The sequence below is a fragment of the Pseudomonas aylmerensis genome, assembly GCF_001702265.1.
GTDB classification, from domain to species: Bacteria; Pseudomonadota; Gammaproteobacteria; order Pseudomonadales; family Pseudomonadaceae; genus Aquipseudomonas; species Aquipseudomonas aylmerensis.
In genome coordinates this window covers 1-85,707 of the sequence record NZ_MAUE01000034.1, presented here as the reverse complement: position 1 = coordinate 85,707, position 85,707 = coordinate 1, and the positions used below count along the sequence as shown (strand labels likewise).

Annotated in this window: 86 protein-coding genes and 1 tRNA gene; 48 read left to right on the top strand and 39 right to left on the bottom strand. The window is 62.3% G+C overall.

Features of this window, described 5'->3' with window-relative positions:
- Positions 1-340: 340 nt before the first annotated feature.
- The 7 genes from BBG20_RS22950 to tusD all read right to left on the bottom strand — a co-directional run bounded on the left by BBG20_RS22950 (position 341) and on the right by tusD (position 4,076).
- Complete coding sequence (locus BBG20_RS22950) at positions 341-607, bottom strand: hypothetical protein (protein WP_141697311.1); 267 nt, start codon at positions 605-607, stop codon at positions 341-343.
- A gap of 32 nt (positions 608-639) precedes the next feature.
- Entirely contained in the window at positions 640-1,635 is a 996-nt protein-coding gene (locus BBG20_RS22945; RefSeq protein WP_065907483.1) for a glutathione S-transferase family protein, read from the bottom strand.
- A gap of 88 nt (positions 1,636-1,723) precedes the next feature.
- The gene (locus tag BBG20_RS22940; protein ID WP_404940349.1) at positions 1,724-2,707 is read right to left on the bottom strand and encodes a glycosyl transferase family protein; all 984 of its coding nucleotides are present in this window, start codon (positions 2,705-2,707) and stop codon (positions 1,724-1,726) included.
- Positions 2,708-2,721: 14 nt separating this feature from the next.
- Positions 2,722-3,057, bottom strand: coding sequence for a TusE/DsrC/DsvC family sulfur relay protein (locus BBG20_RS22935; RefSeq protein ID WP_065907479.1), 336 nt, complete (start codon positions 3,055-3,057; stop codon positions 2,722-2,724).
- Positions 3,054-3,332: a sulfurtransferase complex subunit TusB gene (gene tusB / locus BBG20_RS22930; protein WP_065907474.1), complete on the bottom strand. Its 279-nt coding sequence runs from the start codon at positions 3,330-3,332 to the stop codon at positions 3,054-3,056. Before tusB ends, BBG20_RS22935 begins: the two co-directional genes overlap by 4 nt.
- Positions 3,332-3,682, bottom strand: a complete 351-nt coding sequence (gene tusC, locus BBG20_RS22925) for a sulfurtransferase complex subunit TusC (RefSeq protein WP_065907473.1) — start codon at positions 3,680-3,682, stop codon at positions 3,332-3,334. The genes tusB and tusC overlap by 1 nt, the downstream gene beginning before the upstream one ends.
- 1 nt (position 3,683) lies before the next feature.
- Positions 3,684-4,076: a sulfurtransferase complex subunit TusD gene (tusD, locus tag BBG20_RS22920; RefSeq protein WP_065907471.1), complete on the bottom strand. Its 393-nt coding sequence runs from the start codon at positions 4,074-4,076 to the stop codon at positions 3,684-3,686.
- A 157-nt stretch (positions 4,077-4,233) separates the two neighbouring features.
- Between tusD and BBG20_RS22915 the strand changes: the two genes are divergently transcribed.
- A complete protein-coding gene (locus BBG20_RS22915) occupies positions 4,234-5,415 on the top strand; it encodes a CaiB/BaiF CoA transferase family protein (RefSeq protein WP_065907466.1) in 1,182 nt (393 codons plus the stop codon).
- 103 nt (positions 5,416-5,518) lie between these two features.
- Here BBG20_RS22915 and BBG20_RS22910 read toward each other — a convergent pair whose 3' ends face one another.
- Both BBG20_RS22910 and BBG20_RS22905 read right to left on the bottom strand, forming a co-directional pair.
- Positions 5,519-6,013 (bottom strand): SprT family zinc-dependent metalloprotease, encoded by a 495-nt coding sequence (locus tag BBG20_RS22910; protein ID WP_065907486.1) that lies wholly within the window; start codon positions 6,011-6,013, stop codon positions 5,519-5,521.
- A gap of 128 nt (positions 6,014-6,141) precedes the next feature.
- Positions 6,142-6,744, bottom strand: coding sequence for a Yip1 family protein (locus tag BBG20_RS22905; RefSeq protein ID WP_065907465.1), 603 nt, complete (start codon positions 6,742-6,744; stop codon positions 6,142-6,144).
- A 342-nt stretch (positions 6,745-7,086) separates the two neighbouring features.
- On the opposite strand from BBG20_RS22905, the gene ttcA reads away from it, so the two are divergent.
- Positions 7,087-7,911 (top strand): tRNA 2-thiocytidine(32) synthetase TtcA, encoded by an 825-nt coding sequence (gene ttcA / locus BBG20_RS22900; protein ID WP_065907464.1) that lies wholly within the window; start codon positions 7,087-7,089, stop codon positions 7,909-7,911.
- 67 nt (positions 7,912-7,978) lie between these two features.
- Positions 7,979-8,650: a DNA-3-methyladenine glycosylase I gene (locus BBG20_RS22895; RefSeq protein ID WP_010209632.1), complete on the top strand. Its 672-nt coding sequence runs from the start codon at positions 7,979-7,981 to the stop codon at positions 8,648-8,650.
- A gap of 94 nt (positions 8,651-8,744) precedes the next feature.
- On the opposite strand, the gene BBG20_RS22890 is transcribed toward BBG20_RS22895, so the two are convergent.
- From BBG20_RS22890 to arsC, 3 genes are read right to left on the bottom strand one after another with little or no spacing between them, the layout of a single operon-like run.
- A complete protein-coding gene (locus tag BBG20_RS22890) occupies positions 8,745-9,164 on the bottom strand; it encodes a DUF2069 domain-containing protein (protein ID WP_065907462.1) in 420 nt (139 codons plus the stop codon).
- Positions 9,148-9,762, bottom strand: a complete 615-nt coding sequence (gene wrbA / locus BBG20_RS22885) for an NAD(P)H:quinone oxidoreductase (RefSeq protein WP_065907460.1) — start codon at positions 9,760-9,762, stop codon at positions 9,148-9,150. The genes BBG20_RS22890 and wrbA overlap by 17 nt, the downstream gene beginning before the upstream one ends.
- Positions 9,759-10,112: an arsenate reductase (glutaredoxin) gene (gene arsC / locus BBG20_RS22880; protein ID WP_065907458.1), complete on the bottom strand. Its 354-nt coding sequence runs from the start codon at positions 10,110-10,112 to the stop codon at positions 9,759-9,761. Before arsC ends, wrbA begins: the two co-directional genes overlap by 4 nt.
- A 115-nt stretch (positions 10,113-10,227) precedes the next feature.
- Between arsC and BBG20_RS22875 the strand changes: the two genes are divergently transcribed.
- The gene (locus BBG20_RS22875) at positions 10,228-10,689 is read left to right on the top strand and encodes a TlpA family protein disulfide reductase (RefSeq protein ID WP_065907457.1); all 462 of its coding nucleotides are present in this window, start codon (positions 10,228-10,230) and stop codon (positions 10,687-10,689) included.
- A 139-nt stretch (positions 10,690-10,828) separates the two neighbouring features.
- Here the strand turns inward: BBG20_RS22875 and BBG20_RS22870 are convergent, their stop codons facing one another.
- From BBG20_RS22870 to BBG20_RS22855, 4 genes are all read right to left on the bottom strand, one after another.
- On the bottom strand, positions 10,829-11,233 hold the full coding sequence (locus BBG20_RS22870; protein ID WP_065907455.1) for an META domain-containing protein: 405 nt from the start codon (positions 11,231-11,233) through the stop codon (positions 10,829-10,831).
- Complete coding sequence (locus BBG20_RS22865) at positions 11,230-11,670, bottom strand: hypothetical protein (protein ID WP_065907453.1); 441 nt, start codon at positions 11,668-11,670, stop codon at positions 11,230-11,232. The genes BBG20_RS22870 and BBG20_RS22865 overlap by 4 nt, the downstream gene beginning before the upstream one ends.
- A 71-nt stretch (positions 11,671-11,741) precedes the next feature.
- Entirely contained in the window at positions 11,742-12,731 is a 990-nt protein-coding gene (locus BBG20_RS22860) for a 2-hydroxyacid dehydrogenase (protein ID WP_065907451.1), read from the bottom strand.
- Between the two features lie 144 nt (positions 12,732-12,875).
- A complete protein-coding gene (locus BBG20_RS22855; RefSeq protein ID WP_065907449.1) occupies positions 12,876-15,629 on the bottom strand; it encodes a response regulator in 2,754 nt (917 codons plus the stop codon).
- Positions 15,630-15,834: 205 nt separating this feature from the next.
- On the opposite strand from BBG20_RS22855, the gene BBG20_RS22850 reads away from it, so the two are divergent.
- Both BBG20_RS22850 and BBG20_RS22845 read left to right on the top strand, forming a co-directional pair.
- Positions 15,835-16,563 carry a response regulator transcription factor gene (locus tag BBG20_RS22850; protein WP_065907447.1) on the top strand — a complete coding sequence of 243 codons (729 nt, stop codon included), beginning with the start codon at positions 15,835-15,837 and terminating at the stop codon, positions 16,561-16,563.
- Positions 16,550-17,920, top strand: a complete 1,371-nt coding sequence (locus BBG20_RS22845; RefSeq protein ID WP_065907445.1) for a sensor histidine kinase — start codon at positions 16,550-16,552, stop codon at positions 17,918-17,920. The genes BBG20_RS22850 and BBG20_RS22845 overlap by 14 nt, the downstream gene beginning before the upstream one ends.
- Before the next feature lie 3 nt (positions 17,921-17,923).
- Here BBG20_RS22845 and BBG20_RS22840 read toward each other — a convergent pair whose 3' ends face one another.
- On the bottom strand, positions 17,924-18,439 hold the full coding sequence (locus tag BBG20_RS22840; RefSeq protein ID WP_065907443.1) for a DUF2062 domain-containing protein: 516 nt from the start codon (positions 18,437-18,439) through the stop codon (positions 17,924-17,926).
- A 135-nt stretch (positions 18,440-18,574) separates the two neighbouring features.
- Here BBG20_RS22840 and BBG20_RS22835 point away from each other — a divergent pair, with 135 nt between their 5' ends.
- The 8 genes from BBG20_RS22835 (at position 18,575) to murB (ending at position 25,408) form a co-directional block, all read left to right on the top strand.
- Positions 18,575-20,800: a DNA internalization-related competence protein ComEC/Rec2 gene (locus tag BBG20_RS22835; protein ID WP_065907442.1), complete on the top strand. Its 2,226-nt coding sequence runs from the start codon at positions 18,575-18,577 to the stop codon at positions 20,798-20,800.
- 87 nt (positions 20,801-20,887) lie between these two features.
- Positions 20,888-21,523, top strand: a complete 636-nt coding sequence (locus BBG20_RS22830) for a MotA/TolQ/ExbB proton channel family protein (protein ID WP_065907440.1) — start codon at positions 20,888-20,890, stop codon at positions 21,521-21,523.
- The gene (locus BBG20_RS22825) at positions 21,520-21,948 is read left to right on the top strand and encodes an ExbD/TolR family protein (protein WP_065907438.1); all 429 of its coding nucleotides are present in this window, start codon (positions 21,520-21,522) and stop codon (positions 21,946-21,948) included. The genes BBG20_RS22830 and BBG20_RS22825 overlap by 4 nt, the downstream gene beginning before the upstream one ends.
- Complete coding sequence (gene lpxK, locus BBG20_RS22820; protein WP_065907436.1) at positions 21,948-22,958, top strand: tetraacyldisaccharide 4'-kinase; 1,011 nt, start codon at positions 21,948-21,950, stop codon at positions 22,956-22,958. Before BBG20_RS22825 ends, lpxK begins: the two co-directional genes overlap by 1 nt.
- Positions 22,959-22,981: 23 nt before the next feature.
- Positions 22,982-23,167, top strand: coding sequence for a Trm112 family protein (locus BBG20_RS22815; RefSeq protein WP_003174668.1), 186 nt, complete (start codon positions 22,982-22,984; stop codon positions 23,165-23,167).
- Positions 23,164-23,928: a 3-deoxy-manno-octulosonate cytidylyltransferase gene (gene kdsB / locus BBG20_RS22810; protein WP_065907433.1), complete on the top strand. Its 765-nt coding sequence runs from the start codon at positions 23,164-23,166 to the stop codon at positions 23,926-23,928. Before BBG20_RS22815 ends, kdsB begins: the two co-directional genes overlap by 4 nt.
- Positions 23,928-24,392: a low molecular weight protein-tyrosine-phosphatase gene (locus BBG20_RS22805; protein ID WP_065907431.1), complete on the top strand. Its 465-nt coding sequence runs from the start codon at positions 23,928-23,930 to the stop codon at positions 24,390-24,392. The genes kdsB and BBG20_RS22805 overlap by 1 nt, the downstream gene beginning before the upstream one ends.
- Positions 24,389-25,408 carry a UDP-N-acetylmuramate dehydrogenase gene (gene murB / locus BBG20_RS22800; RefSeq protein ID WP_065907429.1) on the top strand — a complete coding sequence of 340 codons (1,020 nt, stop codon included), beginning with the start codon at positions 24,389-24,391 and terminating at the stop codon, positions 25,406-25,408. Before BBG20_RS22805 ends, murB begins: the two co-directional genes overlap by 4 nt.
- A gap of 63 nt (positions 25,409-25,471) precedes the next feature.
- On the opposite strand, the gene BBG20_RS22795 is transcribed toward murB, so the two are convergent.
- Entirely contained in the window at positions 25,472-26,143 is a 672-nt protein-coding gene (locus tag BBG20_RS22795) for a Bax inhibitor-1/YccA family protein (protein WP_065907428.1), read from the bottom strand.
- 152 nt (positions 26,144-26,295) lie between these two features.
- On the opposite strand from BBG20_RS22795, the gene BBG20_RS22790 reads away from it, so the two are divergent.
- A tRNA-Ser gene (locus tag BBG20_RS22790) sits at positions 26,296-26,386 on the top strand.
- Between the two features lie 169 nt (positions 26,387-26,555).
- Here BBG20_RS22790 and BBG20_RS33255 read toward each other — a convergent pair.
- The 4 genes from BBG20_RS33255 to BBG20_RS22775 form a co-directional block, all read right to left on the bottom strand.
- Positions 26,556-26,795, bottom strand: coding sequence for a Pathogenicity locus (locus BBG20_RS33255; RefSeq protein ID WP_083221466.1), 240 nt, complete (start codon positions 26,793-26,795; stop codon positions 26,556-26,558).
- A gap of 273 nt (positions 26,796-27,068) precedes the next feature.
- A complete protein-coding gene (locus BBG20_RS22785) occupies positions 27,069-27,503 on the bottom strand; it encodes a hypothetical protein (protein ID WP_065907425.1) in 435 nt (144 codons plus the stop codon).
- A 148-nt stretch (positions 27,504-27,651) separates the two neighbouring features.
- The gene (locus BBG20_RS22780; RefSeq protein WP_065907422.1) at positions 27,652-28,209 is read right to left on the bottom strand and encodes a hypothetical protein; all 558 of its coding nucleotides are present in this window, start codon (positions 28,207-28,209) and stop codon (positions 27,652-27,654) included.
- A 307-nt stretch (positions 28,210-28,516) separates the two neighbouring features.
- Positions 28,517-28,900, bottom strand: coding sequence for a DUF1090 family protein (locus tag BBG20_RS22775; RefSeq protein ID WP_065907419.1), 384 nt, complete (start codon positions 28,898-28,900; stop codon positions 28,517-28,519).
- Between the two features lie 893 nt (positions 28,901-29,793).
- On the opposite strand from BBG20_RS22775, the gene BBG20_RS22770 reads away from it, so the two are divergent.
- From BBG20_RS22770 to BBG20_RS33250, 4 genes are all read left to right on the top strand, one after another.
- Entirely contained in the window at positions 29,794-30,543 is a 750-nt protein-coding gene (locus tag BBG20_RS22770) for a hypothetical protein (protein WP_065907416.1), read from the top strand.
- Positions 30,544-30,622: 79 nt separating this feature from the next.
- Positions 30,623-31,099: a GAF domain-containing protein gene (locus tag BBG20_RS22765; RefSeq protein ID WP_065907414.1), complete on the top strand. Its 477-nt coding sequence runs from the start codon at positions 30,623-30,625 to the stop codon at positions 31,097-31,099.
- Between the two features lie 130 nt (positions 31,100-31,229).
- A complete protein-coding gene (locus BBG20_RS22760; RefSeq protein ID WP_065907411.1) occupies positions 31,230-31,499 on the top strand; it encodes a hypothetical protein in 270 nt (89 codons plus the stop codon).
- Between the two features lie 269 nt (positions 31,500-31,768).
- Positions 31,769-32,281, top strand: a complete 513-nt coding sequence (locus BBG20_RS33250; protein WP_083221464.1) for a hypothetical protein — start codon at positions 31,769-31,771, stop codon at positions 32,279-32,281.
- A 55-nt stretch (positions 32,282-32,336) separates the two neighbouring features.
- Here BBG20_RS33250 and BBG20_RS22750 read toward each other — a convergent pair whose 3' ends face one another.
- On the bottom strand, positions 32,337-32,963 hold the full coding sequence (locus BBG20_RS22750; RefSeq protein WP_065907409.1) for a helix-turn-helix domain-containing protein: 627 nt from the start codon (positions 32,961-32,963) through the stop codon (positions 32,337-32,339).
- Between the two features lie 5 nt (positions 32,964-32,968).
- Positions 32,969-33,127, bottom strand: coding sequence for a hypothetical protein (locus BBG20_RS32975; RefSeq protein WP_168167070.1), 159 nt, complete (start codon positions 33,125-33,127; stop codon positions 32,969-32,971).
- A 249-nt stretch (positions 33,128-33,376) separates the two neighbouring features.
- Between BBG20_RS32975 and BBG20_RS22745 the strand changes: the two genes are divergently transcribed.
- From BBG20_RS22745 to BBG20_RS22730, 3 genes are all read left to right on the top strand, one after another.
- Positions 33,377-35,494: a TonB-dependent receptor family protein gene (locus tag BBG20_RS22745; RefSeq protein ID WP_065907406.1), complete on the top strand. Its 2,118-nt coding sequence runs from the start codon at positions 33,377-33,379 to the stop codon at positions 35,492-35,494.
- A gap of 875 nt (positions 35,495-36,369) precedes the next feature.
- Positions 36,370-36,912 (top strand): sigma-70 family RNA polymerase sigma factor, encoded by a 543-nt coding sequence (locus BBG20_RS22735; RefSeq protein WP_065907399.1) that lies wholly within the window; start codon positions 36,370-36,372, stop codon positions 36,910-36,912.
- Positions 36,909-37,841: a FecR family protein gene (locus BBG20_RS22730; protein ID WP_065907397.1), complete on the top strand. Its 933-nt coding sequence runs from the start codon at positions 36,909-36,911 to the stop codon at positions 37,839-37,841. The genes BBG20_RS22735 and BBG20_RS22730 overlap by 4 nt, the downstream gene beginning before the upstream one ends.
- Here BBG20_RS22730 and BBG20_RS22725 read toward each other — a convergent pair.
- On the bottom strand, positions 37,838-39,655 hold the full coding sequence (locus tag BBG20_RS22725) for a sigma-54-dependent Fis family transcriptional regulator (protein WP_065907394.1): 1,818 nt from the start codon (positions 39,653-39,655) through the stop codon (positions 37,838-37,840). The two genes, BBG20_RS22730 and BBG20_RS22725, sit on opposite strands and share 4 nt — an antisense overlap.
- Before the next feature lie 261 nt (positions 39,656-39,916).
- Here BBG20_RS22725 and BBG20_RS22720 point away from each other — a divergent pair, with 261 nt between their 5' ends.
- The 6 genes from BBG20_RS22720 (at position 39,917) to BBG20_RS22695 (ending at position 45,892) form a co-directional block, all read left to right on the top strand.
- On the top strand, positions 39,917-41,011 hold the full coding sequence (locus tag BBG20_RS22720) for an ABC transporter ATP-binding protein (RefSeq protein WP_065907391.1): 1,095 nt from the start codon (positions 39,917-39,919) through the stop codon (positions 41,009-41,011).
- Positions 41,011-42,108, top strand: coding sequence for an ABC transporter ATP-binding protein (locus tag BBG20_RS22715; RefSeq protein WP_065907388.1), 1,098 nt, complete (start codon positions 41,011-41,013; stop codon positions 42,106-42,108). The genes BBG20_RS22720 and BBG20_RS22715 overlap by 1 nt, the downstream gene beginning before the upstream one ends.
- On the top strand, positions 42,105-42,971 hold the full coding sequence (locus tag BBG20_RS22710; protein ID WP_005789024.1) for a carbohydrate ABC transporter permease: 867 nt from the start codon (positions 42,105-42,107) through the stop codon (positions 42,969-42,971). The genes BBG20_RS22715 and BBG20_RS22710 overlap by 4 nt, the downstream gene beginning before the upstream one ends.
- A 10-nt stretch (positions 42,972-42,981) precedes the next feature.
- Positions 42,982-43,782 (top strand): carbohydrate ABC transporter permease, encoded by an 801-nt coding sequence (locus BBG20_RS22705; protein ID WP_003232361.1) that lies wholly within the window; start codon positions 42,982-42,984, stop codon positions 43,780-43,782.
- An 11-nt stretch (positions 43,783-43,793) separates the two neighbouring features.
- Complete coding sequence (locus BBG20_RS22700; protein WP_003232363.1) at positions 43,794-44,066, top strand: DUF2160 domain-containing protein; 273 nt, start codon at positions 43,794-43,796, stop codon at positions 44,064-44,066.
- Positions 44,067-44,149: 83 nt separating this feature from the next.
- Entirely contained in the window at positions 44,150-45,892 is a 1,743-nt protein-coding gene (locus BBG20_RS22695) for an ABC transporter substrate-binding protein (protein ID WP_065907385.1), read from the top strand.
- 847 nt (positions 45,893-46,739) lie between these two features.
- Here BBG20_RS22695 and potE read toward each other — a convergent pair.
- Positions 46,740-48,068 (bottom strand): putrescine-ornithine antiporter, encoded by a 1,329-nt coding sequence (gene potE / locus BBG20_RS22690; RefSeq protein WP_065907383.1) that lies wholly within the window; start codon positions 48,066-48,068, stop codon positions 46,740-46,742.
- A 341-nt stretch (positions 48,069-48,409) separates the two neighbouring features.
- On the opposite strand from potE, the gene BBG20_RS22685 reads away from it, so the two are divergent.
- The 3 genes from BBG20_RS22685 to BBG20_RS22675 all read left to right on the top strand — a co-directional run bounded on the left by BBG20_RS22685 (position 48,410) and on the right by BBG20_RS22675 (position 52,074).
- Positions 48,410-49,783: an iron-containing redox enzyme family protein gene (locus BBG20_RS22685; RefSeq protein ID WP_065907380.1), complete on the top strand. Its 1,374-nt coding sequence runs from the start codon at positions 48,410-48,412 to the stop codon at positions 49,781-49,783.
- Between the two features lie 11 nt (positions 49,784-49,794).
- Positions 49,795-50,739 (top strand): methyltransferase, encoded by a 945-nt coding sequence (locus tag BBG20_RS22680; protein WP_065907377.1) that lies wholly within the window; start codon positions 49,795-49,797, stop codon positions 50,737-50,739.
- 90 nt (positions 50,740-50,829) lie between these two features.
- Entirely contained in the window at positions 50,830-52,074 is a 1,245-nt protein-coding gene (locus BBG20_RS22675; protein WP_065907374.1) for a zinc-dependent alcohol dehydrogenase, read from the top strand.
- 47 nt (positions 52,075-52,121) lie between these two features.
- On the opposite strand, the gene BBG20_RS22670 is transcribed toward BBG20_RS22675, so the two are convergent.
- Complete coding sequence (locus BBG20_RS22670) at positions 52,122-52,553, bottom strand: hypothetical protein (protein WP_065907371.1); 432 nt, start codon at positions 52,551-52,553, stop codon at positions 52,122-52,124.
- Between the two features lie 164 nt (positions 52,554-52,717).
- Here BBG20_RS22670 and BBG20_RS22665 point away from each other — a divergent pair, with 164 nt between their 5' ends.
- The gene (locus tag BBG20_RS22665; protein WP_065907368.1) at positions 52,718-53,731 is read left to right on the top strand and encodes an ABC transporter substrate-binding protein; all 1,014 of its coding nucleotides are present in this window, start codon (positions 52,718-52,720) and stop codon (positions 53,729-53,731) included.
- A gap of 913 nt (positions 53,732-54,644) precedes the next feature.
- Here the strand turns inward: BBG20_RS22665 and BBG20_RS22660 are convergent.
- Complete coding sequence (locus BBG20_RS22660; RefSeq protein ID WP_065907366.1) at positions 54,645-55,541, bottom strand: LysR substrate-binding domain-containing protein; 897 nt, start codon at positions 55,539-55,541, stop codon at positions 54,645-54,647.
- 172 nt (positions 55,542-55,713) lie between these two features.
- On the opposite strand from BBG20_RS22660, the gene BBG20_RS22655 reads away from it, so the two are divergent.
- The 7 genes from BBG20_RS22655 (at position 55,714) to BBG20_RS22625 (ending at position 62,363) form a co-directional block, all read left to right on the top strand.
- Positions 55,714-56,661 (top strand): branched-chain amino acid ABC transporter permease, encoded by a 948-nt coding sequence (locus BBG20_RS22655; protein WP_065907364.1) that lies wholly within the window; start codon positions 55,714-55,716, stop codon positions 56,659-56,661.
- Positions 56,658-57,743: an ABC transporter permease subunit gene (locus BBG20_RS22650; protein ID WP_065907362.1), complete on the top strand. Its 1,086-nt coding sequence runs from the start codon at positions 56,658-56,660 to the stop codon at positions 57,741-57,743. Before BBG20_RS22655 ends, BBG20_RS22650 begins: the two co-directional genes overlap by 4 nt.
- Complete coding sequence (locus BBG20_RS22645) at positions 57,740-58,513, top strand: ABC transporter ATP-binding protein (protein ID WP_065907360.1); 774 nt, start codon at positions 57,740-57,742, stop codon at positions 58,511-58,513. Before BBG20_RS22650 ends, BBG20_RS22645 begins: the two co-directional genes overlap by 4 nt.
- Positions 58,506-59,222, top strand: a complete 717-nt coding sequence (locus BBG20_RS22640; protein ID WP_065907359.1) for an ABC transporter ATP-binding protein — start codon at positions 58,506-58,508, stop codon at positions 59,220-59,222. Before BBG20_RS22645 ends, BBG20_RS22640 begins: the two co-directional genes overlap by 8 nt.
- 68 nt (positions 59,223-59,290) lie before the next feature.
- Complete coding sequence (locus BBG20_RS22635) at positions 59,291-60,430, top strand: branched-chain amino acid ABC transporter substrate-binding protein (protein WP_065907358.1); 1,140 nt, start codon at positions 59,291-59,293, stop codon at positions 60,428-60,430.
- Positions 60,431-60,652: 222 nt separating this feature from the next.
- Positions 60,653-61,135, top strand: coding sequence for an L-2-amino-thiazoline-4-carboxylic acid hydrolase (locus BBG20_RS22630; RefSeq protein WP_065907357.1), 483 nt, complete (start codon positions 60,653-60,655; stop codon positions 61,133-61,135).
- On the top strand, positions 61,128-62,363 hold the full coding sequence (locus BBG20_RS22625) for a Zn-dependent hydrolase (protein ID WP_065907356.1): 1,236 nt from the start codon (positions 61,128-61,130) through the stop codon (positions 62,361-62,363). Before BBG20_RS22630 ends, BBG20_RS22625 begins: the two co-directional genes overlap by 8 nt.
- A gap of 781 nt (positions 62,364-63,144) precedes the next feature.
- Here BBG20_RS22625 and BBG20_RS22620 read toward each other — a convergent pair.
- Positions 63,145-63,933: an AraC family transcriptional regulator gene (locus BBG20_RS22620; RefSeq protein WP_065907354.1), complete on the bottom strand. Its 789-nt coding sequence runs from the start codon at positions 63,931-63,933 to the stop codon at positions 63,145-63,147.
- Between the two features lie 85 nt (positions 63,934-64,018).
- On the opposite strand from BBG20_RS22620, the gene BBG20_RS22615 reads away from it, so the two are divergent.
- The 4 genes from BBG20_RS22615 (at position 64,019) to aqpZ (ending at position 67,586) form a co-directional block, all read left to right on the top strand.
- The gene (locus tag BBG20_RS22615; RefSeq protein ID WP_065907352.1) at positions 64,019-65,017 is read left to right on the top strand and encodes a bile acid:sodium symporter family protein; all 999 of its coding nucleotides are present in this window, start codon (positions 64,019-64,021) and stop codon (positions 65,015-65,017) included.
- An 86-nt stretch (positions 65,018-65,103) separates the two neighbouring features.
- Complete coding sequence (locus BBG20_RS22610; RefSeq protein ID WP_065907350.1) at positions 65,104-65,466, top strand: type 1 fimbrial protein; 363 nt, start codon at positions 65,104-65,106, stop codon at positions 65,464-65,466.
- A 123-nt stretch (positions 65,467-65,589) separates the two neighbouring features.
- Complete coding sequence (locus BBG20_RS22605; RefSeq protein WP_065907348.1) at positions 65,590-66,780, top strand: sugar transporter; 1,191 nt, start codon at positions 65,590-65,592, stop codon at positions 66,778-66,780.
- 98 nt (positions 66,781-66,878) lie between these two features.
- On the top strand, positions 66,879-67,586 hold the full coding sequence (gene aqpZ, locus BBG20_RS22600; protein ID WP_065907347.1) for an aquaporin Z: 708 nt from the start codon (positions 66,879-66,881) through the stop codon (positions 67,584-67,586).
- A gap of 21 nt (positions 67,587-67,607) precedes the next feature.
- Here aqpZ and BBG20_RS22595 read toward each other — a convergent pair whose 3' ends face one another.
- The 9 genes from BBG20_RS22595 to BBG20_RS22555 all read right to left on the bottom strand — a co-directional run bounded on the left by BBG20_RS22595 (position 67,608) and on the right by BBG20_RS22555 (position 77,914).
- Positions 67,608-68,807, bottom strand: a complete 1,200-nt coding sequence (locus BBG20_RS22595; RefSeq protein ID WP_065907345.1) for an NAD(P)/FAD-dependent oxidoreductase — start codon at positions 68,805-68,807, stop codon at positions 67,608-67,610.
- Positions 68,808-68,933: 126 nt separating this feature from the next.
- Positions 68,934-69,929 (bottom strand): GlxA family transcriptional regulator, encoded by a 996-nt coding sequence (locus tag BBG20_RS22590; RefSeq protein WP_065907343.1) that lies wholly within the window; start codon positions 69,927-69,929, stop codon positions 68,934-68,936.
- Complete coding sequence (tal, locus tag BBG20_RS22585; RefSeq protein WP_065907330.1) at positions 69,926-70,849, bottom strand: transaldolase; 924 nt, start codon at positions 70,847-70,849, stop codon at positions 69,926-69,928. Before tal ends, BBG20_RS22590 begins: the two co-directional genes overlap by 4 nt.
- A gap of 22 nt (positions 70,850-70,871) precedes the next feature.
- Positions 70,872-71,825 (bottom strand): sugar-binding transcriptional regulator, encoded by a 954-nt coding sequence (locus tag BBG20_RS22580; RefSeq protein ID WP_065907327.1) that lies wholly within the window; start codon positions 71,823-71,825, stop codon positions 70,872-70,874.
- A 45-nt stretch (positions 71,826-71,870) separates the two neighbouring features.
- Complete coding sequence (locus tag BBG20_RS22575; protein ID WP_065907325.1) at positions 71,871-72,671, bottom strand: glucose 1-dehydrogenase; 801 nt, start codon at positions 72,669-72,671, stop codon at positions 71,871-71,873.
- An 11-nt stretch (positions 72,672-72,682) separates the two neighbouring features.
- The gene (locus BBG20_RS22570; RefSeq protein WP_065907322.1) at positions 72,683-73,447 is read right to left on the bottom strand and encodes an SDR family oxidoreductase; all 765 of its coding nucleotides are present in this window, start codon (positions 73,445-73,447) and stop codon (positions 72,683-72,685) included.
- 949 nt (positions 73,448-74,396) lie between these two features.
- Entirely contained in the window at positions 74,397-75,908 is a 1,512-nt protein-coding gene (locus BBG20_RS22565) for a sugar ABC transporter ATP-binding protein (RefSeq protein ID WP_065907319.1), read from the bottom strand.
- 15 nt (positions 75,909-75,923) lie between these two features.
- Complete coding sequence (locus BBG20_RS22560; protein ID WP_065907318.1) at positions 75,924-76,856, bottom strand: sugar ABC transporter substrate-binding protein; 933 nt, start codon at positions 76,854-76,856, stop codon at positions 75,924-75,926.
- Between the two features lie 50 nt (positions 76,857-76,906).
- Complete coding sequence (locus tag BBG20_RS22555; RefSeq protein ID WP_012724867.1) at positions 76,907-77,914, bottom strand: ABC transporter permease; 1,008 nt, start codon at positions 77,912-77,914, stop codon at positions 76,907-76,909.
- A 360-nt stretch (positions 77,915-78,274) separates the two neighbouring features.
- Between BBG20_RS22555 and BBG20_RS22550 the strand changes: the two genes are divergently transcribed.
- Genes BBG20_RS22550 through BBG20_RS22540 form a run of 3 tightly spaced genes read left to right on the top strand, consistent with a single transcriptional unit; the run spans position 78,275 to position 81,514 of the window.
- The gene (locus tag BBG20_RS22550) at positions 78,275-79,111 is read left to right on the top strand and encodes a transketolase (RefSeq protein ID WP_065907316.1); all 837 of its coding nucleotides are present in this window, start codon (positions 78,275-78,277) and stop codon (positions 79,109-79,111) included.
- Positions 79,101-80,033: a transketolase family protein gene (locus tag BBG20_RS22545; RefSeq protein WP_065907314.1), complete on the top strand. Its 933-nt coding sequence runs from the start codon at positions 79,101-79,103 to the stop codon at positions 80,031-80,033. The genes BBG20_RS22550 and BBG20_RS22545 overlap by 11 nt, the downstream gene beginning before the upstream one ends.
- 5 nt (positions 80,034-80,038) lie before the next feature.
- The gene (locus BBG20_RS22540; protein ID WP_065907312.1) at positions 80,039-81,514 is read left to right on the top strand and encodes an FGGY family carbohydrate kinase; all 1,476 of its coding nucleotides are present in this window, start codon (positions 80,039-80,041) and stop codon (positions 81,512-81,514) included.
- Positions 81,515-82,156: 642 nt separating this feature from the next.
- Here BBG20_RS22540 and BBG20_RS22535 read toward each other — a convergent pair.
- Positions 82,157-83,101 carry an aliphatic sulfonate ABC transporter substrate-binding protein gene (locus tag BBG20_RS22535; protein ID WP_065904578.1) on the bottom strand — a complete coding sequence of 315 codons (945 nt, stop codon included), beginning with the start codon at positions 83,099-83,101 and terminating at the stop codon, positions 82,157-82,159.
- A gap of 246 nt (positions 83,102-83,347) precedes the next feature.
- Here BBG20_RS22535 and BBG20_RS22530 point away from each other — a divergent pair, with 246 nt between their 5' ends.
- Both BBG20_RS22530 and BBG20_RS22525 read left to right on the top strand, forming a co-directional pair.
- Positions 83,348-84,286, top strand: a complete 939-nt coding sequence (locus BBG20_RS22530) for an aliphatic sulfonate ABC transporter substrate-binding protein (RefSeq protein WP_065904577.1) — start codon at positions 83,348-83,350, stop codon at positions 84,284-84,286.
- A complete protein-coding gene (locus BBG20_RS22525) occupies positions 84,283-85,608 on the top strand; it encodes an LLM class flavin-dependent oxidoreductase (protein WP_065904575.1) in 1,326 nt (441 codons plus the stop codon). The genes BBG20_RS22530 and BBG20_RS22525 overlap by 4 nt, the downstream gene beginning before the upstream one ends.
- Positions 85,609-85,707 lie beyond the last annotated feature (99 nt).

The following is an 85,707-nucleotide window of genomic DNA, read 5'->3' as shown; positions in this document are numbered from 1 at the left end:
GGTCAGTGGAGATTCCTGAGGTCAGTGGAGATTCCTGAGGTCAGTGGAGATTCCTGAGGACAGTGATATTCCTGAGGTCAGTGGAGATTCCTGTGGCCAGTGATATTCCTGAGGTCAGTGGAGATTCCTGTGGCCAGTGATATTCCTGAGGTCAGTGGAGATTCCTGAGGCCAGCGAGACTCCTGAGGTCAGTGGAGATTCCTGAGGCCAGTGAGATTCCTGGGGTCAGTGGAGATTCCTGAGGCCAGTGATATTCCTGAGGTCAGTGGAGATTCCTGTGGCGAGCGGGCTTGCCCCGCGTTGGGGCGCGAAGCGGCCCCAGTACACTCGCCGCGCAGTTTCAGGAAGACCGTGTCGGCAGGTTTTGGGGCCGCTTCGCGCCCCAACGCGGGGCAAGCCCGCTCGCCACAAGAAGCCCGCTGACCTCAAGAAGCCCACTGACCTCAAGATGCCCGCTGACCTCAAGAAGCCCGCTGACCTCAAGAAGCCCACTGACCTCAAGATGCCCGCTGACCTCAAGAAGCCCACTGACTTCCAGAAGCCCACTGACCTCAAGAATCCCACTAGCCTCAAGATGCCTGCTGGCTTCGAGAAGCTTGCTAGCCATAGCAAGCCCCACCCCACAGACACCGGGTCGTCTCAGCTCAAGACGCCTTTCCCGGCAAGGCGAGCCCGATCATGGGCGGCATCAAAACTCTGCAACGGCCCTTTCGGCACGATTGCCGTCGGATTGATGGTCTGGTGGCTCGCATAGTAATGCCCCTTGATATGCGCAAAATCCACCGTCTCGGCCACGCCCGGCCATTGGTACATCTCCCGCAACCAATTCGACAGGTTCGGATAATCGGCAATCCGCCGCAGGTTGCATTTGAAGTGGCTGTAATACACCGCATCAAAACGGATCAGCGTGGTGAACAGGCGCACATCCGCCTCGGTCAGGTACTCACCGGCCAGGTAGCGATGTACTTGCAGGTGCTGCTCCAGGTGATCCAGTTCGGCAAACACATCATCAAATGCACTTTCATAGGCCTTTTGCGCGGTGGCAAAGCCGGCGCGGTACACGCCATTGTTCACGGCCGGGTAGATCCGCTCGTTCAGCGCGTCGATGCTCGGGCGCAGTGCCTGCGGGTAGAAGTCCAGGGTATTGCCGGTCAGCTCGTTGAAGGCGCTGTTGAACATGCGGATGATTTCCGCTGACTCATTGCTCACGATGCGCTGCAGTTTCTTGTCCCACAACACCGGCACGGTGACGCGCCCGGTGTAGTCGGCGGTGTCGGCGGTGTAACGCTGGTGCATGAAGTCGAAGCCATCCAGCGTGTCGCCGGTGGAGCCGTGGGTCTTGTCGAAGGTCCAGCCGTTTTCCAGCATCAACCAACTGACCACTGACACGTCGATCAGGCTTTCCAGGCCCTTGAGCTTGCGCAGGATCAGCGTGCGATGCGCCCAAGGGCAGGCAAGGGAGACGTAGAGGTGATAGCGACCGGCTTCGGCCCTGAAGCCGCCTTCGCCGCTGGGGCCGGGCGCACCATCGGCGGTCACCCAGTTTCGGCGTTGCGCCTGTTCACGCTGGAAAGCGCCGTCGGCGCTACTTTCGTACCACTGGTCCTTCCAGTGCCCTTCGATCAGCAAACCCATGACTGGCTCCTTGGCTAATAAGCGTTGGAGCCCAGTCTAAAGGGATGAGTTCGAACTAAAAGCGCAAAGACCGGGCGTGAATCATCGATTAAATCGATTTATCCCGTGCATCCCAGTACTGCTGCGCCAATGTGAACGCCTGTTCCCGTGGGTGGCCAAGGCCACGCAGCGCCAGGGCCATGGTCGCGATCAGCGCCAGTTGCGGGTAGCTGTCTTCGGCGTCGCCGCGCCACACGGCTTTTAAATGATCCGGCTCAAGGCTCGCGGGTTTGACATGGCGCTGGGCGGAAAGGGCGGGCCATTCTTCGTCCCAGCTTTCGCCGCCGGTGGTGCCGTACAGGTGGCTGATGGTGTCGGGATTGATCTCGACTTCGCCGCCATCCCCCTTGACCACAATCACATTGTCGCCGAGCAGGCCGCTGGCATCGCGGTGCACGCCCTGATAGCCGGGGTGGAAGATGCTTTGCAGGCCGCAGCGTGCATTCAGCGGGTTGAGCAGGCGTGCCAGGGAGTGGATCGGCGAGCGCAGGCCCAGGGTGTTGCGCAGGTCGATCATGCGCTGCAGTTGCGGCGCCCAGTCGCCCAGGGGAATAAATGCCAGGTTGCCTCGTTCGAACGCGGCGCCGACCTGCTGCCAGTTGCGGCACAGCGGGATCTGCAAGCCCTCCAGCAATTGCTCGGTGTACAAGCGGCCGGCGGTGTGTGCGCCGCCGCCGTGCATGAGGATGCGCACACCGTTCTGCGCCAGGCACTTGGCCGCCAGCAGGTACCACGGCAGGTGGCGCTTCTTGCCGGCATAGGTCGGCCAGTCGACATCCACGTTCAAGGCCGGGGCGTGCAGGCGTTCGCGCACCGCTTCGGTGAAGCCGGCGAGTTCTTCCGGGCTTTCTTCCTTGTGGCGCAGCAGCATCAGGAAGGCGCCGAGCTGGGTGTCTTCGACTTTTTCGTCGAGCAGCATGCCCATGGCTTCGCGGGCTTCTTCACGAGTGAGGTTGCGCGCGCCGCGCTTGCCTTTGCCCAGGATGCGCACGAATTGCGCAAATGGGTGCTCGGCAGGGGTTTCAAGGGTCAGCGGGGCAAAGTCGGTCATAAGCAATTCGTCGGCCTGGGCAGGCCCGCCAGCTTGGCGGCGAGTTTGGCGGGAGTGCCGTTGAACAGTTTGTTGAGGTGCAGGCTGTTGCCCTTTTCCGGGCCCAGTTTCAAGGCGGTGTACTTGATCAGCGGGCGCGTGGCGGGGGACAGCTGGAATTCGGCATAGAACTGGCGCAGCAGGGTGAGGATTTCCCAGTGGTCCGCGGTCAACTCCAGCGTTTCGGCGACGGCCAGGGCGTGGGCCACCTCTGTCGACCACTCGTTCAGGTCGACGAGGTAGCCGTCCTTGTCCAGTTCCAGGGTGCGTGCGCCGACGGTCAAGGTGTTCATAGCCAGGTGTTGACCTTGTCGTAGTCGATCGACAGTTGCACGAAGCCCGGGTAGTCGACGCTGTCGGCCCAATCCGGCAGCGGCAGATTGCGCGCCAGCAGGTCTTCGTCCAGCACCAGGACCTTCACACCCTTGGCCTGCAGGGCCGGGTTGTGCAGCCCGTAGGCGCCGTCGCCGCACAGCAGGATTGCATCGTCGGCGCCACAGATGCGCAGGCAACTGGCGAGGCGGCTGTCGGTGAACGGCGAGTGGGAAACCACATGTAAAGTCGACATCAGAGGGTCATCACCTGGTCGTAACGGTCAATCAGCGTGGAAATGGCGGCGCTGTCCAATGGCTGGGCGCTGGCCGGGGAGATAAGCCCGCGCTCGGCCAGGCTGTGGCTGCAGACGAACACATCATCGATGCCGAACAGGCCCAGTGCCTGCAGGTTGGCGCTGAGGTCCTTCTGCTGTACGGCCTTGGCGTCCTGGTGCGGCGCCAGCTGGAACACGCCGTCATCGAGGAACAGCAGGCCGATCGGCAGATCAAACGCGCCGCCGGCCAGCACGATATCCAGTGCTTCGCGCGCGCCCGGCCCGGACCACGGTGCCTGGCGGCTGATCACCAATAAGGATTTGGACATCTCACGGCCCTCCAAAACAGATCAGGCGGTCGGCGGCCTGGGCGGCGTCGTGCAATTGCCCCAGGCCCGACAGCGCCCACGGCGCATCCAGGTTCACTGCGCTGCGTTGATAGCGCGTGGCTTCCTCGGTGTTGAGCACGCCACGGCGCAACGCGGCGGCGATGCAGACCACACCGTCGAGTTGGTGCTGACTGACCCACTCGCGCCACTGGCGGGCGATGTCCTGCTCGTCCTGGGGCGCGACGATATTATTGGCAGCGCTGTAGACGCCGTCCTGATAGAAAAACAGCCGCACAATCTCATGCCCACCGGCCAGCACCGCCTGGGCAAAGCGCAGGGCGCGGCGCGAGGAGGGCGCGTGGGCGGCGGAAAACACTGCAATCGCAAACTTCATGGAACACTCTGCAAGCAAACGTGGGCCAATGATAAAGCCGCCTGCACGAAAAAGCCCGCCGTGATCAAAACGGTCACCCTCGCTGATCGTTCTGACGATTGCCGGTCGGCGCCAGGCTGCCTAGTCTGTGGGAACCCGAAACACAACTGGAGTGTTCATGTCAGGTCCCTTGGCGTCCCTCAAAGTGCTGGATTTTTCCACCTTGCTGCCCGGCCCGTTTGCGTCATTGATGCTCGCCGACATGGGCGCCGAGGTGCTTCGTATCGAATCGCCCACGCGCATGGACCTGCTGCGGGTATTGCCGCCGCACGATCACGGCACATCGGCGAGCCACGCCTACCTCAATCGCAACAAGCGCAGCCTGGCGCTGGACCTCAAGCAAGCCGAGGCGCTTGAGATCGTATACGCGCTGGTCAAGGAGTACGACATCGTGCTCGAGCAGTTCCGCCCCGGGGTGATGGAGCGACTGGGCCTGGGATATGAGGCGTTGAAGGCGATCAACCCACGGCTGATCTACGTCTCCATCACGGGTTACGGGCAGACCGGCCCCTACAAGGATCGTGCCGGGCATGACATCAATTACCTCGCCCTGGCCGGCGTCGCCAGCTATACCGGTCGCCAGGACAGCGGGCCACTGCCCTTGGGCGTGCAATTGGCGGATGTGGGCGGCGGTTCGCTGCATGCGGTGGTGGGGCTGCTGGCGGCAGTGATTGCCCGGCAAACCAGTGGCCTCGGGCAGTACCTGGATGTGAGCATGACCGACTGTTCGTTCAGCCTGAATGCCATGGCTGGCGCCGGTTACCTGGCGTGTGGCGTCGAGCCGGCGTGGGAGGGGCATGTGCTCAATGGCGGCAGTTTCTACGACTATTACCGCTCGCGGGATGGGCGCTGGATGTCAGTGGGTAGCCTGGAACCCGGGTTTATGCAACAACTGTGTACTGCATTGGGCCGCCCGGAGCTGGCGGCGCAAGGCTTGTCACCCAAACCGGAGGCCCAACAAGCCTTGAAGCTGGCACTGCAGGTCGAGTTCGAGAAGCGCAGTTTTGATGAGCTGTGCGCGTTGTTTGCTGGGGTGGACGCGTGTGTGGAGCCTGTCCTCGCTTTAAGTGAGGCGGTGGAGCATCCGCAGTTGAAGGCACGGGCGTTGGTCACCCAGGTGCCACGGGGCGATGGCTCGACCCAGGCGCAGATTGCCTGTCCGTTGAAGTTCTCCGAGGCATTGCCGCAGCCTAGGCATATCGGCGCCGCCGTAGGGGCGCACAGTGATGAAGTGCTGGCGGAGCTGGGCTTGAGTGCGCAGCGGATAGCCGATTTGCGGCAGGCCAAAGTTGTGGGGTGACTGGGCGGGGGCTTTCGCGGCCAAGCCCGTTGCCACATGTTGACCGCGCCCTATCCTCGTAATGCATTCAAACGGGGGGCGTGGGCGTGCCTGCGAAGGGGCCTCACTCCACCCGGGTTTCGCCGGTAAACACCAAGGTCTGCCGGCACCGCCTGCACAAATACCGCCGCCCTTGGGCCACCATCCCGTGGCGCTGTGACGAGAACGGAAAATCACTGTCCGCACACGGGCAACGGTAGATGTAGCGCATCACCTGGCGGCGCTTGACTGCATAGGTGTGGCAACGGTCCGGCGGCAGTTCATAGACCCCGCGCATGATCAGTTGCCATTCCTCGCCATGCGGCTGGATGCGCTCGCCAAACAATTGGTGGGCGATCAGGTGCGCCACTTCATGAGCCACGGTCTGCTTCAGGAAGTGCTGGCTGTTTTCGCGGTAGAGCTGTGGGTTGAAGCGCAGCAGGTTCTCGTGCAAATGCGCGACACCGGCCTTCTGGCCCCGCAGCTTGAGGCTGACCTGGGGGCGTTTGAAGCTTCGTTTGAAAAAGGATTCGGCTTGCAGGAAACAATCTTCGACGCGGGTATTGAGTTGCTCGGGCATGCTGACCATATCTCCAGAGACGTCCAGTATGCCGCAAAACCGGGTGTTTCCGAATCTGTCAGGCGCCGAATGGTCATGCATAACGCACAAAGCCACCTTGCGGCGGCTTTGCCTACCCCTTTGACCGGTCAGTTGGTATAGATCGGGCCGACGCCCAGCCCCCAGACAATCACGGTAAACGCCATGATTGCCACCAGGACCACCAGGCCCACGGCCAGTACCGAGCTGGAAAACAGGAAGCCCTCGTCGGGATCAATGCTCATGAAGGTGGGCAGCCCCACATACAGCAGGTACACCGTGTAGCAAATCGCCGCCGTCCCGACCACCATGCCCAGCCACATATGTGGGTAGAGCGCCGCCAGCCCGCCGATAAACAGCGGTGTCGCGGTGTAGGTGGCAAAGGCTACGCACCGCGCCATGCTGGGGTTGGCGTCGTAGGTGCGGGCCATCCAGTGAATGAACGCGCCCATCACTGCCACGCCGCCGAGCATGGCCGCGTACGACATGATGGTCATCCACAACGCGCTTTCCTGGGTCAGCATGACCGGCGCGCGGCTGCCGATCACCCAACCGACCCGGGTGGTACCGATAAAGGCGGACACGGCGGGGATCGCCGCGAGAATCAAGGTGTGAGTGAGGTACATGTGGCTGATGCTTTCTTCTTTATCGCCACGAATTTCCCGCCATTCCTGGTCGGGATGGGTAAACAGCCCCACGACGTGATGGATCATGCCAGTCACTCCTGTCGTTATTACCATCGCCCCCCATCGGAGCGCCCATCGGCCAATTGGCCTGAAAGGTCTGGATAGTGATGTGCGACCTCAAGTCGCAGTATAGGAAGGGATGACCGGAAAAACTGTAGGGCTTTAGAGCAAATCGCGCTGTAAACATGGGCCCTAATCGCGGTGAGGTCTGTGTACGCGTCGGCTTGCCGGCGATTGCGGTATAACGGGCTGCCGCGGAACGGCAACCACCGCTATCGCCGGCAAGCCAGCGCCTACAATGGAACTCGGTGGTGCTTATCGGTAAAATACCGCGCTTTTCGTCACACACCTCTAGCGGATCCAAGCGCCATGGGCACTCTTACGGTCAATCAGAACAAACTGCAAAAACGCCTGCGTCGCCTGGCCGGTGAAGCGGTCGCCGATTTCAACATGATCGAGGATGGCGACAAGGTCATGGTCTGCCTCTCCGGCGGCAAAGACAGCTACACCATGCTTGACGTGCTGCTGCACCTGCAAAAGGTCGCGCCGATCCAGTTCGAGATCGTCGCCGTCAACATGGACCAGAAACAACCGGGTTTCCCTGAGCACGTGCTGCCGGCGTACCTCAAGGAACTGGGCGTCGAGTACCACATCGTCGAGAAAGACACCTACTCGGTGGTCAAGGAGCTGATCCCGGAAGGCAAGACCACTTGCTCGCTGTGCTCGCGCCTGCGCCGTGGCACGCTCTACACGTTCGCCGATGAGATCGGCGCGACCAAGATGGCCCTGGGGCACCATCGTGACGACATCGTCGAGACCTTCTTCCTGAATATGTTCTTCAACGGCTCGCTCAAGGCCATGCCGCCCAAGCTGCGTGCCGATGACGGGCGCAACGTGGTGATTCGCCCGCTGGCGTATTGCAATGAGAAGGACATCCAGGCCTATTCCGACTTCAAGCAATTCCCGATCATCCCGTGCAATTTGTGCGGCTCCCAGGAAAACCTGCAGCGCCAGGTGGTCAAGGAGATGCTGGTGGACTGGGAGCGCAAGACCCCTGGCCGTACCGAGAGCATCTTCCGCAGCCTGCAGAACGTGATCCCGTCACAGCTGGCCGACCGCAACCTGTTTGACTTCACCAGCCTGAAGATTGATGAAACCGCCGCGTCGCGCTTCGTCAATGTTGTGAACCTCTGAGCCGATTCAACGCTCTGACACACGGCGCTTGCGGGCGCCGTTTTCAATTCCATTGCCAGGAGAGGGCATGCGCGATTACAAGTGGCTGCACGAATATTGTCTGAACCGCTTCGGTTCAGCGGCCGAGTTGGAAGCCCACCTGCCTGTACCCAAGACCCCGGCGCAATTGCGCAAGATCAGTGATGACCGCTACCTGTCGACCCTGGCGCTGCGGGTCTTTCGCGCTGGCTTGAAACACAGCGTTGTCGACGCCAAGTGGCCGGCGTTCGAGCAAGTATTCTTCGGCTTCGATCCGGAAAAAGTCGTGTTGATGGGCGCCGAGCACCTGGAGCGGCTGATGCAGGACACGCGCATCATCCGCCACCTGGGCAAGCTCAAGAGCGTGCCGCGCAACGCGCAGATGATCCTCGACATCGAGCAGGAAAAGGGCAGCTTTGGTGCGTTCGTCGCCGACTGGCCGGTGACCGATATCGTTGGGTTGTGGAAGTACCTGAGCAAGCACGGCCACCAATTGGGCGGGCTGTCGGCGCCGCGCTTTTTGCGCATGGTCGGCAAGGATACGTTTGTGCCGAGTTATGACGTGGTGGCCGCGCTGAATGCGCAGAAGATCGTCGACAAGGCGCCGACCAGCCTGCGCGACCTGGCGACGGTGCAGGGCGCGTTCAACCAATGGCATGCCGAGAGCGGCCGGCCGATGTGCCAGTTGTCGATGATGCTGGCTTACACAGTGAATCATTGAGGCTGTGGTGAGGCCATCGCAGGCAAGCCAGCTCCCACATTTGATCGGCGCCGCGGTCAACATGTGGGAGCTGGCTTGCCTGCGATAGCGGACCTCAGGTAGACACAGGTTCTGCTGCCAGTCTTCGATTCAACTGATGCCGCCAGCGCACATACAGCAACGCCGTACAGAACACCGCCAGGCTCGCGAGCATCTCCAGCACACCGAACCACTGGCGGTTCGGGTCGTACGCCGCCAGCGCGCCCTTGATGAAATACAGGTTCACCACAAAGCACATCCACGAATGTCCGCGCGCGCTGCCCAGCAACATGCCCGGCGCGAGGATCAGCAGCGGCACCAGTTCGATCAGCAGGATCACCCACGGGCGGGCGCCGTGGAGGTCGGCGATGAACAGGTAGTACACGCACAGCAACCCCACCAGGGCGAAAAACGCCAGCAGGCTCAGCGTGCGCGCGAGCTTGACCCGTGGCTCCAGCCACGCCTGGGGCGGCAGGACCTTAGGCTTTCTGGCCACGGCCGTTCTCCAGCAACGTGGCGGTGGTGGCCAGGCGCAGGCCGAGGGCGCGGCACAGGCTGATTTCGTGTTGATCGAGCAGGCGCTTGCCATCCGGCCCGGCATGGTGGCTGGCGCCATACGGGGTGCCGCCACCCTGGGTGTCGAGCAGTGCCTGTTCGCTGTACGGCAGGCCGGTGATCAGCATGCCGTGGTGCAGCAGCGGCAGCAGCATCGACATCAGCGTGGTTTCCTGGCCGCCGTGCAGGCTGGCGGTGGAGGTGAACACCCCGGCCGGCTTGCCGACGAGCGCGCCGGTGAGCCACAGGTTGCTGGTGCCGTCGAGGAAGTACTTGAGCGGCGCGGCCATATTGCCGAAGCGCGTCGGGCTGCCGAGGGCCAGGCCGGAACAGTGTTTCAAGTCATCGAGGCTGGCATACAGCGCGCCTTCCTCCGGGATGCTCGGCGCCACGGCTTCGCACTCGGTGGAGATTGCTGGCACCGTGCGCAAGCGCGCCTCCATCCCGCCTTGCTCGATGCCCCGGGCAATCTGCCGGGCCATTTCGCTCACCGAGCCATTGCGGCTGTAATACAACACCAGCACATACGGCGACGTCACGGCAGGATCTCCAGCACGTTTTCCGGCGGGCGGCCAATGATGGCTGTGTCGGCGGTTTCCAGGATCGGGCGTTCCATCAACTTCGGGTGCGCGGCGATGGCGGCAATCAATTGCGCTTCGCTGAGGCTGGCGTCGGCCAGGCCCAGGGCCTTGTATTCGTCTTCACCGGTGCGCAGCAGTTGCCGGGCACTGATGCCGAGCTTGGCCAGCAAGGCCTGCAATTGCGCGGCGTCGAGCGGGGTTTCCAGGTAGCGCACCACGGTCGGGGCGAGGCCACGGGCTTCCAGCAGTTCGAGCGCACCGCGGGATTTCGAGCAGCGCGGGTTGTGATAAAGCGTCAGATCGGTCATGTGCGGGTCGCATCTTGCGTAAGGTGGCAGGTATTCTACCTGCGCTGCGCCCGGTCCTTAAACCGTTAGAGGCGTTAGGTCGCAGCCTACGTTCATTTTTGCGAAGGATTACCCCATGACTAGGCGACTGATCGGTGCATTGGCGATCATCACAACCCTGCTGCTCAGCGGCTGCGGTAATGACTACGGCGTTGACCAGAACGGCCAGAGGGTGGCGGCCGAGCGCCTGGACAAGCAATGGCTGGTGGTCAACTACTGGGCGGAATGGTGTGGCCCGTGCCGCACGGAAATCCCTGAACTCAACGCCCTGGCGGAGCAGTTGAAGGGGCAGGGCGTAGGCGTGTTCGGGGTCAATTTCGACAATGTGCAAGGCGCAGAGCTGAAGGAAGCCAGCGACAAGCTGGGCATCAAGTTCACGGTGCTGGCGCAGAACCCGGACGGGATCTTCGATATTCCGCGCAGCGAAGCATTGCCGGTGACCTACATCATCGATGACAAGGGCAAGGTGCGCGAGCAGTTGATGGGTGAGCAGACTGCAGAAGGCGTATTGGCCAAGCTCAAGGCCCTGCGCGGCTAAAGGCGGTCCCCGATCAAATGTGCGAGGGGGCTTGCTCCCGAATGCGGTGGCTCAGCCAATCAAGTGCTGACTGACACACTGCCTTCCGGAGCAAGCCCCCTCCCACATTTAGACCTCAGCCATCTCTGGATGGAGTGGGTCAGCCTTCTTCCAGCCAGAGGCGGATGGGCTGGCCCTCGGCTGGCCAGAAGCGCGTCTGTTCGATCGGTGAGATGTCCCAGCGCTGCACCCCTTGCAGGGCCTGGAAGAAGCGGTGTTCCTGCTCCATCAGGGCCTCGGCGCAGAGTTTGCGGGTGCTGCCGATCTTGCCGAAGCTGAGCTTGTCGCCGTCGACGGTGTACGGTGCAAACCAGTGGTTGCAACCGCCATTGCCGTAGGCGCGCCCGTCGGCACCGAGGGTGACGGTCAGGTGCGCGTAATCCATCAGCGGCCGCTCACCAATCCACTCCACTACGTAGCTGTGATCCTGCTTGAGCCGGACCGCGTCACCGGCGCAACCCGTCAGGGCCGCACCGAGGGCGGCGAGCAGAAGCAGGCCTTTCATTGCGCGGCCTGCTGGCATTTCGGGCAGCGATGTTTGTCGCCCTCGCTGGTCCAACCCAGTTCCTTGACACGCGCATTGGCGGCCGGTTGCAGCGGCTCTTTGGTCAGCTTGGTTTCCACCGCGAATTCAAACTCCAGCACGGCGTCGCAGCTGTCGCAGTTGACCTTCCAGGTGTGAATTTCCAGTTCGCCGAATTTCGGCCCCTGGGCCATGGCGACCCACTGGCCTGCCGGGCGGATGGAGTAGCGCGCGTCACCTTCGACGGTCAGGCGCATCGACAGGGTTTTGCTGCCTCGCAGGGTGACGATCAGCACGTCGCCGTGCTTGATCGAGCCACCGTTGCCGGTGACCTGGTAACGGCCCGGCACCAGGGCGCGGCATTCGATCAGGGTGTGTTGCGGGCTCAGCAAGCTGAAGCGGAAATCGTGTTCGGCCATGGATCCTCCAAATAGGCGCGGCATCCTATCACGGGTGCCTGCCGATCATGCGCCTGGTATATGACCGCTGATCATCCTTCGACGCGGTTCTGGGCGCGGCCATCGGCCCACGCTGCAATGTTCGCCAGGGTCGTACCAGCAATCGCCGCCAGGGCCTCGCGGGTGAGGAAGGCCTGGTGCGCGGTGATGATCACGTTGGGGAAAGTCAGCAGGCGCGCGAGTACATCGTCCTGCAGCGGCAGGTCGGAGCGGTCCTCGAAAAACAACTGGGCTTCTTCCTCATACACATCCAGGCCGAGGTAGCCGAGCTGGCCGTCCTTGAGCGCCTCGATCAGTGCCGGCGTGTCGACCAGGCCACCGCGACCGGTGTTGATCAGCATCGCGCCGGGTTGCATCTGTGCCAGCGAACGCGCGTTGATCAGGTGTTTGCTGTCGGCAGTCAACGGGCAGTGCAGGCTGACGATCTGCGCTTCGGCGAGCAGTTCGGGCAGGCTCACGTAGCGGGCGCCGAGGGCCTCGACCTGCGGGTTGGGGAAGGGGTCGTAGGCGAGCAACTGGCAACCGAAGCCGGCCATGATCTTGGCGAACGTGGCGCCGATCTGCCCGGTGCCGACCACACCGACGGTCTTGCCCACCAGGTCGAAACCCGTCAGGCCGTGCAGGCTGAAATCGCCATCGCGGGTGCGGTTATAGGCGCGGTGCAGGCGGCGATTGAGGGCGAGGATCAGCGCCACTGCATGTTCGGCCACCGCATGGGGCGAGTAGGCGGGCACACGCACGATGGTCAGGCCCAGGCGCTGGGCGGCCGGCAGGTCCACATGGTTATAGCCGGCCGACCGCAGGGCGATCAGCCGTGTGCCGCCCTGGGCCAATTGCTCCAGCACCGGCGCGCTGAGGTCGTCATTGATAAACGCGCAGACCACGTCGTGATGTTCGGCCAGGGCCACGGTGTCGAGGTTGAGCCGGGCCGGTTGGAACTGCAGCTCCAGGCCATCGGGCAAGGGCTCGCCGAGAAAGCTGTCGCGGTCGTAGGTTTGGCTGCTGAAAAGAATCACGCGCATTGAATAGCTCCCTGCGATCGTAGAATGGTTGCGTTGCTCGTAGGCGCGACTTGCTGCAGCAAGTGTGTTGCAGAGGGGGGGTCGTGGCGAGCAAGCGCTCTCGCCACCTCCCTTGGCACAGCAATCGCGCTCCTACAGCGGTGTTCAGGCGCTGACCCGCGCTTCACTGGCGAGCCGGGCGATAGCCATGTCCAGTTCGTCCAACGCGTGCATGGCCTTGGCGTCGTCCTGCTTGAGCAGGGTTTCGGCACGTTGGCAGGCCGCGCGCAACTGTGGCACGCCACAATAGCGAGTGGCGCCATGCAGGCGGTGGACGCGTTCGATCAGGGCGTTGTTGTCATTGGCATCACGGGCGACGTTGATGGCCAGGCGGTCGGCTTCCAGCGACGCCAGCAGCATGGCGAGCATGTCGGCGGCGAGGTCGGTCTTGCCGGCGGCCAGGCGCAGGCCTTCTTCGTGGTCCAGCACCGGCAGTTGCTCGCGAGGGCCGAGGCCATCGGCGCTGCGTTCCGGGCCCTGGTTGCGCAGGGCCAGGCCGGTCCATTTCAACACCACTTGCGCCAGTTGCCGCTCGCTGATGGGTTTGGTCAGGTAATCGTCCATGCCACTTTGCAGCAGCGCGCGTTTTTCGTTGGCCATGGCGTGGGCGGTGAGGGCGACCACCGGCAACGGCGTACCGTGCCGCTCGCTTTCCCACTGGCGAATCGCCTCGGTACTCTGGCGACCGTCCATGCCGGGCATTTGCACGTCCATCAGCACCAGGTCGAAGGTTTCCTGCTTCACCGCGTCGACGGCCGCATAGCCGCTTTCCACGGCACGCACCCGTGCGCCCATGTCTTCGAGCAGGGTTTGCACCAGCAAAAGGTTGGCCGGGTTGTCATCCACACACAGCACGCGCGGTGCACGGCTGGACAACGGCTCGCCAGGTTCGCTGCGCGAAGGGCGTGGGCTGATCAGGTCGGACAGCGCCCTGCGCAGCTTGCGCGTGCAAGCCGGCTTGGCCTGCAACTGGCTGTTGGGGTTGGGTACCGACTGGTTGAACAGCATCTGCTCGGTGGTGGGGCACAGCACCAGCACTTTGCAGCCCAGGTGTTCGAGGTCCCACAGGTGTTGGTTTAGGCGTTCCGGCGGAATGTCATTGGCGGTCACGCCGAGCACCGCAAGATCGATGGCCTGGTCGGTCTGATGCGCGCTGGTGATGCCGTTGGTCAGGCTTTCGAGGCTGTTGAACGGGGTGACCTGCAGGCCACAGTCTTCGAGTTGGTGCTGCAAGGCCTGGCGCGCCAGTTCGTGGTTTTCCAGGACGGCCACCCGATGGCCCAGCAGCGGCGCACACGGCAGGTCTTCGACATCGTCGCGGGTCTTGGGCAGGTTGAGGCTGATCCAGAATTCCGAGCCTTCGCCGGGCGTGCTGTCGACGCCGATTTCACCGCCCATCTGCTCGATCAGGCGCTTGGAAATCACCAGGCCCAACCCTGTGCCGCCGGGCTGGCGCGACAACGAGTTGTCGGCCTGGCTGAAAGCCTGGAACAACGCGCGCACATCCTGGCTGGACAGGCCGATGCCGGTGTCCTGCACGCTGATGCGCAGTTGCACGCTGTCTTCCTGCTCGTCCTCGATCATCGCCCGGGCGACGATGGTGCCTTCACGGGTGAACTTGATCGCGTTGCTGATCAGGTTGGTCAGGATCTGCTTGAGGCGCAGCGGGTCGCCGACCAGTGCCAGCGGGGTGTCGCGGTACACCAGGCTGACCAGTTCGAGCTGCTTGGCGTGCGCGGCGGGGGCGAGGATGGTCAGGGTGTCCTGCAGCAGGTCGCGCAGGTTGAACGGGATACTGTCGAGCACCAGCTTGCCGGCTTCAATTTTCGAGAAATCGAGGATCTCGTTGATGATGCCCAGCAGGTTGTCGGCGGATTTTTCGATGGTGCCCAGGTAGTCCAGCTGCCGCGGGGTCAGTTCACTTTTTTGCAGCAGGTGGGTAAAACCGAGGATGCCGTTGAGCGGCGTGCGGATTTCATGGCTCATATTCGCCAGGAACTCGGACTTGATGCGGCTGGCTTCCAGCGCCTCTTTGCGCGCCAGGTCCAGCTCGATGTTCTGGATTTCGATGGTTTCCAGGTTCTGGCGCACGTCTTCAGTGGCCTGGTCGATGCTGTGTTGCAACTCTTCCCGGGCGTTCTGCAGGGTCTCGGCCATGCGGTTGATGCCCGAGGCGAGCTGGTCCAGTTCCTGGCTGCCGAGGGCGGGCAGGCGGGTTTCCAGGTTGCCGTCCTTGAGCTGGGCCACGGCTTGCTTGATCAAGCCGATCGGGGAGTTGATGGTGCGGCTGATCCGCAGCGCCAGGGCCGCCGTGCAGATCAGCCCGATGGCGATCAGCAGCAGGCTGGCGAACAGGCTGCGGTAGCCGCGCAGCAACATGCCATTGTGGGACAGCTCCACCTCGACCCAGCCGAGCAGGCGGTCGGCCTCATCGGGAATCAGGTCGCCGGCGAGGTTGCGATGGCGGCCAAACACTGGCAGCAGGTACCGCGTGGCGTCATTGCCGGTGCGCTGCAGCAAGTGCGAGCTGTTGCCGACCGGCGGCTGGTTGAGCATGGTCGGGCCGGCGTGGGCGAGGGACGCGCGGTCTGGGGCGAGGAAGGACACGGCGCGTACGTCCGGCTGTTCCAGGGATTGAGTGGCGATGCGTTCCAGCAGATCCGTGTTGCGCGCGCTCAAGGCGGGTGCCACCAGCGGTGCCAGCTGCTCGGCGATCATTTCGCCGCGCTGCAGCAATTGCGACTGCAGTTCCGAGAGCTGCATCCAGGTGAAATAGCCCCCCAACAACGAGGCCATCAGGCTGGTCGGTAATAAGGTCAGCAACAGTACGCGGCCCTTTATCCCCATTCTTCTAAGCACGCCACTCTCCTGCTACCACAGTGTTATCGAATTTCTGCACCGGCATCCGGCCCGCACCACTTGCGCAGTGTAGCCATTTGCACGGCGAGGAATCTTGCAAATTAATGACATACGGCAATCTTCGCGCCATTTGGCGCCGGGTGGCGATTGCCTGGCGCGGGGTAATCTTGAATAATCAGTCATTGAGAATGACTTGCAGACGCTAATGAATCCCGCAGCAGTTGGCCTACCCAGTATCCTGACCATCGAAGACGACCCCGTGCTCGGCGCCTACGTCCATGAGCACCTGGGCCGCTGTGGTTTCCAGGTCACCTGGTGCCAGAACGGCCAGCAAGGCCTGCAAATGGCCCGCGACCAGGCGTTCGACGTGGTGTTGATGGATATCCTGCTGCCCGGGCTGGATGGCCTGTCGATCCTGACCCATCTGCGCCAGAGCCATTCGATCCCGGTGATCCTGATGTCGGCCCTGGGCGCCGAAGCCGACCGCGTCAGTGGTTTTCGCCTGGGCGCCGACGATTACTTGCCCAAGCCGTTCAGCATGATCGAGCTGCGCGTGCGCATCGAAGCCATCCTGCGCCGAGTGGCCCTGGATCGGCGCCCGCTGCCGAGCCTCACCCTGGCGCGCGATGACGCACGCACGCTGCGTTTTGACGATGAACTGTGCGACGTCTTCTACCAGCAACACTGGGCCGGGCTGACCCGCAGCGAATACCGCCTGCTCGAGACCCTGCACCGCAATGGCGAAGAAGTGCTCAGCAAGGCCTTCCTCTACCAGCATGTGCTGCAACGTGGCTATGCGCCTCACGACCGCAGCCTCGATATGCATATCAGCCAGATCCGCCGCAAGCTCAAGGCCATCGGCTATGCCGAGCGCGAAGTGCGCACGGTGTGGGGCAAGGGTTATGTGCTGAGTGCTCTTGATGACGGACTTTGATCGTCCGTTGCAGCGGTTGCCGGGCAAGCACTCGTTATTCTGGAAACTGGCCTGCCTGCTGATCGCCTTCTGTCTGCTGATGATCTGGCTCAGTTGGTCCTGGGGCCGCTACATGGAAGAGCAGAACGCCTATCTGGCCGAGGAACCCCGCGAAATTCTCAAGGGCTACGCGGCAGGCGCCGAGCTGGCGTGGAGTACCCAGGGACGTGCCGGAGTGGACGCATGGTTGCAGGTCATGGCCAAGCGCGAGTCGACCTGGATCGGTGTGATCGGCAACGACTTGCAATCGCTGAGCAGCAAGCCGCTGGCGGTCAAGGAAAGCCAGCGCCTGACTTTCCTGCGTGGTCTGGAATGGCCGGTCAGCCGCCATGTCAAAGGCCTGCCGTGGTTGAAAATCCCATTCCCCGTGGACCCCAACGCTGGCTCGCTGGTGATCGAGTTGCCGCAGCGCTTCATGCCGGGGCGTTATCAACTGTTCTGGCGGGTGGTGACCAACGGTGTGATCCCCGGCCTGTTTACCTTGTTGCTGTGTGTGGGCTTGTACCGGCTGCTGATCATGCCGCTCAACCAACTGCGCGAGCAGGCCAATGCCTGGCGTGCCGATCAGTTGAATACGCGGCTGTCCCACGCGGCCACCAGCCGTCAGGATGAACTGGGCGAGCTGGGCCGGGCTTTCGACCAGATGTCCGAGCGCCTGCAAGGGACCGTGCTACTGCAGCAGCAATTGCTGCGAGACATGTCCCATGAACTGCGCACCCCGTTAAGCCGCCTGCGTGTGGCCTGTGACAGTGAGCAGGACCTGGCGCAACTGCGCGAGCGACTCGGCCGCGAGATTGACGCGATGCAGCGCCTGGTGGAAGACAGCCTGCAACTGGCCTGGCTGGACACCGAGCGGGCGCCGTTGCCGCAAGAAGACATCCAGCTCCAGGCGCTGTGGGACATGTTGCGCGAAAACGCGTGCTTTGAAAGTGACTGGTCGCCGTCGCGCCTGCCGTGCCTGCTGGGCGCCGATTGCTGGGTGCGTGGCAACCTGAACACCCTGGCCCAGGCCCTGGAAAATATCCTGCGCAATGCCATCCGGCATTCGCCAGTGGACGGTATCGTCAGCCTGGACGGGCAGCGTGATGGCGAGTACTGGCACCTTTGGCTGGAAGATCAGGGCGGGGGGATCGACGAGCAGGACCTGGAGCGAATCTTCGCGCCCTTTACCCGATTGGACGGTTCACGCCCCGGCGACGGTGGCTTCGGCCTGGGCTTGAGCATCGCGCGCAACGCCGTGCAGCGCCAGGAAGGCAGCCTGTGGGCGGAAAACACCGGCAGCGGCCTGCGCGTGCACCTGCGTCTGCGGGCGCGCTGACCCTTACGCGCGACGCTGTTTGCGTTTCTTCCATTGGTGCGCCACCCACCAGCGCCAATAGAGCATGGTCAGGCAATAGGCCAGCGCCCCCAACACCAGCCCCAATACCACCGAACCCAGTAGGAAGGGCTGCCACAAGGTACTCAGTTGGCTGCTGATCCATTCCCAGGTGAGGTCATCGGGCAGGCTGCGTGGCGGTACATTCATCAGCCACGCGCCGGTCAGGTAGGTGCAGATAAACACCACCGGCATGGTGATCGGGTTGGTCAGCCACACCAGGCTGACGGCGATGGGCATATTGCCGCGCACCGTAATCGCCAGAATCGCCGCCAGCAGCATCTGCAACGGGATCGGGATAAAGGCCGCGAACAGGCCGACCGCCATGGCCCGGGCCACCGAGTGCCGGTTCAGGTGCCAGAGGTTCGGGTCATGCAGCAGCGTGCCGAGAAACTGTAATGACTTGTGTTCCCTGATACTGGTCGGGTCGGGCATGTACCGTTTGAATAAGCGCCGGGGCATAAGGGGTCCAGGTCAGTTCGAGGGGCAAGTATGCCCGCATTCTATAAACAGAAAATTCAGACTTTGTGACAAAACATCATAGGCGCTGCCCGGCAACCCGCTAAGACTGAGTGGATCACTTGCAAAGGATGATTCATGAAGACAGGGATGTTTGCGCTGGCGCTGGGGTTACTGGCCTTGCGTTGGTTACCGGCGCTGCCATCGACCGGGTGGCTGGTGATGCTGCTGGTGGTGGCGCTGATGCTGTTGCCGTTTCGCACCTACCCGCTGGCGTTCTTGCTGTTCGGTTTGAGCTGGGCTTGCCTCAGCGCGCAATCGGCCCTGGATGATCGTCTCGACCCGGCGCTGGACGGCCAGACCCGCTGGGTCGAAGGGCGGGTCACCGGGTTACCGCAACGAACCGGCGAGGGCGTACGTTTTGAACTGACCGACAGCCGCTCGCGAAAGGCGCGGCTGCCCAAGCGTATTCGCGTGTCCTGGCGGGGCGGGCCCGAGGTGCGCAGTGGCGAGCGCTGGCGCCTGGCAGTCAGCCTCAAGCGGCCCTCGGGCCTGCTGAATTTTCATGGGTTCGATCAAGAGGCCTGGCTGTTGGCCCAGCGCATCGGTGCCACCGCGTCGGTGAAGGACGGCGAGCGCCTGGCGCCGGCGCGCAATGCCTGGCGCGACAGCGTGCGCCAACGCCTGATGGCGGTGGATGCCCAAGGTCGCGAGGCGGGCCTGGCTGCGTTGGTGTTGGGCGACGGTTCGGGGTTGGCGGCCGAAGATTGGCAAGTCTTGCAGGCTACTGGCACCGTGCACCTGCTGGTGATTTCCGGCCAGCATATCGGCCTGCTGGCGGGGCTGGTCTACGGACTGATCGCCGGGTTGGCGCGCTACGGGTGCTGGCCGCGTACCTGGCCGTGGCTGCCATGGGCGTGCGGCCTGGCATTCGGCGCAGCCCTGGGGTACGGCCTGTTGGCAGGGTTCGGCGTGCCGGTCCAGCGTGCGTGTGTGATGGTCGGATTGGTGCTGGTGTGGCGTTTGCGCTTTCGTCACCTGGGGGTGTGGTGGCCATTGTTGCTGGCGCTTAATGGCGTGCTGATCCTGGAGCCATTGGCCAGTTTGCAGCCAGGCTTCTGGTTGTCCTTTGCCGCGGTGGCGGTGCTGATCCTGGCCTTCGCCGGGCGGCTGGGGCCCTGGAGTGTGTGGCAGGCATGGACCCGACCGCAGTGGCTGATCGCCATCGGCCTGTTTCCGGTATTGCTGGTGCTGGGGTTGCCGATCAGCCTGAGTGCACCGTTGGCCAATCTGGTGGCGGTGCCCTGGATCAGCCTGGTGGTATTGCCGCTGGCCTTGCTGGGGACGGCCTTGCTGCCGTTGCCGTGGTTGGGGGAGAGCCTGTTGTGGCTGGCCGGCGGTGCATTGGCCGGGCTGTTCGAGGGCCTGGCCTGGCTCGCCGGACTGCAGCCGGCGTGGGTCCCGGCCGAGGTGCCGCTGGGTTACTGGTGGTTGAGCCTGCTGGGCACGGTGTTGCTGTTGTTGCCCAACGGTGTGCCGTTGCGCCTGCTGGGGTTGCCGATGCTGCTGCTTGCCGTCTTTCCGCCGCAGGAGCGGGTGCCCCATGGGCAGGTGGAAGTGGTTCAGCTGGATGTCGGGCAGGGGCAATCCCTGATCCTGCGAACCCGCCATCACACCTTGCTCTACGATGCCGGCCCGCGTACGGGAACATTTGACCTCGGCGCGCGGGTGGTGCTGCCGTCGCTGCGAAAGTTCGGGGTCGACAGGCTCGACATGATGTTGCTCAGCCATGCCGATGCGGATCACGCGGGTGGCGCGGCGGCGATTGCCAGGGGCATGCCGATCCAGCGTGTGGTGGGCGGTGAAGTCGAAGGCCTGCCGGCGTTCCTCGGCACCCAGCCTTGCGTCAGCGGTGAGCAATGGCAGTGGGACGGTGTTTCATTCGAGCTGTGGCAATGGCCAGGCGCCGACAACGGTAACGCGAAGTCCTGCGTGTTGCAGGTGCAGGCGAATGGCGAGCGCCTGTTGCTCACCGGCGACATTGATCGCGCCGCCGAACAGGCTTTCCTGGCTTCGCCGCTGGCCGTGCCGACCGATTGGCTGCAAGCGCCCCACCATGGCAGCCGCAGTTCGTCTTCGAAGGCCTTCCTGCAACGATTGGCACCCGGTTCGGTGCTGATATCGCGGGGGCGTGGCAACGCGTTCGGCCATCCCCATCCGCAGGTGCTGCAGCGCTATCAGGCGCTGGGCAGCCAGGTCTACGACAGTGCCGAGCAGGGGGCCGTGCGCCTGCAGCTGGGGGCCTTTGCAGCACCGGTCGTTGCGCGCAGTCAACGCCGGTTCTGGCGCGAGGGGTTACCCTGATCGTACCGTCGACCGCTGCATGGCCGGCGGACCCCGCCGGCGAACCTATATGGTAAAGTGGCGCACTTTTTCGAGGGGACATTCACTGTGTGGGAATTGGTCAAATCCGGCGGCTGGATGATGTTGCCGATCATCATGAGTTCCATCGCCGCACTCGGCATCGTCGCCGAACGCCTGTGGACCCTGCGCGCCAGTCGCGTCACCCCCGAGCATCTGCTGGGGCAGGTCTGGGGCTGGATCAAGAACAAACAGTTGGACAAGGACAAGCTCAAGGAGCTGCGGGCCAACTCGCCGCTGGGTGAGATCCTCGCCGCAGGCCTGGCCAACTCCAAGCATGGTCGCGAGATCATGAAAGAGTGCATCGAGGAAGCCGCGGCCCGCGTCATCCATGAACTGGAACGCTATATCAACGCCCTCGGCACCATCGCCGCCATGGCGCCGTTGCTGGGGCTGCTGGGCACGGTATTGGGCATGATCGATATTTTCAGCTCGTTCATGGGCTCGGGCATGACCACCAACGCCGCGGTGCTGGCCGGTGGTATTTCCAAGGCCTTGATCACCACGGCCGCAGGCCTGATGGTCGGTATTCCTTCGGTGTTCTTCCATCGCTTCCTGCAACGCCGCATCGATGAACTGGTGGTTGGCATGGAGCAGGAAGCCATCAAGTTGGTGGAAGTGGTGCAAGGCGACCGTGATGTGGACCTGGTCGAGGGCAGAGCGTGAAATTTCGCCGCAAGCAACGGGAAAATGTCGATATCAACCTCGCGTCGCTGATCGACGTGGTGTTCATCCTGCTGCTGTTTTTTGTCGTCACCACCACGTTCACCCGACAAACCCAGCTGCGTGTCGACTTGCCGGAAGCCGTGAGCGGTTCGCCGGCCGAAGACCAGCAAGTCAAGCAACTCGACATCGCCATCAGCGCCGACGGGGTGTTCTCGGTGAATAACCAGTTGCTCGAGAAAAACGACCTCAACAGCCTGATGGACGCGCTGCAGAAGGAATCCGGCGGTGATACCAAGATGCCGCTGTCGATCAGTGCAGACGGCAAGACCCAGCACCAGGCCGTGATCACCGCCATGGACGCGGCCGGCAAGCTCGGCTTCAGCCATCTGCGCATGACCACCGTCGAGGCGGCGAGCCAACCCTGATGGCCATGTCCGATCGTTTGCTCAAGGCCTGGTACACCGGTCATCCGGCGCTCGCCCTGTTGCGGCCGCTGGAATCCCTGTATCGCCGCGTGGTGCAGCGCAAGCGTGCGCGATTCCTGGCGGGCGAGGGCGAGATCTACCAGTCGCCTGTGCCGGTGGTGGTGGTCGGCAATATCACCGTGGGTGGCACCGGCAAGACGCCGTTGATCCTGTGGCTGATCGAACACTGCCGGCGCAGCGGTTTGCGCGTTGGCGTGGTCAGTCGTGGGTATGGTGCCAAGCCGCCGCAGCTGCCGTGGCGGGTCGAGGCCAGCCACAGCGCCGACGTGGCTGGTGATGAGCCGCTATTGATCGTGCAGCGCTGCGGTGTCCCATTGATGATCGACCCCGACCGCAGTCGCGCGGTCCGGGCCCTGCTGGCGAGTGAAACCCTGGACCTGATCCTCTCCGACGACGGCCTGCAGCATTACCGCCTGGCCCGTGACCTGGAACTGGTACTGATCGATGCCGCCCGTGGCCTGGGCAATCGACGTTGCCTGCCGGCCGGACCGTTGCGCGAGCCGGTGGAGCGCCTGCAGAGTGTCGATGCGTTGCTGTACAACGGCGCCGTCTCGGACCGTGAGGACGGCTTCGCCTTTCGCCTGCAACCCAGCGCATTGGTCAACCTGCAGAGCGGCGAGCGCCAGCCGGTCGATTACTTCCCGGCGGGCCAGCAGGTGCACGCGGTCGCCGGCATCGGCAACCCGCAACGTTTCTTCAATACCCTTGAAACGCTACACTGGCAACCAATACCCCATGCTTTTGCCGACCACGCGCCCTACAGCGCCGAGGTCCTGAACTTTACGCCGTCATTGCCGCTGGTCATGACCGAGAAGGACGCGGTGAAGTGCCGCGCCTTTGCCCGGCCAGACTGGTGGTACCTTGCAGTGGATGCCGTGCCGTCGCCAGCGTTCGTCGCCTGGTTCGACACGCAGTTGATGCGTCTGCTGCCCGCTCGTCTCTTGCCTTAAACGCCGTTATCCAGGAAACACTCATGGACACCAAATTGCTCGACATCCTCGCTTGCCCGATCTGCAAAGGCCCGCTCAAGCTCAGCGCCGACAAAACCGAGCTGATCAGCAAAGGCGCCGGCCTGGCTTACCCGATCCGTGATGGCATCCCGGTGATGCTGGAAAGCGAAGCCCGCACCCTGACCACCGACGAGCGCCTGGATAAATGACCACAGCCTTCACCGTTGTCATTCCGTCGCGCTACGCCTCGACCCGGCTTCCGGGCAAACCGCTGCAACTGATCGGCCACAAGCCGATGATCCAGCTGGTGTGGGAACAGGCCTGCAAGAGCAGCGCCGAGCGCGTGGTGGTGGCTACCGATGATCCACGCATCATCGACGCCTGCAAGGGTTTCGGCGCCGAAGCGGTGTTGACCCGCGAGGACCACAATTCCGGCACCGACCGCCTGGCTGAAGTGGCCACCAAGCTGGGCCTGGCCCCGGATGCGATCGTGGTCAACGTGCAGGGGGACGAGCCGCTGATCCCGCCGAGCGTGATCGATCAGGTGGCCGCCAACCTGGCCGCCCATGGCGAAGCGCGTATGGCCACGCTGGCCGAGCCGATCGAAGACATCGACACACTGTTCAACCCCAATGTGGTCAAGGTGGTCAGTGACATCAATGGCCTGGCGCTGACGTTCAGCCGTTCGACCTTGCCGTGGGCACGCGATGCCTTTGCCAAGCAGCCTGGCGTGTTGCCGCAAGGCGTGCCGTATCGCCGCCATATCGGCATCTACGCCTATCGCGCCGGCTTCCTGCATGACTTCGTCAGCTGGGGCCCGTGCTGGCTGGAAAACACCGAATCGCTGGAACAACTGCGTGCCCTGTGGCACGGCGTGCGTATTCACGTGGGCGATGCCCTGGAAGCGCCTCCTGCCGGCGTCGATACCCCGGAAGACCTTGAGCGCGTCCGGCGCCTGCTGGGGGCTTGATGGAAGTTCTGTTTGTCTGCCTGGGCAATATCTGCCGCTCGCCGACTGCCGAAGGTGTGCTGCGCCATAAATTGCGCGAAGCCGGGCTGGCGGGGCAGGTGGAAGTGGCCTCGGCCGGTACCGGTGAATGGCATATCGGCAACCCGCCCGACCAGCGCAGCCAGCGTGCAGCGTTGGTTCGCGGCTACGACCTGTCGGCGCAACGTGCCCAGCAGGTATCACGTGCCGACTTTGCGCGCTATGACCTGATCCTCGCGATGGACAACAGCAACCTGCGCAACCTCAAGGCCCTGCAGCCAGCGCAGGGCAAGGCCGAGCTGGACCTGTTCCTGCGCCGCTTTGATGCTGAAGTCGACGAAGTGCCGGACCCTTACTACGAAGGCGAGCAAGGCTTCGAGCGGGTGCTGGACCTGATCGAGCGCGCCTGTGACTTATTGGTGATCGAATTGAAGGGGCGGTTATGACCTTGCAGGTGCTTTCGCAGGTATCGCTCAAGCCATTCAACAGCTTTGGCATCGATGTGCGTGCCCAACTGTTCGCCGAAGCGCACAGCGATGACGACGTGCGCGAGGCCCTGGCCTACGGCGCCGCAAAGGCATTGCCGGTGCTGGTCATCGGTGGCGGCAGCAACCTGCTGCTGACCCAGGATATTCCTGCACTGGTCCTGCGTATGGCCACCCAAGGCATCCGCGTGCTCAGCGATGACGGCGTGCAGGTGGTGGTTGAAGCCGAAGCGGGCGAAGCCTGGCACCCATTCGTGCTGTGGACCCTGGCGCAGGGCTTCTGCGGTCTGGAAAACCTCAGCCTGATCCCTGGTACGGTGGGCGCTGCCCCCATGCAGAACATCGGTGCCTACGGTGTAGAGATCAAGGACGTATTCGCCGGCCTGACTGCCCTGGACCGGCACACGGGCGAGCTGCGCGATTTCAGCCTGCCAGAGTGCAACTTTGCCTACCGCGACAGCCTGTTCAAACACGAGACCGGGCGCTGGCTGATCCTGCGGGTGCGCTTTGCCCTGAGTCGCGCCAGCCACCTCAAGCTCGACTACGGCCCGGTGCAGCAGCGCCTGGCCGTGCAGGGCATCACCGAGGCGACGCCAAGTGATGTCAGTCGGGCAATCTGCAGCATTCGTCGCGAGAAACTGCCGGACCCGGCGGAGCTTGGCAATGCCGGCAGCTTCTTCAAGAACCCGTTGGTGTCCCAGGCGCTGGCTGCGGAGCTGCAGGAGCTGTACCCGGACCTGGTGGCGTATCCCCAGGCCGATGGGCAGATGAAACTCGCTGCCGGCTGGCTGATCGACAAGGCAGGCTGGAAGGGCTTTCGCGAAGGCGATGCGGGCGTGCACAAGTTGCAGGCGCTGGTGCTGGTCAACTATGGCGCTGCGTCAGGGCACGACATTGCCAACCTGGCCAGGCGTATCCAGCAGGATATCGCCGAGCGATTCAAGGTCGACCTGGAAATGGAACCCAACCAGTACTGAACCGCTGAAAACAAAAATGCCCCGTATCTTTCGATACGGGGCATTTTTTATTGCGCGGATGAATCAGTCATCGCGGCTCATGATGCCGAAGATCTGCAACAGGCTGATAAACAGGTTGTAGATCGACACATACAGGCTGATGGTCGCCATGATGTAGTTGCGCTCACCGCCGTGGATGATGGCGCTGGTCTGGAACAGGATGCACACCGAGGAGAACAGCACAAAACCTGCGCTGATCGCCAGTTGCAGGCCGCTGATCTGGAAGAACATGCTGGCGAGCACGGCGGCCAGCAGTACGAAGAAGCCCGCGGTGATGAAGCCACCCAGGAAGCTCATGTCCTTGCGGGTAATCAGCACGTAGGCCGACAGACCACCAAACACCAGGGCCGTCATGGCAAACGCCGAGCTGACCACTTCCGCGCCGCCGGCCATGCCGAGGTAACGGTTGAGGATCGGGCCGAGGATAAAGCCCATGAAACCGGTCAAGGCAAACGCCGACACCAGGCCCCAGGCCGAGTCACGCAGCTTGTTGGTCAGGAAGAACAGACCGTAGAAGCCGATCAGCACGACAAAGATGTTCGGGTAGCCGACGCGCATCTGTTGAGCCACGAACGCCATCACGCCGCTGAAGGCGAGGGTGAGGGCAAGCAAGCCATAGGTGTTGCGCAACACGCGGCTGACTTCAAGCTGCTCAGCCTGCGCGTTACCATTCACTGCGTAATTCTGTTCGCGCATGGCGACACTCCTTCGGTTTTGAAACGTTCAGTCGCAAAGATCATAACAGACGCTCTGTAACAAGCGATGGCGAGAGTTTGACAGTGTGTTTCATTCGGGTATTATGGCGCCCGCTGAGACGGGATAGGCTACTATAATCCTGTGATGCACAAGGGAAATTGGCAGAGTGGTTGAATGCACCGGTCTTGAAAACCGGCGGACGTTAATAGCGTCTCCAGGGTTCGAATCCCTGGTTTCCCGCCAAGATTCAAACGAAAGCCCCGCGATTGCGGGGCTTTTGTGTTTCTGGCGGTTGGCGGCTCTTTTAGTTAAAGCCCCGATCGTTTGCGCATCGTCTCAGGCGGTTTCCGCAACTCGATATCAGCGGGTCGGTTTCAGGGTCTCCCCCAGCATGTCTGCACCGGGCCGGGATTTAATCTGTAGAGCTCTTCGCAAGCTCCACTGCGGCGGTGATGGCTGCTCTGGCTTGAGGGCTGTTCTTCCAGCAAGTGGAGCCTAATGCCGCGGATGCTCGAGCCAGGATGTCACCTACATCTGATTTGCGAAGTTCGGCGAGCGATTCGATACCCATTTGCTCAAGTCGAGTCATTACCGTTGGCCCTATACCTTTGAGTGCGAGCAGAGCGGTTCTTTCATCCAATGAAAACGGCACTGTAAATTCCTTTTTTACCGACGAGTCCACGTGAGTGTGCCCGACGCTAGAGAGTGCCTCAATAGGCCGGCATCCTCGTGTTAAGGAGGATGGAGTGGAATTCTGGCTTGGATACTCAGGACCTGTGGGTGGCGAAACCCCAAACGCAGTTGCAGTTATCTTCTCCACGGAAGCTTGTAAGGGCTTCATTCAGATCGACAGACTCACACTCTATAAATTGGGTGAGACGCTCAGAAGCTCGCGGTGAGCCATCTATCATTGGATGGCTCAGTTTTAAAAGCCTGGGGGGATATACCCAGGTACGTAAGGGACGTTCGTGCACTTGCCATGGAGGATGCGCCCATCCTCGATTCTAAAAAGTACGATTTTTTTGGCTTTGTTGACCGTCGCCTCAAGTTTGCAAGAAGAGCTATGTCCGACCGTTTGATAATGTTCCGTGTAGACCATGCCATTGCCCGTGTGGTTCATCGAGGTTCCTGCTGCTTCAGTATTGGTCCAACTTGAGGACTTATACCAAGTCAGTACCGCTAGCGCCTCGCCGTTCGGGCCTGTTTGCTTTTTCATTGAATCGGGCTTGCCAAATAAATCCAGTGCCTCTTGGAGGTCTCGCCCTTCCCAGCGGGACTGGGCAATGGTGCTACAACCATTCAAAAGCAGTACTGATGAAATGACCATCCCCAGCAACACTGCTTTAGCCAACTTTTCCATCCCGACGCCCTCTGTCTCGCTAAAAGTAAAAAACTACATCTGATGTCTGTATTGGGGATTAGCGGATACTTACCCATCGCGATGCCCGTTCAAGTTGACGCGCTGCCGACCCGTTAGTGTCCATCGGCCTCAGCGTGCAGATCGGTTGCTATTTATTGCCAAGTATGGAGTCCAGGTCTTCCATCATCTGACTTTTCTCGCGGATGGGCGCCAGCTTAAAGAACATCTGCTGGGTAATATTAATCATCTGCATATATTCCATCTTGCCCATCGCAATCATATCTTTGCTCTTCGGCGAGCAGACGAACTCAGCACTGCGCTGGACCCAGGGGGCTTTCACGTCCTGCCATTTTTCCGATACTTTCAAGTGCCGTAGGCTACCCATGCGCGAGACAGATTGACCATTGATAAATCGAAACTTATGCGTTGGGCACTGGACCTCCATGTTGTAGACGTCAATCATGGGCTTGCCCAGTTCTTCATAAACTAAAGTAACGGCGACTAACTGGGCTCCCTTGGTTTTTTTAGAGGGCGTCACGGAAGTTCGATCTGCGACATAGGTCACATTCTTGCCGGGCGCGCCATCCCCGTAGATGATCCACCAATCTCCGGTGGGACTTGAGTCATTGGCCCATGCGCAAGTAAATACTGATAGGAGCGCAACCAATAGGAGACGACGTTGATTGATTCCAGAATAAAAAGACATCGGTTGTTCAACTCCTTGAACTTGCGAAGTGGCTATCTAAGGGGTCAAGAAACTAGCATCATGATGGGGGCAGTAACATAGAACAGATGTGCTAGTGGCATGTTGATGCCTAGGGGGGACGGATGCGCCGATCACATCCGTTTGGCCAAGGCATCTACGCAGCCCTAGAACGCTGGCCGCCGGCAGACGAAGTTTCCAAATCACACCACACAGCGCGCCAGATCTATCGCTTCCAGCGGTGTCCAGGATGGACGGATGCCCATGAAAAAGCCCGCATTCGCGGGCCTTTTTCACTGCGTGTTACGGACTACTTGAACAATCCGCCAATGGCGTTGATAGCATCCGCCGCCTTGTTGACGTTCTGCTGGCGTTGCGGGTTGGTGTCGACCTGCGCCTGGGCGTTGTAGGCAGAGTTGCTGCAGCTTTTGTTGGTTTGCGTGAGCGCCGCCTGGTAAGCGGTTGCGCGCAAGGTGTCGCCCTTGGCATTGGCGGCGTTGATGTTTGCCTGCAGGTCGCGAACCTGTTGCTGGCAGGAGGCACTGTTGCTGTTATTGGCGTTGACGGTGCTGTTGTTGGCACCACCGAGGGCAGACGACAGCGCACCCGTGAGGGCACTCAGGTCGGCAGCGTGGGCGGGCAGGGTGAACAGGCTGAACAGGGCGGCGGCGGGTGCGAGTTTGGAAAGACGCATGGCAAACCTCAATGTTTTATTGCCTGCGCAACGCAGAAGTCCCGAGCTGGCGCAGAACAATATCCGTATAAGAGGTGCGCCCGGGCGGGAAAAATACTATTGGGTCGGTTATTGGCCTTCAACGCTGAAGTTCCATAAGTGTGAATCCTTTCACGTTGTACACGACGCATGGCTGCAGAAGTGTCATTACGCCACTATCGAAAGAGGACTCCTTTGACTGCCTTATCAAATCGGAGAAAGTTTTCCTCGCAGTGACGGAGTCGTTCGAAGTTTGATGCCTGAAAAGGATTTCGGCTTCATCCGAGGAACCCCGGTAATTTATCTAAACCAAGGCTCCCGAGCCCGCGACGCTGAAGTGGTGTCTATGCTTGCCCGGGGCTGGTTTGAGTCCAGCGCCACCGGGCAATCTTCAACGGGGCCTGCGGTTGGCGTGCATGTTCTTAACATCCCTTGGACCGCACTACGCGCCAGTTTGCCTGGCGGGCGTAATCGGCGCGATTCCAGGTAAACGGCAACAGCCCTCCATGCCGCATCTGCAGCAGAGTTAAAAGGCAGTGACGCACTGCTCAGCAGAAAAGCTGAGCCACCGAAAGCAAGCAAATTACCTGAACAAAGATTTGAGCTCTAATGGGGTGTTTCATCGCCGCGACCCTCCAGTACAGTTGCTGTTAAGAGAGAGATGGGTGTTGTCAATCTTCCTTGGCTCGCCAAAGTCACTCGCAACTGTTCCTCTGAGTATAGTGCCTGCGCCGAATTCTTCACGTTTGATCCCCAGGCGTACGGTTTACAACTATCTGCCGGCCTCTATTGCACTTTTTTGCATTTTTCCTATCTATCTTTGTCGCAGCCCCGCCGATCCCCCGCGCGGCGCATGAGAACCAGATCGGGTGCCGATGGATCGCACGTTACTGTTATTCAAGATTCGATGGAGGCGCCAGCCACTGTGGCTGGCGGCAGTGTTAATGCTCTGTGTTGGCGGGTGTACGCAGCAGCAAGGGCAAGATATCGCCAAGCAGTTCAGCAATGGTAAACCCGATGAGTTTTTCCAGACGAGTGTCGACCGCATGGCCACCCTGGGCATGCGCGACAACTTGCAGAGCCTGTATTTGCTGATGAACAAGCTCTACCTGCGCAACCCCAACCAGTGGCGCCAGTCGGGTTACCCGGATGCGGTGAGCGCCGCGCGGGAAATACGCCAGGCCATTGAGCAGCGTCGCTCACTGCCGGCCCTTGGCGACCGCCGCGATTTGGCCGCGTTGAGTTATTCGCTGAGTCCGGAGTTCAAAGGCGACCGGGTCGGCGCCTTTATCTATGCCATCGGCAGCATGATTGTGACGGCCCACGGTGGCCGCACCGAGTTCTACATCACCGACTCGATCAACCCGCAGTTCGTCAGCAACGCCGCGCGCAATATCGAGAAGGCCACCTGGCTGCTCGGCAAGCGCCAGGATGCGAATGGCGTGCTGCTGCTGTTTTCCAACGAAATTTCGGAGGAGGGCAGCAACCTCAGCTTCGCCGTGGAGTTCGGCAAGATCGTCGCGCGCCTCGACCTGTTGACCCAGATGCTGGATGAACGCTACCGGCGCATTGGGCTCAATTACGCGCAGAGCCTGTTGCTGATGAATTTCCTGCCGGTGCAGTGATGCATTTCGTCGGCGTGGATTTAAGCCTCGTCGCCAATGGCCGATGCAGGGGTAAGACCTGTCATGTGAGGAGCGTGTTATCAAACATCTAACCATTGAAGAGCTGGACGCGATCACAGAGATCGAAACCACTTCAAATATCTTGCGACTGACTTCGCGTTTGACCGGGATGCGCTTTTCAGCCATTTCCAAGATGACGGACACGCACTGGGTGGCGTGTGCGGTTCATGACGAGTTGCAGTTCGGGCTGGAGGCCGGCGACGAGTTGCTCGTGGAGGCCACGTTGTGCAACCAGTTACGCGCCAATCGCAAGTCGATCGTCATCGAGCACGCCAGTCGCGACCCGGTATTCTGGGAGCACCCGTTGCCCAAGGAGCATGGCTTCGAGAGCTATATCTCGTTGCCCATCGTGTTCTCCGACGGCACTTTTTTTGGCACCTTGTGCGCGTTGGACGTGTTGCCCAGGCAGTTTGAAAACACCCAAATGCTCGAAATCCTGAGCATCTTCACACGGCTCATCGGCACTACACTGGAATTGCAGCGCAGCAGAGCCTGAACCCATCAAGGTGGTTTGCTGGGTTATGTCTCTTTTATCTGTAGGAAACGGCCTATCTTGCATCCCGCCGCTTGAATCACCCCTCAGTGCGCAATAGCCTCGGACTTTTCCGAAAAAATGAGGCCCTCCCTTGGGTAAGCGAAAAACGGTTTGGCCGACAGACCGCGAAATACGCCTGCGCTTTATGCTCTTTGCCGTGATCGATGCCGCGAGTGTCCAGGGTGTTTCAGCGGAGCTGTTACTGCCCGCGCACGCACTGCTGCAAGGTTCGCCAACCGAAGCGCAGCTGCTGGGTGCCCTGGTTGAAATCCTCGTCGCCGAAGAAATGTACGGGTTCAGGTTTGCGCCGGGATCAGAAGCGCAGGAATTGCTGGACTTACTGGCGCAGCCTAGCGATTGAACGCCGTCGTTAGACCGTTTATTTCCATAAGATTGGACGACATGCCTGGATCGAATATCCATGACGTCGAATTGGCGCGTGTCACGGACATCCACGACGCGATAACAACGAAATGCCCACCATCACAGCCGGCACAGCTGTCTTGATCGACTAAGCTTCCCTCCGAACATCCGATCCTGCTGCTCTGTCGCCGTCTTGCGCCGCTGCCTGGCGTCTCTAGAATCGGCCCCAGAACTTACTCATTTCCTGTCGATTACGGAGTTTCGAACATGATGAATGCAATGCAGATGCCGATGAACACTTCCATGCCAATGATGCCGATGATGGGCATGCCGATGATGATGGCCACCATGAAATGCGAAATGGCCGCTGACGCCATGATGTGCACCATGAAGCCGGCGGCAGGCATGGACATGGCTCAGTTCAAGACCAACGCCGAAATGATGGCGATGATGATGAACTGCGGCATGCCGATGATGATGCAGTGCGCCAACATGTCGATGATGTGCATGTCCGCCGAAACCATGGCGATGATGTCGGGCATGAATATGCCGATGAATATGCCGATGATGTCGATGGGCATGATGATGCCGATGATGAAGTGCGTGATGGAATGCACCCTGCAGGCTGACGGCATGATGTGCAAAATGATGCCGATGCCGGGCATGAGCATGGACATGATGAAAAACTGCTGCATGCTCATGAACAAAATGATGAACGACTGCGCCATGCCGATGATGATGAGCTGCAACGGCATGCCGATGATGTGCTGCACCTGCTGACAGGTAGCGCAATAAAAAACGCCCCGATGATTCGGGGCGTTTTTTTTTGCCGGGATTAATCCAGGCGTTCGGGGTAGGTGATTACCAGGAACGCCACGGCTTCGCTGTCCGCCGGGTTGCGGTAGCGGTGGGGCTGGTCGGCATAAAACAGGATCGAGTCGCCGGTGGAGAGCAGGTAGCGCTCATCGTTGACACTGACCTCCAGCACACCTTGCGCCACGACCAGGTTCTCCTGGATGCCGGGGCCGTGGCCTTCGGAGACTTCCTCGCCAAGCGCACGCAGGCGAATCTCGTAGAACTCCGACTGACGCGCCGTATCGTAGGGAAACAACGCGCGGCTGGTAAACGCGCCGTCGGCACTCACCAGGCGTTTGCTCTGGTGTGCCGGCAGCACCTCGACGCCTTCGAACGCGCGGTCCTCCAGGAACGCCGCGACCGACACCTTCAAGCCCTTGGCGATCTTGCACAGCACCTTGATCGACGGCACGCTGCGCCCGGATTCAATCTGCGCCAGCATCGCCCGGCTGACACCGCACACACGCGCCAGGCCATCCAGTGACAGATGGCGCTTGCTGCGCAGGCGTTGCAGGTTGTGCGCGACGCACAAGCTGATCACGTCGTCGTCAACAGAGGGTTTGGGCAGGGGTTCGGGTGGTTCGGGGAGCACGTGCAGGAAATTCATTGGCCTTACGCCCGGCGAGTATCGCTGGACGGCGTCGCCTGTGCGGTAAACACCGCCAGCCCGGCACGCGCCGCGTACATCGCCCACATCAGCTCGGCCGCGGCACGCGCCTGGCGGCGTTTGCGGTGAAGCGTGAAGTCGATGACGGTGGCGGATGTTTGCATGGGGGCAGTCTCGTGCGGCGTGGTTGGTTCAGTGGCTCCACAGTAATGCCTGCCGGTTATTTCTTTAAATACTGAGTTTGCATGTGGTAATTCGATTTTGGACTTAAACCATAAATTGGGTCCGACACTGTTGTGGGAAGGGTCTGGTCCGTTAATAAGGCGTGACCTGGCGGGCGCGCCTGCCTTCCCAACACTGTTCGCGTGCCAGGTCCAGCCTGCCACGCCCCCGAATTCCAAGGATCTGCCTCGATGCTGCTGCGCCAACCCCCGCTCTTTTTTGCCGCCCTGACCTTAAGTTCGCTGGTGCAAGCCGAAGACCTGCAACTGGCCCCGGTCGAAGTCACCAGCAGCGAGGCGAGTGCTGGTGAAGTCGCCCAGGCACAACTCAAGAGCGTGCCCGGCGGCACCAATTTCATCGACATGAACAGCGTGCAGCAGGGGCGGGTGAGCACCAACGAAGATGTATTCAAGTATCAGGCTGGGGTGTACGCCAAGGCGGCGAATAATGAAGGGGTGAAGCTGTCGATTCGCGGTTCCGGCCTCAATCGCAGCCCGGGTTCGCATGCCTCGGGGCTATATGAAATGTTCGATGGCTTGCCGCTGACCGGCCCCGGCGGGACCCCTTATGAGCTCAAGGACCCCTTGTGGCAAAGCCGCGTCGAGGTGCTGCGCGGTGCCAATGGCTTTGACCAGGGCGCATTGGCCTTGGGCGGCGCGGTCAATTATGTGACCCGCACCGGCTACGATGCGCCCAAGCTGCAGCTGCGCTATGAGGCCGGCAGCCGTGGCTACGCCCAGCACGAGATCAGCTCTGGCCAAGTGCTGGGGGATGCCGACTACTACATCAGCCTCACCGACTCCGAGTCCGACGGCTACCAACGCCAGAGCGCTGCCACGGGCAAGGGCGTGGCGGCCAACTTCGGCTACCGCTTCAACCCGGACCTGGAAACCCGTTTCTATTTCCGCTACCGCGAAACCACCAACGACACCCCCGGCAAACTTACCCGTGCGCAGATCAGCCACGACCCGCGTGCGGCCAACAGCCTTAACGCCGCCCGCGACTCCAAGCGCCTGCAACCGGGCTCGACCTGGATCGCCAACAAGACCACCCTGCACTTGGACGACAGCTCCCGCGTCGAAGTCGGACTGGCCTACCACGACTATCCGATGGACCTGCGTGAAGGCACCAACCGCCTGAAGGTCGCCTACACCGACATCAGCAGCACCCTCAATTACATCCGCCAGGACACGCTGTTCGGCCACGACAGCACCACCACAGTCGGCCTGCGCACCACCCAGGCGATGCCCAACAACGGCGCGTCGGAATATGTACGCACGCCCGCCGGCAATACGGCCACCTACGCACCCGGAACCAAGACCCGCGACTACAGCTACCTGGGCTCCGACACCGTGCTGCATATCGGCAACGACCTGGAGCTGGTCCCGGACCTGTGGCTGACCACAGGCCTTGCGGCGATCTACACCCGCCGCGAAACCCAGGTGACCTACCCCGAAGGCCAGGCGCCGCTGAGCCAGCATGACTGGGACTACGCCCCGCGCATCGGCCTGCGTTATGACTTCACCCCGCAATTGCAGGTGTACGGCAACCTGAGCCGTTCGGTCGAGCCGCCGCACGCCTGGTCGATGATCTGGGGTTCCAACAAATACTTCGGCCCAGGCAGCGGCCCGGCTACTGGCCTGCAGCGTGAAGGCGTCAGCCTGAAAAACCAGACCGCGACCACCTTGGAAGTCGGCAGTCGGGGCGAGGCGTTGATCGGCCAGTGGGACCTCGCGCTGTACCGTTCAGAAGTGCGCCACGAGCTGCTCAGTGTGGAAACCCAGGCCCAGACCTCTTCCAGCAATGCCATCATTGCCGAATCCAACGCCAGCCCCACCGTGCACCAGGGCGTGGAACTGAGCCTGCTCAGCCCGTTATGGGAAGGCGGCCGCAGCGGCCAGGTGGCCCTGCGCCAGGCCTACACCTTCAGTGACTTCTACTACCGCGACGACGACCGTTTCGGCTACAACAGCTTGCCGGGCATTCCCAAGCACTACTACCAGGCCCAACTGCGCTACATCCACCCGACCGGTTTCTACACCAGCCTCAACACCGAGTATTCCTCGCGTGTGGCGGTGGACTACGCCAACTCGTACTACGCCGCGTCCTACACGACCCTGGGGGCGACCTTCGGCTACGACGCGCCCAAGCAGGACTGGCAAGCGTGGGTCGACCTGCGCAACCTCACCAACCGGCGCTACGCCAACACCGTCACTCCCGGCTACGACGACAAAGGCCTGGACACGGCCCGCTCGACCCCGGCAGACGGTCGCGGCATCTACACCGGCGTCTCATGGAGCTGGCGTTAACCCGCCGCGACCGCCGCCTGTGGTGAGCTTGTCGTGATGAATGGGCTTGATGTGGCTGCCAGGCTTGTGGTGGAGGTTGGGCTTGTTGTGGAAGTCGAGCTTGTTGTGATGACCGAGCTCATTGTGATGACGAGCTTGGCTTGCTGTGGCTGCCTGGCTTGTTGTGGCAAGCCCGCTCACCACAAGGGATGGGGCATGGCCCACTTGATCTCGGCGCGGAGCCGCGGCACCGACGGAGCGTGAACGTAGCCTCAACCTGCAGCGACCGCCGCCTGTGGTGAATAGGCTCATTGTGATGAAGGGCTTGGCTTGTTGTTGCTGCCAGGCTTGTTGTTGCTGCCTGGATTGTTGTGGCGAGCGGGCTTGCCCCGCGTTGGGTGGCGAAGCCGCCCCATTAAGACTCAACGCAATAAACCTGACACTCATCGCCAGCAGTGACAGGGGCTGCTTCGCAGCCCAACGCGGGGCAAGCCCGCTCACCACAAGGGGCGGGGGCTGGCGCACTTGATCTCTGCAGCGCGCCGTGGCACCGGCGGAGCGTGAACGTAGCATCAACCTGCAGCGATCGCCCCCTGCGGTGAATAGGCTCATTGTGATGAAGGGCTTGGCTTGTTGTTGCTGCCAGGCTTGTTGTGGTGAGCGGGCTTGCCCCGCGTTGGGTGGCGAAGCCGCCCCATTAAGACTCAACGCAATAAACCTGACACTCATCGCCAGCAGTGACAGGGGCTGCTTCGCAGCCCAACGCGGGGCAAGCCCGCTCACCACAGGGGGCGAAACTTTGCCCGGCGCATCGGGCAGGCGCTCTTGCTCCTACACCGATTTACTGGCATTGTTTGCGCAATTGGTAACTCTTCCCATTTGAGATCTTTTTGCGCATGCATGACATTCCGGCCGCGCTGGGCGATTCAGAGCGTCAGCAGACCCTTACGGCGATGTACAGCGAGCACCATGGCTGGTTGCACGGTTGGCTGCGCAAAAAACTCGGCTGCTCCCAGTATGCTGCCGACCTGGCCCACGACGCGTTTATCCGCGTGTTGATGCTTGCCGAACCGCAAAATATCAAGGAACCACGGGCGTTCCTGGCCACCACGGCAGGGCGGTTATTGATCGACGGCGCACGGCGTCGGCGCATCGAAAAAGCCTACATGGAAGCCCTGGTAATCCAATGCGAAGACGCCGGCATGCCCGACCCGGCCGCCATCCATGTGGCGCTGCAAGCGCTGGAGCGCATCGCCGAAATGCTCGCCGGCCTGCCGGCCAAGGCGCGCGAAGCCTTTCTGTTGAGCCGCCTCGACGGCCTGACCTACAGCGAAATCGCCACGCGCCTGGAGGTGTCCTCCAGCACCGTCAAAAACTACATCTCCAGCGCCCTGGTGCACTGCTACCACAGCCTGCATGCGGCAGATCCGCTGGCATGAACTCCGAACAGATCATTCAACAAGCGGCGAATTGGCTGACACGCCTGCACGACGAAGACGTCAGCGACGCCGAGCGCCAGGCATTCAACACCTGGTGCCAGGCCGATCCACGCCATGCGGTGGCTATCGAACGCATGCGCGTCCTGTGGGGCAGCCTCGATGCTGTGCCTGCGCAACCGGCACGCGTGGCACTCAACCGGGCCTTCGCCCCGCGGCGTCCGCTGGCTACTCAGGTGGTCGGGCTGCTTGGCGTCTTACTGTGCGGCTGGCTGGGCCTGGAACACCTGCCGGTATGGATGGCCGACCAGCGCACCGGCGTCGGCGAGCGCCGCCACATCGCCCTTGAAGACGGCAGCCAACTGCAGCTCAACAGCAATTCGGCAGTCGACGTGAAATTCGACGGCCACCAGCGCGTCATCGAGTTGTTGCAAGGCGAACTGTGGGTCGAGGTCGCCAAGGACGCGCAACGGCCCTTCGTGGTGCGCACCGACCAAGGCACCGCGACCGCCCTGGGCACGCGTTACCTGGTCAAGCGTGCGCCGGACGGCACCACCGTGGTGACCGTGATCGAGTCCACCGTCGCGGTCAAAGGCCAGACCAGTGAAGGGGTCAGCGTCACCGCCGGCCAGCGCTCGGTCCTCGACCATGGCCGCGCCCAACCGCCACAAGCCGTCGGCAACACCGACGCGGACGCCTGGACCCGTGGCCTGCTCAAGGTCAACGACCAGCCGCTGAGCGAGGTGCTGCAAACCCTGGCCAGTTACCGTCACGGCCTGGTGCGCTACGACCCGCAGGCCCTGCAGAACCTGCGCGTGTCCGGCGTATTCAAGCTGGACGACACCGCTGCGGCGCTCTCGGCCCTGGCCGACAACCTGCCGATTCAGGTGGAGTACTTCACCGACCTGCTGGTGGTGGTCAAGCCGCGCTAGCCTTCGTGCTGGCGCAGGCGCTTGTACAAGGTGTTGCGGCTCACCCCCAGCTCCCGCGCCAGGTGGGAAATATTCCCGCCGGCCGCTTTCAGGCGCTGGGCCAGGTCGATGCTGTCATCCAGGTACTCGCTGGTGGGCGGCGGCGCTGCCACATTCAGATCGACAAAGAAATCATCCGGCAGGTGCTCCGGGCGAATCGGCTGCTCCTCAGCCATCGCCAACGCCACCTGCAACACACTGCTCACCTGGCGCAAATTGCCCGGCCAGGGGTGCTGCTCGAACAGGGCCAGCACCTCGGCACTGAGGCCGGCCCATTGGGTCGGCTCGCGATGTTGCTGCCACAGTTGCTGGAACAGCGCGCGCTTGTCGCTGCGTTCGCGCAGCGGCGGTAGCTCGAGGGTCAGGCCACCAATGCGGTAGTACAAATCCTCGCGAAAACGCCCGGCCTGTACCTGCTCGCGCAGCGCCCGGTTGGTGGCCGAGATGATGCGCAGATCCACCGGGAACAGCTCACTGCTGCCCACCGGTTGCACGCAGCGCTCCTGCAACACCCGCAACAGGCGTGCCTGGGTCGGCAGCGGCATGTCGCCAATTTCATCCAGAAACAGCGTGCCCTTGTCGGCCTTGCGGATCAGGCCGATGCTGCCTTTTTGATTGGCGCCGGTAAACGCGCCTTTTTCGTAGCCGAACAGTTCCGATTCCACCAACTCGGCAGGAATCGCCGCACAGTTCACTGCGATAAATGCCTGCTGACTGCGGGAACTCGCCTGGTGCAGGGCCTTGACGAAAACTTCCTTGCCCACGCCGGTTTCGCCGTGGATCAGCAGCGGGATGTCCTTCTCCAGCAAGCGTTCGGCTTGGCGCACGGCCTTTTCCACGCGCGCATCACCAAAGTGCAGGGTGTTCAGGCCAATCGCCGCCGGCTTTGGCGGCGTGGGTTGGCTGAACACCCGCGCCTGCACCGGCATTTGCTTGGGCCGTTTCAACAGGCACTGGAATCGGTTGCGTCCAGCCGCCTGCAGCGAAAACGGCAGGCCCTCGGGCTGATTGAGCAACTCCAGCAGCGAGACCTTGAACAAACTGTCGATCATCACCCGTGACAGACTGATGCCCAGTAGGTTGTCGGCGCGACGGTTGGCCGACAGCACCTGGCCGCTTTCATCGAAGATCAACAGGCCGGCCCATTGGCTGTCGAGGTTGCTCAGGCCGGTGTTGAAGGTCAGTTGAAAATGCTCGCCGCGAAACAGGTTGAGGATCAGCCGGTTTTCCACGGTCTGGCTCATCATCTTGACCATGCCCAGGGTGTGGGAGGGCGGCAGGTAGCTGTCGCTGGACACATCCAGTACCGCGATGATCTCGCGCTGCGCGTCGAAGATCGGCGCCGCCGAGCCGGTCATGAAGCGGTTGGCCTTGAGAAAGTGTTCGTCATGTTCGATATGCACCGCCTGCGCACAGGCCAGCGCAGTGCCGATGGCATTGGTGCCGCTGGAGCGTTCCATCCAACTGGCGCCGGCGCTGAACCCCCGGGCCAGCTTGGGTTCGATAAAACGCTGGGTGCCCCAACTGGTCAGCACCTGGCCCTGGTTGTCGGCCAGCATGATCAGGCAGTTGGAGTTGCTGAGGATGTTTTCGTAGTAGGGCAGCACCTCCTGATGGGTGGTCTGCACCAGGGAATGCTGGCTTTCGAGCAATTGGCTGATGCCCTCGGCAGGCAGCTGATCGAAGCTGGGCGTGCTCTGATGGTCCAGCCCAAACGCGCGGCAGCGGCGCCAGGATTCCTGGATAAGGGTGTCGTGAGCCAGTGGTTCGGCCATGGGGTGACCTGCATTTTTATTGTTATGGGGTGTTGCACAATCCAACCATTGAAACCGGATCAAAATGTCCTGTGTTGGTGGTGAGAGTGTTGTTCAGAACTGTTCATTGTCAACCCCGTGACTGTTCAGTTGTTCACCTGGAGTGTTCAAACACGAACATCGGGTTTTCCCATTTCCTTACACATCAAGCCCTTGCCGTTTTGGCACGAAACTCGCTCTGACAACTGGCCAGATTCATTCCAATAATAAAAAGGTCGTGTCATGTCATTGACCCTGGAAAATGTCTCCCGCGTCGTCGAAGGCCAAACCTGGATCGACGACGCCAGCCTGCGTTTCGAAGCCGGCTCCTTCAACGTATTGCTCGGCCGCACACTCTCCGGCAAGACCAGCCTGATGCGCCTGATGGCCGGCCTGGACAAGCCCGACAGCGGCCGCATCCTGATGAACGGCGTGGACGTCACGCAAAAACCGGTGCGCCTGCGCAACGTATCGATGGTCTACCAGCAATTCATCAACTACCCGACCATGACGGTGTTCGAAAACATTGCCTCGCCGTTGCGCCAGGCCGGTGTCTCCAACGAGCTGATCCAGAGCAAGGTGCTGGAAACCGCGAGGATGCTGCGCATCGAGAAATTCCTCCAGCGCCACCCGCTGGAGCTGTCCGGGGGCCAGCAGCAACGCACGGCCATGGCCCGTGCGCTGGTCAAGGATGCCGAGCTGATCCTGTTCGATGAGCCGCTGGTCAACCTGGACTACAAGCTGCGTGAAGAGCTGCGTCAGGAAATGCGCGAGCTGTTCAAGGCGCGGCATACCATCGCCATCTACGCCACCACCGAGCCCAACGAGGCCCTGGCCCTGGGCGGCACCACCACGATTCTTCACGAAGGCCGGGTGATCCAGAGTGGCAAGGCCGCCGAGGTCTACCACCAGCCGCAGACCGTGCTGGCCGCCGAGCTGTTTTCCGAACCGCCGATCAACCTGATGCCGGGGCGCATCAGCGGCAACGAGGTGAGTTTCGCCAATTTTGTGCACTTCCCGCTGAACGTCGACCTGCGCCCGATTGGTGAAGGCGAATTCCGCTTCGGCGTGCGCCCCAGCCATATCAGCCTGGTGCCGAGCAACGACGATGACCTGGAGCTGGCAGTGACCGTGGAAGTCGCCGAAATCAGCGGCTCGGAAACCTTCCTGCATGTGCGCAGCGAGCACTTCCTGCTGGTGCTGCACCTGCCGGGCGTGCACGAGTACGACGTCGACGCGCCGATCCGCGTGTATATCCCCACCCATAAACTGTTTGTGTTCGATGCCCAGGGCCGTCTGGTCCAGGCTCCCGGACGCCGTGTCGCGAGGGTTGCCTGATGGCCGAGATCCATTTGCAGAACCTGGCGCACAGCTACAGCCCTACACCGACAGGGCCTGAAGACTACGCGATTCGGGAAATGAACCACGTATGGGAGCAGGGCGGTGCCTACGCCTTGCTCGGGCCCTCGGGCTGCGGCAAGTCGACCCTGCTCAATATCATCTCCGGGCTGCTCAGCCCGTCCGAGGGCCAGGTGCTGTTCGATCACAAGGTGGTCAACGAGCTGACGCCTGAACGACGCAACATCGCCCAGGTGTTCCAGTTCCCGGTGGTGTACGACACCATGACGGTGTTCGACAACCTGGCCTTTCCTCTGCGAAACCAGGGCATGGCCGAGGCGAAGATTCACAGCAAGGTGCAGGAAATTGCTGAGGTGCTCGACCTGCAAAACCTGCTGACCAAGAAAGCCCGCAACCTCACCGCCGATGAAAAACAGAAAGTTTCCATGGGCCGTGGGCTGGTGCGCGACGATGTGTCGGCGATCCTGTTCGATGAGCCGCTGACGGTGATCGACCCGCACCTCAAATGGAAGCTGCGGCGCAAGCTCAAGCAGATCCATGAGCAGTTCAACATCACCATGGTCTACGTCACCCACGACCAGTTGGAGGCCTCGACCTTCGCCGACAAGATCGCGGTGATGTACGGCGGGCAGATCGTGCAGTTCGGCACGCCGCGTGAGCTATTCGAACGGCCGAGCCACACTTTTGTCGGCTATTTCATCGGCAGCCCTGGGATGAATCTGATCGAGGTGCAGGCCGAATCCGGCGGGGTGTGCTTTGCCGGTACTCATCTGCCCCTGTCGACGGCACTGACCCAGCGCATTGCCGATACGGACTACAAGAAACTCCAGGTAGGCATCCGCCCGGAATTTATCCACGTGTGGGACGAGTACAACCCTGAGGCCTTGCAGGCCGCAGTCACACACGTCGAGGACCTCGGCACCTACAAGATCATGACCCTTACGCTGGACGGCGCGCCCCTGAAAGTGCGCCTGGCCGAGGACAAGCCGGTGCCTGAAGGCACGGCGTCCATCAGTTTCCCGGCGCAATGGCTGATGGTCTACGCCGACGATTACCTGCTGGAGGTGCTGCCATGAACAAGGTGCAGAACAACAAGGCCTGGTGGCTGGTGTTGCCGGTGTTCCTGCTGGTGGCGTTCAGTGCGGTGATCCCGATGATGACCGTGGTCAACTACTCGGTGCAGGACATCTTCGACCAGTCCAGCCGCTACTTCGTCGGCGCCGACTGGTACAAGCAGGTGCTGCTCGACCCGCGCCTGCATGACTCATTGCTGCGCCAGTTCATCTACTCTGCCTGCGTGCTGCTGATCGAAATCCCACTGGGCATCGCCATCGCCCTGACCATGCCGACCAAGGGGCGCTGGTCGTCGCTGGTGTTGATCATCCTCGCCATTCCGCTGCTGATCCCCTGGAACGTGGTCGGCACCATCTGGCAGATTTTCGGCCGCGCCGATATCGGCCTGCTCGGCTCGACCCTCAACGCCATGGGCATCAGCTACAACTACGCGGCCAACACCATGGACGCCTGGGTCACCGTGCTGGTGATGGACGTGTGGCACTGGACCTCACTGGTGGCGCTGCTGTGTTACTCGGGCCTGCGCGCGATTCCGGATGTGTACTACCAGGCGGCGCGGATTGATCGGGCCTCGGCTTGGGCGGTGTTCCGACATATCCAGTTGCCGAAGATGAAAAGCGTGCTGCTGATCGCGGTGATGCTGCGCTTCATGGACAGTTTCATGATTTACACCGAGCCTTTCGTGTTGACGGGCGGCGGGCCGGGTAACGCGACTACCTTCCTCAGTCAGACGCTGACCCAGATGGCTGTAGGTCAATTCGACCTGGGCCCGGCGGCCGCGTTTTCCCTGGTGTATTTCCTGATCATCCTGTTGGTGTCCTGGCTGTTCTACACCGCCATGACCCACTCCGACGCCAACCGCTGAGGCCGCCAACATGAGCAAGAGAAAGCTGATTCCGCTGCTGATCTACATCCTGTTCCTGCTGGTGCCGATCTACTGGCTGCTGAACATGTCCTTCAAGAGCAACACCGAAATCCTCGGCGGCCTGACGCTGTTTCCGCAGGATTTCACCCTGGCCAACTACAAGGTGATCTTCACCGACCCCAGCTGGTACACCGGCTACCTCAACTCGCTGTACTACGTGAGCCTGAACACGGTGATTTCGTTGAGTGTGGCGCTGCCGGCGGCGTATGCGTTTTCGCGCTACCGCTTCCTCGGCGACAAGCACCTGTTCTTCTGGCTGCTGACCAACCGCATGGCGCCGCCGGCGGTGTTTCTGCTGCCGTTTTTCCAGCTGTATTCGTCCATCGGCCTGTTCGACACGCACATCGCCGTGGCACTGGCGCATTGCCTGTTCAACGTGCCGTTGGCGGTGTGGATCCTGGAAGGCTTCATGTCCGGTGTGCCCAAGGAAATTGACGAAACTGCCTACATCGATGGCTACAGCTTTCCTAAGTTCTTCGTGAAAATTTTTATCCCCTTGATCGGCTCCGGCATCGGCGTGACGGCGTTTTTCTGCTTCATGTTTTCCTGGGTCGAGTTGCTGCTGGCGCGCACCCTGACCTCGGTCAACGCCAAGCCCATCGCGGCGGTGATGACGCGCACGGTCTCGGCGTCGGGCATTGATTGGGGCGTGCTGGCAGCGGCGGGGGTGTTGACCATCCTGCCAGGCATGCTGGTGATCTGGTTTGTTCGCAACCACGTGGCTAAGGGCTTTGCCCTGGGCCGGGTCTAGAGGAATCGATGATGGAATGGATGGCCTGGACCACCCCCACCGCGCTGTTCTTTGGCGGTATCGCCCTGATTCTGGCGGGCATGACCACCTGGGAACTGCGTTCGCCGAGCATCCCTCGGCGCGGTTTTCTGCCGATCAGCACCACCCGTGGTGATCGCTTGTTTATCGGTCTTCTCGGCAGCGCCTACCTGCATTTGCTGGTCATCGGCGTTACCGACTGGAGCATCTGGGTGGCGTCCGCGCTGTCCCTGGTATGGCTGTTGAGTGTGATGCGTTGGGGCTAGTACTCGCCCTGCAGGCGCCGGCAAGCCGGCGCCTGCAGGGATTGTGTTCGCAGGTCCCGTTTGAAACTAACCAGGAGGTCTCTATGTTCGATAAAAACAATAAGCTGCGACATAGCATTTCATTGGCCGCCGTATTGGCCCTCAGCGGTTTGAGCGCCACGGCCTGGGCCGATGCGTACGAAGATGCGGCGAAAAAATGGATCGGCAGCGAATTCAAACCGTCCACCCTCACGGCCGACCAACAGCTCGAGGAGCTCAAGTGGTTTATCAAGGCCGCCGAACCGTTCCGTGGGATGAAGATCAATGTGGTGTCGGAAACCCTCACCACCCACGAGTACGAGTCCAAGGTGCTGGCCAAGGCCTTCACGGAAATCACCGGGATCAAGCTCACCCACGACCTGCTGCAGGAAGGCGACGTGGTCGAGAAGCTGCAGACGCAGATGCAGTCCGACAAGAATATCTATGACGGCTGGGTCAACGATTCCGACTTGATCGGTACGCACTTTCGCTATGGCAAGACCGAATCGATCACCGACCTGATGGCCAACGAAGGCAAGGATTTCACCTCGCCGACCCTGGATATCAAGGACTTTATCGGCATCTCGTTCACCACCGCGCCGGACGGCAAGATCTACCAGCTGCCCGACCAGCAGTTCGCCAACCTCTACTGGTTCCGCGCCGACTGGTTCGAGCGCCCGGAGCTGAAAGCCAAGTTCAAGGAAAAATACGGTTACGACCTCGGCGTGCCGGTGAACTGGTCGGCCTATGAAGACATCGCCAAGTTCTTCAGCGAAGACGTCAAGGAAATCGACGGCAAGCGCATCTACGGGCACATGGACTACGGCAAGAAAGACCCATCCCTGGGCTGGCGCTTCACTGATGCCTGGTTCTCCATGGCCGGCGGCGGCGATAAAGGCCTGCCCAACGGCTTGCCGGTGGACGAGTGGGGCATTCGCGTGGAGGACTGCCATCCGGTGGGCTCCAGCGTGACCCGTGGCGGCGACACCAACGGCCCTGCTGCGGTATTCGCCACGCAGAAATACGTGGACTGGATGAAAGCCTACGCACCACCGGAAGCGGCGGGCATGACCTTCTCCGAATCCGGGCCGGTGCCGTCGCAAGGCAATATCGCCCAGCAGATTTTCTGGTACACCGCGTTTACCGCCGACATGGTCAAGCCGGGCCTGCCGGTAGTGAATGCCGACGGTACGCCGAAGTGGCGCATGGCGCCGTCGCCGGTCGGGCCTTATTGGGAAAAGGGCATGAAGAAGGGCTATCAGGACGTGGGTTCCTGGACGTTCCTCAAGTCGACCCCGGAGAAACAGAAACTCGCGGCCTGGCTGTATGCGCAGTTCGTGACCTCGAAGACCGTCTCGCTGAAGAAAACCATCGTTGGCCTGACACCGATTCGTGAGTCCGATATCAATTCCCAGGCCATGACCGACATGGCGCCCAAACTCGGCGGCCTGGTGGAGTTCTACCGCAGCCCGGCCCGCGTAGAGTGGTCGCCGACCGGCACCAACGTGCCGGACTATCCTCGCCTGGCGCAACTGTGGTGGAGCAACATCGCCGCCGCCGCCAGCGGCGAGAAAACCCCGCAACAGGCCCTCGACAACCTGGCCAAGGAGCAGGACGCGATCATGACGCGCCTGGAACGCTCCAAGGTGCAGCCGGTGTGCGGTCCGAAGATGAACCCCGAGCGTGACGCGCAATACTGGTTCGACCAACCGGGCGCGCCGAAACCAAAACTCGCCAACGAAAAACCCAAGGGCGAAACCGTGGCCTACGGCGATCTGCTCAAGCAGTGGGAGGCGGCGCGTAAATAAACGCGCCAGTTAGCGGATGTAGGAGCGGGCTTGCTTGCGGAAGCGGTGTGTCAGTCGCTGAATTGGGTGACTGATCCACCGCCTTCGCGGGCAAGCCCGCTCCCACATTTGGGGTGTGTTCCAAGGTTGGAGTCGGGTTGTACCGTCTGCTCAAATGCCGTTGCAGCACCTCGGCCTCCAGTCCGAACACCAATCAAAACTGTGGGAGCGGGCTTGCTCGCGAAAGCGGTGTGCCAATCGCTGAGGAGGGTGACTGACCCACCGCCTTCGCGGGCAAGCTCGCTCCCACATTTGGCGTGTGTTCCAAGGCTGGAATCGGATTTTAACGTCGTCGAAACTGGTGTCGAAACACCTCTAATCTCGAGCCCGAACACCGATCAAAACTGTGGGAGCGGGCTTGCTCGCGAAAGCGGCTTGCCAGTCGCTGAAAGGGTGACTGACCCACCGCCTTCGCGAGCAAGCCCGCTCCCACATTTGGCGTGTATTCCAAGGCTGGTATGGGGTTGTACCACTCGCTCAAATGGCGCTGCAGCACCTCTTCCTCCAGCCCGAACACCAATCAAAACTGTGGGAGCGGGCTTGCCCGCGAAAGCGGTGTGTCAGTCGCTGAATTGGATGACTGATCCACCGCCTTCGCGAGCAAGCCCGCTCCCACATTTGGGATGTATTTCAAGGTTGGAACCGAGTTTTACCGTCCGTTCAAATGCAGGTGCAGCACCCCGAATCCCAAGCCCAACACCAATCAAAACTGTGGGAGCGGGCTTGCTCGCGAAAGCGGCTTTCCAGTCGCTGAAAAGGGTGACTGACCCACCGCCTTCACAAGCAAGCCCGCTCCCACAGTTGACCTTTATGTACCAGGAGCCCAGATCTGTTCCTCGACAAAGCGCCTGGCCAGGAATCCATACAGCAAATACCCGAACGCCAGCACCAGCATCGCGCCAAATACGGCCTCTTCGCCGCAGGCATAAATCGCGTACAGCGAGTACCCCACGGCTACCAGCACTACCAGCGTATTACGCGCCTGCACCGCTGCAGTGGCGCGTGCCTTGTGCATCATTACCAGCAAGCCGGTGAGGGCGGTCACGTAGGGCACCAGGTTGGTCACCACTGCCAGGTTCACCAGTTTGCTGAATTGCGCGCTGGCTGTTGGCGAGATGGTCGACAGGGCAATCAGGCTCTGCAGCGTCGCACACGCGAGCAGCCCGAGTACCGGCGCATTCGCCGCGCTGACCCGGCTGAAAAAGGCCGGAAACAGACGCTGGTCCGCCGACATCTTGGCCGTCTGCGCCAGGGTGAACTGCCAGCCCAGCAATGAACCGATGCACGCCACCACCGCCAGCGCCATGATCACTTCACCCACCCAGGGTGTGAACATCTGCGCATACACCAAGGCAAACGGCGCCGAAGACTCGGCCAACTGCGCATTTGGCACGATGCCTTGGATCACCGCCGTCGACAGCACGTACACCAACGCCGCGCCCAGGGTGCCGAGCAGGCAGGCCAGCGGCACGGTGCGCTGGGGCTCTTCCACCGCGTCATAGCCTTGCGCCGCCGACTCCATGCCGAGAAATGCCCACAGCGTCAGCGGAATACTCGCACCGATGGCGTCCCACAGTTCCAGCTGATTGGGGTTCCAGGCCGCCACAAACACCTCGGCCTTGAAGTAGAACCAGCCGATCACACACAGCCCCACCACGGGAATGATCACGCCCCACACCGTCACCACCCCGATGCGCCCGGTCAGGCGCGGGCCGCCGAAGTTGGCCACGGTGGTCAGCCAGATCAGCGCCAGGCTGCCGATGAACAACGGCACCGGCCCACTGCCCAGCCACGGCACAAACGACGACAGATAGCCCACGGCTGAAATGGCAATCGCCACATTGGCGATGATCAGCGACAGAAAATACAGAAACGAGCACAGGAAAAATCCCGACTTGCCGTGGGCCTCTTCGGTATACGCCGACATCCCGCCGGTGCGCGTACAGAACAGTCCGCACTGGGCAAAGCCATATGCGATGGCCATCGAGCCCACTGCCGTGATCACCCACGACAACAACGAAATCGCGCCCAGCTGCGCCATGCTCGCCGGCAACATGATGATGCCCGAGCCCATCATATTGATCGTGACCAGCGTGGTCAGGCCCAACAGGCTCATCTTTTTGCTTGGCTCGGGCATGGTCGTTCCTTGGATTGGCGGGGGAACACTGCCCCAGTGGTGAGGGGCACCTTGTGTAGAGGCAACTTACTGCGTTGCGTGGGCTTTGTGTATCAAGTGAGCTTTTTTTGTGCGGAGTAACGTTTTTCCAGTACCCATTGGCTCGCCGGAGCACCCATCCACGCCTCGGCGGGTGTACGGGCTGGGCCATCTGTAACCGCCGATCCGCCCCTTCTTAACCTCGATTGAATTTTCCGCACACCCTGATGCTCTGCACTGTTAGAAGCGTGTGGTTTTCAGCGCTCTTGTGGGGCTTCCTTGTTGGGAGGCCTGTTGCATCGGACTTTGCGGACACTGCCATCATGACGCTTTTTACAGCGCTGTCGGGCCAACCGGCCTCCCTTACCCAGCCGGGCCAGTGCCAGCGGGTGTATCAACAGCTGCATGGCGAAACTGCGGGTGCAGAAGAGGTCGCGCGGGCATTTATTCGCACGCAGTTGGCACAGTTGCGCGACGTGCCCGGCGAGTTGCCCGAGGCGCCCGAGCAATTGCCCGCGTGGGTCGAGCAGCGCTGCGCCGAGGTGGCCCAGGCCTATGCCGATTACCTGGAGCAACGCCAGCAAGGCCAGTCACGCCGCTATTTCCAGAACAAGGCCCATGCGCTGTACTTCCTGCAGCGCGTGGCGCCGACCAAACACGTCGACGGCGCCTGGCTCAACGGCCTGCTGCGCTATTGGCAGGACCCGCGTTTCGACGGCCTGCTCACCACCTACCTTGAAGAGTTGGGCGACGGTGAGGCGGCGCAGAATCATGTGCTGATCTACCGCAAATTGCTCAGCGAACACGATGCCGACAGCGACGCCGGCCTGGAAGACAGCCATTACCTGCAAGGCGCGCTGCAACTGGCGCTGGGGCTGTGTGCCGAGGAATTCCTGCCAGAGATCATCGGCTACAACCTGGGCTATGAGCAGTTGCCCTTGCACCTGTTGATCACCGCGTACGAGCTGAGCGAGCTGGGCATCGACCCGTACTACTTCACCCTGCACGTGACCATCGACAACGCCAGCAGCGGCCACGCGTGCAAGGCCGCGCAGTCGGTGCTGAATTTATTGCCGCTGGGCGAGGGCAGGGCGGACTTCTATCGCCGGGTGGCCGACGGGTACCGGCTCAACGACCTCGGCCTGGGCACCACCGCGGTGATCAGCCGGTTCAAGCTGCAGGACGAAGTGGTGGCGATGCTCGAACGCAAGCGCACGTTCGGCCAGCACATGCATTCGGACTACTGCCGCTTCGAGGGCCAGACCGTCAATCAGTGGCTGGCCCAGCCGGGGCAGATCGGCGCCTTTCTCCAGGCCCTGGAAGACAAGGGCTGGATCAAGCGCAACCAGGACCCGGCCGACAGTCGTTTCTGGCAATTGATCGAAGGCGCCGGCGCGGCGATGTTCGGCGTGTTCAGCGGCTACGAAAAACAGCTGCTGCATGACTGGATCGCCGGTGAGTGGGTCAGCAGCCAACGCGTGCCGCCGGTACGGCCAGGGCGCGGTAGCCGCTTCTCGCGCGAGCAGCACCGCCCGGCGGATCCGGACACCCAGGCGCTGGTGGATTCGCTGTGGAACCTGTCCGACGAGCAGCAGCTCCAGGCATTGATTCCCTGGCTGTCGGCGCGGCGCCATTGCACGCCTGCCGGTCTGTACGCCACCCGACGTTTTATCCAATTGCGCGCGCGCCTGCGCTGAGGTCCTTGCCCATGTCTGCACAACAACTCGCCGACCGCGCCTTGCTCAACCTGGGCCGGGGGTTGAAGGAGCACGGCTACCGGTTCATCACGCCGACGCCGTTGACCCATGAGCGGGTCTATCAACGCTTGCCCACGCCACTGGCGGTCGACCTGCGTGATGTCTTTGGCTGGTCGATGCCGTTTGACAATCAACTGTTGCCCGAAGCATTCCGGGAAGAGTTGCAGCAGGCCGATGTGATCGAGAAGCACGACGCGCTGTGGCGCAGCGCGGTGCGTTGGTCGAGCCTGGATGATCTGCTGCTGGCCCACTCGGCGTACCCCACCACACAGTCGGATGCGGTGTTTTTCGGACCGGACAGCTACCGCTTCGCGCACCTGCTCGAAGCCCATCTGCAGCAGCGCGGCGAGCCGATCACCCGCGCCGTGGACATCGGCTGCGGCGCCGGTGTTGGCGCGCTGGTGGTCGCCCGCGCGCGGCCCGACGCCGAGGTGCTGGCAGTGGACATCAACCCGCGTGCCTTGCGCCTCACGGCGGTGAACGCGGAGCTGGCGGGACTGGCCAACGTCAGTGCCTACCACAGCGATGTGCTGGGCAGTGTCGAGGGCGAATTCGACCTGATCGTCGCCAATCCACCCTATATGAACGACGACCGTCAGCGCGCCTATCGGCATGGCGGCGGCGCGCTGGGTGAGCAACTGTCGGTGCGTATCGCCAGCGAATCACTCGGGCGCCTGGCCCTTGGCGGCAGCCTGGTGCTCTACACCGGCGTGGCGATCGTCGCCGGCGAAGACCCGTTTCTGGCGGCGGTCAAGCCGCTGCTTGCCAGCGACGCTTTCGGTTGGACCTACCGCGAACTCGATCCTGATGTGTTCGGCGAAGAGCTGGGCAAACCCGGGTATGAGCGCGTGGAGCGAATTGCCGTGGTCGCGCTCACCGTCACCCGTTTGCGCTGACCACTCATCAGGTGTGGACGCACGCTGAAGGAACGCTCGCCGGCTCAACCGCCCTTACCTATAACCCCTTTAACGGCAGGAGTGCAGAGCATGCGAGCGATGACTTTCCAGGGCGCCCATAAGGTGCAGGTGGACACGGTTCCCGATCCGATCATTGAGCAGCCGGACGACATCATTTTGCGCGTCACTGCCACGGCCATCTGTGGTTCGGACCTGCACCTGTACCGGGGCAAGATCCCCACGGTGGAGCACGGGGATATCTTCGGGCACGAGTTCATGGGCATCGTCGAGGAAACCGGGCCGGCGGTGACGGCCGTGCAGCGCGGCGACCGTGTGGTGATCCCGTTCGTGATTGCCTGTGGTGACTGCTTCTTCTGCCAGCTCCAGCAGTTCGCCGCCTGCGAAACCACTAACGACGGGCGCGGCGCGATCTTGAATAAAAAGGCGATCCCGCCGGGAGCGGCGCTGTTTGGCTATAGCCGTTTGTACGGCGGCATTCCCGGTGGCCAGGCCGAGCTGGTGCGGGTGCCCAAGGCCAATACCGGGCCGTTCAAGGTGCCTGGCACCCTTGCGGATGAGAAGGTGTTGTTCCTTTCCGACATCCTGCCCACCGCCTGGCAGGCGGTGACCAATGCCGGCATCGGCGAGGGCTCGAGCGTGGCGATCTATGGCGCCGGCCCGGTGGGACTGCTCAGCGCCGCGTGCGCACAGATGCTTGGGGCCGCGCAGATCTTCATGGTCGACGATCACCCGTATCGCCTGGCCTATGCACAGAAAACGTATGGCGTGATCCCGATCAACTTCGAGGAAGACGATGACCCTGCCGACACCATCATCCGCCAGACTGCCGGTATGCGCGGCGTCGATGGCGTGGTCGATGCGGTCGGCTTCGAGGCCAAGGGCAGCACCACCGAAACCATCCTCACCACCCTCAAGCTCGAAGGCAGCAGCGGCAAGGCCCTGCGCCAGTGCATCGCCGCCGTGCGCCGGGGTGGCACGGTCAGCGTCGCCGGGGTGTATGCCGGGTTTATCCATGGCTTCATGTTCGGCGACGCGTTCGACAAGGGCCTGACTTTCAAGATGGGCCAGACGCATGTGCAGCGGTTCCTGCCGGAGCTGCTGGGGCACATCGAACTGGGGCACTTGAACCCGGAGGCGATCGTCACCCATCGCCTGTCGCTGGAGCAGGCGGCGCGCGGTTATGAGCTATTCGACAAGGCCGAGGAGGATTGCCGCAAGGTGATCCTGCTGCCGGGGATCGACGAGCGGCCACTGGTCGAGCCGCTGGAAGAACTGACGCCGGAGATTCGCGTGCAGGGCGTTCCCGGGTTCTAGGCGATCCCTTGCAGGAGCCGGTAAGCCGGCTCCTGCAATGGAGTTGATCAGGCAGCAGCTTGTGGCTGCAGGCGCAACTCGCCGTCGACATCCTTGACCAAGCCGCTGGCCAGGAACAGCGGTGCCAGGCGCTTGTGCAACTGCGGTTCGACGAATTCCTTTACCGTGTCCAGCGCCAGCGCACCACTGAGCGGCAGCTCGGCCTTGGTGTACGACAGCCAGGCTTTCTTGAGCATCTGCAACACATCACTGCCGGCCGTCGAAGCGAAGCGCCGGTGGCTCGGTTTACCGTCGAAAGCGAACGAGTGCTGGAACTCATAGCCCGTCTCGTCACCGCCACTGGCCGTGCAGCGCACGCAGGTGCAGGTGCCGTCGCCGAACGCGCTGCGCAGGTAGGCGTTGAAGTCCACCACGGGTTTGAGTGACAGGCGCTTATCCACCTCGAACAGGTCCCCGGTCATTTTTTCGTCAGTGTTCAACGTCCATTTCCTCGCAGTCTGCGGCAGTTTTACAAAGCGCGGCACAATACCAGCCGCACGCCAGTTTGGGGATTATTTGCATAACAATAGACCCCAATATTCTTTTGCTGTCTTAAAAACCGCCGCTACGCTCCAGCACCTTCCCGAAAACGCGGCAGACCCCCATGACTTTCAAGCGTTCCTCCCTGACCCTCCTGGCGGCATCCCTTGTCGCTGCCTCGGCCTTGCTCAGCCCCGGTGCGCAGGCCGAAGGCACCATCAGCATCGCCCAGCAATTCGGCATCGGCTACCTGATCCTCGACGTGGTGCGCGATCAGCGCCTGATCGAAAAACACGGCAAGGAGCAGGGCCTGGATATCAAGGTGGAATGGAACAGCATATCCGGTGCCACGGCCATGAACGAATCGCTGCTGGCCGGCGCCCTGGATGTGGTCTCGGCCGGTGTGCCGCCGATGCTCACGCTGTGGGACCGCACCAAGGGCAAGCAGAACGTCAAGGCCATCGCCTCCCTCGGCTCGATGCCCAATTACCTGCTGACCAACAACCCCAACGTGAAGACCCTCAAGGACTTCACCGAGAAAGACCGCATCGCCGTGCCCGCTGCCGGCGTGGGCTTTCAGTCACGCACCCTGCAGATCGAAACCGCCAAGCAGTTCGGCGATGCCAACTACAAGAAGTTTGATGACATCTCCATCAGCCTGGCTCACCCCGACGCCACGGCGGCGTTGATTGCCGGCGGTTCGGAGATCAACTCGCACTTCTCCAGCCCGCCGTTCCAGTACCAGGAGCTGTTGAATCCCAACGTGCACAAGGTGCTCAGTTCCTACGACATCCTCGGCGGCCAGGCCACGTTCAACGTGCTGTACACCACGCAGAAATTCCACGACGAAAACCCCAAGACCTACAAGGCGTTCTATGACGCACTGGCCGAGGCCGAGAAAATCATCAAGGCCGACAAACCGGCTGCTGCCAAGGCGTATATCCGCGTAGAGCAGTCGAAGTTGCCGCTGGACCTGGTCGAGAAAATCGTCCAGGACCCGGAAATCGATTTCACCATCGTGCCGCAGCGCACCTATATCTACGCCGAGAAATTGCAGGAACTCGGTGTGCTGAAAAACAAGGCGGCGAGCTGGAAGGACTACTTCTTCGAAGAGGCCCATGACGGCAATGGCAGCTGACCCGCCAAGACCCTGATGTCGAACGCCGCCAAATGTGGGAGCTTTAGCGAGGCCGCGAAGGCGGTGTGTCAGGCACAGCAGGACTGCCAATGCCGCCGCCTTCGCAGCCTCGCTAAAGCTCGACATCTCCCACAGTTGGGCGGAGTGGTAGCTGAAATTTCAACCACATAGCGAAACCGGCTCCTGCTCAAATCCCAGTCACACAGCCGCCCCCCTGTGGGAGCCGTCGAGCCCCAGCGAGGCCGCGAAGGCGGTGTATCAGGCACAGAAGGGCAGTGAGTGCCGCCGCCTTCGCAGCCTCGCTAAAGCTCGACATCTCCCACAGTTGACCGGTGTTGTAGCTGAAATTTCAACCACATAGCAAACCCGGCTCCTGCTCAAATCCCAGCCACACAGCCGCTCCCCCCTGTGGGAGCCGTCGAGCCCCGGCGAGGCCGCGAAGGCGGTGTATCAGGCACAGAAGGATTGTCAGTGCCGCCGCCTTCGCAGCCTCGCTAAAGCTCGACATCTCCCACAGTTGACCGGTGTTGTAGCTGGAATCTCAGCCACATAGCGAAACCCGGCTCCTGCTCAAATCCCAGCCACACAACTGCCCCCCCTGTGGGAGCCGTCGAGCCCCAGCGAGGCCGCGAAGGCGGTGCATCAGGCACAGAAGAACTGTCAGTGCCGCCGCCTTCGCAGCCTCGCTAAAGCTCGACATCTCCCACAGTTGACCGGTGTTGTAGCCGAAATTTCAACCACATAGCGAAACCCGGCTCCTGCTCAAATCCCAGCCACACAGCCGCCCCCCTGTGGGAGCCGTCGAGCCCCAGCGAGGCCGCGAAGGCGGTGTGTCAGGCACAGAAGATCTGTCAGCCCCACCGCCCTCGCAGCCGCGCTATTACTCCACCGCTCCCATCGTTCAAATCGCGCTCTACACCGCGATCAAGCTGCGCTTGATCCAGTCATACAAGTCATTCCCCTCGCTCGACAATTCGCTGTTGGCCCGTCGGCACAGGTAGTACTGGCGGCCGTCGTTGACCTGCAGGTCGAACAGCTTCACCAACTCACCACTGGCCACATGTGGCGTCACCAGCGGCTCGCGCAGCAAGGCGCAGCCGAGGCCGGTGAGGGTGGCCGTGAGCGCCAGTTGGCCATCTTCCAACAGCAACCCATTGAGCGCCGTGGCGTCGACTTCGGCGGCTTCGAACCATTGGCCCCAGGTGCCGCGTTCTTCGTCGTGCAGCAGGGGCAGTTGGCTCAGCGCCTGCGGTGTGTCGATGGGGCCGTGTTGTGCCAGGAATGCGCGACTGCAATAGGGTGTGACCGCGCCGCAAATCAACGGCTCGCTGTGATAGCCCGGCCAGTGCCCGGTGCCGAAGCGGATCGACAGGTCGGCCGCGTCGCTGGGGTAGCTGCGGTGGTTGGCGTAGGTCACGTTGATGTCCAGCGCCGGGTGATCCTTGAGGAAGTCGGCCAGGCGCGGGATGAACAGGTTGATGCCAAACAACGGGATCAGACTGATGGTGACCTGGCGCGTGGCGCTTTTCTCGCGCACGTGTTCGGTGGCGCTGCGCAGTACCGCGAACGCCGAGCGAATCGCACGGTAATACTCGCGGCCTTCATCGGTAAGTACCAGGTTGCGGCCCTGGCGCAAGGTCAGCGGCTGCTGCAGGAAATCTTCGAGCAAGTGCAGTTGATGGCTGATCGCCGAGGCGGACACGTCCAGCTCGCGCGCGGCGGCATTCACCCCGCCATGGCGCGCAAACGCTTCGAAGGTGCGCACGGCGCGCAGGGGAGGGTCATTGGCTAACTGTTCTAATTTATTCATGTGTTGAATTAAATACCAACACTCTGCGCAAATAAAGAGCCATAAATGCCGTATATATGGCGTAAATAGCCTGTTATCGCTTTGGTATAACCATATGACTTTCTGATATTTGATAAAAACAGAATAGATGCTTAGTGTGCCGCCCTTGTACGCACTGAGGTTCAGGGTCCTGATGGATGGGTTTATCCAACAACTGCTCAATGGCTTGATGACGGGCAGTCTCTACGCGCTGGTGGCCCTGGGTTACACCATGGTCTACGGCATTTTGCGCATCATCAACTTTGCCCATGGCGATGTGTTGATGATCGGCGCGCTGGTGGGCCTGTCGGTGATCCGCCTGCTGCAAGCCACCTGGCCGGCATTGCCGCCGGTGCTGGTGTTGCTGTTGGCCACGCTGGTCGCGATGGCGTTCTGTGCGCTGCTGGCCGTGGTGATCGAGCGTGTGGCCTATCGCCGCCTGCGCCACGCCCCGCGCCTGGCGCCGCTGATCAGTGGGATCGGCGTGTCGCTGCTGCTGCAGACCCTCGCCATGCTGGTGTGGACGCGCAACCCGCAGATGTTCCCGCAACTGCTGCCGCTGGAGCCCATCGAAGTGTTGGCCGGCGCTTCGGCGCACCCGGCGATCACCAACGCCACCGCGCTGACCACCATCGCCATCGCGTTGTCGGTGATGGTCGCGCTGCTGGTGCTGGTCGAGCGCACCCGCTTTGGCCGGGCGATGCGCGCCGTGGCAGAGAACCCGCAAGTCGCCAGCCTGATGGGCATCAACCCCAACCGCATCATTGTGCTCACCTTCGCCATCGGCGGTGCCCTGGCGGCGCTGGCCGGGGTGATGATGGCCAGCAACTACGGCAGCGCGCATTTCTACATGGGCTTCTTGCCGGGGATCAAGGCCTTTACCGCAGCGGTGCTGGGCGGTATCGGCAACCTCAAGGGCGCGATGCTCGGTGGCCTGCTGCTGGGGCTGATCGAAGCCCTGGGCACCGGCTATCTCGGTGCCGCCACCAACGGCGTGTTCGGCAGTAATTACCAGGATGTGTTCGCCTTTATCGTGTTGATCGCGGTGCTGGTATTCCGGCCGTCCGGGCTGCTCGGCGAACGCTTGGCGACGCGCGCATGAGCCACTCTCTGACCGCCAACAAACGCGCGACCCTCGGCCTGCTACTATTCGCCGTGGCCCTGGTGCTGGCGCCGTGGATCGTCGGGCATGCCGGCGGCAACACCTGGGTACGCACCCTGGATTTTGCCTTGCTGTACATCATGCTCGCCCTCGGGCTGAACATCGTGGTCGGCTACGCCGGGCTGCTGGACATGGGCTTTATCGCGTTCTACGCGGTGGGCGCCTACCTTGCCGCGCTGCTGTCGTCGCCGCACCTGTTGCAGCAGTTCCCGGCGCTGGTGGCGTGGCTGCCGGCGGGGATGCACACCTCGATCTGGCTGATCCTGCCATTGGGCGCTTTGCTCGCCGCCGGCTGCGGGGTGGTGCTCGGGGCGCCGACCTTGCGCCTGCGTGGCGACTACCTGGCCATCGTCACCCTCGGCTTTGGCGAGATCATCCGCATCCTGCTGCGCAACCTCGATCGTCCGGTGAATATCACCAACGGCCCCAAAGGCATTTCGCAAGTCGATCCGGTCAGCCTGCTGGGTGTGAACCTGGGGCGCACCCAGGAGCTGTTCGGCCTGCGCCTGCCGTCGGTGTACCTCTATTACTACCTGTTTGCCGCGCTGGTGGTGCTGATCCTGTTCGCCTGCATTCGCCTCGAGCGCTCGCGCATTGGCCGCGCCTGGGTGGCGATCCGCGAAGACGAAGAAGCGGCGCAGGCCATGGGCGTGAACACCGTGCGCCTCAAGCTGCTGGCGTTCGCGATTGGCGCCGCGTTCGGCGGCGTGAGCGGCGCGCTGTTCGCAGCGTTCCAGGGTTTTGTCTCGCCGGAATCGTTCACCCTCAATGAGTCCATCGCGGTGCTGGCGATGGTGGTGCTCGGCGGCATGGGCCATATCCCCGGGGTGATGCTCGGCTGCGTGCTGCTGGCTGCGCTGCCCGAAGCCCTGCGCGCAAGCATGGGCCCGCTGCAGCAGGCGCTGTTCGGCCAGGTACTGGTCGACCCGGAAATCATCCGTCAGTTGTTCTACGGCCTGGCGCTGATCCTGGCGATGCTCTATCGACCTGCCGGGCTATGGCCCAAAGGAGTGGCACGATGAACGCACCGTTGTTGCAGATTGACCAGGTCAACAAGCACTTCGGCGGCGTCGCGGCGCTGACCGACGTGAGCCTGAGCATCCAGCCCGGCGAAATCTACGGGCTGATCGGCCCCAATGGCGCCGGCAAGACCACCTTCTTCAATGTCATGACCGGCCTCTACACCCCGGATTCCGGGCGCTTCCAGCTGGACGGGCGCGAGTACCGGCCGACCAGCGTGCACCAGGTGGCCGAAGCAGGCATCGCGCGCACGTTCCAGAATATCCGCCTGTTCAATGCCATGAGCGCGCTGGAAAACGTCATGGTCGGGCGCCATGTGCGCACCCGCAACGGCCTGTGGGCCGCCTTGAGCCGCCATCGCCGCGCCCGTGATGAAGAGGCGCAAACCCGCGCGCATGCCCACCGTTTGCTCGCCTATGTGGGCCTGGCCGGCTTTGCCAACTACCGCGCCGACAGCCTGAGCTACGGCCACCAGCGCCGCCTGGAAATCGCCCGCGCGCTGGCCACCGAACCGCGCCTGCTGGCGCTGGACGAACCGGCGGCGGGCATGAACGCCAGTGAGAAGGTGCAACTGCGCGGCCTGCTGGAAAAAATCCGCGACGACGGCCACACGCTGTTGTTGATCGAGCACGACGTCAAGCTGGTGATGGGCGTGTGCGACCGCATCAGTGTGCTCGATTACGGCCAGGTTATTGCCGTCGGGCCACCGGCCGAGGTGCGTCAGCACCCGGCGGTGATCCAGGCCTATTTGGGAGCCAGTGCACATGTCTGAAGCCCTGTTGCACGTCGACGGTTTGCAGGTGCGCTACGGCGCGATCGAGGCGGTCAAGTCCCTGGACCTGCAGATCGCCGAAGGCGAACGCGTGACGCTGATCGGTGCCAATGGCGCCGGCAAGACCTCCAGCCTCAAGGCGTTGACCGGCCTGCTGCCGGCCGCCAAGGGCACGATCCGGTTTGCCGGGCGCTCGATTCGAGGCCAGGCACCGGACCAACTGCTGCGCCAGGGTATCGCCATGGTGCCGGAAGGGCGCGGGATTTTTGCGCGGATGAGTGTGCTGGAAAACCTGCAGGCCGGCGCTTTTGTGCGCCGCGACCACGCGCAGGTGCAGCGTGAAATGCGCCAATTGTTCGAACACTTCCCGCGCCTCGAAGAGCGCCTGCAACAGTCCGCCGGGCTGCTGTCAGGCGGTGAGCAACAGATGCTCGCCCTGGCCCGTGCGCTGCTGTCGCGCCCGCGCCTGCTGATCCTCGATGAGCCGTCCATGGGCCTGGCGCCGATCATGGTCGAGAAGATCTTCCAGGTGATCGACGACGTCTGCCGCCAGGGCATGACGTTGTTGCTGGTGGAGCAGAACGCTCGGCTGGCGCTGCAGGTCACCGACCGCGCGTACGTGATGGACACCGGGCGCATCAGCCTTGTCGGTCCGTCCGCCGCATTGCTTGAACACCCCGAGGTGCGCAGCGCCTACCTCGGTGAATAGAACCCAACCATGACGCTACCGGACGCCCGGCGTGTTTCGACCCGCCCGAAAAGACACAGGAACGACTGATGAAGACTTTGAAGCAAACCGTATTGATAGGCCTGGCCCTGAGCAGCCTGGCAAGCGCCGTGGCCCAGGCCGACCAGACCGTGTTGATTGGCTTGGCGGGCCCGCTGACCGGCCCGTCCGCGCGGATCGGCAAAGACCTGGAAAATGGCGCGCAACTGGCCATCGACCGGGCCAACGCCCAGCACCCGAAGATCAACGGTGAAGCGGTGACTTTCAAGCTGGTGTCCGAAGACGACCAGTCTGACCCGCGCACAGCCGTGACCGTCGCCCAGCGCCTGGTGGATGAGGGCGTGGTCGGCGTGGTCGGTCACTGGAATACCGGCACCAGCATTCCGGCGGCGCGGGTGTACCACGACGCCGGCATCGCCCAGGTCGCGCCGGTGGCCACGGGGCATGCCTACACGCAGCAGGGTTTTGACACCAGTTTCCGCATCATGGGCCATGACGACGATGGCGGTCAGGTGGCCGGCGCCTATGCCTTGAACACGCTCAAGGCGCAGCGCATTGCCGTGATCGACGACCGCACCGCCTTCGGCCAGGGCCTGGCGGACCAGTTCGTCAAATCCATCCAGGCCGGGGGCGCCAAGGTGGTTGCCCGTGAATATGTCGACGACAAGACCATCGACTTCAGCGCGGTGCTTACCAACATCCGCAGCCAGAACCCCGACCTGATCTTCTTCGGCGGCGTTGACGCCCAGGCCGCGCCGCTGGCCCGACGCATCAAGCAGTTAGGCATCAAGGCACCGTTGATGGGGGCCGGCGGGTTTGTCAGCCAGACCTTCCTGCAACTGGCGCAGAACGAAGGCGAGGGCGTCATAGCCCTGGAGCCGGGCCTGGCGGTTGCACAGATGCCGGGTGGCAAGGCGTTCGAACAGGCCTATAAAGAACGCTACAAAACCAATATCGAACTGCACGCGCCGTTTGCCTACGACGGCGTCGGCGTGCTGGTGGCGGCGATTGAAAAGGCCGATTCGGTGGATCCGCAGAAGTACCTGCCGGTGCTGCGCGCCATCAGTTACCCGGGCGTGACCGGCACTATTGCCTTCGATGCCGAGGGTAACTTGAAGAAACCGTCGTTCACCGTTTACCAGGTCAAGGCCAATCAATGGCAGCCGGTAAGTGTGGCAGGCGGTCAATAACCGCCGACGTCTGGCCGGCGAACTGCTGGTGTGGTGAGTGGGCTTGTCCCGCGTTGGGTGGCGAAGCCGCCGCCAAATCAGCTGCCGAGGCGTATCTGAGACAGCGCGGCGTGCTTATTGGGGCTGCTTTGCAGCCCAACGCGGGGCAAGCCCGCTCGCCACGGAAAAGCCTCTCAGTGTGGGGGCAATCAATAGGTTTTGTGGAGCTGACGGAGGCACACAATGAGCAATCTGGAAGGTGAACTGGGCATTCTTGCCCGGCGGCGGATCGAAGCCGAAATCATCAAGCCGATCTACGAGATCCTGGTGCGCGAGCAGGGCAAGACCTTTGCCGCCGCCGTGATCGGCGAGGCCGTTGGCAACGCGGCGATTCAGGCCGGCAAGCATTTTGCCGCGCTGGAAGAGCAGGGCGCCGACCTCAAGAGTTTTGTCGAACTGCAAGTGCTGTGGGAAAAGGACGACGCACTCAAGGTCGAGATCATCGCCAGCGATGCCGAGCACTATGACTACGACGTCAAGCGCTGCCGCTACGCCGAGATGTACCACGAGATGGGCCTGGGCGAGATCGGCCACTTGTTGTCGTGCAACCGCGACGAGTTGTTTATCGTCGGCTACAACCCGGACATCGAACTGACCCGCACCCAGACCATCATGGGCGGCGCGCACCACTGTGATTTCCGCTATCGGGCCAAACCCCATGAGTAACCTGGCGCGGGTCAATGGCGAACGCCTGTGGGCATCGCTGATGGAAATGGCGCAGATCGGCGCCACCGAAAAGGGCGGCGTCTCGCGCCTGGCGCTGACCGACGAAGACCGTCGTGGCCGCGACCTCTTCGTGCAGTGGTGCGAAGCCGCCGGCTGCACGGTGCGGGTCGACGCCATGGGCAATATCTTTGCGCGCCGCGCCGGCAAACATGATGACCTGGCGCCGGTGCTGACCGGCTCGCATGGCGACTCGCAACCCTTTGGCGGCAAGTACGACGGCATCTATGGCGTGCTCGCCGGTGTGGAAGTGCTGCGGACCCTGAATGACCTGGGCATCGAAACCGAGCGCCCCATCGAGGTGGTCAACTGGACCAACGAAGAAGGCTCGCGCTTTGCTCCGGCGATGATTTCTTCCGGGGTCTACGCTGGCGTGTTCGACCTGGAATACGGGCTGTCCCGGGCGGACAAGGCCGGTGTGACCATTGGCGAGGCCTTGCAGCAGATCGGCTATGCCGGGCCCCATCCGGTCGGCGGTCAGGCCGTGCATGCCGCGTTCGAACTGCATATCGAACAAGGCCCGATTCTCGAAGCCCAAGGCATCACCATCGGTGTCGTCACCGGCGCCCAGGGCCAGCGCTGGTACGAAGTCGAATTGAGCGGGCGCAGCGCCCACGCCGGCACCACGCCGATGGACCATCGCCTGGATGCGCTGCTCGGTTTCGCCCGGGTGGTCGAGGCCGTCAATGGCCTGGGCCTGGAGCAGGGCGCCGAAGGACGGGCGACGGTGGGCATGGCGAACATCTTCCCCAACTCGCGCAACGTAGTGCCGGGGCGGGTGTTTTTCAGCGTGGAGTTTCGCCACCCGGACGAAGCGGTGCTGGCACGCCAGGATCAGCAATTGCGCGACGCCGTGGCACGCATCGCCGCAGGGATTGGCTTGCAGCACAGCGTGAAGCAGATTTTCCAGTACGCGCCGATTGCCTTCGACGCTGACTGTGTCGAGGTGGTCCGGGCCAGCGCGGAAAAGCTCGGCTACAGCCAGCGGCCGATGATCTCCGGCGCCGGGCATGACGCCTGCTACCTGAACCAGGTAGCGCCGACCGCGATGATCTTCGTGCCCTGCGTGGACGGGCTCAGCCACAACGAGGCGGAAGAAATTTCCCCCGAATGGTCGACGGCGGGGGCGGACGTGTTGCTCCAGGCGATCCTGGCCAAGGCGTCTGCCTAGCAGACACATGCAATTCAAAATGTGGGAGCGGGCTTGCTCGCGAATACGCTGGATCAGCCACTGCAGAGGTCGACTGACACACCGCTTTCGCGGGCAAGCCCGCTCCCACACTTGGATCTCCTTCACCTTATAGTCAGCGAAAGAACTCGCCGGGCGTCGCATCAAACTGCTGGCGAAACGCATTGATGAATGCCGAGGTGGACTCGTATGCCTGGCAGACACAGGCAATGTCAAAATGTGGGAGCGGGCTTGCCCGCGAATACGCTGGATCAGCCACTGCAGAGGTCGACTGACACACCGCTTTCGCGGGCAAGCCCGCTCCCACTTTTGGATCTCCTTCACCTTATAGTCAGCGAAAGAACTCACCGGGCGTCGCATCAAACTGCTGTCGAAATGCATTGATGAATGCCGAGGTGGGCTCGTATGCCTGGCAGATACATGCAATGTCAAAATGTGGGAGCGGGCTTGCTCGCGAATACGCTGGATCAGCCACTGCAGAGGTCGACTGACACACCGCTTTCGCGAGCAAGCCCGCTCCCACTTTTGGATCTCCTTCACCTCATGGTCAGCGAAAGAACTCACCGGGCGTCGCATCAAACTGTTGTCGAAACGCATTGATGAATGCCGAGGTGGACTCGTATGCCTGGCAGACACAGGCAATGTCAAAATGTGGGAGCGGGCTTGCCCGCGAATACGCTGGATCAGCCACTGCAGAGGTCGACTGACACACCGCTTTCGCGGGCAAGCCCGCTCCCACATTTGGATCTCCTTCACCTCATGGTCAGCGAAAGAACTCACCGGGCGTCGCGTCAAACTGCTGTCGAAACGCATTGATGAATGCCGAGGTGGATTCGTAGCCACAGCCCAGCGCCACATCCGTCACCCGCTCGCCTTGCTCAAGGGCGGGCAGGGCGGTCAATAGCCTCAGGCGCTGGCGCCAGGCCCGGAACGTCAGGCCGGTGTCCCTCAAGAACAAACGGCTGAGGGTTTTCTCGCTGACGCCCAGCTTCTGGCTCCACTGCCCCAGGGTAGTCTGCTGTTCCGGGTGCAGGTTGAGGCTGCGGTAGATCTGGCGCAGGCGTGGGTCGTGGGGCAATGGCAGCATCAGGTCGACCTGCGGCGCTGCCGCCAGTTGGTCGAGCACCACCTGGGCCAGCCGACCGTCCGGGCCATCCTCGGCGTACTCCACTGGCAGTTCACTGAAGCTGCGGATTAACTCGCGCAACAGGTTGCTCACCTCCAGCACCTGGCAACGCTCCGCCGCCCAGGTGGTGACGCTGCAATCGAGGTACAAACTGCGCATCTCCGTGTGCGGCGAGCTGAATACCCGGTGCGGCATGCCCGCCGGGATCCACACCGCGCGTTGCGGCGGGGCGACGAAGCGGCCGACGCTGGTCTGGATCTCCAGCACCCCGGAGATCGCGTAGGACAATTGCACCCACGGGTGGCTGTGCCGACGCGTCAGTGCGCGGTTGGGCAGCGATTCGGTACGGCCATACACCGGCCGTGGCAGGCTGGAAAGCCCGGGCACGCTGCGGCGCACGGTGTTGGCATGTCCTTTAGGCGGCATTTACTGGCTCATTGGCGTTAGTCGGTAACAGGCCGTTACGTTAGAGTCGCGATGACGCTCTTGGCAACCCCCGGAAGATCCGCTTATGACTCGCCCCCGTTTTCTGCCCGACAACTTCACCCTGACGCTGATCGCCACGGTGATCCTCGCCTCCCTGCTGCCCGCCAGCGGCCAGACTGCCGTGGCCTTCGGCTGGGTCACCAACCTGGCCATCGCGCTGCTGTTCTTCCTGCATGGCGCCAAGCTGTCGCGCCAGGCCATCGTGGCCGGTGCGGGGCACTGGCGCCTGCACTTGCTGGTGTTCAGCCTGACCTTCGTACTGTTTCCGCTGCTGGGCCTGGCGCTCAAGCCGCTGCTCTCGCCGCTGATCGGCAAAGACCTGTACATGGGCATGCTCTACCTTTGCGCCTTGCCGGCCACGGTGCAATCGGCGATTGCCTTCACCTCGCTGGCGCGCGGCAATATCCCTGCGGCGATCTGCAGCGCGGCGGCCTCCAGCCTGTTCGGCATCTTCCTCACGCCGTTGCTGGTGACCTTGCTGCTCAACGTGCACGGCGACGGCGGCTCCACGGTCGATGCGATCCTCAAAATCAGCGTGCAATTGCTGCTGCCGTTTGTCGCCGGGCAGATCGCCCGCCGCTGGATCGGCGCGTGGGTGGGCCGCAATAAATCCTGGCTGAAGTTCGTCGACCAGGGCTCGATCCTGCTGGTGGTGTACGGCGCGTTCAGCGAAGCGGTCAACGAAGGCATCTGGCACCAGATCCCGCTGTGGGAACTGGGCGGCCTGGTTGTCGCCTGCTGCGTGTTGCTCGGCCTGGTGCTGGTGGCGTCGACGCTGTTGGGCAAGGCCTTTGGTTTCAACCAGGAAGACCGCATCACCATCCTGTTCTGTGGCTCGAAGAAGAGCCTGGCGACCGGCGTACCGATGGCCCAGGTGTTGTTCGCCGGGGCGACCATGGGGGTGCTGATCCTGCCGCTGATGCTGTTTCACCAGATCCAGTTGATGGTCTGCGCGGCGCTGGCCCAGCGCTATGCCAAGCGCCCGGAAAGCATTCCCGAGATGATGGGGCAGGTGGATCCTTGATCTAGCGCAAACCTTTGGACGCGGCGCCTCAAGTTAACGCCCGGGCAGACGACTTAGTGGGTAAGAGCCCAATAAGGAGTGTCGACATGAGCGTCAAGCGTCTTTCGGTAATGGCAGGCCTCCTGGGTGTCTGGGCGAGTACGTGCGGCGCCGCGCAGATCGTGGGGCAGGGCAGCATTGAGTTCCACGGCAGTATCGTCGAAGGCGGGTGTGCGACAAATACGCACAGTGGCGCGGTGATGGAATTGCACGAGTGTGCCGTCGCCAGCCGCGGCAGCCACTTCGATGTACGCGGTGTGGCGCCGGTGGCCAGTGTCGACGCGGCCCACGTGCTGCTGGTCGCGGACAGTGGCAACGGGCGGTATTACGGCCAGCGCTATGTGCTCGTCGATGGCGCCGGCAAGCCGATTCGGTCGGGGAACTACGTGGTGACCATGACCTTACCGTGACCCCGCTGAGGGTATTTTGAGGGGGATGGGCGTCAACAGCCGGCCGAGAAACCTATAGAATGCTCGGCGGCGGCGCTTGTCCTGGGTGGCCGCTTGATCATCGCCAGAGTACCTCGCCCTTCAATGAGCATTTCAGCCGCAACCCCCCAAGCCAACTGGCAACCGGTCATCGCCCTGGCGCTGGCCGCGTTTGTGTTCAACACCACCGAATTCGTGCCCGTGGGGCTGCTCAGCGCCATTGGCGCCAGCTTCGACATGCCCATCGCCAGTGTCGGCCTGATGCTCACCATCTATGCGTGGATCGTGTCGCTGACCTCGCTGCCGGTGATGCTGCTGACCCGCAACGTCGAGCGGCGCAAGTTGCTGATCGTGCTGTTCGGCATGTTTATCGCCAGCCATATTCTTTCCAGCGTGGCCACCAGCTTCGGCATCCTGATGCTCAGCCGGGTCGGCATCGCCTTGTCCCATGCGCTGTTCTGGTCGATCACCGCGTCCCTGGCCGTGCGCCTGGCGCCGGAAGGCAAGCAGGTGCAGGCGCTGGGCTTGCTCGCCACCGGCACCTCGCTGGCGATGGTTCTGGGCATTCCGCTGGGCCGCCTGCTCGGCGAAGCCATGGGCTGGCGCACGACCTTCCTGGTCATCGGCGCCTTCGCTGCTGCCCTGGTGTTCTGGCTGGCGCGCACCTTGCCGCCGTTGCCGAGCCAGAACTCCGGCTCCCTGCGCAGCCTGCCGCTGCTGTTCAAGCGTCCGGCGCTGGTGGCGCTGTACGTGCTCACGGCCATGACCGTCACCGCGCAATTCACCGCCTACAGCTATATCGAACCCTTCGTCGAAGGCGTGGCCGGCATGAGCGGCAGCGCGGTCACCCTGATCCTGCTGGTGTTCGGCGGCGCGGGCATCATTGGTTCGCTGCTGTTCAGCCTGGTGCACCGCTTCAACCCCCACGTGTTCGTGGTCGGCGCGGTGTTCCTGCTGGCGGCGTGCCTGTCGCTGCTGCTGCCGTTGAGCGGCGCCGAATCCTACCTGGTGATCCTCAGCGTGTTCTGGGGCATGGCGATCATGGGCTTCGGCCTGGCCATGCAATCCAAGGTGCTGGTCCTCGCGCCGGACGCCACCGACGTGGCGATGGCGATGTTCTCCGGCATCTACAACATCGGTATCGGCGGCGGTGCGCTGATGGGCAGCTGGGTCGGCAGCCACTTCGGCTTTGCCTGGATCGGCGCGGCGGGCGGCTTGCTGGCGGCGGTGGCGTTGATCGGCTATTGCCTGGCGATTCGTCGGTTCGGCACGGGTGTGCCCGCGACCCCGCGGTAAAACGCTAAAACCAGACAAGTCTTACAGGGCGCCATGATGCCCATTGCTACCGTCGCCCAGGACCGCCCACGTCCTGTGGTGACGGCACCTGAACAGCAATGGAGTCACTTGTGCAAAGACGTTTGACCGCAGAATTCCTCGGAACCTTCTGGCTGACTTTCGGCGGATGTGGCAGCGCCATTCTGGCGGCTGCGTTCCCCGGGTTGGGGATTGGCTTCGCCGGCGTGTCACTGGCGTTCGGCCTGACCGTGTTGACGATGGCCTACGCGGTGGGCGGTATCTCCGGTGGGCATTTCAACCCGGCGGTGACCCTCGGCCTCTGGGCCGGGCGCCGCCTGTGCGGGGGGAAAGTGCTGCCCTATATCGCGGCGCAAGTGGTTGGCGCCATTGCGGCTGCAGCGGCGCTGTATGTGATTGCCAACGGTCAACCCGGTTTCGAGATGGGCGGCTTTGCTGCCAACGGCTACGGCGAGCTGAGCCCGGGCCTGTTCGACATGAAGGCTGCACTGCTGGCCGAAGTGATCGCCACGTTCTTCTTTGTGCTGATCATCATGCGCGTGACCGCGCCGGGCGCGCCCGCAGGCTTTGCGCCGATTGCCATCGGCCTGGCGCTGACCCTGATTCACCTGGTCCTGATCCCGGTGACCAACACCTCGGTCAACCCCGCGCGCAGCACCGGCCCGGCGTTGTTCGCCGGCGGTGAGTACATTGCGCAGTTGTGGTTGTTCTGGCTGGCGCCGATGGTCGGCGGGGTATTGGGGGCATTGGCAGCTCGTGGCCTGACGGTACATACACCCCAGAGTTGATAGCTGCCGCCCCAGGCGCGGTCAGGCCACCGGGATCAGCGGGTCAGCCGCCGCCAGCGCGGTGGCCCGATCAGCAGCGGGTGGGTAGATCCACACGGTGTTGATCTGCTGTTTAAGCTCCTTGGCTTCCTGGCCCACCAGTTTGAGCTGACGATCCCAGCCCTCGGTGTACACCGCGCCCCAGGCACCGAGGTCGAGGCAGGTGACGTATTTGGGCTGGCTGTAGGTCATCGGGGCCACACCGATCAGGTCGGCGGCGACGTTGTTGCCGGCGTAGCGGCCCAGGGCAATGGCGTGCTGGCAGGACATGCCGGCGAAGTGACCCAGGTCATCGGTGGCGGCGTAGGCCACATCACCGGCGGCAAAGACATCGGCCAGGCCCTTGACCTTGAGGTTGCCGTCCACATGCAGGCGGCCCTGGGGATCAAGGGTGCCGCTGACCTGTTCGGTCAGCGGGTTGGCGCGAAAGCCGATGGTCCAGATCACGGTACTGGACTCAATGCGTTCCCCATCGGCCAGGGTCACGCCGCCGGCATCCACCGCGGCCACTGAGGTGTTCAATCTCCATTCCAGGCCTAGGTGTTCGCTGGCTTGAACGATGGACGGGCGAATACCATCGCCCATGGAAGCCGCAATCTGCGGGCCGCGGTCCACCACGATCACACGAATATTGGCGTTGTCACCCAGTGCTTCGCGCAGGCGTGCCGGCATTTCGGTCGCGGTCTCGATCCCGGTAAACCCGCCGCCGGCCACCACCACAGTGTTACGAGCCGGGCTGTCGGGCAGGTTGTTCAACCCCTTGATGTGCGCTTCGAGGCGCGTGGCATCTTCGATCTGGTCCACATCGAACACGTGCTGGATGCCTTCCATCTGTGGCCGATTCAGACGGCTGCCAGCGGCTAGAACCAGGCGATCGTACGTGAGGGTGGTGGCTATGCCAGCCGCATTGCGGTAGGTCACCTGCTTGCCATTTTCATCGATGCGGTCCGCGGCGCCCTCGATGAAGTCCACGCCGACCGCCGCAAACAATGGCCCCAGCGGTGCTTGCATGGCATGCACGTCGGCTTCGTAGAAACGTGGACGAATACGTAGCGCCGGTTGTGGGGCCAGTACGCTGATCTGCACGTCATGGCGGTCATATTTATCCAGCAGGCGTGCGGCGCTCAAGGCGCTCCAGACACCGCCGAAGCCGGCGCCGATGATAAGGATGTGCTGCTTCATGGGGATGCTCCAGGGACCAGGTCGATACGATTGCTCAAGGTGCAATGCGTTACCGGCCTACTCTAAGAGCGCCGTTGTTTGTCGGGTAGGACACAAAACCCTGAATTACTGCCAACCGGCCTGCTGTCAGCGGGAAAAGCGCGCGCGGTAGTCGCGAGGGGAAATCGACAGGTGGCGATGGAAGGTGTAGCGCATCCGTTCTTCATCGCCAAAGCCACACAGGTGCGCGACTTGGTCGATGTTGCGCTGGGAGTCTTCCAACAGGCGTCGTGCCGCCTCCACGCGAAACAACTCGATGGCCTTGGCCGGGGTGCGCCCGGTTTTTTGCTTGTAGACACGGGCGAAATTGCGCGGGCTCATGCGGCTTTGTTCTGCCAGGCGCTCCACCGTAAGCTCGCTGTCGCTGAGGTTATCGGCGATCCACAGGTGCAAGGCGTCGAAACCCGCAGTGTCATCGGTCTGCGCTTGCAGCAGTTGGCTGAACTGGGCCTGGCCACCGGGCCTTTTGAGAAACACCACCAGCTCCCGCGCTACTTGCAGGGCGACGTGACGCCCGCAATCGGCCTCGACCAACGCCAGCGCGAGATCGATACCGGCACTCACGCCTGCCGACGTCCACACATTGCCTTGTTGGACAAAGATCGCGTCCATGTCCACTTCGATGCTCGGGAACCCGCGCTTGAGCATGTCGCACATCGCCCAGTGCGTGACAGCACGCCGGCCTTGGAGCAAGCCGGCCTGGGCCAGCAGGAACGTGCCGCTGCACACCGAAGCCGTGCGCCGGGCCTGGGTGGAAGCATGACGCAGCCAGTCCACCAGATCGGTGTTGGCGGCCATCGCCTGCTGAATGGCGGGGGCGCCGGGTACGATCAAGGTGTCGAGGGTGGCGGGGTCAAATTGCGCCAGTGGCAGGGTATCGACGCTCAAGCCTTCGGCTGTTGGCATCAAGCCACCCGCCAGGCTGGCGGTGTGCATCACATAGCCCGGCAGGCCACGCTCGACCATGGCCTTGGTGGCCGCCCAGAACACGGTCTGGGCGCCGGTCAGGTCGAGCAGGCCCATGTGCGGGTAGGCCAGGAACACCAAGGTGCGCGACTGGCCGAGCGGCTGGACGGGGGTCATAGCGCCGACAACACCGCCTCCAGTTTTTCCTGGTCCCGCGCAAACTGGCGAATGCCTTCTGCGAGTTTCTCAGTGGCCATCGCGTCTTCGTTCGAAGCCCAGCGGAACTGTGCCTCGGTCAACTGCAGGCGCGCTTCGCCGTCGGCGCCCGGGGTGAGTTTGCGTGCCAGCGGGCCCTGGTCTCCATCAAGCTTTTGCAGCAGTTCCGGGCTGATGGTCAGGCGGTCGCAACCGGCCAGCTGTTCGATCTGGCTGAGGGTGCGGAAGCTGGCGCCCATCACCACGGTCTTGATGCCGTTGGCCTTGTAGTAGTTGTAGATGCGCGTGACCGACTGCACGCCGGGGTCTTCGGCACCGGTGTAGTCCAGGCCGGTGTTCTTGCGGTACCAGTCGTAGATGCGGCCCACGAACGGCGAGATCAGGAACACGCCGGCGTCGGCACAGGCAGCCGCCTGGGCGAAGGAGAACAGCAGCGTCAGGTTGGTCTGGATACCGGCCTTTTCCAGGCGCTCGGCGGTGCGGATGCCTTCCCAGGTCGAGGCCAGCTTGATCAGCACGCGGTCGCGGCCGATGCCGGCCTGGTCGTAGAGGGCGATCAACTGGTTGGCCTTGGCCCACAGCGCGTCTTCGTCGAATGACAGGCGCGCGTCGACCTCAGTGGAGATGCGCCCCGGAATCACCTTGAGAATCCCTGCACCCACCGACACCGCGAAGTGGTCGCCGGCCAGGCCCACATCCCCTTTGGCATGGCTCACAGCGCGGCGCAGCAGGTCGGCGTATTCCGGGATGGCGGCGGCCTTGAGCAGCAGCGAAGGGTTGGTGGTGGCGTCCACCGGGCGCAGGCGGCTGATGGCTTCCAGGTCGCCGGTGTCGCAGACCACGGTGGTGAATTGCTTGAGTTGTTCGAGCTTGGACGTCATGAGCGGCAGTCTCCAAAAGAGGTTATTGGTTGAGGGCCTGTGCGGTATCCAGGTCGGTAATCAGGATGTCCAGGTAGCCGCCCTTGAGCGCGCCACGAATCGCCTGGACCTTGTTCAGCCCGCCGGCCAGGCCCAGCACGCGGTGGATGCTGCGCAGCTTGGGCAGCGCCACCGACACCACGAACTCTTCATCTTCTTCCAGTACCGGCTTGCCCTGGGCGTCGAAGTAGCGCAGGCAGATATCGCCGACGGCACCGCGCTCGGCCAGCAGGCGCAGCATGTCTTCGGTGTAGTAGTTGCCGCTGTTGCGCAGCAGTTGCGAAGGCTCCAGGTCGCCGATGCCGACGATGGCCAGGGTGATGCTGTCAAAGCGTTGCAGCACTTCCTTGACCTCTTCCATCTGCACGATGCGCTGCTTGCTCTCCACCGATTGCTCGATGCTTTGCGAGGGCAGCAGGAACGCCGGGCAGTTGAGCAGGGTGGCCAGGCGTTGGGTGAGCAAGGTCGCTTCAAACGCGCCTTTGTTACCGACGCCACCCAACAGTTGTACCACTTCCTGGGCGCCTTGTTTGCCCGGTTGCGCATGCAGGTGGCCGACCATGGCGCGAATGGTGCTGCTCCACGACGAAATGCCGATGTGATCCTGCGGCGACAGGCTGGTCTCCAGGTAATGCGCGGCGGCCGAGCCGATCGCCTGCTTGATGCTTTCGTCATTGCCCGGTTCGGTGGCTTCGACCACGATCACCCGGCGCACGCCATAGCGGCGCTGCAACTGGGTTTCCAGCTCCAGGTGCAGGCCTTGCAGGCGCATCACGCTGATCTTCACCACGCCCTCCTGCAGCGCCCGACGCAGCGCGCGGCTGATAAAGGATTGGGACAGGTCGAGCTGTGCGGAAATCTCGGACTGCTTGAGCCCTTCTTCGTAATAGAGGCTCGCGATCTTGGTGATCAGGCGCTGTTCTTCGATTTGGCTCATGAAGGCCTCAGTGGTGACATCAATGCGGGTGAGGATACCAAACCCTTACGACATGATCAGGCCGCCGTCGATATTGATCGCCTGGCCGGTCAGGTAGGCGGCATCGTCGGAGGCCAGGAACGCCACCAGGCCTGCCACATCCGAGGGTTTGCCGGCACGGCGCAGGGGGATGTTCTTGACCCATTCGGCCATCAACTCGCCTTTGCCGTAGCGTTTTTCCTCGGTGCTGAGGATCTCGCCCCACACGCGGTCGTTGTAGTCCCACATTTCGCTTTCGATGATGCCGGGGCAAAACGCGTTGACCGTGATGTTATGCCGCGCCAGTTCCAGCGCCAGGCTCTGGGTGATGCCGATCACGCCCATTTTGCTCGCGGCGTAGTGCGGCGTATAGATGAACCCCTGGCGGCCCTGGCCGGACGAGGTGTTGATCAGCCGCCCGCTGCCTTGCTTGACCATGTACTTGGCCGCTTCCCGGCAGCCCAGCCACACGCCGGTGGTGTTGACCTGCAGCACCTTGTCGAAGTCGGCGCGGGGCATTTTGTCGTAGTGGTCGATGGTGATGATGCCGGCGTTCTGTACCGACACGTCGATGCTGCCAAAGCGCGCGTGGCCTTCGCGGTAGAGCTTTTCAATGTCGTCTTCACGGGTGACGTCGATAGCCAGGGCCAGGGCGTCGACCTTGTATTCCTGGGCCAGTTGGTCGGCGGTGAAGGTCACGCGTTCCAGGTCATTGGAAGCCAGTACCAGGTTGGCGCCTTCCTGGGCGAAGCGCTCGGCAATGCCGGCGCCAATGCCACGGCAGGCGCCGGTGATCACGATGGTTTTACCGCTGAAACGTTGCGACATCACAAGACTCCTTACCAGCAGACGAAGCCGCCATCGACCAGCAGGTCGACACCGGTGCAGAAAGACGAGGCCTGGCTGACCAGGAAAATCGCCGGGCCGACCATTTCTTCCACGCTGGCCATGCGGCCCATGGGCGTGGTCTGTTCAAAAATCTTCACCTGGTCGGCGACTTCCGGGCGCGAGTTCATCGGCGTCGCGGTGTAGCCGGGGCTGATGCAGTTGACCCGCAGGCCCTTGTCGGCCCATTCCATCGCCAGGCTTTTGCTCAGGTGGATCACCCCGGCCTTGGAGGTGTTGTAGTGCGCCTGCAGCAAGCCGCGGTTGACGATGCTGCCGGACATCGAGGCGATATTGACGATGGCGCCTTTGCCGCGCGGCAACATCACGGCGGCCTGGGCCTGGCAACTGAGGAAGATGCCCGTGAGGTTGATGTCCAGGGTGGTCTGCCAGCGCTGCAGCTCCAGGTCTTCGGCGGCCTGGGCGTTGGCGATACCGGCGCAGTTGACCGCCACGCTCAGCGGGCCGAGTTCGGTTTCGGTGCGAGCGACGGCGGCGTCCAGCGCGGCGCGCTCGGTGACGGTGCCGCTCAGGGCCAGGGCACGACGGCCCAATCCCTGGATGCGTTCTACGGTGCTGGCAATGCCGGGGCTGCCGGGCAGGTCAAAACACGCCACATCGGCGCCGGCCTCGGCCAGCCCGACGGCGATGGCCTGTCCGATCCCGCTGCCTGCACCGGTGACAAAAGCGACTTGGCCCTGAAGACTGAAAAGTTGCATGGATGACTCCGTTATTCATGGTTAGCAATACACCCCGCCTCGATCTGTCATTGGGGTGTGTCTGATTCAACGCGGGTGCCTGAAGGGGGCTGCTGCGCAGCCCAACGCGGGGCAAGCCCGCTCACCACAAGGGTCGCGCTTTTACCGTTGGATAGATGTCACTGTCGGCACCGCTGACGAAGGCGGCCTGGCCCTGAAGACTGAAAAGCTGCATGGATGACTCCCTTACTCATGGTCGGCATTACACCCCCGCCCCCTGTGGTGAGCGGGCTTGCCCCGCGTTGGGCTGCGAAGCGGCCCCTCGATTTGCCACTGGTGTGTGTCTGATTCAACGCAGGGGCCTGAGGGGGGGCTGCTGCGCAGCCCAACGCGGGGCAAGCCCGCTCACCACAAAGGGTCGCGCTTTTACCGTTGGATAGATGTCACTGTCGGCACCGCTGACGAAGGCGGCCTGGCCCTGATTACTGAAAAGCTGCATGGATGACTCCCTTACTCATGGTCGGCAATACACCCCCGCCCCCTGTGGTGAGCGGGCTTGCCCCGCGTTGGGCTGCGAAGCGGCCCCTCGATCTGCCACTGCGGTGTGTCTGATTCAACGCAGGGGCCTGAAGGGGGCTGCTGCGCAGCCCAACGCGGGGCAAGCCCGCTCACCACAAAGGGGCGCGCTTTTACCGTTGGATAGATGCCACTGCCGGCACCGCTGACGAAGGCGGCCTGGCCATGATTACTGAAAAGCTGCATGGATGACTCCCTTACTCATGGTCGGCAATACACCCCCGCCCCCTGTGGTGAGCGGGCTTGCCCCGCGTTGGGCTGCGAAGCAGCCCCTCGATCTGTCACTCGGGTGTGTCTGATTCAACACGGGTGTTTGAGGGGGGGGGCTGCTGCGCAGCCCAACGCGGGGCAAGCCCGCTCACCACAAAAAGGGTTCCGCTTCCATCGTTCGTGGTCATGCGGTGGCCATTTCCATCACCGAAACCGGTGTGGCCTCGCCACGTTCCAGAATCCCCATCTGTCGCCCCCGGCTCATCACCATCACCCGATGGGACAGCCCGAGCACTTCATCCAGGTCGGAACTCACCACAATCACAGCCATGCCCTTGGCTGCCAGGTCCGCGATCACTTCATAAATCGCCGCGCGTGCGCCCACGTCGATGCCGCGCGTGGGTTCGTCAAGGATGAACACCTTGGGATTGCGTGCCAGCCATTTGGCAATGATCACCTTCTGCTGGTTACCCCCGGACAGGCTGGAAATCCGCGACTGCGGTGCCCCTTTAACGCCCAGGCGCGCCACCGCCGTGCGCGCGAATTCGCGCAGCGGGGCAGGGAACACCCAACCGCGTTTATCCAGCAGGTCGGTGTTGCCGTAGATCAGGTTGTCTTCGATCCGATGCTCCACCACCACGCCTTGCTGCTTGCGGTCTTCGGGCACCAGCACCACGCCGGCCTGGATTGCCTCGAACGGCGAGCGCAGCTGGCGGACTTCGCCGTCCAGCACCATATGGCCTTGGATATCCCGGGCCGCACCGGCGATGGTGCGCACCAGTTCGGTCCGCCCGGCGCCGACTACCCCGGCAATGCCGAACACCTCGCCGGCGCGCACGCTGAAGTCGATGCCGTGCAAGGCAAACTCGCGGCAGGTCAACTCCTTGACCTGCAGCATCACCCGCGCCTGCGGTGCCTGCAGCGTCGGGAAAATCCGCTCCAGGCTGCGTCCGACCATCTGCTCGACCAACTCACGCACCGGCACCTGGGCCGTGGCGTGCAGGGCGATCTGGCGACCGTCGCGCAGCACCAGCACGCGGTCGGCGATGCGCGCGATTTCTTCCAGGCGATGACTGATATAGATGAACGAAACGCCCTCGGCCTTGAGCCGTTCCACCTGCTTGAACAGCAGCTCGGTTTCGTCGCCGCCCAATGCCGCGGTGGGCTCGTCGAGGATCAACAGGCTGGCCTTGAGGGTCAGCGCCTTGGCGATTTCCACCAGTTGCTGGGCCGCCACGCTCAGGCCTTCGACCTTGCGCGACGCCGGCACCTTGAGCCCCAGGCGCTCGAGCTGAATCTGCGCCTGGGCCTCCATGTACTCGCGGTCGACCCGCCCGTGACGCATGGGCAGGCGGCCGACGAAGATGTTTTCGGCGATCGACAGTTGCGGCAGCAGACGGATTTCCTGGTGGATCAGGCCGATCCCCGCACCCAGCGCGGCACCCGGTGATGCCGGCGCGTAGGGCGCGCCGAGCCAGGTCATGCTGCCGCCGGCTTCGGGTTGCACCAGGCCGGCGATGATCGATGACAAGGTCGACTTGCCCGCGCCGTTCTCACCGAGCAGGGCCAGTACCTCGCCAGGGCGAATATCCACGTTGACCTGCGACAGCACCTGCACCGGCCCGTAGGCCTTGCTGATATTGCGCAGGCACAGCACCGCGTCAGGTTGAGCGGTGTCCAGAGCGGCTGCTTGCATGACGACCTCCGAGGCTTACGGGTGCTGTTGCAGGAACGGCGCGACGTTGTCTTTGGTGGTCAGCACGGTGGGCAGCAGTTGTTCCTTGGGCACGTCTTTGCCAGCCTTCAGGTCAATTGCCGAGGCCACGGCCAGGCGCCCCATTTTCTGCGTCTGCTGGGTCATGGTCGCGTTGAGCACACCACTTTCCACGGCCTTGAGCCCGGCGACGTCGCCGTCAAAACCGACCACCACGACTTTGTGATCGAGGTTGCCGACTTTCACTGCCTGGGCCGCGCCCAATGCCATGGCGTCGGCGCGCCCGAAGAATACGGTGATGTTCGGGTCACGCTGGAGCAGGTCCTGGGCCACCGCGAACCCTTTGTCCTGGGCCCATTCGGCGGGTTGCTGGGCGACCACCTTGAGGTCCGGGAAGGCTTTGAGGCCTTGTTCAAAGCCTTTGGCGCGGTCGTTTTCCGGCGTGGTGCCGAGCTGGCCTTGCAGGATCGCGATGCGCCCCTTGCCGTCGGTGATCTTGCCCACGTACTCGGCCAGGGTCTTGGCGCCGGCCACGCTGTCGCTGGCGATAAACGTATCGCCGGGTGCGTCGGGGGCATTACGGTCGACGGCGATCACCGGGATGCCGGCGGCCTTGGCGGCTTTTACCGGCACACCGGCGGCGGTAGCACCGGCCGGAATGTAGATCAGCACGTCGATCTGGCGGGTGATCAGGTCTTCAATCTGGCTGACTTGGGTCGAGGAGTTGCCCTGGGCGTCCACGGTGATCACCTTGATCCCCTTGGCCTTGCCCTCGGCTTCCACCGACTGCTTGATCTGGTTGAAGAAGTCGGCCTGCAGGTTGGCCACGGCCAGGCCGATGGTCAGGTCCTTGGCCCAGGTGGTGCCGGCGGCGCTGAGGGTCGCGGCAGCCAAGGCAGTGGCGATGAGCAGTTTCTTGGGGCTGAACATGTCGGTGACTCCTGGTTTTATTGTTGGAGGGTGTCAACTGTCGAACAGGTTTAACGGGCAGTGCTGGAACGGCGTCGCAGGGTGTCGATGGTCACGGCGAGGGCGATGACCACGCCGATCACCACTTGTTGAATGAACGGCGAAACGCCAAGCAGGTTGAGGCCATTGCGCAGCACGCCAATGATCAGCACCCCCACGAGGGTGCCACCGATACTGCCGACGCCACCGCTGAGGCTGGCGCCGCCAATCACCACGGCGGCGATGGCGTCCAGTTCCAGGCTCAGGCCGGCGCTGGGTTGGGACGAGTCGAGGCGGGCGGCGAGGGTTACGGCGGCAATGCCGGCGAGGGCGCCGCTGATGGCGTACACCCACAGCGTGATCGCGCGCACCTTGATGCCCGACAGGCGCGCCACTTCCGGGCTACCGCCCATGGCGTACAAGTTGCGGCCGCCGGCACGAAAGCGCAGGAACACCCACGCCACCACCAGCATCACCAGGAACAGCCCGACGGTGGCCGAGAGAAAACCGAAATGCCGCACCGTCGCCAGGCTGGTGAACCAGTCCGGGTAACCGACGATCTGCCGGCCTTCGGTGAGGATATTTGCCAGGCCACGGGCCACCGACATCATGGTCAGCGTGGCAATGAACGGCGGCAGCTTGGCGTAGGTGATCAAGCCCCCGGAGACCAGCCCGGCCAGCATGCCGCTGGCAATCGAAATCGGGATGGCGAAGCCCAGCGGCACCGCCTGGTCCTGATAGAGCCAGCCGAGCATCATCATCGAGAAGGCCAGCACCGAGCCGACCGACAGGTCGATGCCGCCGATCACGATCACCGCCGTCATGCCGATCGCCAGGATGCCCAGCACCGTGACCTGATCGAGAATGTTCAGGCCATTGCGCAACGAGAAGAAGAATTCGGAACTGAAGGAGAAGACCAGCACCAACAGTACCAGCCCGATCAACGGGCCGCCGATATTGCTGGGCAGCAGTTTCACCAGCCGTGGGCGGTGGGGCGGCTTGAGTTCGGCCGGGTGCTGGACAATCGCTTTGGCGTCCACAGTGTTCTCCTGATTTATTTTTTTTGGAGTGCTTTCAGGTCGCTTGAATATTTATGCGTGCCTGACTGTTAATTCAGATTCCAGTGCCACTGCGTCAAAGTCAAGCGCTTAATTTTTCATGTGCGCCTCTAAACCGCAGCTTTTATACGCCTCAAAGCCACAGGATAGATAACCCCGCGTGGGATTTTGGCCGTCTGTCCGAGCGGTTTTTGCGCGACTTATTTCATTTTTCAGCGAATCACTCACTTGACCTGCTGGCGGATCAGCGTCTAAATAGAAATATATTGTCACTGCTGAATAAATATTCAAAACAGCTTTCGGCACTTTCACCTCGCGTGGTCAGCCCACAGGAGCCGCTGCATGAATGCCTTCCAGTACGACGCCCACCAGATCAAAGAACAGGCCCGCCTGATCCGGCGCCACGTGATCCGCCTGAATGCCGACTCACCGGCCGGTGGGCACACCGGGGCCGATCTGTCGGAAACCGACATCCTCGCCACGCTGTATTTCCGCATCCTCAATACCGGCCCGGAACGCACCGAAGACCCTGAGCGCGATATCTATATCCAGAGCAAGGGCCACGGCGTCGGCGGTTTGTATTGCTGCCTGGCGCAGGCGGGCTACATTCCGACCGACTGGTTGCCTACCTACCAGCACTTCAATTCGCACTTGCCGGGTCACCCGGTGCGGCAGAAAACCCCCGGTATCGAACTCAACACCGGCGCCCTCGGCCATGGTTTGCCGGTGGCGGTGGGGTTGGCGTTGGCGGCGAAAATGTCCGGCAGCAAAAAGCGCATCTACGTGCTGACCGGCGACGGCGAGCTGGCTGAAGGTTCCAACTGGGAAGCCGCAATGGCGGCGGCGAAGTACGGCCTGGATAACCTGTTTGTGATTGTCGACAAGAACAAGCTGCAGCTGGCGGGGTTGACTGCCGAGATCATGCCGCTGGACCCGCTGGACGTGAAATGGGCCGCCTTCGGCTTTCGTGTCAGTGAGTGCGACGGCAACGACGTCGGCCAGTTGATCGACGCCCTCGAAGACATGCAGACCCACACCGGTGCGCCGCAGGTGCTGATCGCCCACACCATTAAAGGCAAGGGCGTGTCGTTTATCGAAGCCCGTCCCGAATGGCACCACCGCGTGCCCAAGGGTGACGAAATCAATGCGGCACTGGAGGAGTTGAGTCATGGCGAGTGAACATCTGGCGAGCGTCATGGTGCAGGCGTTTATTGAGGCGGTCGATGCCGGGCTGGACGTGGTGCCCGTGGTCAGCGACTCCACCTCCACGGCCAAGATCGGCCCGTTTTCCCAGCGCTTTCCCGAGCGCCTGATCAACGTCGGCATTGCCGAACAGTCGCTGGTCAGCGTCGCGGCGGGCCTCGCGCTGGGTGGCAAGATCGCCGCCACCTGCAACGCGGCGCCGTTTCTGATCTCGCGCGCCAATGAGCAGATCAAGGTCGACGTTTGCTACAACCAGGCCAACGTCAAGATGTTCGGCCTGAATGCCGGCACCAGCTATGGTCCGCTGGCCAGCACCCACCACAGCCTTGACGATATTTCGGTGATGCGCGGCTTTGGCAATGTGCAGATTTTCGCGCCGGCCGACGCGATCGAGTGCCGCCAGATCGTCGATTACGCGCTGCGCTACCACGGCCCGGTGTACATCCGTCTCGATGGCAAAGCCTTGCCGGATGTGCACGGCGCCGATTACCAATTCGTGCCGGGGCAGGTGGATATCCTGCGCCAGGGCGCCGATGTGAGCATCGTCGCCCTGGGGTCGGTGGTGCACGAGGCAGTGGATGCCGCGGCGTTGCTGGCGGAACAGGGGATCCAGGCGCAGGTGATCAATCTGTCGTCGATCCGGCCGCTGCAGCGTGACGTCCTGCTCAGTGCCTTGAGCGGCACCCACGCGGTCATCACCGTGGAAGAACACAACATCAACGGCGGCATCGGCAGCCTGGTTGCCGAAGTGCTGGCCGAGGCCGGGCTGGGTATCGCGCTGATCCGCCTGGGCATCGGTGACGGCGAATACGCCGCCGCCGGCGCCCGTGAACCGACCCGCGCCTTGCATAACATCGACGCGGCTGGGATCGTGGCGGCTGCCACTCGGTTGCGGTGACCCCCATGAATAACCACACTCCGCTGATCCTGGCGATAGACGAAGGCACCAGCAACGCCAAGGCAGTGCTGGTCAACGCGCTCGGGCAGGTGATTGCCCGCGGCTCGCGGCCGTTGAGCGTCAGCCATCCGCAGGCCGGGTTTTCCGAGCAGGATCCGCTGTTCATCTGGCACAGCACCCTGGCCGCGATTGAAGAATGCCTGGCCCAGGTGGAGCGTCCGATCACTGCCTTGGCCATCAGCAACCAGCGCGAATCGGTGGTGGCCTGGGACAGGCGCACGGGCGAGCCGGTGTCGCCGTGCATCAGTTGGCAATGCCGACGCTCCACCGCGTTGTGCGCCCAGCTGCATGAGCAGGGGCATGAAGCTGTGATCCTGGAAAAAACCGGGCTGGCGCTGGACCCGATGTTCTCCGCCGGAAAGTTTCGCTGGATTCTCGACACCCTTGAAGACGGTCACGCCCGCGCGGCTGCCGGCGAGATTTGCCTGGGCACCGTCGACAGCTGGCTGCTGTGGAAACTCAGCGGCGGCCAGGTGTTCGCCACCGATTATTCGAATGCCGCGCGCACCCAGCTGTTCAACCTGCAAACCTGTACCTGGGATGCTGAGTTGCTGGCGCTGTTCGGCATTCCTCTGGCGGCCCTGGCGCCGATCCGCCCGAGCGCCGGTTTCTTTGCCGAGACCGTCGCGCTGGGCGGCTTGCCTGCGGGCATCCCGGTGATGTCGATGATCGGCGATTCCCACGCCGCGCTGTACGGGCAGGGCGGTTTTGCCCCGGGCCTGGTCAAGGCCACCCTCGGCACCGGTTCTTCGTTGATGACGCCCATGAAGGGGCCGATCGCGTCCACGCACGGTCTTTCGACCACGCTGGCCTGGCATGACGGCAGCCAAGCCACCTTTGGCATGGAAGGCAATATCGTGCACACCGGCGCGGCGGTGCAATGGGCCTCGCGCCTGGTGGCGGGTGAGTCGCTGGATGCGTTGACTGAACAGGCCGCGCAACTGCCGGACAATGGCGGCGTGTACTTTGTGCCGGCGCTGTCCGGGTTGGGCGCGCCGCACTGGAAGGCCGATGCGCGCGGGTTGATCTGCGGGCTGACCGAAGCGACGTCTGGTGCGCATATCCTTCGTGCTTCGCTGGAGTCCATCGGCTATCAGATTCGCGATGTGTTCGAGGCGATGCAGCAGGACATTGGCAGTCCGCTCAAGGAGTTGTGGGTCGACGGCGGCGCCACGCGCAACCGCTGGCTGATGCAGTTCCTGGCCAACCTGCTGCAACGCCCGGTGGTGCGCAGCCTATCGCCGGAAGTCTCGGCGCTGGGCGCGGCGCACCTGGCGGGACGAGCCTTGGGCGTGTGGGCGAGCGATGCAGCGCTGGCGCAATTGGAGCGACAGCGCGAGCGGTTCGAACCGCAGGATGACCCGGCGATGGCAGGTCGTTACGCCGAATGGAAAAAGGCCCTGGCCCGCACACTGCTCTAAGGGTGTATGCAGCTCAAAAATGTGCGAGCGGGCTTGCTCGCGAATGCAGTCTTTCAGTCGAAGATGTATTCACTGAACCACCGTTTTCGCGAGCAAGCCCGCTCCCACAGTTGATTGAGTCACTGCTGGGAGGGGGTATGGAGATCAAAAATGTGGGAGCTGGCTTGCCTGCGATAGCGGTGGTTCAGCAATGAAGAGATGGCTGACGGGTCGCCATCGCAGGCAAGCCAGCTCCCACAGTTGATCGGGTCACAGCGTGGAGGGTGTATGCAGATCAAAAATGTGGAAGCTGGCTTGCCAGCGATAGCGGTGGTTCAGCAATGAAGAGGTGGCTGACGGGGCGCCATCGCAGGCAAGCCAGCTCCCACAGTTGATCGAGTCACTGCTTGGAGAGGGTATGGAGATCAAAAGTGTAGGAGCTGCCAGCTATAGCGGTGGGTCAGTAACGAAGAGGTGGCTGACGGGTTGCCATCGCAGGCAAGCCAGCTCCCACAGTTGATCGGGTCACTGCTTGGACAGGGTATGGAGATCAAATTGTGGGAGCGGGCTTGCTCGCGAATGCGCTCTTTCAGTTGAAGATGTATTCATTGAACCACCGCTTTCGCGAGCAAGCCCGCTCCCACAGTTAGACCGTGCCCGGCCTCAGGGCTTCCAGGTCTGCACATCCTTGGCGTCTACCGCCTTGGGCAGCAAGCCGGCCTTGAAGAACGCGTCGGCAATCTTCTGCTGCTCACCCAACTGATCGAGCGTCACCGGTTGCACCTGATAACTGCGGTGCGCATTGGCCGCTTCTACAGTGGCCACATCCAGGTTGCCCCACAACGGGCCGAGGATTTTCGCCGCGTCCTGCGGGTTTTTCTTCACCCACTCGCCGGTTTTCTCCAGCTGCGCGTACACCACTTTCAACACCTCGGGATGCGCCTTGGCGTACGGCGTCCCGGTCAGGTAGTAACGCTTGTAACTGGCCAGCCCGGCGCCGTCGGCCAAGGTGCGTGTCGGCAATTGACGCTGCACGCTGGTCAGGAAGGGTTCCCAGGTGACCCATGCATCCACCTTGTTGTTCTCGAACGCCGCGCGACCATCGGCCGGTGACAGGTACGCAGGCTCGATATCCGAGAAAGCCAGCCCCGCCTTGGCCAGCGCCGCGATCAGCAAATAGTGGGTGCCGGCCGCCTTGGTCACCGCGATTTTCTTGCCTTTCAAATCCGCCAGTTGCTGGATCGGCGAATCCTTGCGCACCACGATGGCCTGGGCCGAAGGCGAGGGCGCTTCCTGGGCGAAGTAGGTGAGTTTGGCCTGGGCCGCCTGGGCGAAGATCGGCACGGTATCCGCCACATCGGCGCTGATGTCGACGTTGCCCACGTTCAGCGCTTCGAGCAGCGGCAGGCCGCTGGGGAACTCGTGCCAGCTCACATCAATGTTGTCAGCCTTGAGGGCTTGTTCCAGGGTGCCCTGGGTTTTCAGCAGGGTGATCAGGGTCGAGGATTTCTGGTAGCCGATGCGCAGGGTTTCCTGGGCTTCGGCGCTGATGGCAACGGAAAAGGCCAGCAACCCTAAAACGACGGCGAGGGGACGGCGAATGGACATGGCGAGCTCGATCTTCAGCGAAATATCGCCAAGCATAAAGTTCTAAAAACTATTCGATAAATACTCTTTCGATCTTAGCTTAGGGCGCTTTTCGCACAGTCCTGCGAATTCGGCATAACCATAGAATTATAGAGTTCTTTCATAATCGCCGGTCATTAATATAATCAAGTTCGCTTGTTTGCCAGGCCTTATGCCGCGTTTTGGCATATGCAGCTTCTTTCACTTCTTCTATGCCAAGGCCTTTTCATGACGTTCAAGAAACTCATTCTCGCCGCCAGCCTGCTGTTTGCCGCAGCGGCGGCCCATGCCGAGCAGACCCTGGATATCAGCTACCAGCGCTCATCCACCCTGTGGATCCTGCTCAAGCAAAATGGCCAGCTTGAACAGCGCCTCAAGCCGCTGGGGTTCACGGTCAACTGGCATGAATTCAGCACCGGCCTGCTCAGCTCGTTGAACGCCGGCAGCGTCGACCTGCATGCCGATGTGGCCGACGCCTTCGCCTTGTTCACCCAGGCCGCCGATGCGCCGCTGACTTACTACGCGCAGGAAAACGCGTCGCCCGGCGCGCAGGCGATCATCGTGCAGGATAAATCGCCGATCCACAGCGTTGCCGACCTCAAGGGCAAGACCGTCGCCGTGTCCAAAGGCTCGGGCAGCAATTTCCTGCTGATCAGTGCGCTGAAAAAAGCCGGGCTGACCCTTGCCGATATCACCCCGCGTTACCTCGAAGCCCCCGACGGCGGCGCGGCGTTCGCCAATGGCAGCGTGGACGCCTGGGTGATCTGGGACCCGTTCTACGCGACCCAGCAACTCGACCACCACGCGCGCGTGATTGCCGACGGCAGCGACGGCCTGGCCAATTACAACCGCTTCTACCTGGCCACGACCCGGTTCGCCAAGGCGCATCCGGACGTGTTGCAGGTGACGTTCGACACCCTGCGCGAGACCGGCCAATGGGTCAAAGCCCATCCCAAGGAGGCCGCTGAAATTCTCGGTCCGCTGTGGGGCAACATCGCCCCGGCGACGGTGGAGCGCGCCAACAGCCGACGCAGCTACGACATCATCCCGGTCAAGGTGGACAACCTCGCCGAACAGCAACGCATCGCCGATTACTACTACGCCGCCAAGCTGATTCCCAAGCCGCTGAAAGTCTCTGATATCACCGTGTGGACGCCGAAGCCATGAGCCGCCAGATCCACTTGTCAGCCTTCCTGCTGAGCGGGCCCGTGGTGCACAGCCATGCGGTGTGGCGCCATCCGGAAACTGTCGGCAATTACCTCGATCCCGAGTACTACGCGCGAGTGGCCAAGGTGGTGGAGGAGGGGCTGTTCGACTTTCTGTTCTTCGCTGATCGCCTGGCGGTGGGTGACCAGATGGGCGGCTCCCGCGAGTTGGCCTTGCGCTACGGCGCCCAGGACGCCACGCGCCTGGACCCGCTGCCGATCCTCTCCTACCTGATCGGCCAGACCCGCAAGTTGGGCCTGGGCGCGACGCGGTCCACCACCTATTACGAACCGGCACACATCGCCCGCGAGTTTGCCACCCTCGACCACCTGTCCAAGGGCCGTGCTGCCTGGAATATCGTCACCTCGATGAACGACAGCGAAGGGCGCCTGTTTGGCAAGGACAAGCACCTGGAACACGACCTGCGCTATGACCGCGCCGATGAGTTTGTCGAAGTCGCGCTGAAGCTCTGGAACAGCTGGGGCAAGGACGCATTGAAGCTCGATCGTGCCAGCGGCGTGCTCGCCGACCCGGCGTTGATCCAGTCGGTGCAGCATCAGGGCGAGTGGTTCAAGGTCGAGGGCCCGCTGAATATTCCGCGCACGCCCCAGGGGCGGCCGGTGCTGATCCAGGCCGGCTCCTCCGGACGTGGCCGTCGGTTCGGCGCGCGCTGGGCCGAAGCGATTTTCACCATTCACCCGCACCTGGCAGCCATGCGCGCGTTTCGCGATGACGTACGCGCGCAGGTCGTGCAGCAAGGCCGCGAGGCCGACAGTTGCAAGGTGCTGACAGCGGTGATGCCGTTCATTGGCGGCAGCGAAGCCGAAGCCCGCGCCAAGCGCGACCGGCACAACGCCCTGGCGCGTCCCGAGCTGGGCCTGGTGACGCTGGCTTCGCAGTTGAATGTGGACCTGTCGCCCTTCCCGTTGAGCGCCACGCTGGCGGAAATCGCGCAGTCACCGCTGATCCATCCGGCTGCTGCGGAAAAGCTGCTGATGCAAGGCCCGCAGACCACCCTGGAACAACTCGGCCGGATCTTCGCCAGCAGCGTGCGCGTGCCGCAACTGGTAGGCACCGGCGCGCAGATCGCCGACCAACTGGCCGAACTGTTCGAGCAGGGCGGTTGCGACGGGTTTGTAATTTCGCCGGGTTATTTGCCGGGGTCGTTTACTGAGTTTGTCGAGAGTGTGATTCCGCACTTGCAGCGCAAAGGCGTGTTCCGCAAAGCGTATGAGGGCTCCACGCTGCGCGAGCACTTGGGACTGGCTGACCTGCAAGCCTGACCGCAACTTGCGCGACACACGCGCTTTTTTGTGGGGACCGAGCTTTTTTGTGGTGAACGGTTTTTTTGTGGTGAACGGTTTTTTTGTGGCAAGCCCGCT

Excerpts from the sequence above, each read along its gene's own strand:
- BBG20_RS22660 (WP_065907366.1), bottom strand. The coding sequence starts at position 55,541 with ATGAATAAATTAGAACAGTTAGCCAATGACCCTCCCCTGCGCGCCGTG.
- BBG20_RS22630 (WP_065907357.1), top strand. The coding sequence starts at position 60,653 with ATGAGCAATCTGGAAGGTGAACTGGGCATTCTTGCCCGGCGGCGGATC.
- BBG20_RS22595 (WP_065907345.1), bottom strand. The coding sequence starts at position 68,807 with ATGAAGCAGCACATCCTTATCATCGGCGCCGGCTTCGGCGGTGTCTGG.
- BBG20_RS22615 (WP_065907352.1), top strand. The coding sequence starts at position 64,019 with ATGACTCGCCCCCGTTTTCTGCCCGACAACTTCACCCTGACGCTGATC.
- BBG20_RS22745 (WP_065907406.1), top strand. The coding sequence starts at position 33,377 with ATGCTGCTGCGCCAACCCCCGCTCTTTTTTGCCGCCCTGACCTTAAGT.
- BBG20_RS22645 (WP_065907360.1), top strand. The coding sequence starts at position 57,740 with ATGAACGCACCGTTGTTGCAGATTGACCAGGTCAACAAGCACTTCGGC.
- tusD (WP_065907471.1), bottom strand. The coding sequence starts at position 4,076 with ATGAAGTTTGCGATTGCAGTGTTTTCCGCCGCCCACGCGCCCTCCTCG.
- BBG20_RS22700 (WP_003232363.1), top strand. The coding sequence starts at position 43,794 with ATGGAATGGATGGCCTGGACCACCCCCACCGCGCTGTTCTTTGGCGGT.
- BBG20_RS22525 (WP_065904575.1), top strand. The coding sequence starts at position 84,283 with ATGAGCCGCCAGATCCACTTGTCAGCCTTCCTGCTGAGCGGGCCCGTG.
- BBG20_RS22905 (WP_065907465.1), bottom strand. The coding sequence starts at position 6,744 with ATGATCCATCACGTCGTGGGGCTGTTTACCCATCCCGACCAGGAATGG.
- BBG20_RS22775 (WP_065907419.1), bottom strand. The coding sequence starts at position 28,900 with ATGCGTCTTTCCAAACTCGCACCCGCCGCCGCCCTGTTCAGCCTGTTC.
- BBG20_RS22705 (WP_003232361.1), top strand. The coding sequence starts at position 42,982 with ATGAGCAAGAGAAAGCTGATTCCGCTGCTGATCTACATCCTGTTCCTG.
- BBG20_RS22535 (WP_065904578.1), bottom strand. The coding sequence starts at position 83,101 with ATGTCCATTCGCCGTCCCCTCGCCGTCGTTTTAGGGTTGCTGGCCTTT.
- BBG20_RS22720 (WP_065907391.1), top strand. The coding sequence starts at position 39,917 with ATGTCATTGACCCTGGAAAATGTCTCCCGCGTCGTCGAAGGCCAAACC.
- BBG20_RS22915 (WP_065907466.1), top strand. The coding sequence starts at position 4,234 with ATGTCAGGTCCCTTGGCGTCCCTCAAAGTGCTGGATTTTTCCACCTTG.
- BBG20_RS22935 (WP_065907479.1), bottom strand. The coding sequence starts at position 3,057 with ATGAACACCTTGACCGTCGGCGCACGCACCCTGGAACTGGACAAGGAC.
- BBG20_RS22580 (WP_065907327.1), bottom strand. The coding sequence starts at position 71,825 with ATGAGCCAAATCGAAGAACAGCGCCTGATCACCAAGATCGCGAGCCTC.
- BBG20_RS22850 (WP_065907447.1), top strand. The coding sequence starts at position 15,835 with ATGAATCCCGCAGCAGTTGGCCTACCCAGTATCCTGACCATCGAAGAC.
- BBG20_RS33250 (WP_083221464.1), top strand. The coding sequence starts at position 31,769 with ATGATGAATGCAATGCAGATGCCGATGAACACTTCCATGCCAATGATG.
- BBG20_RS22785 (WP_065907425.1), bottom strand. The coding sequence starts at position 27,503 with ATGGAAAAGTTGGCTAAAGCAGTGTTGCTGGGGATGGTCATTTCATCA.
- BBG20_RS22875 (WP_065907457.1), top strand. The coding sequence starts at position 10,228 with ATGACTAGGCGACTGATCGGTGCATTGGCGATCATCACAACCCTGCTG.
- BBG20_RS22870 (WP_065907455.1), bottom strand. The coding sequence starts at position 11,233 with ATGAAAGGCCTGCTTCTGCTCGCCGCCCTCGGTGCGGCCCTGACGGGT.
- BBG20_RS22605 (WP_065907348.1), top strand. The coding sequence starts at position 65,590 with ATGAGCATTTCAGCCGCAACCCCCCAAGCCAACTGGCAACCGGTCATC.
- BBG20_RS22795 (WP_065907428.1), bottom strand. The coding sequence starts at position 26,143 with ATGCGCGAACAGAATTACGCAGTGAATGGTAACGCGCAGGCTGAGCAG.
- BBG20_RS22910 (WP_065907486.1), bottom strand. The coding sequence starts at position 6,013 with ATGCCCGAGCAACTCAATACCCGCGTCGAAGATTGTTTCCTGCAAGCC.
- BBG20_RS22835 (WP_065907442.1), top strand. The coding sequence starts at position 18,575 with ATGAAGACAGGGATGTTTGCGCTGGCGCTGGGGTTACTGGCCTTGCGT.
- aqpZ (WP_065907347.1), top strand. The coding sequence starts at position 66,879 with ATGGAGTCACTTGTGCAAAGACGTTTGACCGCAGAATTCCTCGGAACC.
- BBG20_RS22590 (WP_065907343.1), bottom strand. The coding sequence starts at position 69,929 with ATGACCCCCGTCCAGCCGCTCGGCCAGTCGCGCACCTTGGTGTTCCTG.
- BBG20_RS22845 (WP_065907445.1), top strand. The coding sequence starts at position 16,550 with ATGACGGACTTTGATCGTCCGTTGCAGCGGTTGCCGGGCAAGCACTCG.
- tal (WP_065907330.1), bottom strand. The coding sequence starts at position 70,849 with ATGACGTCCAAGCTCGAACAACTCAAGCAATTCACCACCGTGGTCTGC.
- BBG20_RS22715 (WP_065907388.1), top strand. The coding sequence starts at position 41,011 with ATGGCCGAGATCCATTTGCAGAACCTGGCGCACAGCTACAGCCCTACA.
- BBG20_RS22560 (WP_065907318.1), bottom strand. The coding sequence starts at position 76,856 with ATGTTCAGCCCCAAGAAACTGCTCATCGCCACTGCCTTGGCTGCCGCG.
- BBG20_RS22575 (WP_065907325.1), bottom strand. The coding sequence starts at position 72,671 with ATGTCGCAACGTTTCAGCGGTAAAACCATCGTGATCACCGGCGCCTGC.
- BBG20_RS22565 (WP_065907319.1), bottom strand. The coding sequence starts at position 75,908 with ATGCAAGCAGCCGCTCTGGACACCGCTCAACCTGACGCGGTGCTGTGC.
- tusC (WP_065907473.1), bottom strand. The coding sequence starts at position 3,682 with ATGTCCAAATCCTTATTGGTGATCAGCCGCCAGGCACCGTGGTCCGGG.
- BBG20_RS22805 (WP_065907431.1), top strand. The coding sequence starts at position 23,928 with ATGGAAGTTCTGTTTGTCTGCCTGGGCAATATCTGCCGCTCGCCGACT.
- ttcA (WP_065907464.1), top strand. The coding sequence starts at position 7,087 with ATGGGCACTCTTACGGTCAATCAGAACAAACTGCAAAAACGCCTGCGT.
- BBG20_RS22865 (WP_065907453.1), bottom strand. The coding sequence starts at position 11,670 with ATGGCCGAACACGATTTCCGCTTCAGCTTGCTGAGCCCGCAACACACC.
- BBG20_RS22655 (WP_065907364.1), top strand. The coding sequence starts at position 55,714 with ATGGATGGGTTTATCCAACAACTGCTCAATGGCTTGATGACGGGCAGT.
- BBG20_RS22550 (WP_065907316.1), top strand. The coding sequence starts at position 78,275 with ATGAATGCCTTCCAGTACGACGCCCACCAGATCAAAGAACAGGCCCGC.
- BBG20_RS22570 (WP_065907322.1), bottom strand. The coding sequence starts at position 73,447 with ATGCAACTTTTCAGTCTTCAGGGCCAAGTCGCTTTTGTCACCGGTGCA.
- BBG20_RS22710 (WP_005789024.1), top strand. The coding sequence starts at position 42,105 with ATGAACAAGGTGCAGAACAACAAGGCCTGGTGGCTGGTGTTGCCGGTG.
- BBG20_RS22620 (WP_065907354.1), bottom strand. The coding sequence starts at position 63,933 with ATGCCGCCTAAAGGACATGCCAACACCGTGCGCCGCAGCGTGCCCGGG.
- BBG20_RS22780 (WP_065907422.1), bottom strand. The coding sequence starts at position 28,209 with ATGTCTTTTTATTCTGGAATCAATCAACGTCGTCTCCTATTGGTTGCG.
- potE (WP_065907383.1), bottom strand. The coding sequence starts at position 48,068 with ATGCCCGAGCCAAGCAAAAAGATGAGCCTGTTGGGCCTGACCACGCTG.
- BBG20_RS22540 (WP_065907312.1), top strand. The coding sequence starts at position 80,039 with ATGAATAACCACACTCCGCTGATCCTGGCGATAGACGAAGGCACCAGC.
- BBG20_RS22635 (WP_065907358.1), top strand. The coding sequence starts at position 59,291 with ATGAAGACTTTGAAGCAAACCGTATTGATAGGCCTGGCCCTGAGCAGC.
- BBG20_RS22730 (WP_065907397.1), top strand. The coding sequence starts at position 36,909 with ATGAACTCCGAACAGATCATTCAACAAGCGGCGAATTGGCTGACACGC.
- arsC (WP_065907458.1), bottom strand. The coding sequence starts at position 10,112 with ATGACCGATCTGACGCTTTATCACAACCCGCGCTGCTCGAAATCCCGC.
- tusB (WP_065907474.1), bottom strand. The coding sequence starts at position 3,332 with ATGTCGACTTTACATGTGGTTTCCCACTCGCCGTTCACCGACAGCCGC.
- BBG20_RS22530 (WP_065904577.1), top strand. The coding sequence starts at position 83,348 with ATGACGTTCAAGAAACTCATTCTCGCCGCCAGCCTGCTGTTTGCCGCA.
- murB (WP_065907429.1), top strand. The coding sequence starts at position 24,389 with ATGACCTTGCAGGTGCTTTCGCAGGTATCGCTCAAGCCATTCAACAGC.
- BBG20_RS22770 (WP_065907416.1), top strand. The coding sequence starts at position 29,794 with ATGGATCGCACGTTACTGTTATTCAAGATTCGATGGAGGCGCCAGCCA.
- BBG20_RS22685 (WP_065907380.1), top strand. The coding sequence starts at position 48,410 with ATGACGCTTTTTACAGCGCTGTCGGGCCAACCGGCCTCCCTTACCCAG.
- BBG20_RS22895 (WP_010209632.1), top strand. The coding sequence starts at position 7,979 with ATGCGCGATTACAAGTGGCTGCACGAATATTGTCTGAACCGCTTCGGT.
- BBG20_RS22665 (WP_065907368.1), top strand. The coding sequence starts at position 52,718 with ATGACTTTCAAGCGTTCCTCCCTGACCCTCCTGGCGGCATCCCTTGTC.
- BBG20_RS22815 (WP_003174668.1), top strand. The coding sequence starts at position 22,982 with ATGGACACCAAATTGCTCGACATCCTCGCTTGCCCGATCTGCAAAGGC.
- BBG20_RS22725 (WP_065907394.1), bottom strand. The coding sequence starts at position 39,655 with ATGGCCGAACCACTGGCTCACGACACCCTTATCCAGGAATCCTGGCGC.
- BBG20_RS22650 (WP_065907362.1), top strand. The coding sequence starts at position 56,658 with ATGAGCCACTCTCTGACCGCCAACAAACGCGCGACCCTCGGCCTGCTA.
- kdsB (WP_065907433.1), top strand. The coding sequence starts at position 23,164 with ATGACCACAGCCTTCACCGTTGTCATTCCGTCGCGCTACGCCTCGACC.
- BBG20_RS22640 (WP_065907359.1), top strand. The coding sequence starts at position 58,506 with ATGTCTGAAGCCCTGTTGCACGTCGACGGTTTGCAGGTGCGCTACGGC.
- BBG20_RS22735 (WP_065907399.1), top strand. The coding sequence starts at position 36,370 with ATGCATGACATTCCGGCCGCGCTGGGCGATTCAGAGCGTCAGCAGACC.
- BBG20_RS22625 (WP_065907356.1), top strand. The coding sequence starts at position 61,128 with ATGAGTAACCTGGCGCGGGTCAATGGCGAACGCCTGTGGGCATCGCTG.
- BBG20_RS22750 (WP_065907409.1), bottom strand. The coding sequence starts at position 32,963 with ATGAATTTCCTGCACGTGCTCCCCGAACCACCCGAACCCCTGCCCAAA.
- BBG20_RS22860 (WP_065907451.1), bottom strand. The coding sequence starts at position 12,731 with ATGCGCGTGATTCTTTTCAGCAGCCAAACCTACGACCGCGACAGCTTT.
- BBG20_RS22840 (WP_065907443.1), bottom strand. The coding sequence starts at position 18,439 with ATGCCCCGGCGCTTATTCAAACGGTACATGCCCGACCCGACCAGTATC.
- BBG20_RS22950 (WP_141697311.1), bottom strand. The coding sequence starts at position 607 with ATGGCTAGCAAGCTTCTCGAAGCCAGCAGGCATCTTGAGGCTAGTGGG.
- lpxK (WP_065907436.1), top strand. The coding sequence starts at position 21,948 with ATGGCCATGTCCGATCGTTTGCTCAAGGCCTGGTACACCGGTCATCCG.
- BBG20_RS22695 (WP_065907385.1), top strand. The coding sequence starts at position 44,150 with ATGTTCGATAAAAACAATAAGCTGCGACATAGCATTTCATTGGCCGCC.
- BBG20_RS22545 (WP_065907314.1), top strand. The coding sequence starts at position 79,101 with ATGGCGAGTGAACATCTGGCGAGCGTCATGGTGCAGGCGTTTATTGAG.
- BBG20_RS22945 (WP_065907483.1), bottom strand. The coding sequence starts at position 1,635 with ATGGGTTTGCTGATCGAAGGGCACTGGAAGGACCAGTGGTACGAAAGT.
- BBG20_RS22675 (WP_065907374.1), top strand. The coding sequence starts at position 50,830 with ATGCGAGCGATGACTTTCCAGGGCGCCCATAAGGTGCAGGTGGACACG.
- BBG20_RS22680 (WP_065907377.1), top strand. The coding sequence starts at position 49,795 with ATGTCTGCACAACAACTCGCCGACCGCGCCTTGCTCAACCTGGGCCGG.
- BBG20_RS22610 (WP_065907350.1), top strand. The coding sequence starts at position 65,104 with ATGAGCGTCAAGCGTCTTTCGGTAATGGCAGGCCTCCTGGGTGTCTGG.
- BBG20_RS32975 (WP_168167070.1), bottom strand. The coding sequence starts at position 33,127 with ATGCAAACATCCGCCACCGTCATCGACTTCACGCTTCACCGCAAACGC.